This window comes from Halarcobacter mediterraneus (genome assembly GCF_004116625.1).
GTDB classification, from domain to species: Bacteria; Campylobacterota; Campylobacteria; order Campylobacterales; family Arcobacteraceae; genus Halarcobacter; species Halarcobacter mediterraneus.
Window position 1 is genome coordinate 288,358 of record NZ_NXIE01000001.1, and the last position, 115,343, is coordinate 403,700.

Annotated in this window: 126 protein-coding genes, 1 tRNA gene and 1 other RNA gene (2 of these 128 only partly in view); 73 read left to right on the forward strand and 55 right to left on the reverse strand. The window is 26.3% G+C overall.

What is annotated here, in order from left to right:
• Positions 1-50: the 3' portion of a cell division protein FtsZ gene (gene ftsZ / locus CP965_RS01490; RefSeq protein ID WP_206732229.1), read on the forward strand. The gene continues 1,093 nt to the left of window position 1, outside the view; 50 of the gene's 1,143 nt are visible here — the last part of the coding sequence; its start codon lies beyond the left edge, outside the window; its stop codon occupies positions 48-50.
• A gap of 11 nt (positions 51-61) precedes the next feature.
• Here the strand turns inward: ftsZ and CP965_RS01495 are convergent, their stop codons facing one another.
• Together CP965_RS01495 and CP965_RS01500 are read right to left on the reverse strand one after the other, a co-directional pair.
• The gene (locus CP965_RS01495; protein WP_129060260.1) at positions 62-445 is read right to left on the reverse strand and encodes a heat shock protein transcriptional repressor HspR; all 384 of its coding nucleotides are present in this window, start codon (positions 443-445) and stop codon (positions 62-64) included.
• 11 nt (positions 446-456) lie between these two features.
• Positions 457-1,341 (reverse strand): DnaJ C-terminal domain-containing protein, encoded by an 885-nt coding sequence (locus CP965_RS01500; RefSeq protein WP_129060261.1) that lies wholly within the window; start codon positions 1,339-1,341, stop codon positions 457-459.
• A 311-nt stretch (positions 1,342-1,652) separates the two neighbouring features.
• Here CP965_RS01500 and CP965_RS01505 point away from each other — a divergent pair, with 311 nt between their 5' ends.
• The 5 genes from CP965_RS01505 (at position 1,653) to CP965_RS01525 (ending at position 5,246) form a co-directional block, all read left to right on the forward strand.
• A complete protein-coding gene (locus CP965_RS01505; RefSeq protein ID WP_129060262.1) occupies positions 1,653-1,973 on the forward strand; it encodes a hypothetical protein in 321 nt (106 codons plus the stop codon).
• Positions 1,970-3,133, forward strand: a complete 1,164-nt coding sequence (locus tag CP965_RS01510) for an FAD-dependent oxidoreductase (RefSeq protein ID WP_129060263.1) — start codon at positions 1,970-1,972, stop codon at positions 3,131-3,133. The genes CP965_RS01505 and CP965_RS01510 overlap by 4 nt, the downstream gene beginning before the upstream one ends.
• 54 nt (positions 3,134-3,187) lie before the next feature.
• Positions 3,188-3,772 (forward strand): hypothetical protein, encoded by a 585-nt coding sequence (locus tag CP965_RS01515; RefSeq protein ID WP_129060264.1) that lies wholly within the window; start codon positions 3,188-3,190, stop codon positions 3,770-3,772.
• A gap of 200 nt (positions 3,773-3,972) precedes the next feature.
• Positions 3,973-4,551, forward strand: a complete 579-nt coding sequence (locus CP965_RS01520) for an ankyrin repeat domain-containing protein (protein ID WP_129060265.1) — start codon at positions 3,973-3,975, stop codon at positions 4,549-4,551.
• 116 nt (positions 4,552-4,667) lie between these two features.
• Positions 4,668-5,246 carry a superoxide dismutase gene (locus CP965_RS01525; protein WP_129060266.1) on the forward strand — a complete coding sequence of 193 codons (579 nt, stop codon included), beginning with the start codon at positions 4,668-4,670 and terminating at the stop codon, positions 5,244-5,246.
• A 25-nt stretch (positions 5,247-5,271) separates the two neighbouring features.
• Here CP965_RS01525 and CP965_RS01530 read toward each other — a convergent pair whose 3' ends face one another.
• The 5 genes from CP965_RS01530 to mltG all read right to left on the reverse strand — a co-directional run bounded on the left by CP965_RS01530 (position 5,272) and on the right by mltG (position 12,247).
• Positions 5,272-7,452, reverse strand: a complete 2,181-nt coding sequence (locus CP965_RS01530; protein ID WP_129060267.1) for a heavy metal translocating P-type ATPase — start codon at positions 7,450-7,452, stop codon at positions 5,272-5,274.
• Positions 7,453-7,463: 11 nt separating this feature from the next.
• Positions 7,464-7,754, reverse strand: coding sequence for a heavy-metal-associated domain-containing protein (locus CP965_RS01535; RefSeq protein WP_129060268.1), 291 nt, complete (start codon positions 7,752-7,754; stop codon positions 7,464-7,466).
• 55 nt (positions 7,755-7,809) lie between these two features.
• Positions 7,810-8,757 carry a malate dehydrogenase gene (gene mdh, locus CP965_RS01540; protein ID WP_129060269.1) on the reverse strand — a complete coding sequence of 316 codons (948 nt, stop codon included), beginning with the start codon at positions 8,755-8,757 and terminating at the stop codon, positions 7,810-7,812.
• A 75-nt stretch (positions 8,758-8,832) separates the two neighbouring features.
• Positions 8,833-11,025 carry an NADP-dependent isocitrate dehydrogenase gene (locus tag CP965_RS01545; RefSeq protein WP_129060270.1) on the reverse strand — a complete coding sequence of 731 codons (2,193 nt, stop codon included), beginning with the start codon at positions 11,023-11,025 and terminating at the stop codon, positions 8,833-8,835.
• Between the two features lie 121 nt (positions 11,026-11,146).
• Positions 11,147-12,247, reverse strand: a complete 1,101-nt coding sequence (gene mltG / locus CP965_RS01550) for an endolytic transglycosylase MltG (RefSeq protein WP_323807959.1) — start codon at positions 12,245-12,247, stop codon at positions 11,147-11,149.
• A gap of 109 nt (positions 12,248-12,356) precedes the next feature.
• On the opposite strand from mltG, the gene CP965_RS01555 reads away from it, so the two are divergent.
• A complete protein-coding gene (locus tag CP965_RS01555; RefSeq protein WP_164970976.1) occupies positions 12,357-15,101 on the forward strand; it encodes a YhdP family protein in 2,745 nt (914 codons plus the stop codon).
• Between the two features lie 19 nt (positions 15,102-15,120).
• Here the strand turns inward: CP965_RS01555 and CP965_RS01560 are convergent, their stop codons facing one another.
• A complete protein-coding gene (locus CP965_RS01560; RefSeq protein WP_129060273.1) occupies positions 15,121-16,326 on the reverse strand; it encodes an ABC transporter permease in 1,206 nt (401 codons plus the stop codon).
• Position 16,327: 1 nt separating this feature from the next.
• A complete protein-coding gene (gene secA, locus CP965_RS01565) occupies positions 16,328-18,946 on the reverse strand; it encodes a preprotein translocase subunit SecA (protein ID WP_129060274.1) in 2,619 nt (872 codons plus the stop codon).
• 95 nt (positions 18,947-19,041) lie between these two features.
• On the opposite strand from secA, the gene lolA reads away from it, so the two are divergent.
• Both lolA and rnpB read left to right on the forward strand, forming a co-directional pair.
• Positions 19,042-19,569 (forward strand): LolA-like outer membrane lipoprotein chaperone, encoded by a 528-nt coding sequence (gene lolA, locus CP965_RS01570; RefSeq protein ID WP_129060275.1) that lies wholly within the window; start codon positions 19,042-19,044, stop codon positions 19,567-19,569.
• A gap of 25 nt (positions 19,570-19,594) precedes the next feature.
• An RNA gene (rnpB, locus tag CP965_RS01575) (RNase P RNA component class A) lies at positions 19,595-19,917 on the forward strand.
• A 36-nt stretch (positions 19,918-19,953) separates the two neighbouring features.
• Here rnpB and CP965_RS01580 read toward each other — a convergent pair.
• From CP965_RS01580 to CP965_RS01595, 4 genes are all read right to left on the reverse strand, one after another.
• Entirely contained in the window at positions 19,954-20,364 is a 411-nt protein-coding gene (locus tag CP965_RS01580) for a hypothetical protein (RefSeq protein WP_129060276.1), read from the reverse strand.
• 126 nt (positions 20,365-20,490) lie between these two features.
• On the reverse strand, positions 20,491-21,117 hold the full coding sequence (locus CP965_RS01585) for a GNAT family protein (RefSeq protein ID WP_129060277.1): 627 nt from the start codon (positions 21,115-21,117) through the stop codon (positions 20,491-20,493).
• Positions 21,118-21,196: 79 nt separating this feature from the next.
• A complete protein-coding gene (locus tag CP965_RS01590; protein ID WP_129060278.1) occupies positions 21,197-22,963 on the reverse strand; it encodes an ABC transporter ATP-binding protein in 1,767 nt (588 codons plus the stop codon).
• A gap of 14 nt (positions 22,964-22,977) precedes the next feature.
• On the reverse strand, positions 22,978-23,265 hold the full coding sequence (locus tag CP965_RS01595; RefSeq protein ID WP_129060279.1) for a hypothetical protein: 288 nt from the start codon (positions 23,263-23,265) through the stop codon (positions 22,978-22,980).
• Between the two features lie 98 nt (positions 23,266-23,363).
• On the opposite strand from CP965_RS01595, the gene CP965_RS01600 reads away from it, so the two are divergent.
• From CP965_RS01600 to CP965_RS01625, 6 genes are all read left to right on the forward strand, one after another.
• Complete coding sequence (locus CP965_RS01600) at positions 23,364-23,579, forward strand: DUF1104 domain-containing protein (protein WP_129060280.1); 216 nt, start codon at positions 23,364-23,366, stop codon at positions 23,577-23,579.
• Positions 23,579-24,250 (forward strand): response regulator transcription factor, encoded by a 672-nt coding sequence (locus CP965_RS01605; RefSeq protein ID WP_129060281.1) that lies wholly within the window; start codon positions 23,579-23,581, stop codon positions 24,248-24,250. Before CP965_RS01600 ends, CP965_RS01605 begins: the two co-directional genes overlap by 1 nt.
• Positions 24,251-24,374: 124 nt before the next feature.
• A complete protein-coding gene (locus tag CP965_RS01610; RefSeq protein WP_323807960.1) occupies positions 24,375-25,400 on the forward strand; it encodes a sensor histidine kinase in 1,026 nt (341 codons plus the stop codon).
• A complete protein-coding gene (locus CP965_RS01615; protein ID WP_129060283.1) occupies positions 25,388-25,720 on the forward strand; it encodes a hypothetical protein in 333 nt (110 codons plus the stop codon). Before CP965_RS01610 ends, CP965_RS01615 begins: the two co-directional genes overlap by 13 nt.
• A 65-nt stretch (positions 25,721-25,785) precedes the next feature.
• The gene (locus CP965_RS01620; protein WP_129060284.1) at positions 25,786-26,088 is read left to right on the forward strand and encodes a c-type cytochrome; all 303 of its coding nucleotides are present in this window, start codon (positions 25,786-25,788) and stop codon (positions 26,086-26,088) included.
• Positions 26,089-26,131: 43 nt separating this feature from the next.
• Complete coding sequence (locus tag CP965_RS01625) at positions 26,132-26,656, forward strand: glycine zipper 2TM domain-containing protein (RefSeq protein WP_129060285.1); 525 nt, start codon at positions 26,132-26,134, stop codon at positions 26,654-26,656.
• Positions 26,657-26,681: 25 nt separating this feature from the next.
• Here CP965_RS01625 and CP965_RS01630 read toward each other — a convergent pair whose 3' ends face one another.
• The 3 genes from CP965_RS01630 to CP965_RS01640 form a co-directional block, all read right to left on the reverse strand.
• The gene (locus tag CP965_RS01630) at positions 26,682-27,512 is read right to left on the reverse strand and encodes a flagellin (protein ID WP_129060286.1); all 831 of its coding nucleotides are present in this window, start codon (positions 27,510-27,512) and stop codon (positions 26,682-26,684) included.
• Positions 27,513-27,689: 177 nt separating this feature from the next.
• Entirely contained in the window at positions 27,690-29,792 is a 2,103-nt protein-coding gene (locus CP965_RS01635) for an ATP-binding protein (RefSeq protein ID WP_129060287.1), read from the reverse strand.
• Between the two features lie 81 nt (positions 29,793-29,873).
• Positions 29,874-30,803: a hypothetical protein gene (locus CP965_RS01640; protein WP_129060288.1), complete on the reverse strand. Its 930-nt coding sequence runs from the start codon at positions 30,801-30,803 to the stop codon at positions 29,874-29,876.
• A gap of 138 nt (positions 30,804-30,941) precedes the next feature.
• Here CP965_RS01640 and CP965_RS01645 point away from each other — a divergent pair, with 138 nt between their 5' ends.
• Entirely contained in the window at positions 30,942-31,199 is a 258-nt protein-coding gene (locus tag CP965_RS01645) for a hypothetical protein (protein ID WP_129060289.1), read from the forward strand.
• Between the two features lie 3 nt (positions 31,200-31,202).
• Here CP965_RS01645 and CP965_RS01650 read toward each other — a convergent pair.
• The 3 genes from CP965_RS01650 to CP965_RS01660 form a co-directional block, all read right to left on the reverse strand.
• Positions 31,203-31,287 (reverse strand) — tRNA-Leu (locus CP965_RS01650).
• Between the two features lie 69 nt (positions 31,288-31,356).
• Positions 31,357-31,647, reverse strand: a complete 291-nt coding sequence (locus CP965_RS01655) for an HU family DNA-binding protein (protein ID WP_323807965.1) — start codon at positions 31,645-31,647, stop codon at positions 31,357-31,359.
• A gap of 99 nt (positions 31,648-31,746) precedes the next feature.
• The gene (locus CP965_RS01660; protein ID WP_129060291.1) at positions 31,747-32,325 is read right to left on the reverse strand and encodes a class II aldolase and adducin N-terminal domain-containing protein; all 579 of its coding nucleotides are present in this window, start codon (positions 32,323-32,325) and stop codon (positions 31,747-31,749) included.
• Positions 32,326-32,386: 61 nt separating this feature from the next.
• Here CP965_RS01660 and rsmH point away from each other — a divergent pair, with 61 nt between their 5' ends.
• From rsmH to CP965_RS01675, 3 genes are read left to right on the forward strand one after another with little or no spacing between them, the layout of a single operon-like run.
• The gene (gene rsmH / locus CP965_RS01665) at positions 32,387-33,289 is read left to right on the forward strand and encodes a 16S rRNA (cytosine(1402)-N(4))-methyltransferase RsmH (RefSeq protein WP_129060292.1); all 903 of its coding nucleotides are present in this window, start codon (positions 32,387-32,389) and stop codon (positions 33,287-33,289) included.
• Positions 33,282-33,551 carry a hypothetical protein gene (locus CP965_RS01670; protein ID WP_129060293.1) on the forward strand — a complete coding sequence of 90 codons (270 nt, stop codon included), beginning with the start codon at positions 33,282-33,284 and terminating at the stop codon, positions 33,549-33,551. Before rsmH ends, CP965_RS01670 begins: the two co-directional genes overlap by 8 nt.
• Positions 33,532-36,621 carry an efflux RND transporter permease subunit gene (locus CP965_RS01675; RefSeq protein ID WP_129060294.1) on the forward strand — a complete coding sequence of 1,030 codons (3,090 nt, stop codon included), beginning with the start codon at positions 33,532-33,534 and terminating at the stop codon, positions 36,619-36,621. The genes CP965_RS01670 and CP965_RS01675 overlap by 20 nt, the downstream gene beginning before the upstream one ends.
• Here CP965_RS01675 and CP965_RS01680 read toward each other — a convergent pair.
• From CP965_RS01680 to CP965_RS01690, 3 genes are all read right to left on the reverse strand, one after another.
• Complete coding sequence (locus tag CP965_RS01680) at positions 36,618-38,045, reverse strand: SDR family oxidoreductase (RefSeq protein ID WP_129060295.1); 1,428 nt, start codon at positions 38,043-38,045, stop codon at positions 36,618-36,620. The genes CP965_RS01675 and CP965_RS01680 overlap by 4 nt on opposite strands.
• 80 nt (positions 38,046-38,125) lie before the next feature.
• Positions 38,126-39,424: an SH3 domain-containing C40 family peptidase gene (locus tag CP965_RS01685; protein ID WP_129060296.1), complete on the reverse strand. Its 1,299-nt coding sequence runs from the start codon at positions 39,422-39,424 to the stop codon at positions 38,126-38,128.
• A gap of 53 nt (positions 39,425-39,477) precedes the next feature.
• Positions 39,478-40,641 (reverse strand): TsoY family (seleno)protein, encoded by a 1,164-nt coding sequence (locus CP965_RS01690; protein WP_129060297.1) that lies wholly within the window; start codon positions 40,639-40,641, stop codon positions 39,478-39,480.
• Between the two features lie 142 nt (positions 40,642-40,783).
• Between CP965_RS01690 and CP965_RS01695 the strand changes: the two genes are divergently transcribed.
• Positions 40,784-41,623, forward strand: coding sequence for a GGDEF domain-containing protein (locus CP965_RS01695; RefSeq protein ID WP_129060298.1), 840 nt, complete (start codon positions 40,784-40,786; stop codon positions 41,621-41,623).
• Between the two features lie 35 nt (positions 41,624-41,658).
• On the opposite strand, the gene CP965_RS01700 is transcribed toward CP965_RS01695, so the two are convergent.
• The 6 genes from CP965_RS01700 to CP965_RS01725 all read right to left on the reverse strand — a co-directional run bounded on the left by CP965_RS01700 (position 41,659) and on the right by CP965_RS01725 (position 47,855).
• Complete coding sequence (locus tag CP965_RS01700; protein WP_129060299.1) at positions 41,659-41,937, reverse strand: c-type cytochrome; 279 nt, start codon at positions 41,935-41,937, stop codon at positions 41,659-41,661.
• Positions 41,938-42,128: 191 nt separating this feature from the next.
• Positions 42,129-43,700: an AMP-binding protein gene (locus CP965_RS01705; RefSeq protein ID WP_129060300.1), complete on the reverse strand. Its 1,572-nt coding sequence runs from the start codon at positions 43,698-43,700 to the stop codon at positions 42,129-42,131.
• A 131-nt stretch (positions 43,701-43,831) separates the two neighbouring features.
• Positions 43,832-45,022, reverse strand: coding sequence for a glutamate mutase L (locus CP965_RS01710; protein WP_129060301.1), 1,191 nt, complete (start codon positions 45,020-45,022; stop codon positions 43,832-43,834).
• Entirely contained in the window at positions 45,019-46,383 is a 1,365-nt protein-coding gene (locus tag CP965_RS01715; RefSeq protein ID WP_129060302.1) for a methylaspartate mutase, read from the reverse strand. The genes CP965_RS01710 and CP965_RS01715 overlap by 4 nt, the downstream gene beginning before the upstream one ends.
• Complete coding sequence (gene glmS / locus CP965_RS01720) at positions 46,383-46,793, reverse strand: methylaspartate mutase subunit S (RefSeq protein WP_129060303.1); 411 nt, start codon at positions 46,791-46,793, stop codon at positions 46,383-46,385. The genes CP965_RS01715 and glmS overlap by 1 nt, the downstream gene beginning before the upstream one ends.
• Before the next feature lie 90 nt (positions 46,794-46,883).
• Positions 46,884-47,855, reverse strand: coding sequence for a hypothetical protein (locus CP965_RS01725; RefSeq protein ID WP_129060304.1), 972 nt, complete (start codon positions 47,853-47,855; stop codon positions 46,884-46,886).
• Between the two features lie 248 nt (positions 47,856-48,103).
• Between CP965_RS01725 and CP965_RS01730 the strand changes: the two genes are divergently transcribed.
• The 6 genes from CP965_RS01730 to CP965_RS01755 all read left to right on the forward strand — a co-directional run bounded on the left by CP965_RS01730 (position 48,104) and on the right by CP965_RS01755 (position 53,413).
• Positions 48,104-48,814 carry a sulfite exporter TauE/SafE family protein gene (locus CP965_RS01730; RefSeq protein ID WP_129060305.1) on the forward strand — a complete coding sequence of 237 codons (711 nt, stop codon included), beginning with the start codon at positions 48,104-48,106 and terminating at the stop codon, positions 48,812-48,814.
• A gap of 70 nt (positions 48,815-48,884) precedes the next feature.
• Positions 48,885-49,100 (forward strand): hypothetical protein, encoded by a 216-nt coding sequence (locus CP965_RS01735; protein WP_129060306.1) that lies wholly within the window; start codon positions 48,885-48,887, stop codon positions 49,098-49,100.
• Positions 49,090-50,934 carry a TonB-dependent receptor plug domain-containing protein gene (locus CP965_RS01740; protein WP_129060307.1) on the forward strand — a complete coding sequence of 615 codons (1,845 nt, stop codon included), beginning with the start codon at positions 49,090-49,092 and terminating at the stop codon, positions 50,932-50,934. The genes CP965_RS01735 and CP965_RS01740 overlap by 11 nt, the downstream gene beginning before the upstream one ends.
• 1 nt (position 50,935) lies before the next feature.
• Positions 50,936-51,763 (forward strand): ABC transporter substrate-binding protein, encoded by an 828-nt coding sequence (locus CP965_RS01745; protein WP_129060308.1) that lies wholly within the window; start codon positions 50,936-50,938, stop codon positions 51,761-51,763.
• On the forward strand, positions 51,747-52,445 hold the full coding sequence (locus CP965_RS01750) for an ATP-binding cassette domain-containing protein (protein WP_129060309.1): 699 nt from the start codon (positions 51,747-51,749) through the stop codon (positions 52,443-52,445). Before CP965_RS01745 ends, CP965_RS01750 begins: the two co-directional genes overlap by 17 nt.
• Positions 52,442-53,413: a FecCD family ABC transporter permease gene (locus tag CP965_RS01755; protein WP_323807961.1), complete on the forward strand. Its 972-nt coding sequence runs from the start codon at positions 52,442-52,444 to the stop codon at positions 53,411-53,413. The genes CP965_RS01750 and CP965_RS01755 overlap by 4 nt, the downstream gene beginning before the upstream one ends.
• Here CP965_RS01755 and cbiB read toward each other — a convergent pair.
• The 15 genes from cbiB to CP965_RS01830 all read right to left on the reverse strand — a co-directional run bounded on the left by cbiB (position 53,384) and on the right by CP965_RS01830 (position 68,106).
• On the reverse strand, positions 53,384-54,271 hold the full coding sequence (cbiB, locus tag CP965_RS01760) for an adenosylcobinamide-phosphate synthase CbiB (protein WP_129060310.1): 888 nt from the start codon (positions 54,269-54,271) through the stop codon (positions 53,384-53,386). The genes CP965_RS01755 and cbiB overlap by 30 nt on opposite strands.
• Positions 54,262-55,287: an aminotransferase class I/II-fold pyridoxal phosphate-dependent enzyme gene (locus CP965_RS01765; RefSeq protein ID WP_129060311.1), complete on the reverse strand. Its 1,026-nt coding sequence runs from the start codon at positions 55,285-55,287 to the stop codon at positions 54,262-54,264. The genes cbiB and CP965_RS01765 overlap by 10 nt, the downstream gene beginning before the upstream one ends.
• A 4-nt stretch (positions 55,288-55,291) precedes the next feature.
• Positions 55,292-56,038 (reverse strand): metallophosphoesterase family protein, encoded by a 747-nt coding sequence (locus CP965_RS01770; RefSeq protein WP_129060312.1) that lies wholly within the window; start codon positions 56,036-56,038, stop codon positions 55,292-55,294.
• A gap of 32 nt (positions 56,039-56,070) precedes the next feature.
• A complete protein-coding gene (locus tag CP965_RS01775) occupies positions 56,071-56,862 on the reverse strand; it encodes a precorrin-3B C(17)-methyltransferase (RefSeq protein WP_129060313.1) in 792 nt (263 codons plus the stop codon).
• 14 nt (positions 56,863-56,876) lie between these two features.
• Positions 56,877-57,893 (reverse strand): cobalt-precorrin 5A hydrolase, encoded by a 1,017-nt coding sequence (locus CP965_RS01780; protein ID WP_129060314.1) that lies wholly within the window; start codon positions 57,891-57,893, stop codon positions 56,877-56,879.
• A complete protein-coding gene (gene cobM / locus CP965_RS01785; RefSeq protein ID WP_129060315.1) occupies positions 57,886-58,638 on the reverse strand; it encodes a precorrin-4 C(11)-methyltransferase in 753 nt (250 codons plus the stop codon). The genes CP965_RS01780 and cobM overlap by 8 nt, the downstream gene beginning before the upstream one ends.
• Positions 58,639-58,813: 175 nt before the next feature.
• On the reverse strand, positions 58,814-59,203 hold the full coding sequence (locus CP965_RS01790) for a helix-turn-helix domain-containing protein (RefSeq protein WP_129060316.1): 390 nt from the start codon (positions 59,201-59,203) through the stop codon (positions 58,814-58,816).
• The gene (locus CP965_RS01795; RefSeq protein WP_129060317.1) at positions 59,200-60,459 is read right to left on the reverse strand and encodes a type II toxin-antitoxin system HipA family toxin; all 1,260 of its coding nucleotides are present in this window, start codon (positions 60,457-60,459) and stop codon (positions 59,200-59,202) included. The genes CP965_RS01790 and CP965_RS01795 overlap by 4 nt, the downstream gene beginning before the upstream one ends.
• A 201-nt stretch (positions 60,460-60,660) precedes the next feature.
• Positions 60,661-62,751 (reverse strand): DNA helicase RecQ, encoded by a 2,091-nt coding sequence (gene recQ, locus CP965_RS01800; RefSeq protein ID WP_129060318.1) that lies wholly within the window; start codon positions 62,749-62,751, stop codon positions 60,661-60,663.
• Complete coding sequence (gene cbiT, locus CP965_RS01805) at positions 62,735-63,916, reverse strand: precorrin-6Y C5,15-methyltransferase (decarboxylating) subunit CbiT (protein WP_129060319.1); 1,182 nt, start codon at positions 63,914-63,916, stop codon at positions 62,735-62,737. The genes recQ and cbiT overlap by 17 nt, the downstream gene beginning before the upstream one ends.
• The gene (cbiD, locus tag CP965_RS01810; protein ID WP_129060320.1) at positions 63,910-64,935 is read right to left on the reverse strand and encodes a cobalt-precorrin-5B (C(1))-methyltransferase CbiD; all 1,026 of its coding nucleotides are present in this window, start codon (positions 64,933-64,935) and stop codon (positions 63,910-63,912) included. The genes cbiT and cbiD overlap by 7 nt, the downstream gene beginning before the upstream one ends.
• Before the next feature lie 6 nt (positions 64,936-64,941).
• Complete coding sequence (gene cobA / locus CP965_RS01815; protein ID WP_206732230.1) at positions 64,942-65,676, reverse strand: uroporphyrinogen-III C-methyltransferase; 735 nt, start codon at positions 65,674-65,676, stop codon at positions 64,942-64,944.
• Positions 65,669-66,139 (reverse strand): (2Fe-2S) ferredoxin domain-containing protein, encoded by a 471-nt coding sequence (locus CP965_RS01820; protein WP_164970977.1) that lies wholly within the window; start codon positions 66,137-66,139, stop codon positions 65,669-65,671. Before CP965_RS01820 ends, cobA begins: the two co-directional genes overlap by 8 nt.
• Positions 66,129-66,839, reverse strand: a complete 711-nt coding sequence (locus CP965_RS01825; RefSeq protein ID WP_129060322.1) for a precorrin-8X methylmutase — start codon at positions 66,837-66,839, stop codon at positions 66,129-66,131. The genes CP965_RS01820 and CP965_RS01825 overlap by 11 nt, the downstream gene beginning before the upstream one ends.
• On the reverse strand, positions 66,829-68,106 hold the full coding sequence (locus CP965_RS01830) for a cobyrinate a,c-diamide synthase (RefSeq protein WP_129060323.1): 1,278 nt from the start codon (positions 68,104-68,106) through the stop codon (positions 66,829-66,831). The genes CP965_RS01825 and CP965_RS01830 overlap by 11 nt, the downstream gene beginning before the upstream one ends.
• 265 nt (positions 68,107-68,371) lie before the next feature.
• Here CP965_RS01830 and CP965_RS01835 point away from each other — a divergent pair, with 265 nt between their 5' ends.
• The 12 genes from CP965_RS01835 to CP965_RS01890 are packed head-to-tail and all read left to right on the forward strand — an operon-like array spanning position 68,372 to position 77,124.
• Complete coding sequence (locus CP965_RS01835) at positions 68,372-68,962, forward strand: CbiM family transporter (protein WP_129060324.1); 591 nt, start codon at positions 68,372-68,374, stop codon at positions 68,960-68,962.
• Positions 68,959-69,483: a hypothetical protein gene (locus tag CP965_RS01840; RefSeq protein WP_129060325.1), complete on the forward strand. Its 525-nt coding sequence runs from the start codon at positions 68,959-68,961 to the stop codon at positions 69,481-69,483. Before CP965_RS01835 ends, CP965_RS01840 begins: the two co-directional genes overlap by 4 nt.
• Complete coding sequence (locus CP965_RS01845; RefSeq protein WP_129060326.1) at positions 69,453-70,115, forward strand: hypothetical protein; 663 nt, start codon at positions 69,453-69,455, stop codon at positions 70,113-70,115. The genes CP965_RS01840 and CP965_RS01845 overlap by 31 nt, the downstream gene beginning before the upstream one ends.
• The gene (locus CP965_RS01850; protein ID WP_129060327.1) at positions 70,096-70,743 is read left to right on the forward strand and encodes an energy-coupling factor ABC transporter ATP-binding protein; all 648 of its coding nucleotides are present in this window, start codon (positions 70,096-70,098) and stop codon (positions 70,741-70,743) included. Before CP965_RS01845 ends, CP965_RS01850 begins: the two co-directional genes overlap by 20 nt.
• A complete protein-coding gene (locus CP965_RS01855) occupies positions 70,730-71,572 on the forward strand; it encodes a sirohydrochlorin cobaltochelatase (RefSeq protein WP_129060328.1) in 843 nt (280 codons plus the stop codon). The genes CP965_RS01850 and CP965_RS01855 overlap by 14 nt, the downstream gene beginning before the upstream one ends.
• A 2-nt stretch (positions 71,573-71,574) precedes the next feature.
• Positions 71,575-72,249, forward strand: a complete 675-nt coding sequence (locus CP965_RS01860; RefSeq protein ID WP_129060329.1) for a precorrin-2 C(20)-methyltransferase — start codon at positions 71,575-71,577, stop codon at positions 72,247-72,249.
• Complete coding sequence (gene bluB, locus CP965_RS01865; protein ID WP_129060804.1) at positions 72,242-72,865, forward strand: 5,6-dimethylbenzimidazole synthase; 624 nt, start codon at positions 72,242-72,244, stop codon at positions 72,863-72,865. The genes CP965_RS01860 and bluB overlap by 8 nt, the downstream gene beginning before the upstream one ends.
• Positions 72,866-72,873: 8 nt before the next feature.
• Positions 72,874-73,932, forward strand: coding sequence for a nicotinate mononucleotide-dependent phosphoribosyltransferase CobT (gene cobT, locus CP965_RS01870; RefSeq protein ID WP_206732231.1), 1,059 nt, complete (start codon positions 72,874-72,876; stop codon positions 73,930-73,932).
• Between the two features lie 10 nt (positions 73,933-73,942).
• Entirely contained in the window at positions 73,943-74,443 is a 501-nt protein-coding gene (locus CP965_RS01875) for a bifunctional adenosylcobinamide kinase/adenosylcobinamide-phosphate guanylyltransferase (RefSeq protein WP_129060331.1), read from the forward strand.
• A gap of 4 nt (positions 74,444-74,447) precedes the next feature.
• Entirely contained in the window at positions 74,448-75,854 is a 1,407-nt protein-coding gene (locus CP965_RS01880) for a cobyric acid synthase (RefSeq protein WP_129060332.1), read from the forward strand.
• Positions 75,855-76,601 carry an adenosylcobinamide-GDP ribazoletransferase gene (locus CP965_RS01885; protein WP_129060333.1) on the forward strand — a complete coding sequence of 249 codons (747 nt, stop codon included), beginning with the start codon at positions 75,855-75,857 and terminating at the stop codon, positions 76,599-76,601.
• A 1-nt stretch (position 76,602) separates the two neighbouring features.
• Positions 76,603-77,124, forward strand: coding sequence for a histidine phosphatase family protein (locus CP965_RS01890; RefSeq protein ID WP_129060334.1), 522 nt, complete (start codon positions 76,603-76,605; stop codon positions 77,122-77,124).
• 74 nt (positions 77,125-77,198) lie between these two features.
• Here CP965_RS01890 and CP965_RS01895 read toward each other — a convergent pair whose 3' ends face one another.
• Entirely contained in the window at positions 77,199-77,405 is a 207-nt protein-coding gene (locus CP965_RS01895; protein ID WP_129060335.1) for a malate dehydrogenase, read from the reverse strand.
• Between the two features lie 54 nt (positions 77,406-77,459).
• Between CP965_RS01895 and CP965_RS01900 the strand changes: the two genes are divergently transcribed.
• Both CP965_RS01900 and CP965_RS01905 read left to right on the forward strand, forming a co-directional pair.
• Positions 77,460-78,440, forward strand: a complete 981-nt coding sequence (locus CP965_RS01900) for an SLAC1 anion channel family protein (RefSeq protein ID WP_129060336.1) — start codon at positions 77,460-77,462, stop codon at positions 78,438-78,440.
• A 22-nt stretch (positions 78,441-78,462) separates the two neighbouring features.
• Positions 78,463-79,482, forward strand: coding sequence for an aldo/keto reductase (locus tag CP965_RS01905; RefSeq protein WP_129060337.1), 1,020 nt, complete (start codon positions 78,463-78,465; stop codon positions 79,480-79,482).
• Positions 79,483-79,485: 3 nt separating this feature from the next.
• Here CP965_RS01905 and CP965_RS01910 read toward each other — a convergent pair whose 3' ends face one another.
• Positions 79,486-80,541: a GGDEF domain-containing protein gene (locus CP965_RS01910; protein WP_129060338.1), complete on the reverse strand. Its 1,056-nt coding sequence runs from the start codon at positions 80,539-80,541 to the stop codon at positions 79,486-79,488.
• A 126-nt stretch (positions 80,542-80,667) separates the two neighbouring features.
• Here CP965_RS01910 and CP965_RS01915 point away from each other — a divergent pair, with 126 nt between their 5' ends.
• Positions 80,668-80,862 (forward strand): hypothetical protein, encoded by a 195-nt coding sequence (locus CP965_RS01915; RefSeq protein WP_129060339.1) that lies wholly within the window; start codon positions 80,668-80,670, stop codon positions 80,860-80,862.
• 8 nt (positions 80,863-80,870) lie between these two features.
• On the opposite strand, the gene CP965_RS01920 is transcribed toward CP965_RS01915, so the two are convergent.
• Entirely contained in the window at positions 80,871-81,260 is a 390-nt protein-coding gene (locus CP965_RS01920; RefSeq protein WP_129060340.1) for a hypothetical protein, read from the reverse strand.
• A gap of 289 nt (positions 81,261-81,549) precedes the next feature.
• Between CP965_RS01920 and CP965_RS01925 the strand changes: the two genes are divergently transcribed.
• Together CP965_RS01925 and CP965_RS01930 are read left to right on the forward strand one after the other, a co-directional pair.
• On the forward strand, positions 81,550-82,527 hold the full coding sequence (locus CP965_RS01925; protein ID WP_129060341.1) for a D-alanine--D-alanine ligase family protein: 978 nt from the start codon (positions 81,550-81,552) through the stop codon (positions 82,525-82,527).
• A 410-nt stretch (positions 82,528-82,937) separates the two neighbouring features.
• Positions 82,938-84,395, forward strand: coding sequence for a phosphoadenosine phosphosulfate reductase domain-containing protein (locus CP965_RS01930; protein ID WP_129060342.1), 1,458 nt, complete (start codon positions 82,938-82,940; stop codon positions 84,393-84,395).
• Here the strand turns inward: CP965_RS01930 and CP965_RS01935 are convergent.
• The 4 genes from CP965_RS01935 to CP965_RS01950 form a co-directional block, all read right to left on the reverse strand.
• Entirely contained in the window at positions 84,386-85,369 is a 984-nt protein-coding gene (locus CP965_RS01935; protein ID WP_129060343.1) for a hypothetical protein, read from the reverse strand. The two genes, CP965_RS01930 and CP965_RS01935, sit on opposite strands and share 10 nt — an antisense overlap.
• The gene (locus CP965_RS01940; RefSeq protein WP_129060344.1) at positions 85,350-86,486 is read right to left on the reverse strand and encodes a ParB N-terminal domain-containing protein; all 1,137 of its coding nucleotides are present in this window, start codon (positions 86,484-86,486) and stop codon (positions 85,350-85,352) included. The genes CP965_RS01935 and CP965_RS01940 overlap by 20 nt, the downstream gene beginning before the upstream one ends.
• Positions 86,487-86,767: 281 nt before the next feature.
• The gene (locus tag CP965_RS01945) at positions 86,768-87,031 is read right to left on the reverse strand and encodes a hypothetical protein (protein ID WP_129060345.1); all 264 of its coding nucleotides are present in this window, start codon (positions 87,029-87,031) and stop codon (positions 86,768-86,770) included.
• A gap of 84 nt (positions 87,032-87,115) precedes the next feature.
• Positions 87,116-87,445, reverse strand: coding sequence for a helix-turn-helix domain-containing protein (locus CP965_RS01950; protein WP_164970978.1), 330 nt, complete (start codon positions 87,443-87,445; stop codon positions 87,116-87,118).
• Between the two features lie 97 nt (positions 87,446-87,542).
• Here CP965_RS01950 and CP965_RS01955 point away from each other — a divergent pair, with 97 nt between their 5' ends.
• The 14 genes from CP965_RS01955 to rmuC all read left to right on the forward strand — a co-directional run bounded on the left by CP965_RS01955 (position 87,543) and on the right by rmuC (position 98,558).
• Positions 87,543-87,905, forward strand: a complete 363-nt coding sequence (locus CP965_RS01955) for a hypothetical protein (protein WP_129060347.1) — start codon at positions 87,543-87,545, stop codon at positions 87,903-87,905.
• A 153-nt stretch (positions 87,906-88,058) separates the two neighbouring features.
• Positions 88,059-88,415 carry a hypothetical protein gene (locus tag CP965_RS01960; protein WP_129060348.1) on the forward strand — a complete coding sequence of 119 codons (357 nt, stop codon included), beginning with the start codon at positions 88,059-88,061 and terminating at the stop codon, positions 88,413-88,415.
• 143 nt (positions 88,416-88,558) lie between these two features.
• Entirely contained in the window at positions 88,559-88,795 is a 237-nt protein-coding gene (locus tag CP965_RS01965; protein ID WP_129060349.1) for a hypothetical protein, read from the forward strand.
• A 47-nt stretch (positions 88,796-88,842) separates the two neighbouring features.
• A complete protein-coding gene (locus tag CP965_RS01970) occupies positions 88,843-89,262 on the forward strand; it encodes a hypothetical protein (protein ID WP_129060350.1) in 420 nt (139 codons plus the stop codon).
• A gap of 117 nt (positions 89,263-89,379) precedes the next feature.
• Positions 89,380-90,393 carry a hypothetical protein gene (locus tag CP965_RS01975; protein ID WP_129060351.1) on the forward strand — a complete coding sequence of 338 codons (1,014 nt, stop codon included), beginning with the start codon at positions 89,380-89,382 and terminating at the stop codon, positions 90,391-90,393.
• Positions 90,390-91,202, forward strand: coding sequence for a hypothetical protein (locus CP965_RS01980; protein WP_129060352.1), 813 nt, complete (start codon positions 90,390-90,392; stop codon positions 91,200-91,202). Before CP965_RS01975 ends, CP965_RS01980 begins: the two co-directional genes overlap by 4 nt.
• A gap of 1 nt (position 91,203) precedes the next feature.
• Complete coding sequence (locus CP965_RS01985) at positions 91,204-91,485, forward strand: hypothetical protein (protein WP_129060353.1); 282 nt, start codon at positions 91,204-91,206, stop codon at positions 91,483-91,485.
• Position 91,486: 1 nt separating this feature from the next.
• Positions 91,487-92,557, forward strand: a complete 1,071-nt coding sequence (locus tag CP965_RS01990) for a zonular occludens toxin domain-containing protein (protein ID WP_129060354.1) — start codon at positions 91,487-91,489, stop codon at positions 92,555-92,557.
• 90 nt (positions 92,558-92,647) lie between these two features.
• Positions 92,648-93,946, forward strand: coding sequence for a replication endonuclease (locus tag CP965_RS01995; RefSeq protein WP_129060355.1), 1,299 nt, complete (start codon positions 92,648-92,650; stop codon positions 93,944-93,946).
• An 18-nt stretch (positions 93,947-93,964) separates the two neighbouring features.
• Positions 93,965-94,309, forward strand: a complete 345-nt coding sequence (locus tag CP965_RS02000) for a hypothetical protein (protein ID WP_129060356.1) — start codon at positions 93,965-93,967, stop codon at positions 94,307-94,309.
• Positions 94,310-95,464, forward strand: coding sequence for a tyrosine-type recombinase/integrase (locus tag CP965_RS02005; protein WP_129060357.1), 1,155 nt, complete (start codon positions 94,310-94,312; stop codon positions 95,462-95,464). It abuts the gene before it with no gap.
• A 40-nt stretch (positions 95,465-95,504) separates the two neighbouring features.
• A complete protein-coding gene (locus CP965_RS02010) occupies positions 95,505-95,876 on the forward strand; it encodes a YbgC/FadM family acyl-CoA thioesterase (protein ID WP_129060358.1) in 372 nt (123 codons plus the stop codon).
• Positions 95,877-95,955: 79 nt separating this feature from the next.
• Positions 95,956-97,200: a M48 family metallopeptidase gene (locus CP965_RS02015; RefSeq protein ID WP_129060359.1), complete on the forward strand. Its 1,245-nt coding sequence runs from the start codon at positions 95,956-95,958 to the stop codon at positions 97,198-97,200.
• Complete coding sequence (gene rmuC / locus CP965_RS02020) at positions 97,200-98,558, forward strand: DNA recombination protein RmuC (protein ID WP_129060360.1); 1,359 nt, start codon at positions 97,200-97,202, stop codon at positions 98,556-98,558. Before CP965_RS02015 ends, rmuC begins: the two co-directional genes overlap by 1 nt.
• Positions 98,559-98,562: 4 nt before the next feature.
• Here rmuC and CP965_RS02025 read toward each other — a convergent pair whose 3' ends face one another.
• Positions 98,563-99,783 carry a molybdopterin molybdotransferase MoeA gene (locus tag CP965_RS02025; protein WP_129060361.1) on the reverse strand — a complete coding sequence of 407 codons (1,221 nt, stop codon included), beginning with the start codon at positions 99,781-99,783 and terminating at the stop codon, positions 98,563-98,565.
• Between the two features lie 495 nt (positions 99,784-100,278).
• On the opposite strand from CP965_RS02025, the gene soxC reads away from it, so the two are divergent.
• The 13 genes from soxC to CP965_RS02090 all read left to right on the forward strand — a co-directional run bounded on the left by soxC (position 100,279) and on the right by CP965_RS02090 (position 110,575).
• Positions 100,279-101,613, forward strand: coding sequence for a sulfite dehydrogenase (soxC, locus tag CP965_RS02030; RefSeq protein WP_129060362.1), 1,335 nt, complete (start codon positions 100,279-100,281; stop codon positions 101,611-101,613).
• Positions 101,585-102,784, forward strand: coding sequence for a c-type cytochrome (locus tag CP965_RS02035; RefSeq protein WP_129060363.1), 1,200 nt, complete (start codon positions 101,585-101,587; stop codon positions 102,782-102,784). Before soxC ends, CP965_RS02035 begins: the two co-directional genes overlap by 29 nt.
• A 10-nt stretch (positions 102,785-102,794) precedes the next feature.
• Positions 102,795-103,154 carry a sulfur oxidation c-type cytochrome SoxX gene (soxX, locus tag CP965_RS02040; protein WP_129060364.1) on the forward strand — a complete coding sequence of 120 codons (360 nt, stop codon included), beginning with the start codon at positions 102,795-102,797 and terminating at the stop codon, positions 103,152-103,154.
• A gap of 16 nt (positions 103,155-103,170) precedes the next feature.
• Positions 103,171-103,623, forward strand: coding sequence for a thiosulfate oxidation carrier protein SoxY (gene soxY / locus CP965_RS02045; RefSeq protein WP_129060365.1), 453 nt, complete (start codon positions 103,171-103,173; stop codon positions 103,621-103,623).
• A gap of 62 nt (positions 103,624-103,685) precedes the next feature.
• A complete protein-coding gene (gene soxZ / locus CP965_RS02050) occupies positions 103,686-104,003 on the forward strand; it encodes a thiosulfate oxidation carrier complex protein SoxZ (RefSeq protein WP_129060366.1) in 318 nt (105 codons plus the stop codon).
• A gap of 42 nt (positions 104,004-104,045) precedes the next feature.
• The gene (soxA, locus tag CP965_RS02055; RefSeq protein ID WP_129060367.1) at positions 104,046-104,984 is read left to right on the forward strand and encodes a sulfur oxidation c-type cytochrome SoxA; all 939 of its coding nucleotides are present in this window, start codon (positions 104,046-104,048) and stop codon (positions 104,982-104,984) included.
• Between the two features lie 10 nt (positions 104,985-104,994).
• Positions 104,995-105,432, forward strand: a complete 438-nt coding sequence (locus CP965_RS02060) for a hypothetical protein (protein ID WP_129060368.1) — start codon at positions 104,995-104,997, stop codon at positions 105,430-105,432.
• A gap of 88 nt (positions 105,433-105,520) precedes the next feature.
• Positions 105,521-106,174: a rhodanese-like domain-containing protein gene (locus CP965_RS02065; RefSeq protein ID WP_129060369.1), complete on the forward strand. Its 654-nt coding sequence runs from the start codon at positions 105,521-105,523 to the stop codon at positions 106,172-106,174.
• A gap of 40 nt (positions 106,175-106,214) precedes the next feature.
• A complete protein-coding gene (gene soxB, locus CP965_RS02070) occupies positions 106,215-107,990 on the forward strand; it encodes a thiosulfohydrolase SoxB (protein WP_129060370.1) in 1,776 nt (591 codons plus the stop codon).
• Between the two features lie 98 nt (positions 107,991-108,088).
• Positions 108,089-108,889, forward strand: a complete 801-nt coding sequence (locus CP965_RS02075) for a thioredoxin family protein (RefSeq protein ID WP_129060371.1) — start codon at positions 108,089-108,091, stop codon at positions 108,887-108,889.
• Between the two features lie 3 nt (positions 108,890-108,892).
• Positions 108,893-109,342: an MOSC domain-containing protein gene (locus CP965_RS02080; RefSeq protein WP_228712655.1), complete on the forward strand. Its 450-nt coding sequence runs from the start codon at positions 108,893-108,895 to the stop codon at positions 109,340-109,342.
• Positions 109,343-109,345: 3 nt separating this feature from the next.
• Entirely contained in the window at positions 109,346-109,783 is a 438-nt protein-coding gene (locus CP965_RS02085) for a DsrE family protein (RefSeq protein ID WP_129060373.1), read from the forward strand.
• Positions 109,784-109,795: 12 nt separating this feature from the next.
• Positions 109,796-110,575: an alpha/beta hydrolase gene (locus CP965_RS02090; protein WP_129060374.1), complete on the forward strand. Its 780-nt coding sequence runs from the start codon at positions 109,796-109,798 to the stop codon at positions 110,573-110,575.
• On the opposite strand, the gene CP965_RS02095 is transcribed toward CP965_RS02090, so the two are convergent.
• Positions 110,576-111,499, reverse strand: a complete 924-nt coding sequence (locus CP965_RS02095; RefSeq protein WP_129060375.1) for an MBL fold metallo-hydrolase — start codon at positions 111,497-111,499, stop codon at positions 110,576-110,578.
• 107 nt (positions 111,500-111,606) lie between these two features.
• Between CP965_RS02095 and CP965_RS02100 the strand changes: the two genes are divergently transcribed.
• Positions 111,607-112,767 carry an HD-GYP domain-containing protein gene (locus CP965_RS02100; RefSeq protein ID WP_129060376.1) on the forward strand — a complete coding sequence of 387 codons (1,161 nt, stop codon included), beginning with the start codon at positions 111,607-111,609 and terminating at the stop codon, positions 112,765-112,767.
• A 23-nt stretch (positions 112,768-112,790) separates the two neighbouring features.
• Here CP965_RS02100 and CP965_RS02105 read toward each other — a convergent pair whose 3' ends face one another.
• From CP965_RS02105 to CP965_RS02115, 3 genes are all read right to left on the reverse strand, one after another.
• Positions 112,791-113,468 (reverse strand): rhodanese-like domain-containing protein, encoded by a 678-nt coding sequence (locus CP965_RS02105; RefSeq protein WP_129060377.1) that lies wholly within the window; start codon positions 113,466-113,468, stop codon positions 112,791-112,793.
• Between the two features lie 98 nt (positions 113,469-113,566).
• Positions 113,567-113,755 carry a hypothetical protein gene (locus CP965_RS02110; protein WP_129060378.1) on the reverse strand — a complete coding sequence of 63 codons (189 nt, stop codon included), beginning with the start codon at positions 113,753-113,755 and terminating at the stop codon, positions 113,567-113,569.
• A gap of 84 nt (positions 113,756-113,839) precedes the next feature.
• Positions 113,840-114,064: a hypothetical protein gene (locus CP965_RS02115; RefSeq protein WP_129060379.1), complete on the reverse strand. Its 225-nt coding sequence runs from the start codon at positions 114,062-114,064 to the stop codon at positions 113,840-113,842.
• A gap of 190 nt (positions 114,065-114,254) precedes the next feature.
• Between CP965_RS02115 and CP965_RS02120 the strand changes: the two genes are divergently transcribed.
• Both CP965_RS02120 and CP965_RS02125 read left to right on the forward strand, forming a co-directional pair.
• Positions 114,255-115,013 (forward strand): tRNA 2-thiocytidine biosynthesis TtcA family protein, encoded by a 759-nt coding sequence (locus CP965_RS02120; RefSeq protein WP_129060380.1) that lies wholly within the window; start codon positions 114,255-114,257, stop codon positions 115,011-115,013.
• Between the two features lie 5 nt (positions 115,014-115,018).
• Positions 115,019-115,343: the 5' portion of a DUF523 domain-containing protein gene (locus CP965_RS02125; protein ID WP_129060381.1), read on the forward strand. 167 nt of this gene lie beyond the right edge of the window; the window shows 325 of its 492 coding nt (coding positions 1-325); its start codon is at positions 115,019-115,021; its stop codon lies beyond the right edge, outside the window.

A 115,343-nucleotide genomic window follows, 5' to 3' on the forward strand; every position in this document is an offset into this window, starting at 1 on the left:
CACCACTTATGAGAAATTATAAAGTTCAATATTCTTTAAAAGAAGAGTAAAATAAAAAGTTTTACTCTTCAAAAATTACTATATCATAAGAACTTTTTTTAATTACTAAAGCTTTAGAATTAGGTACAATTCCAAATTTATTAATATCTTTCATTTTTGTTTTATATGTAATAATATCTGCTTCAAGCTTTTCTATCTTTTCATTTAATTGTAAAATCAAATCAACTCCAGCAAGATTTATACCCATTTCTCTGGTAAGGGTTAAAACATATTTAATATGGTCAATATCTTTTTGAGAATAAAGTCTAATTTTACCATTTGTTCGAGAAGGCTTTATTAAGCCTTCTCTTTCATATTGTCTTAATGTTTGAGGATGTATATTTAATATTTCAGCAACTGCAGATATCAAATACACTGGTTCATTATATGCATTATTAGAATTCATATTTATCTCCTTTAGATTGTATCAGGAAGTTTCTCTTGTAAATATTCTTGTACTTCTTCTTCCAAATCTTCAAGTTTTGGTAATATAATATTTGCTTTTAAATGTAAATCACCTTTTATTGAGGTTTTTCTATCTAAAACTCCTAATTCTTTTACTCTAAACTTCTGATTTTGTTTAGTATTTTGTGGAACTTTTAAAGTAATTGTTTTATGAATTGTTTTTATCTCAACTTTACCTCCAAATAAAGCTGTTTTTAGAGGTATATCAAATGTTTTAATTAAAGTTGAACCTTCTCTTTCATATTCAGGACTTGAAGCTATATTTATTTTTATTATTAAATCTCCTCTTTGCCCTTGATATGATTTCCCTTTTCCTTTTGCTCTGATTTTTTGACCATTATTTATACCTTCAGGTATTTTTATATCAAAAGAATCATTATTTAAAGAAATGTGTTGTTTTCCTCCTAATACAGCAACATCAAAAGGAATTGTTATTTGTGCTTGAGTATCTAAATCTGGTTCATTAAAACCTTGTGAAAAACCTCCAAAGTTGTTAAATCCATTTTGCGAAAACCCTGATGAACTAAAACCACCTTGCCCTCCAAACATTTGTCTTAATATTTCATCTAAGTCAACTCCTTGACCTTGACCTCTTGCAAAATCATGGAAATTTTGCCCTCCAAACATTGAATCCCCAAATTGATCATATTGTTGTTTTTTTTCTGGATCACTTAAAACTTCATATGCAGCATTAATTTCTTTGAATTTATCTTCTGCATCTTTATCTTTATTTACATCAGGGTGATATTTTCTTGCTAATTTTCTATATGCTTTTTTTATTTCATCTGTTGAAGCATTTTCCTTTACTTCAAGTGTTTCATATAAACTTTTTGCCATTTTTTTGTCCTTAAAAAAGTTCCTTCTTTAAAGGAACCAAATAATTTATGACTACTTTTAACGATGGAAATAAAGTCCATCACAAGGTACCTTAAAAAAATTAATTTTTAAGGACACCTTAAGTAGCAAACCCTAAAGAGAACAACGAGTTGTTCTTACTTTAAGACTTGATATTTTCATTTATATTTTATCATAAACTTGAGTCAAAGTCAATCAAGTTGAAAATTTGAATTCTTAAACTTGAGTCTTAGGAACTAAGAATTAATACTACTTTTAACACTTTTTAATAATATTTTTGCAATGATATATTTATGTTTGAAAAAGATGAATGGACTCAACAAGAGTTATATAAATATACGCAAGAATTGGATAAAATAGGAATCAAAGTGGTTCTTATTGATACTATTTTAAAACCTCTTGCAAAAATTGATACAATAACCTATAATCCTTATGAAATGAAAGAATATCCAAAAGGAACAGTTTTTGTATTTTATTGTGATACTGGTAAAACTACAAAGGAAAGATTAACTTATTATAAGAAAAAATTTCCAGATTATAAATGTATTAGTTTAAGAGGTGGTAGAGGATATTGGAGACCTAATTATCAAATGCAAGAAGAGATATCTAGATGAAAACATATGAATATGTAATAATTGGTGGAGGTATTGCAGGGTGCAGTACCTCATTTTTTCTATCAAAGTATTCAGATTCAGTTTTATTAATTGATAGAAATAATGATCTATCACAAGGAGCAAGTGGAGCAGCAGGAGCATTTTTATCTCCACTTTTAGGTAAAGCAAATCAGTTTAAAGATTTAGTAACTAAAGCTTTAAATTTTTCTACAAACTTTTATAAAGAAAATACACCTAATGAAATAATAAACTGTGGAGTAGTTAGAATACCAAAAAATAATGAAGATGAAAAGAAATTTCAATCTTATAAACCCTATATGGACTTTGAATATAAACAGGAAGAAAATGGATATTTTTTTAAAATAGGTTCACAGGTTAACCCTTATAATATTTGTAAAATACTTACAAAAAAAGTAGAGAAAAAGTTTAATTATGAAGTTCTGTCTTGTGAAAAAAAAGACGGTATTTGGTTTCTTAATAATGAAATAAAAGCAATAAATTTAATTATTTGTACGGGAGCAGATACTTCTTTAATAAAAGAAAAATATTTTAATATTCGAGCAGTTTGGGGGCAAAAAATCGATATCTCTTCTACAACTTGTTTAACAAAAAACTATCATAAATCTTGTTCATTGTCTCATTCCCGTAAAATAGAAGGAGAAGAAATATATTTGACATCAATTGGAGCAACTCATAATAGAATAAGCTGTGATTTAGGTGTTTGTAACAACCTTTTAGGAAAAGACAAGTTAATACTTAATGGTTTTAATAGTTATACAAAAGAGTTAATACAAGCAAATACAACGGAACTATTAGAAAAAGCAAATGATATAAAGCTTATACAAAATCCAAAGATAGTTGATATTAAGATTGGAGCTAGAGCTTCAAGTATAGATTATTTTCCTATGGTTGGAAAATTAATTGATTCAGAAAAAACTTTAGAGAAATACCCTCATTTAAAAAATGGCTCCCATATGAAAAATGAAATGTTATCAACAATTGAGAATTTATATGTATTAAATGGAGTGGGTGGAAGAGGTTTTGTTTTATCTCCTTATTTAGCTAAGAATCTAGTAGATCATATTATAAAAAATAATTTTTTAGAAGAATCTATTTCTACTCATAGATTATTTAAACGCTGGGTTAAAAAAATAGTTTAAAGAATCATTAATATTATATAGATAAAATTTATCATTTTAAATTGAAGGACAAAAATGGCAAATTTATTAAAAGTTGTTTTTTTAGGTTTATTCGGATTTGCATTACTGGTTTATTTTACAGCAGAAAAACCAAAGCAAATAGTTGCAGACGATAATGTTGTTAATATAGTGAAATATAATGCTTTACCAAATCTTTTTGAATTAGTAGGAAAAGATGATAAAGTAAAAAAAGAAGATCTTTTAAAAGAAGGGGAAAAGACTCTTATTGTAGTTGGAAATCATGATTCTTTATCTGTTGTAAAAGAACTTCCAAAATATTTTGATTTAAAAATACCATATGTAATGGTAGCAAATATTTCAAGTGCACCTTGGTTTGTAAAAAAAATGTTTATTCCAGGAAAGCTTGAAGATTTAAATGAAGATTCAAATATCCCAATGATTTATGATTTTGATGGGGATATGGTTAATACTTTACATGTTATTGATAATGCAAAAACAAAATTTGTTGCTTTTCTTCTTTCAGAGGATGGAGTTATTTCTAAACTTTATGAAGGTAATGTTAAAGAAGGTGCTTTAGATGGTTCTATGAATGAAGAAGAAAAGAAAAAAGTTTTATCTCCTTTATATAATCTACTTTAAAACTTAAAATAAAAAGAAAGCTTTAAACTTTCTTTTTATTATAAAATACAAAACTAATACTCATTATCAATAAATATTTAAGAATTTAAAAGTTATAATTATACATATATAATATTTTTACTTATATTAAAATATTAATTACTTGATTTTTTTACTATAAATTAGATTTATAGTGATTGATTATATAAAAAGGGCTTAAGATGAGTAACAATGAAATTATAATAAAAAATGAATTATCTCAATTACTAATTGAAAATATAAATAATGAATATACTTTTAATCAACTAATACTCAATGGAGCAGATGTAAATTATCAAAATACAAATGGTTGGGCTGCTCTTTTTGAGATTATAATTAAAAATGAAAATGAAAAACTTAAAGAGTTGATTACTTTAGGTGTTAATATACACCAAAGAGATAAAGAAACAAGAAATGCTCTTTTTTGGGCAATCTATTCTTTAAATGACAAAGCTTTTGATATTTTACTAAATGAAAATATAGATTTAAATGTTTATTTAAAAGATAAATTACATGCCTTTCATTATAGTATTTACAAAGGAAAAATTGAATATGTAGAAAAATTTCTAGAATTGGGAGTTGATATAAATTTTTCAGACCATTTAGAAGCAAATGGATTATTTTATGCAGTTTTATATAAACATTATGATTTAGTAAGGTTTTTATTAGATAAAGGTGCAAATATGTATCAAAAGGATATTTTTGGAAATACAGCAGATAAACAAGCTAAAGAATATGGAATAAATTTAAATGAATTATAATAAAAAAAATAATTTAGGCATGAATTGACTTAATTGCTTAATTTACTTTAGTTTTGTTAAGATATTTTTAATAAAATCTTGTATCATATTATTCTATTTTATTAAAAGGATATAATATGAAACATGAATTAATGAAACTACCTTATGAATTAGATGCTTTAGAACCTCAAATGTCTAAAGAGACTTTAGAATTTCACTATGGAAAGCATCATCAAACATATGTAACAAAATTAAATGGTCTTATTGAAGGAACAAAGTATGAAAATCTTTCTTTAATAGAAATTATTAAAGATTCTGAAGGTGGTGTTTTTAATAACGCAGCACAAGTATATAATCATGATTTCTTTTGGAATGGATTAACTCCAAATGGTTCAACTATTCCAGCACAAGTAGAAAGTGCATTAACAGAAACTTTTGGTTCTGTAGATAGTTTTAAAGAAGAATTCACTAATGCAGCAGTTAATAACTTTGGTTCAGGATGGACTTGGTTAGTAAAAAATAATGAAGGAAAATTAGAAATTGTTTCAACTTCAAATGCCTGTACTCCTATTACTGATGGATTAACTCCTCTTTTAACATGTGATGTTTGGGAACATGCTTACTATATTGATGTTAGAAATGCTAGACCTGCTTATTTAGAAAACTTTTGGGCTTTAGTAAATTGGAATTTTGTAGCTGAGAATTTAGCTAAATAATAAAAGAAGAGAAATATCTCTTCTTTTAAATCTTTTTCATCTTTAATCTTAGTGAGTTTAAAACTACTGTAACTGAACTAAAACTCATTGCAATCCCTGCATATACAGGACTTAACATTAATCCATTAAAAGAGTATAAAATTCCTGCTGCTAAAGGAATTCCTATAATATTATAAATAAATGCCCAAAAAAGGTTTTGTTTTATTATTTTCATAGTTTGAAATGATAAGTTAATACTTTTTGTTATAGATAATAGCTCATTATTTACTAGTATTATATCTCCAGCATCTTTTGTAATATCAGAACCAGAATTTAAAGTAATACCTATATTAGCTTGTTTTATTGATAAAGCATCATTTACCCCATCACCTACAAACATAGTTTTACCTTCTTTTTGTATCTTTTTTATAATATTATATTTCTCTGTAGGAAGTACTTGACTATACACTTTTTCTATATTTAATTTATTAGCAATTTTATTTGCAGTTATATTATTATCTCCTGTTAATAAAATAGGCTTAATTTTTAATTCTTTTAGTTGAGTGATTAATTCTTTTGCATTTTCTTTTAATTTATCTTCTAAAGCAAAAGAACCAATTGATTCTTTATTTAAAGCAGCTAAGATAACACCATTTGCCATTTCTAATCTTTTATTATAAAAGTCTAAGTGATTTTTAGAAACTTGAACCATATTTTCATTAAGTAGTTGAATATTTCCAAGTATTATCTCATCTTCATTTATAATGGCTTTAATACCTTTACCTGGAATAATTTCAAAATCTTTTACTTGGTAAATTTCTTTATTAACTTTATTTTCTTCAATATATTTTACAATAGCTTGAGAAATAGGGTGTTCACTAAGTTTTTCTATATCATATATTTTATTTAAATATTTAGTTTCAATATCAGTTTTAGATACTATTATCTCACCTTTTGTTAAAGTTCCAGTTTTATCAAAAACTGCATACTTAATATCTTTAATAACTTCTAATATTTCAGGGTTTTTTATTAAAATACCTTCTTGTGCTCCTCTACTCACTGAACTTACAATAGCTATTGGTGTAGCAAGTCCTAATGCACAAGGGCAAGATACAATTAATACACTGATACTTGCCAATATAGCATTTTGGAAGTTTCCTAGTAAAGACCAAATTATAAAAGTTAAAATGGAGATTAAAATAACACTAGGTACAAAAATATTAGCTATTTTATCGGCAAATCTACTAATAGGAATCTGTTTACCTTGAGCCGTTTTTAATAACTCTATAATTTTTGATAAAGTTGTATTATCTGCTTGTTTTAAAACCTCTACAGTAATTACTGCATTTGTATTTAATGTTCCAGATAAAACTTCATCACCTTCTTGTTTTAAAATAGGTAAAGATTCTCCTGTTATCATTGACGTATTGATATCAGCTTTTCCTTTGATTATTTTACCATCAATAGGAATTTTTTCACCAGCTTTAACTAGAATTTTATCTGTAACTTTAAGTTTAGAAGGGGAAATTCTTTCTATCGTTTCATCTTCATTTATTAGATTTGCATATTCAGGAGTTAAAGACATAAGTTTTTTCAAAAAATCACTTGCTTTTTGTTTTGAACGCTCTTCTAAATATCTACCTAATAATACAAAAGAAATTATAACAGCAGCTCCATCAAAGTATAAAAATCTTAAGTTTTCAGGAAATAGTTGGGGTAAAAATAGTACAAATGTTGAATAAAAATAAGCAGCACTAGTTCCTAGTGCAACTAAAACATTCATATCATAATTTCTATTTTTTATTGATTTAAAGGCTGCTTTATAAAATCTACTTCCACTATAAAATTGTATAAAACTTGCAATAGCAAATACAATATATTTTTTTGTATTAGAATCAAAAAAATCAGTAAATGATAAAACAAAAATATAAATAGTAAGAAAAATTGAGATAAAAAAAGTTTCTTTTAATTTCTTAAACTCTTTTTCTTGAGTTTTTTCAAGTAGATTTAAATCTTTTGTTGCCTTATAACCTAAGTCCTCAATCTTGTGTATTATTTGTTTTTCTGAAATCTTTTCTGTATCAATTTTAAATTCTCCTTCACTTGAGGCAAAATTAACTTTGACACTTAAAATACCTTCTTTTTCTTTAAGAGAATTTTCAATTCCTTTAGAACAATTTACACAAGACATACCTGAAATATTCAGGTTTATTGTCTTTGTATTCATAACTTTAGAATCTATTTTGATGTTGCTACATTAAATTTCCCAACTGCACAAGATACAAAACTTTTTGCAGTTGCAGCAGCTTTATCAAAACCAGATAGTTCATCACTAACTAAAGGATAACCTAAACTTCTTAGTTTTAATTTTAATTTTTCTTCTTGACTCTCTTCTAAGTCTAGAGTAATTTTTCTTGGATTTACGTCTAAATCTACTTCAACGTTACCAAAGTCTTCCTTTAACGAGCTTATTAATGTATTTGCACAACCTCCACATTTAACATTGTGAACTTCATATGTTTTTTTCATAATATATTACCTTTAATATTTTTTTCATAATATCTAAGATGTGTGGAAAAATTGTTTAAATATTAAAAAACTTTTCCTCCAAAACATTTATTAATGTTTCTACAGATGAGATTGATTTTTTAAAAAGATTTTTTTCTTCTTCATTTAAATTTAACTCTATTACTTTTTCAACTCCCGTACTTCCTAACATAACAGGAACACCTCCTACCACATCTTTATATCCATATTCACCCTCTAAGTAAACGGCACAAGGGTATATCTTCTTTTTGTTATTTAGTATTGCTTCTACCATTAAAGAAGTAGCATAAGCTGGAGCATAATAAGCAGAACCTGATTCTAATAGTTTTACGATTTGTAAACCACCATTTTTTGTTTTTTCAATTATTTCGTTTATATCTTTTTCTGATAAAAGTTCAGGAATAGGAACGCCTGCAACAGTTGAATATTTTGGTAAAGGAACCATTGCATCACCATGACCTCCCATTACAGAAGATTCTATTTGTCCTGCCCCAAAGCCAATTTTTTCTAAAATAAAGTGGCTCATTCTTGCACTATCTAAAATACCTGCCATACCTAAAACTTGTCTTCTTGGAAAACCTGATGTTTTTAAAGCTGTATAAACCATTGCATCAAGAGGGTTTGATACAATAATTATAATTGCATTAGAGGCATATTTTTTAATGTCTTCTATAACTCCTTGCATAATTTTTGCATTTGTTAATAATAAATCATCTCTACTCATTCCAGGTTTTCTTGGAATCCCTGCTGTAATAACTACAATATCACTATTTTCTAAATCTTTACCATCTTTTGCGGCTTTTACCACTGTATGTGATTTTGCTGCATTTGCACTTTGTGAAATATCTAATGTCATAGCTTGAACAATATTTTCTCTAATATCTTTTAATACAACTTCTGTACACACTGCTTTGTGAGCAAGAGTATATGCTAAAGTAGAACCAACATGACCAACCCCAATAATACTTACTTTTTTATTTATCAAAGTAAATCCTTTCTTTTGTAGATATAAAAAAAGGCAAAGCCTAAGCTTTGCCTTTTTATTTTATAGAAATTTGTTTTAACCTATGATTGAATTTAATGTAGATGATGGTCTCATAGCTTGTGAAGCTTTTTCATCATCTGGTAAGTAATATCCACCAATATCTGATGGTTTACCATGGTTTGCTACTAATTCACTATTAATTTTATCTTCATTTTCTGCCATTGCTTTAGCAATTGGAGCAAATTCTGCAGCTAAATCAGTATCATCATTTTGTGCCGCTAATTCTTGTGCCCAATACATTGCTAAGTAGAAGTGTGAACCTCTATTATCTACTGAACCAAGTTTTCTTGAAGGTGATTTATCATTTTCTAAGAAAGTTCCTGTTGCTTTATCTAGTGTATTAGCTAAAACTCTAGCTTTTTCATTGTTTTGAGTATTTGCCAAGTGTTCAAATGAAGCAGCTAATGCCATAAATTCACCTAATGAATCCCATCTTAAATAAGACTCTTCAACAAATTGTTGAACGTGTTTAGGAGCAGAACCTCCTGCACCAGTTTCAAATAATCCTCCACCTTTCATTAATGGAACAATTGAAAGCATTTTAGCACTTGTTCCAAGTTCTAAAATTGGAAAAAGGTCAGTATTATAATCTCTTAAAACGTTACCTGTTACAGAAATAGTATCTAAACCTTTTCTCATTCTTTCTAAAGATTTTTTAGTTGCATCTAATGGAGACATAATAGAAATATCTAATCCTGTTGTATCATGGTCTTTTAAATATGTATTTACTTTTTTAATTAATTCAGCATCATGAGCTCTATTTTCATCTAACCAAAAAATTGCTGGAGTATCAGATAATTTTGCTCTTGTTACAGCAAGTTTAACCCAATCTTTAATTGGAGCATCTTTTGCTTGGCACATTCTGAAAATATCACCTTTATCAGCATCTAAAGTAAATACAGTTTCTCCTGCTTTGTTTGTAACAACAAATTTACCATCAGTTTGAGCTTGGAAAGTTTTATCATGAGAACCATATTCTTCAGCTTTTTTAGCCATTAAACCAACATTTGGAACAGTACCCATAGTTGTTGGATCTAATGCACCATTTTCTTTACAATCTTCAATAACAGCTTGGTAAGTAGTAGCATAACATCTATCTGGAATCATCGCTAAAGTATCTTCTTCTTTATCTTCAGCATTCCACATTTTACCACCACCTTTAATCATAGCTGGCATAGATGCATCAATAATAACATCAGATGGTACATGTAAGTTTGTAATCCCTTTAGCAGAATTTACCATTGCAAGTCTTGGTTGTTTTTCATAAATTGCAGCAATATCTGCTTCAATTTCTGCTTTTTTGTCTGCATCTATAGAATCTAATTTAGAATATAAGTCACCTAATCCATTATTGAAATTAACACCCAATTCATCAAATAATGCACCATGTTTTTCAATTAAATCTTTAAAAAATACTTTTACAGCAAATCCAAACATAATTGGATCAGATACTTTCATCATAGTAGCTTTTAGGTGTAATGATAATAGTACATCTTTTTGTTTAGCTTCATCAATTGATTTTTGATAAAACTCTTGTAAAGCTTTTGCAGACATTTTAGTTGCATCAATAACTTCACCAGCTTCTAACGGTAAAGAGTCTTTTAATACTTTTTCTTCTCCGTTTGAAGATACAAATTTAATTTGGAAGTTGTCTTCTGTTGCTAAAGTTGTAGAAACTTCTGAACCATAGAAATCATCTGCATCCATGTGTGCAACGTTTGTTTTTGAGTCTTTTGACCAAGTACCCATTCTATGTGGATTTTTCTTTGCATAATTTTTTACTGCTCCAGGAGCTCTTCTATCTGAATTTCCTTCTCTTAATACTGGATTAACAGCAGAACCTAAAATTTTAGCATATCTTGATGTAATTTCTTCAGATTCATCATAGTTAGGTACATTATAACCTTTTGATTGTAATTCAGCAATTGCAGCTTTTAATTGTGGAATAGAAGCTGAAATATTTGGTAGCTTGATAATATTTGCATTTGGATCTTGTGTCATATCACCAAGTTCTGCTAAAGCATCACCAATTTTTTGTTCTTCTTTTAAGTTTTCAGGAAAGTTTGCTAAAATTCTACCTGCTAATGAAATATCTTTTGTTACCATTTCTATACCAGAACTTTTTGTAAAAGCTTTGATAATTGGTAAAAATGAATATGTCGCTAAAGCAGGAGCTTCATCAACTTTCGTATATATGATTTTTGACATGTCTAATCCTAAATTTTAATTTTGAATAAGCCATATCATAGCACTATTTAAATTTATGATAAATGAAATCTTTATTTTAAATAATTAGGAAACTTCCATTGTTTCAATTTTTCACAAAAAATTATTTAACATTATTCCAAAGAGATTTTATAGATGAAGGTTTTTGCTTTGTTACATCTGTCTGCATAATTTTTTTAGCTTCTTTATCAAATTTATTTTCTACTTTTTTAACTTTTGTATATGTTTTTTTCGTATCTCTATTAATATTTATATTTCTAATATGTTCTTTATATGAACTTGTAAATTTATGTAAACCAGTAGAGTTGTCTCTTACAAAATATAAAAAATCACTTTTTACAGGAAAAATTGCAGCTTTAATTGCATTTAAACTTACTGCACAAACTGGGTTGTCAGGTAAACCTCTATTTTTATAAGTATTATAAGAACTATTGTCTTCTCTAATTTTTTGAGCAGTAACTTTTTGATGGGAATATTCACCATAGTTTAATGTTCCATCCATTTGTAAGGCCATCCCTTTTTTTAATCTATTATAGATAACACTTGAGACTAAAGGCATTTCATCAATACTTGCAGCTTCTTTTTGAATAATTGATGCCATAATAATATAGTAATACCATTTCTTTTTATCATAATACCCAAAAATCTTTTTTGAAAATTCTTCATACTGTTTATTAGTATTTGAAAATAAATAAAATAATAAATGGTCTTCTTTCATTCCATAAGGTAATGAGTATGTTTCAGCAAGTATATTCCCATCTTTTTTATAGGCATACTTATTATAAACTTCATGGAGCTTTTCTTCTGATAGATTAAATTTTTGGGCAATATCTTTGATGAAAAAATAAGATGTTTCCCCAGGAATTAGAGTAATTGTCTTTAGTGCTGCTTTTGAAGTTGTTAGTTTATATAAAAAGTCAGCTTTTTTCATATATTGTGATTTTAAATCAATCCAACCACTTTGAGGATAACCTAAAAAATTAATTATATATTTATCTACATTATTTAGTTCATAACCAGTTTTATTTAAATGTGATATAATACTTTTCGTACTGCCTTTAGGGATATATAAAACTTTTGTTGAAGTTAATGGTATATTTACGTAAAACAGTATGGCAATTATTGCTAAAAGGATAAACTCAATAATGCTAAAAGCTATTAAGCTACTTATTTTAATATTTCTATTTTTATTTTCTGTTCTCATTTTTCTCATTTTTTATGGGGTAAAGATTGACTCTTTTTCTTTTTCAAATATTTCAATTTCGAAATTGTATTTAAAATATGATAAAAAACTTATTTTAGAAGTAGATGATTTGCTTATAAATTATATTTCTTCTAATAAAAAATTAACAACTCAAGAATTAAAAGATGATTTTTTAGAAGTACCTAAACTTTTAAAATACTTTAGAAAAATAGATATAAAAAGACTAAAAGTTAAAGATAATGAATTTACAATATTAATAAATGAAAAAGAACTTTATGTAGATAATAAAGATATAAATCTATCTGCAAGTTTGGATTTTGTAAATGGAAAAATGAAAATGAATATTTATTCTATGTATTTTAAAAGTTTAAATTTGACTTTTTTTGGAGAAGCATTAGTTGAATCTTCAAAAAATAAAGTACTTTTTTCAGGATATTTCAATAAAGACAATAATATAAATGGAGAAATAAATTTAAAATCAGATGATAAATATTTAGATTTTTTTGTTAATACAACAAATTCTATTAAATCAATTTCTTTTTTAAAAGATTTCTTCAGACTTGATTCTATTGCAGAAAGTTGGATGTATGATAATGTAAAAGGAGATATAAACTTAAAATATTTATCTGGAAAAATCGATTTAGAAGAAAAAGAGCCAATTCCTTCTTCAATAAAAGGTAAAGCATATGTAGAAAATGCCCATATAAGGTTTAATAAAAAAGTAAAAACAGTAAATACTTCTAAACTAGAAATTAATTATGATAACGATACTTTATCTTTTAACTTGAATGAACCGAAATATGATAATAGTAAATTATATGGAAGCAGGGTATACATTAATAATTTGACAAGTCTAGATAAAGGTAGAGTTATTGTTGAATTAAAAAGTGACTCAATATTAAATGATGATATTTTAGAAATTCTTAAAGCTTATGAAATAAAACTACCTTTTAAACAAATTGATGGAGAAAATATTTCTTCCCTTCGTCTAGAAATACCATATTTAGCTTCAAAAAAAATGGAAATCATTGGAGATTTTTCTTTAAAAAATGCACATATTCAGTTAAATGATTTTAAAGTTTTTGTTAATCATGCAAATATTTCTTTGAAAAATAATATGGTTTCTATAAATAATTCTTTAATAAAATACAAAGATTTGGCAGAAGGAAAGTTATTTTTAAATATTGATACAAAAAAAATGTTAGCAAAAGGGAAAGTTGATTTTACTGATTTTGAAATAATATCAAATGAAAAGAATATTTTAAATTTATCAAATAAAGAAATACCTTTATCTATAGACTTCAATAACAATACAATTATTAATTTAGAAAACTTAAACTCTAAAATAGTAATTGATGAAAATAATTTAACTTTGAATATCCCTAATTTAGAAGATTTTTATGATTATTCTGAATTATTAAAAGACAGTGGGTTAGGTAAGGGTGATTTAAAAGTATCTATAAATAAAAATGATGAAATATTTTTTTCTACAAATTTAAAAGAGTTAGATTTTCCTTTTGAAAAAAATACAGAAAAAATTACTACTTTGTCTGCTAAAGGTAGAATTTTAGATGATATTATAACAATAAAAACAGATGATTCTGATATTGAAATTATTTTAGAAAAAGAAAAAAATCCCTTAATTAGACTTTCTAATATTGACTTATCTTTAGAGAAAGAAGAAGATAATACTTTAAATAAAGAATTTCTTAGTATAGATTTAGAATTAAATAATTCTTTTATAAAATTTGATGAAAAACATAAATATAAAACTCAATGGGCTAAAATCAATTTAAACAAGGAAATTATATCTTTTGAAGGTAAAGCTTTAGACGTAGATTTACCTTTAGCAAAAGGATTTAAGAAACTTTCTGAATTAACTTTAAAAGGTACATTTAAAGATAAAATATTAGAAATAAAAAGTAAAGATAATAAATTAGATTTTAAATATGACATAACAAAAGAAAAAATGTTTATGAATGTTCAAGAATACAATGTATTATATAATACAGATGATGCATTTTCTGAAGGAGAAAGAACATCTTATTATATTGATGGTAAAAATTCTAATATTATTATTAATGGTAAATATGTTGCAAAAGCAGAGACTTATAAATTTATTTTTGAAGAACATAAAACGGATGTAAAATTAAAATATAAAGAAACTGAGTTTAAATATCACGAAGATTTTGATGATAACTTAAATTTAGAAGCTATAAATATGAGTGATGACTTTTTAAATTCACTTATAAGTAAAGATATAATAAGTGGAGGAAGTGTTAACCTTAATGCTTATGGCAAAAATGGCTTTATAGAAGGAACAGCATTTATAAAAGAGAGTAAAATAAAAGATTTAGCTATTTTAAATAACTTATTAATGTTTATTAATACTTCTCCTGCTTTAATAAATCCTTTATTTGCAGTTCCGTCTGTAGTTGGAATGGCTACAGAAGGTGGATTTAACATAAATGGTTATAGAGTAACAGATGGAAGAATTGACTTTACCTATAACTTTGATAATAAATTGTTAAATATGTATAAAATATTTACAAAGGGTAATGGTATTGACTTTGAAGGTTTTGCAAATATAAACTTTAATTCTTCAAGGATAGACTCAGAACTTAAATTAATTTTCTTTAAAAGTTATAGTAAAGTTGTTGGGGCTATTCCTGTATTAAATTACTTATTTTTAGGAGATGAAAAGAGGGTTGATACTGAAGTGGAAATTTATGGAACTTTAGATGATCCAAAGTATAAAACAAATGTCGCAAGAGATGGAGTTAATGCACCTGTTAATTTTTTAAAAAGATTAATCAATTCTCCTATGAAGATAATAGACTCTTTATCTGAATAAAAAGAAATGAATAAGATTTTTATTCATTTCTTAAAACATCAATTACATCAATATTTGTAGCTTTCTTTGCTGGATAATATGAAGAAATCAAAACAATAAAACTTGCTCCAATAACAATTGATACAAAATCAATTATTGATAAATCAAGGGGAAGTTTAGAGGTTCCATAAACATCTGCTGGTAAAGATATTATTTCAAAAGTATCTAATAACCACATTCCAAAAAAACCTAAAAGAATACCTATTAGAATACCTGAAAATCCAATTATTGTTCCAAGTTTTAAAAAAATATTTTTAATTTCTTTTGTACTTGCTCCCATTGAAAGAAGTAGGGCTATCTCTTTTCTTCTACTCATAACAGTCATTAATAAAGAAGAGATAATATTTAATGAAGCAACTAAAATTATAAGCATTAAAACTATAAATAAAGCTTTTTTTTCCATTTCCATTGCTGCAAAAAAGTTTCCATTTTGTTGCCACCAACCAATAACCCCTGCACCTTGAGACAATAAAAAATCTTTAATATTTTTTATATCTTTCATTGCATTGTCAGAATAAACATGAATTCCATCATAAATATTATCGGGCTTTCTAAGAAGTGTTTGTAAGGCTTCTAATGAAGTATAAACATAAGTTTTATCATAAGCATGAAGACCTGATTTAAAATAGCCTTTATATGTAAATCTTTTTAATTTTGGCATCATTGAAAGACCACTTGGACTTAATGAAGTAAAATATAAAGTTGCTTTTTCTCTTGGAAGTAAATAAAGATTATCTTTTATTCCCTCTCCAATAATAATATCATACTTTTTTAAATCTAAATTTTTTATAGCTTTTTTATAAATAGAATTTATTTCAGCTTCTCTTTTTGAATCAACTCCAAAAATCATCCCTCCATTCATGTTTTCACCATTTTGTAATATTACTTGAGAACTTAAATATGGAGAAAACTTTAAAGAAGGAAACTGTTTTTCTAATGATTCTAATAGTTCTTTATTTACACTGTTTTGGAATTTTGGATAGATTGAAAGAGGGTAGTTCATTGTAAAAAGTTTATTTTCAAACTCTTTAGCTGTACCATTCATTATAGCCATTGTAATTATTAATACCATAACTCCAATAGCAACACCGATAAATGCTAAAATAGCACTTATCGAAATAAAAGGATTTTTCTTATCAAATTTTAGATATTTTTTAACAATAAAATTAACTAATTTTTTATTCAAACTAGTTTCCTACTACTAAACCTCTTTTAGGTCCACTTTTCCCACAACATTGTTTATATTTTTTACCACTTCCACAAGGACAAGGTGCATTTCTTGCTATCTTTTTTTCAGTTGAAAGAATTTGTTCCGTTTCAAGGTTTGTCATTGCACCTTCATTTGCTTCTTCCATTGCAGCTTTCATTTTTTCTAAAGCTTCTTGTTCTTTTCTTGCATCTTCTTGACTTTGAAGTTGTACAGTAAATAGAATCTTAATAATTTCATTTTTTATATTAGAAATTAATTCTATAAACATATTATATGATTCTTTTTTATATTCAACTAATGGATCTTTTTGATTATATCCTCTAAGTCCAATACCTGTTTTTAATGTATCCATTGAATATAAATGCTCTCTCCAAGCATTGTCTAAAATTTGTAAATATAAAATTCTTTCAATTTCACTTTTTTGCTCAGGTGCTGCAACACTCATTTTTTCTTCATAAACAGATTTAATTAGAGAAACTAGTTTTTCTTCTAATTCTGCATAGTTTTGTGCTTCAATATCTTCTTTTTCAACAATTAAATTTAGTTCTTCTTTAAATTTAGTAATTATAAATTCATAATTAAAGTCTTCTGCTGGCATACCATCTATTATCTCTGCATTTGCTAGAAGATTTTGAATGTATTCTAATCTATTTTCATCTAACTTAGAATTTATATCATAATCAGGATTTAGTAAGTCATTTCTAAAAGCATATATTACTTTTCTTTGTTCATTTGCAACATCATCATATTCAAGTAAATGTTTTCTACTTTCAAAGTGCATAGTTTCTACTTTTTTCTGTGCATTTTCTACAGCTCTTGTAACCATTCTTGATTCAATATGTTCACCTTCTTCTATACCAATTCTTTCCATTATTCCTTTAATTTTATCACTTCCAAAAATTCTAAGAAGATTATCTTCTAGAGATAAATAAAATTGAGATTCTCCTACATCACCTTGTCTTCCGGCTCTTCCTCTTAATTGGTTATCAATTCTTCTTGATTCATGTCTTTCTGTTCCTACAATTGCTAAACCACCTAAATCAAGAGTTTCTTTTGTAAGTTTGATATCAACTCCACGACCTGCCATATTTGTAGCAATTGTTACAGCTCCTTTTTGTCCTGCATCTGCAATAATTTTACCTTCTTTTTCATGTTGTTTTGCATTTAAAACTGTGTGAGGAATTTTTAATTTTGTTAATAATTTACTTAAATGTTCAGATTTTTCAATTGAGGCAGTACCTACAAGAACAGGTTGTCCTTTTTCATTATATTCTTTAATCTTTTTAGAAACTGCATCAAATTTCTCAATTTCACTTTTGAAGATTAAATCATTTTTATCAATTCTTTGAATTGGTACATTTGTTGGGATTGATACAACATCTAAGTTATAAATTTCTGCAAACTCTGTTGCTTCAGTTTGAGCTGTACCTGTCATACCTGCTAATTTATCATACATTCTAAAATAATTTTGGAAAGTAATATCTGCTAATGTTTGAGATTCTTCTTGTATAGCAACACCTTCTTTTGCTTCTAATGCTTGATGTAAACCTTCACTGAATCTTCTTCCTTCACTTAGTCTTCCTGTAAACTCATCAACTATAATTACTTCATTGTCTTTTACAACATAATCAACATCTTTTTCAAAAATATAATTTGATTTTAAAGCTTGATCTAGATTGTGTGATAACATTGCATTTTCAAGAGAATATAAATTATCTACATCAAATAATTTTTCTGCTTTTTCAATTCCTTGTTCTGTTAATAAAACAGAACGATTTTTTTCATCAACAGTAAAATCTCCTGTTGCATATGCTTTTTCAGAAGGATCTTTAGGTTCAAATAACTCACCTTTTTCAAGTTGCAAAGCAATATTGTTTGCTCTTACATAGTCTGTATTTTTATGATTTGTTGGTCCCGAAATAATTAGTGGTGTTCTTGCTTCATCAATTAAAATTGAGTCAACTTCATCTACTATAACAAAAAAATGTTCTCTTTGAACTTTTTCTTCAAGGTCATAATGCATATTGTCTCTTAAATAATCAAAACCAAATTCATTATTTGTTCCGTATGTAATATCTGCATTGTATTGTTCTTTTCTTAAGTCATCATCTTTTAAGTCCCCTGTTAAAGAACCAACTTGAAAACCAAGAAAATTATATAAAGGTTCAAGCTCTTGAGCATCTCTACTTGCTAAATAGTCATTTACTGTTACAACATGAACCCCTTTTCCTGTCATTGCATTTAAAACTACGGGTAAACTTGCAACTAGTGTTTTACCTTCACCCGTTTTCATTTCTGCAATTCTTCCATCATTTAGTACCATACCACCAATTAATTGAACATCATAATGTCTCATATTTAAAACTCTTTTACTAGCTTCTCTAGTAATGGCAAAAGAATCATTTAATACTTCATTTAAGGTTTTCTTTTCAGCTTGAACCTCTTCTTTCAGTATATTAAAACTATTTTGAAGTTCTTCATCACTCATTTTTTCATATTTTTCTTCTAGTTCAGTTATTAAACTGGCTCTTTTTTTATATTTTTTTACTTCTCTATCATTTGATGTGCCAAAAATACTTGAAAAAATATTAATCATAAAATAAAATCCTTTTTACCAAATAATTTATGTTGGATTAGTTTAATTTGGTATTAGTTATAATCTGACGATTATATAAAAAACAAGGTTAAATTATGGTTTATAAACTATGTATAGTTTTACTTATTACATTTTCAAATCTTTTTGCTCTTAATGAATTAGAAAAAATAAAAACTTTTAAAGCTACTTTTGAACAAATAGTTGAAAATTCTTCTTCAAATAAAATTATTTATAAAGGTAATGTTTTTATAAAAAATGATGGAAAAGTTTTATGGCAATACTTAACTCCAATTAAAAAAAATGTATATTTATTAAGAGATATTGTAGTTATAGATGAACCTGAATTAGAACAAGTTATTTATTCTCGATTAAAACAAGAAATAAATATTTTAAACTTATTAAAAAACTCTAAAAAAATAGATAAACAAACATACTCTTCAAAAATAGATGAAAGAGTTTATTTTATAAAAATCATAGAGGGAAAAATAGTTTCTTTGAAATTCAGTGATGAATTAGAGAATACTATTATGATAAAATTCTCATCAATAGAACAAAATATAGAATTAAGAAATGAAATTTTTAGATTTGTTCCACCTGAATATTATGATATTATAAAGAAATAAAGAAAAATTGGTTAGTATTCTTTCTTAGGTATAACAGACAATAGCTTGAGTTTTCAAGAGGAAAGTCTGGGCTGCAGTGAAGTATAGTTCCATTTAACAAATGGCTAGGGAAACCTAAGGGACAGTGCAACAGAGAGTAGACCGCCATTTATGGTAAGGGTGAAAGGGTAAGGTAAGAGCTTACCAGCATTTTAAGTAATTTTAATGGCTATGTAAACCCAACTAGCAGCAAGAAGAATATGGTAATAAACTTCACACTAATTGTTCTTCGCAAGATTGTTTAAGTAATTTAACAACTAGATAAATTATTGTTTAATACATAACCCAGCTTATAGTTATGCCTAAATTTAGACACTAATTAAAGTGTCTAAATATTTTTGATAATTAAAAACCAGCTGAGTAACCTCTACTTGAATGACTTTTAATTAATCCATAATAAGTTTTATCTCTAATTTGTTTTATCATATTTCTTAGAGTAAAAATTGATGTATTTTTGTCTTTCCAGGCACTTTTTTTAATTGTTTCAACATCAACTATAGTACCTTTACTTTTTAAAATGATATCAAAAATATTCATTTGAGTCTTTGTAAGACCTACATCAATATTTTTTCTATCAAAAACTTTTTTTAATACTTTATCATAGTAGAAACCTTTTCCTAAATCAATTCTACTATCAACTTGTTGACTTAAAATTTCTTTTACAGTCTCTTCCACTGAAAGGTTAAATTCTCTAGATTTACTTTTTAAGAATCTTTCCATTTCTTTTGTTAAATCAATTGTAATATTATTACTCATAATGTCACCTCATATTTTTATTTTAATTATAACACATATAATTATAGTAAAGCTTAAAAATGAGACAATTGTGAGACAAATCTTACTAATTTTTTAATTTTTGTTAAAAAAATGTAAAAAAATTACTTATATATTCTTTTCCCAAAGCTTTAAAAAGTCACTTCGATTATATATTTTTGCACCTAAGTCTATTTTATATTGTAGCTGTGGATGCCCTAAGTTCCATAACTTGAATCCTTTTACTTTTAAGTAATTATTTAATAAAACTAATTGTAGTTTTCCCCAATTATTATATTTTTTACTTCTTGTAGTAAATCCAGTTAAAGATGTATATGTTGAGCCAATTTGGTAACCAATTTCACCAGAAATGAGTTTTTTTGTATTTTTTTCGTATATTTCTGTGCTAAATAAATTAAAATATTTTTTTAAGTTTTTATTAATATTTAACTTATTTAGCAACTCAATATACTCTTGAGTTACCCAAGAGTCGGGATGGTATGAGCTAATTCTATTTAGTACTTCTTGAAAATCCCTATTAATATCAAAAATGTAGTTATTTTCATTAATCAATTTATTTACTTTTTTTGGAATAATAATTTTATCAAAATGTAATACTGCATAATCAAATTGTATCTCAGGAAGCAAAATAAATTGATTATCATGATATATTGATGTTGTAATAAAACCTGCTCTTGCTGCTTCAATATAAAACTCAGTAGATAAATCATCACTCCAATAATAGTTGTCTTTCATATTATTATAAATATAATTTGTTAATATTTCTTTACTTTTTAAATCATCTAAAGTTAGATAGTAAATTATAGAATATCCTTTATATTAATTGTTTTTTTACAAACTCTTGATAATGACCTTCTTTTTCTTGTAATTCTTTATGTGTTCCATTTTGAACAATTTTACCATTATCTAAAACAAAGATTTTTGATGCATTTTTTACTGTACTTAATCTATGAGCAATTGTTATTACTGTCTTATCTTTTAAAATCTTTTCTAAAGCATTGAAAAGTTTTGTTTCTGTATGAACATCTAAAGCTGATGTAGACTCATCAAAAATTACTACGCTAGGATTTGCAATTATCATTCTTGCTACTGAAAGTCTTTGTCTTTGACCTCCACTTAATCTTATACCATGTCTTCCTACAATTGTGTCAAGACCTTTTGTCATTTCCTTTATCATCTCACTTAATTGGGCTACTTCTAAAGCTTTTAGTATTTCTTCATCTTTTATATGATTATTTCCCATTGTTATATTAAATCTAAGTGTATTATTAAATAAAATAGGCATTTGTAAAACTAAAAAAACAGACTCTCTTAATGATTTTTTATCAATATTTTCTATATTTATATTATTATAAAAAATATTCCCAGCATTTTTTTCATAAAAACCTGCAATTATTTGACTTAATGTTGTTTTCCCACTACCACTTGCTCCAATAAATGCAATTTTTTCTTTTGGTTTTATTTCTAAAGATATATTTTCTAATGTTTGTTTATCATTATTATAAGAAAAGTCTAAATCTTCTATTTTTATATGAATATTACCATCTTTATGTAGTTTTTCTTTTCCATTTTTTTCTTTATTAAGGGTGAAAATCTTGTTTATTCTTTTTATTGCTGCTAAAGCTGTTGCGTAAGAGTATTGCATTGCTATGATATCTTGAACAGGTGTCATAATAAACCAAATATATCCAAACATTGCAAACATCATACCAATACTTAAGTCACTATAAGCAACCATCACTAGCCCAGCTGCTCTTAATATTTCAAAAGCTGAAAGAAAAATAGTAAAAGAAAACCTTTCATAGGCTACACTTTTGTAATTGTAGTCATTTGAAGTATTTTTTATAATATTTGCTTTTTTTATAGAATTATTAAAAAAATAGGTTTCTTTATTACTTGCTTTTATTTGTCCAAATAATTCTAATGTTTCCCCAATATCATTTTGAAACTCTTCAATTGCTTGATTTTCTTCTTTTTTTAGTGTTCCCACTTTCTTAGAAATTTTTTTAGAAAGTAGTAGTATTATTGGTTGTATTAATAAAATCATTATTCCTAAAATAGGGTGAATGGTTATGATTACTATAGAAACTGCAATTAAAGTAAGTATTGATGAAATAAGTTTACTTGCGCCTTTTATAATAAAGTCATCTAAAGTATTTACATCTGTTACTAAATTTGCTGCAATGGAACCACTTCCTAAGCTTTCATATTCATTCATTGAAACTTGTTCTAAATACAAGATTGTTTTTCTTCTTATTTCATAGGTAATATATTTTGAAATTTTTGTAAATATTTTTGTTGTGATAATATTTAATAATAAATGGATAAAACGTAAAAATATAACTACAATAGTCACAATTGTAATATAATAAAAAGCATTTCCTATTCCAAATGATGAATTAATTATATTTACAAAAAAATCAGGTTTTTTTAAAAGTACTTCATCTACAAGAGCAGGAAGCATTAAAGGAATAGGAACACTTATTAAAATTGCAATTACAGTTATAATTTGTCCAAGAATTAAATCTTTTTTGTTATTTAGTAAAAGTTTAAAAAGGTATTTAAAAGATAAATCTTTCATAAAATATAAAAATATTACTTACTTAGTTTTTCACAAATATCTAACTTCATTCCTTCATGAAATTTACAATTTAGTCCACATTGGTAAGTTCCTCTTTCAGATAAGTTTAATCTTATCAACTCTTTTTTTGATTCTTCTCTACATTGTTCTAAAGAATTGAATACTCCATATTTTTTACTTCTTTTTTCATTTTCTTTATCAGGATAAATTAAAGAAGTCCATTTTTGATCTTTAACTTGTCCAGAGAAACAAGCTGATAAAATAATTGACATAAAAACTGAAAGTAGTAAAGTTTTTTTCATAATAATTCTCTTATTTATAATTTTTAATATAGATATATTTACAATTTTTCTACAATTAATATGTTATCATATCACAAAAATAATTAAGAGATGGAAAAATGAAAAAACTGATTATTATATTGATGTTTTTAGGAGTTTTCTTATATGCAGAAAATTTTTCTGAAATGAGTAATCAAGAACTAATTTCTATAATGGGATATGTTGATAAAAAAAATCAAAAAAAATTTGAACAGGAACTAAAAAGTAGAATTTCAACAATGAGTGAAAAAGAAAAAGAAATGTATAAAGAAAATCTAAAAAAGATGAAAAAGTGATGAAAACAAAGCTTTTGTTATTAGAAGATGATTTAACACTTAGTGAAACAATTGTTGATTATTTTGAAGAAGTAGGGTTTGAAGTTATCCCTGTTTATGATGGGGATGAAGCAAATACAATAGTTTATGAACAAAATTTTGATTTACTTTTGCTAGATGTAAATGTTCCTTCTTTAAATGGTTTTGAATTGCTTAAAAGTTTAAGACAAAAAGCTATCTTTACTCCTGCAATTTTTATTACTTCTTTAAATTCAATGGAATCTTTAGAAGAGGGCTTTGAAAGTGGTTGTGATGATTATATAAGAAAACCTTTTGAATTAAAGGAATTATTATTAAGAGTTCAAACAATAATTAAAAAAGAGTATTCTAAAAATAAGAATGAATTAATAAATATTTGTGATAATATTGAATTTAATGTAAGTACAAATGAATTAATTAAAGATAAAAAAGTAATTTCTCTAAATTCAAAAGAATTAAAACTTCTAAAGTTTTTTTTACAAAATAGTGATGAGTTATTAACACATGATAGAATTTATGATTATTTGTGGACTTATGAAGAAGAACCAAGTGATTCCTCTTTAAGAACATATATAAAAAATTTACGAAAAATATTAGGAAAAGAAAAAATTGTTAGTCTTAAAAAGCTTGGATATCGATTTAACACAAAGTGAGAAAAAGACTTTATTTGGTTTTTTAGTCTTATATTCTTTTTTTACTATAGTTATATTAGTTTTTATCTCTTTTCTATATTACTCTTTTCAAAAAGATTTAATGCTTCAGAAAAAAAGAGTTCTTATGCAAGACTATTCTAGTGAATTGATTTTTAGACTAAAAGAGTTACATATAAATTTTGATAAGTATAAATATTATCCAAGAGATGAAAGATTTAATTCTGCTATTTATGATAGTGATAAAAAACTTATTTTTTCTACTTTAGAATCAGATGATATAGATTTTAATAGTGAAGTTTATACAAGTAATTCAAAAATTCATTTTATAGAACAGCCTGAGTCTTACTATTTAGGAGCTAAATATGTTATTCTTGAAATTAATGATAATTTAATTTGGTTAAAAAAATTAGAAAATGAAATTATTCTTTTTATAATAAGTGCTTTTTCTTTTATGGTTTTTTTAGGATATTTTTTATTAAAACTTTTTTTAAAACCAATGAAAGATGCTTTACATTTATTAGATAGATTTATTAAAGATACTACTCATGAGTTAAATACTCCTGTTTCTGCAATAATTACAAATATAGAAATGATAGATATTAATTCTTTAGATGAAAAATTAGCTAAAAAAATAAAAAGAATAGATATTGGAGCTAAAACAGTTTCTAATATTTATGAAGATTTAACTTACTTGACATTAAATAATAAAATTATTTCCCAAAATGAGAATTTAGATTTCTCTTTAATTGTAAAACAAAGAGTAGATTACTTTAAAACCCTAGCCGATGTTAAAAAAATAGAAATTGATGCAAAAATAGAAAAGAATATATTTATTTTTTCTGATAAAAAAAAGATTTCAAAATTAGTGGATAATCTTTTATCCAATGCAATTAAATATAATAAAGTCAAAGGCAAGATATTTGTTAGTTTAAATAAAAATTCTTTAATTATTGAAGATACAGGAAAAGGAATTTCACAAAAAGAATTATTCAATCTTTTTGAACGATATAGTAGATTTGATAATAGTGTGGGAGGCTTTGGTATTGGCTTAAATATAGTTTCTTTAATTGCAAAAGAATATAATTTTGAAATTAAAGTAGAATCAAAAATTAAAGAAGGAACAAAGGTATCTATTCTATGGGAAGATTAATTATTGTTTTTATTGTTTTTTTTACTTATTTGAATGCAAATAATGTGTATGAAAAAAATTGTGTTCAATGTCATAATAAATTACCTGTTTCAATTGATAAGTACTTCTACAGATATCTTTTAAAGTACAGTAGTGAAAAGGAAGTAAAAAGTGCAATAAAGAAATATTTGGAAAACCCTTCTAAGGAAACTACAGTAATGCCTCAAGCTTTTATTAAGAGGTTTGGAGTCAAAGAAAAGACTAACTTATCAAAAGAGGATTTAACTAAAGCTTTAGATATTTATTGGGATAAATATAAAGTTTTTGGGAAATTAAAATAGTAACTTCACAATCACTTCACAATTAATTTTTATACTTCTTTTATAAAACATTTAAGGAGTTTAAAATGAAAACTAGAAAAATTTTATTAGGTCTAGCAGTTTTAGGATTAACAACTGTTTTTGCAAATAATGGTGCAAAAATTTATACTGCCTGTGCTGCATGTCATGGTGTAAATGGAGAAAAAGCAGCATTAGGAAAATCAAAAGTTATAAAATCTTGGGATAGTAAAAAAACTATTGCTGCTTTAGAAGGGTATAAAAAAGGTACTTATGGTGGCGCTATGAAGGGTGTTATGAAAGGTCAAGTTGCAAGACTTTCAAGTGAAGATATAAAGGCAGTTGCTAAACATATTGAAACATTAAAATAGAAGAAGGAACAATTAATTCCTTCTTCTTTTAAAAGGAGATGTTATGAAAAAATTTATATTAATCTTAGTAATACTAGCAAGTTCTCTTTTTGCAAGACATAATGATTTTTATGACTATGCAAAGGTAAGATATTCTGAACCTATTTATGAGTATGTTTATGAAGATAGACCTCAAACTCAGTGTAAAGATGTTACCCATAAAGTAAGAGTTGGGAAAGAAAGAGAATATAGTAATGATAGTTTAGGTATAGATACTTTAGTTGGTGTAGCTGCAGGAGCTGTTTTAGGTAGTCAAGTTGGAAAAGGAAATGGTAGGGTTGCTGCACAAATAGTAGGTGGACTTTTAGGTGGAAAAGTTGCACATGAAATAAGAGAAAGTCCTTCTTATGAAAGAGGAAATAGATATAAATATGTGACACAAAAAGAGTGTTATGAAACATATACGACGGTAAAAAGAAAAGTTTTAACAGGATATAAAAATTATTTTAAATATAAAGGAAAAGAATACTCTAAAGTTACAAGAGAGCCTAAAAAAAGAATAAGAATTACACATACTATAAATTTTTAAAAGCTAAGACTTTCTCTTAGCTTTTTTATGTAAGTAGTCTATTTACAATATTTTGATTTATATTAGAAGATTGTGCTGCCCCATAAGCTCCAATTTGAGCTAATATATTTTGTTTATTGAAATTTGATACTTCTTTAGAATAGTCTAAGTCTGAAATTGCAGAGTTAGCTTCTTGTGTTGAAACATATTCTGAGAATAAATTCCTTGCTGAACTTTGAAGTTGATTTTGAGTAGAACCTAAATCTCCTCTATAATTATTTATTGTAGTTAAAGCAGAATCAATATCTCCTAAATATGCTCTTGCTGTAGCTGCATCAAAAGAAGTAGGGTCTTGATTTATTAAGTTTTCTAAACCTACTCCTTGAGTATTTGATTGAATAGTAGTACTTTCAATAATATCTTCAGAAGAAGTTCCTGCTTGAAACTGTAAACTTTGACTTTCACTAGAGTCATCACTAGAGTTTTGTAATAGAGTTTCCCCATTGTAGTTTGTACTAGATGCAATTTGATCAAAATTTGTTAATAAATCTTTTATTTCATCCAAAATTTGTTCTCTTCCATCTTGTGAAGTTGTATCTGTAGATGCTTGTAAGAGTTTTTCTTTTACTGTATCTAATATATTTGATTGTTCACTTATTGATTTATCTGCAATTTGTAATGAAGCTAATCCACTATTAACATTATCAATAGATTGAGACAATCCACTAGCTTCAGTTCTTAGTTTATCTGAAATTGATAAAGATGAAGCATCATCAGCCGCACTATTTATTTCTAAACCAGTAGAAATTCTATTTAAAGATTGATTTAAATTTAAATATGTAGATTGGTCAAATTGTACATTATTATTAACTTGCATAATTTACTCCTTATAAAAGGCTTATATACAAATTGTATAACTACACTCTTTAAAGAAACATTAAGAAAATAGATTAATTATTTTGAAATAACTTTTTATATCATTAGAATATCTTAATAAAAGAGCTTATAATGAAAGCACTAAAGAAGCATAAATTTAAACCCTTTATCTTTAAATTTATGCTTCTAGTTTTATATATATTTTAAATGTAGCACCATCTTTGTTATTTTCTGCCAAAATATCACCTTTAAAGCTATTTATCATAATTCTTTTTGAAATTGATAAACCAATACCTGAGCCTTTATCTCCTTTAGTAGTAAACCTTTCATCAAAAATTTTTTTAATAATTCCTGAATCAATTCCTCCTGCATTATCTTTTATTGTTATAATTAAATTATCATCATCTTTTATAGAGCTAACTTCAATAGTTTTATTTTCCAAATGACTATTTTCTACAAATTTGTCTAAGGCATTATTTATTATATTAAGAACTACCTGGCAAAATTCACTTTTGTACCCATAAATATTAATTTGTTTATCTATTTTATTATTTATAAGTATTTGATTTTTCTTAAACTTAAAATATAAGATTTTTGTAATTTTATTTATACATTCATAAATATTGAAATCAACTTTAATTTTATTTGGAGCTAAAAATCTTCTAAAGTCATCAGCTGTATCTACCATAAAATCAATATTTTGGTTAATGTTATTTAAATAGGTTCTTTTTTGCTCTTCTGTTAGATTATGTAGTTCTTCATTAAATTCTAAAGCTTGAGTTGTTGCTTTTATTATACTTAGTGGTTGCTTCCATTGATGAATTATATTATCAATCATATTCCCCATTTCTGCAAGTTTTGCTTTTTCTGTTAAAAGTTTTTCAGTATCAATTCTTTTGGTGACTTCTTCAAATACTTTTTGTTCTAATTCTTCATTTAATATTTTCATTGCAGTAATATCAATGGCAACACCTAGAATATAGGTTTTATTAAATATTCCTAAAAAAGATAATTTAATGATTTTCGTATCATAATAAAGTTTTTTATTGTTTTTTAAAATTACAATATCTTCAAATTCTATTTTTCGTTTTTTTATAACTTCATCATCTCTTTTTTTACAAGAGTAGGGTAGCTTCTGATGTTCAAAATCATAAGAATTTTTTCCAATAAGCTCCTCTTTTGATTTACAGCCATATAGTTTTGTTAAACAATTATTCACAATTAGAAAAACACCCTTATTGTCTTTTAAACAAATAGGGAAAGGAATATTATTTATAAGATTTTCTAGTATTCTCATTTTTATTGATTGTAAATATGCACCTAAAAATACAAAAGGAAGGGACAATATGAAAATAGAAATAAAGAAAAATATGATTTCTCTACTTATTTTGTCCATATATTTTTTGAAAATCTCTTCTTTTATTGAATATATAATATAAAAATCTTTATCTGTAATACTTATTGTATTAAGATAGAAAGTCCAGTTACTATCATTAAATCTTTTATTTTTAGAAAGGGAGTTGAAGTTTTTAATTTCGGCAAATACTTTATAATTAGTCTTAAGTTGAGTACTCCAATTTTTTTTAGAATCAGGATGAATTAAAAAATTCTTTTTATTATCTATAAAATAGACATTAAAATCTTTTTTATTTTTAATATGATTGATTAAATCATTTGCTAGAAAATTAATGATGAGAATACCTTTTAGTTTATCATTTATATAAATGGGAGTCCCCACTCTAATAGTTGCTTTAAAGGGTTTTTCTATTTCATTATTTTCAACATTTAAATCAAAGTCTGATATATAAAACTCTCCTTTTTTTAATTTTAGAGTTTGCTGAAAATAATATCTTTTACTTTTATCTTGAAAAACCTTTGCAGCATAAACTTTATTCTTATCATTTTTTTCTATTCTAATGATTTCTAGACCACTTTTATCAATATATCTTAATTGAAATATATTTTTATTTGCTTTTGTAAAATCTATGTAGTCTTCTACTAAATAGTTATATGTATTTTGTTTATCATTTAAAAATCTTTTTAAATCTTTGTTTTCTTTTAAAGCTTTTAATATAAGTTTATAATGTTCTAGTTCAGTAGTTAATTGCTCTTGGGTTTTTTGAAACTCCAATTTAGCAATCTCGAGCTTTGCTTTGTAGAGTGATTCCTTTTGTTCATTTTTTAGAAAGAAAAAAACTATGATGGCAAGTACTGTATTTATTATACCTATTGTGGAAATAAATAAAATGGTATTTTTCTTTGTAGAAGTTAAATAAGACATGAAGGCTCCTTTTCAACTACAAGAATAACATTATTTGTTCTTAAAATCAATAAAATAATAAAATATTAATTATTTTTTTATTTAAGTAATAATTCTGTTTAAATATTTCTCAAATTTGTAAAAGAAATTTTCTCTTCCTCTTCTTATTAGTTCTTCCAGTTCAAAAACGCAAGATAGGGCATCTAGAGTTTTTAATAGTATTAATCCATTATTAATATATCTATAAATATATAACTTTGTATCTATTGTTGAATTATTATGAATAATGATTGAATAATTTTCTATTAAACTATTTTCTAGAACAATTTTTTTGAAATTTTCAAAACTATATTCTTTATCTATATATCTTGCTTGTATATAATATACATTTTTTTCTTTTATATTATTATCAATATAGCTATTTTCAAATTCAATAAAATTTGTCTTTAAAAATTCTAAATTACAATATTCACTTGTATCATCTACTAGATCTATTTTAATTTTATTTGGATTTTCAATTTTTATTTCAGTTTTATTATTAGTTTCATTTTCTTCATTAAGATTTGAAATATTATCATATTCAATAAGTTCTTCATATCCTTTATCTTTTAAGAATTCTTTTAATAGATTGATGAATGTAGAATAATCAATTGAGGAGTCTTTTTTATTTCTAAATTGTTTTAAAGAACCATTTTCTAATAATTTTTTATAGAGTTCACTTGCTTTTGGATTTTTTTCTTCAGTTATAAAATAAGCTATTGTTTTTAAATTTCTTAGAAATAGTGTATTGAGTAAACCTTTTTCATACTCTTCTTTTAAAAACTCTTTACAATATTTTTCGTAAGCAGATCTAGATATTATATCAATTTCTTCACAAAATTTATCTACTTGCCTTTTTGTTGATAATCCACTAAATAAAAGCTTTTTTATATATTCTATATTTTGTAAGAATAAGTCTTTTTTAGAGATTTTAATATTAGTTTCATCTAGACATGAGATTAAGTCAATGAATATTTCTTTTTTATTTTTCATGATTTACCTTTAAAACTATAATAAAACTATAATATAATATTTTTTAAACTATAATAAAATATATAAAAACTATAAAAATGATACAAAATTAAAAGTTTTATTGGATATTATCTCTTAATAAATTTTATAGGTTAGTTAATGATACTTGAATACCTTTTTTACTTTTTATCATGTACTTTGATACTTATTATTTATAGTTTCTATTTAATAAATCTTTTTAAATCAACTATTATAAGAATAAAAGATTTTGAATCAATAGTTTTGATTTTAATGATAATATTATGGATAATTATAGCAGTATTTTTAGGTTTTGATATTATTAGTAGAGATATTGGATTATCAGTTTTTATAATAACTTTTATTCCTTTTTCTCTTTTTAAATTATTAAAAAAATAAAAGTGGTACCTGTGGAGGGACTCGAACCCTCAAGACCTAAGTCATCGGATTTTGAATCCGACGTGTTTACCAGTTTCACCACACAGGCATAAAGTAAGTAGAATAAAAAAAAGGATCTATCAAAAGATAGACCCTTTTCCCTTTGAAGATGTAGTAATTACTTAGCTACTGCTTCTTTTAAAGCTTTTCCAACTTTGAATTTTGCTACAGTTGTAGCTGGTACTTTAACAGTTTTATCAGTACCTGGAACTTTTGCAGTTCTTTCAGCTCTATCTGCTGTAGTAAATGTTCCAAATCCAATAAAACTTACAGATTCTTTTTTTACTAAAGTTTCAGTAATAGTCTCTAATACTGCATCAACAGCACCCTTTGCATCTTTTTTAGAAAGACCAGCTTTAGTTGCAACCGCATCAATAAATTCAGCTTTGTTCATAGACGAACTCCTTATGTAAGATAAAAATTAAGTAAACTTTATAGTAATTAACCTTTAAAATAGCTAAAAAACCTCATAACTAGGGGCTAAATTCTTATGAAATTTAATAATTTATTATCTAAAAGTAGATTTTATACTTAAAAGTCGACAAGAGTTTTCTAAAATGGCAATTCTTTTTACTAAATTATTTATATCTCTGTCATACACATATGTACCAATACCTTTTATTACCATTATATGATTATTTGATTCTTTTAAGTATTTAGTTATTTCTAAAGCATTTCTAGCATACCATGATTCATAGTCTCCTGGGTCATATACTTCTATTTTAGAAAATTGTGTTTTTCCAAAATAATCACTAAAAATAATTTCATTATGTTCAAAAGTATATGCAGTTGTATAAATAGGCATTCCAAATGCAATATATTTTGCTTCATGTATATTATTGTAGATAGTAGAATGTATTTCCGATTCAATACTTGCTATATTCCATCTGTAGTCTCTTTTATTCATATTCAATTTACAAAAAGATCTTTCTGTCATTTCATCAAATATTGCATCTGAAGTATTTATTACAAAAGTATTATGGTCTTCTTTTGCAGAGATTGCTCCATGATATATCCCAAAAAAGTTTTTTCTAAACATTGTTAAAGATAAGTCACTAAGAAGTTTTACTGTATTTGGATCTATCATTTTAAAATACCTTAAATAAAAATTTAGCTATTATACAGAAAAATTACTAAGGACATTTTTAATGCAGATTCCCCATATTCCAGTACTTTTTCAAGAGACTCTTGATGCTTTTGAAGGTATAAATGATGGATATATTATTGATTGTACTACTGGTTATGGTGGTCATAGTGAAGGATTATTAAAACAATATCCAAATATAAAGTTAATATGTAATGATCAAGATGATGAGGCTTTAAGTTTTTCAAAAGAGAGATTAAAAAGTTTTGAAAACCGAATAATTTTCAATAAAGGTAATTTTGAACATGTTATTGAAAAGTATAAAAATGAAAGTGTTAAAGGTATTTTAGCTGATATTGGTGTTTCTTCTTTACAGTTAGATAAAGAAGAAAGAGGGTTTGGTTTTGAAAGTTCTTCTTTGGATATGAGAATGAATCAAGATCAAACTCTAGATGCTTCAACCGTTGTAAATACTTATTCTCAATTTGATTTGGAAAGAGTTTTAAAAGAATATGGGGAAGTTAGAGAATATAAAAAAGTTGCATCTTTAATTGTTAATAATAGACCTTTTTCTTCTGCCAAACAATTATCAGATTTATTGCTAAAAAAGATGTATAAAGGAAAAATTCATCCTGCTACATTACCATTTCAAGGTATTAGAATAGAAGTAAATGATGAATTAGGTGTTTTAGAAAGACTTTTTGATTCAATTGAGAAGGCTAAATTTAAAGATTGTACTATTGCTATAATCTCTTTTCATTCTTTAGAGGATAGAATAGTTAAAAATTATTTTAAAAAATGGAGTAAATCTTGTATTTGTCCAAGTGATGCTTTTCGTTGTACTTGTGGTAATAATCACTCTTTAGGGAAAATCATAACAAGAAAACCTATTATTCCAACAAAAGAAGAAATAAAGCAGAACCCTAGAAGTAGAAGTTCAAAATTAAGGATTTTTAAATTTGATTAGACTTAATTCTAAAAGCTCAATTTTAATAGTACTTTGTACTTTATTTTTTTCTCTTGTTTTATTTTTCCCAAAAATTTTTTTGGCAAACAATATTTATTATGTAAGTAAAGATATAAATAAGCTTTATGCTCATTATACTTCTTTAAAAGAAGAGAATAAGTTTTTGGCTCAACAATTAGAAGATATGAAATTTAAAAATCAAATTGAAGATTCTTTAATAATTTATTCAATAGAAGAGGCTTATGGTAAAAACAATAATTGAGTTTTCATTAAGAAAACCTATTCTTAATCATTTTTTATTATTTTTCTTATTAGTATTATCTATACTTGCATATTCAAATATTTCAAAAGAAATTTTTCCACCTTCTTCTTTAGATGCAGTTTCTATTACTGGTTCTTATGCAGGGGCTAGTTCTGATTTACTGGATAAAATGGCAGTGGAAGATATTGAAGATGAACTTGGTTCTATCGAAGAAGCTAGTGAGGTAACTTCTGTAATAAAAAATGGATATTTTTCTATTAATATAGAATTAAAAAAAGGTTTTATTGCTCAAGATATAATTGATGATGTAAAAGATATTGTTACAAAAACAAAGGTTAATCTTCCTACTGATATGGATGAGCCTATAGTAAAGGAAGTAGTTGCAGAGATTCCTCTTATTACTGTAGTTATTTATGGGGAGGAGAAAAAAGAAAATCTTCTTAAAATTGCCGATGATATTAAGTCTAGAATCTCTTCTTTAAAAGACTTAAGTTCAATTTCTATTTGGGGAGATAGTGATAAAGAGTTATTAATAAAATTTGATGAGAATAAAATTTCAGCTTATGGTTTAAATTTACAAGATGTTATTAACTCTGTACAAAATATAAGTTCTATTTTCCCTGCAGGGATTATAAAAGACTCAAAAAGGCATTATTATTTAAGTACTTTTAATGGTGAAAAGAGTATTGAAGCTGTAAATAATACAATTATTAAGGTTTCAGATAAAAAGCTTTTATTAAAAGATATTGCTAAAATAGAGTTTAAATTAGCAGATGTGAATACTATATCTCGTTTTAATAGAAACCGTGATGTTTCTATTGGAATAAATAAAAGTGAAACAGGTGATGCAATAGAGCTTGTAAAAAGAATAAGAGAGATTTTAGAAGAAGCAAAAAATGATTATCCTAATATTGAGTTTGCAACACATACTGATACTTCTGTATGGATTAAAAATAGACTTAATACAGTAGTTTCAAATATATTTTTTGGACTTTGTCTTTTATTTATAGCTTTATTTTATTTTATAAATATAAGAATAGCAATTGTAATTGCAATAGGAATTCCTACTTCTTTTATGATTGGTCTTATTTCAGCTGAATTAATGGGTTACAGTTTAAATATGCTTTCTTTATTAGGTGCTTTAATTGCTTTAGGTATGCTTGTAGATGAAGCAATTGTTGTTGGTGAAAATATCTATAGACATATGGAAATGGGAAAAACTCGATTTCAAGCAGCATTAGATGGTTCAATGGAAGTCTACCCTGCAGTTTTAACTGCTACAGCAACTACTATTTTTGCATTTCTTCCCATTTTACTTATGAGTGGAGAAATGGGTAAATTTATGAAAGTTTTACCTATAATGATTACTATCTTACTTTTATCTTCTTTAGTAGAAGCTTTTTTCTTTTTACCCTTACATGCTAAACAAATATTTAATGTTCATTCAAAAGAAAAAAGGGCAGATAGAATTTGGCAGGTAAATAAAAAAATTTATAAAACTATTTTAGCTTATTTATTAAAAAAGAGATTTATAGCTTTATTTTCTATGGTATTAATAATTTTATTTTCTACTGTTTTTGTAGCTTCTAAATCAAAATTTGAACTTTTACCTGAGTTTGATACTACTCAATTATTTATAAGTGGTTCTGTTGGAGTTGGTAAAAAAATAGAACAAACCGAACAATTAATAAAAAGAATAGAAGAGAAAATTTTAAAAGAATATGATTTTTCAAATAATATTGATTCTTTATCTTCTGTTGTTGGTATAAAGTTAGATGGTAAGAATCTACCTCAAAATGAAGAGTTTTATTTTCAAATTTTTGTAAATTTATATGAAAGAGCACCACAAAATATTTTTGATAAATACATAAATCCTTATTTATCTCCTGAATATGATGATACAAATATGATTAGAGAAAAATCAGCTCAAGATATTGAAAAAGAGTTAAAAGTATTGTTGAAACCTCTTATTGATTCTAAGGATTTTTCTGAATTAAAAGTTTCAGCTTCAGGAGCAGGAATAGTAAAAAATGATATTGAATTAGCTATATCAAGTTCTAAGGATCAAAATATAAATAAAGCTGTTAAACTTTTAAAAGATAAACTTAATTTAATAGATGGTGTTTCTAATGTAGCAGATGATATTTTAGTTGGAAATATTGAATTGAAATTTAAAATAAATGAATATGGACAGAAGTTAGGATTTAGTGAAAGCTATATATTATCTTCTATTAGACCTTTTTATTTTAAAGGGGCTTATGCCAAAATGTTTGATAATAATGGAATAGTTGAGATAATTTTTCAAAGTAAAAACAAAGATGAATTATCCTCATTAGATAATTTTGAAGTTTTAATTCCTAACACCAATCAAAAAGTTTTGTTAAAAGAAGTTGTGACAATTGTTAGAAAAAATGCACAATCACAAATATTTAAAGAAGATTCAAAGAGAATTGTTTCTGTAACTGCAAGTATAAATGAAACAACATCTTCTGAAGTTTTTGAACAATTAAATCCTTTATTAGAAGAGTTAAAAAGTCTTGTAAAAATAGATATAAAAGGAGAACAAGAAGAAAATGAAAAAGTTCAAAAAGAGATGGCTCAGGCTGCATTAATTTCGATTATTCTTATTTTTCTTGCTCTTATTTGGATGTTTGATTCTTTAGTTAAATCTTTAATAATTCTTTCTACAATTCCTTTATCTTTTTTAGGTGTTTTAATAGGTCATATTTTGTTGGATTTAAATATTTCAATGCCAAGTTTAATTGGAATTGTAGGACTTGCAGGTGTAATTGTAAATGATGGAATTATTATGATGGATTTTATAAAAAAAGCAAAAAACTTAGAAGAAATACAAACTTATGCGCTTATGCGTTTACGGCCAATTCTTTTAACTTCTATAACAACTATTTTAGGACTTTTTACTTTAACTTTTTTTGCATCTGGTCAAGCTTTAATTCTTCAACCTATGGCAGTTTCTCTAGCCTTTGGTATTCTTTGGGCAACGGTATTAAATCTTTATTATATACCTATGTTATACAGATTAGTTTATTTAAGAAAAGCTCAAAACTAGAGCTTTTCTGCTTTTTTTATAATAGAGTTAATCATATTATTAAATACTAAATAATGAATAGGGACTAGACTATACCAATAAATTCTTCCAAATAAACCCTTTGGATAAAAATATGCTGATTGAATTAGTTTATTATCCTCAATTTTAAACTCCAACCAAGCATCTCCTGGAACTTTCATTTGAGCATATAAAAGTAGTCTTTCATTTTCTTTTATATCAACAACTTTCCAAAAATCTAAACTTTCTCCTATATTAAGACTATATTGATTTTTTCTACCTCTATTTAGTCCGACTCCTCCTAATAATTTATCAATAAAACCACGAACTTCCCATAGTGAATCAAAAATAAACCAGCCATCTTTCCCTCCAATACTTATAAAACTTTTATAAACTTGTACTTTAGATACTGTTAAAATCTCTTTTTCCTTTCTATCTACATAAATAGCATCGGCAATTTCTTTTTCATGGTCTTTATCCCAAACTTTAGCTGAGTTATCTGTATCTGACCAACGACTTATAACTTGATTCATTTTTATTTCTTTTACGGCTTTTTTAACAGCTTTTTCATAAGATAAAGGATTTATTCCTGGAAAATATTTTCTTGCATTGTTATTTTGTATAATGACTTCTGATTTTAAACCTTCAATTAGTGCTTTTGCTACTTTAAATTGTACGGGAGTAAAAAGATTTAGCCAGTAAGATGAAAGATTAATTGATAAAAAAGGTAATGGAATAATTATTCTTTTTAACTTTAAAACTTTTGCAGTAAGCAACATCATTTGTTTATAGGTTAGCTGTTCACTTCCTATATCAATTATTAGGTTTTTTTTCTCTTTTAAGTATAAAGATTGTTCTAAATATTTTAAAACATCATCTACTGCGATAGGCTGTGCTTTTGTATTTACCCATTTAGGGGTTGTCATAATAGGCAGTTTTTCTGTTAAGTTTCTGATAATCTCAAAACTAGTACTTCCTGAACCTATAATAACCCCAGCTCTTATCCAAATAGTTTGAATATCTTTTTTAGAACTTAAAATTTCTCCTGTTTGTATTCTACTTAAGAGGTGTTCACTTGTTTGTTCATTTTTAACACCAAGTCCACCTAAATAGATAACTTTTTTAACGCCACATTGCTGGGCTATATCAATAAAGTTTTGGGCTGAAATTTTATCTAAATCTTTATAATTATCCCTAGATAAAGAGTGTATTAAATAATAAGCTACATCGATTCCTGTAAGAGCCTTTTTTAACTTTTCTTTATCAAAAGTATCTCCTTCAAAAATTTCAAAATTTTTATTTATATCTTTTGATAAAGTTTTTTTATTTCTAACATAAACTCTTAATGTTATTTCTTTATTTTCAAGAAGTTTTCTTTTTAATCTTCTTCCGATATACCCAGTTGAACCAGTAAGTAGTACTTTCATGATATATCCTTTTTTTATTATTTTATCATTACTTATGGTTTCTTTGTATTAAAAAAATGTTATTAAATCTATATTTAAAGTTAATTCTCTTCATCTAAGATAACGATTCCCTCAATTTTACTTAATACATTATCTTCGTTACTATAGTTTTTTAATTCTTTTCCAAACTCTAAAGAACTTATTATATTTTTTCCTATAATATTTCTTCCTTTATTATTTAGAAAGTCTTTTGTTTTTACTCCCCAAACATTGTGCATTACTAATGGTTCATTATTTTTTTCTCCAACATACAACATGATATGCCCTTTTAAATAAACAAGTGTTTTAAAAGGTTTTGCATTTTTAAGAATAAAATCTTTTTTTTCTTGGTTTGATAAATCATTTATTTTTAGATATTTGCCATTTTTGGTTTGTTGTTTTGAGTTCCTATGAAGATAAATACCAAAAGTAGTAAAAAAATCTTGGGTAAAACTTGAACAATCTCTAAAACCAAAAAGTCCACCCCAACCATATTGTTCTTCTATTAACTCTTTTGCTATTTTTTCAATATTTTCTTTTTTGAAAACTAAAGGTTTTAAACTTATATTTTTTGAATCAATTTTAATTTTTGTTAAATATGCTTTATGGTTTTTGTCTTTTTTAGCTATATAAAAACTATTTTTTTTGTATGGAAGGATTGTTCCTAATTGAAGATTTTCTATAAAAAAATTATCATATATATTTATTTTATCTTTTATTGTTATTGCATAGTTATTAGTTTTAAATTTATTGATAAAGTTTTTATCAACAAAAGCTATATTATTTATAGGAATCCATCCATAAAAAGAGGGTGCTTTTATATATGCCCAAGCTTTATCTTTTGAAAAATGTGATACTAAAATAGGAGTATTTATTTTTAGGTGTGAGTTTTGATTATAATCAAAGGGAAAACCTTCCCCTTCTTTATATGGATTATGAAACATCATTTCATTTGTTGGAAAAACTCTTATATTACTATTTTTTATTGTAATTGCTTTTTTTAATTCTTTTTTAAAGTCATTAAAGTTTGAATTTTTTATGTGAATATCAAACCATTCTTTTGATGCTTTAGAAAAGTTTTGTAAATATATATCTTGTTTTGCATATGAAAACCCCCAAGTTGCTCCTCTTTTAGTAATATTCATAGAAGGCTTATTCCAAACTTCAAAATATTTTTGAAAAAATCGAGTATTGTAGAGGTTTTGATTATTAAAAGTTACTTCATCTTTTAAATAAATGCTAGGTTCTTGAGAATAAATTTTTAAATCATTTATTTGTATATTTTTATTAGAACAAGCTGTAAATGTTAAAATAAAAAAAATAAATGAACTTATATATTTGCAAAATTTTAGTTTATTCATATGATACAATCTCCTAGTTTTAGGTTTAGGAGATTGTATCACAAAGACAATTGTTAGAAGTTAAATTTTCTTTTTAATTTAAAGAAATATTGAATTGTTTTTAGTTGAATGAAAATAAAAGGAATCATCAAAATAAAATACATTATAGAATATTTTGCTATAACAGAGTTAAATGTAAGACCAAAGTTAATAAAAAACATTCCTAGTACAAAAAAAGCAACACCAGGACAAATTAAAGCAAAAGATACTGAAGATTTTGTTTTTTCATCATCTACATATGTTTCAAAATATTTATTCATTTTCATTACTTTATATCCTAATATACCAAAAATGATTTGTAAAGATACAAGTACTGAAGTTAAAGTAAATAAAGATGATTTGCTCATTTGTGAATTGAAATTATGGTCAAGTCCAAAAGTAACTCTAATCATCATAATTCCAAGAAGAGTTAATATTGGTAAAATTATCCATAACGAAGGACTTGCTTCAACAGAAATACCTTGTTCAAACATATTTTTAAATCCCATAGTTATTTTTATGATTAATAATAAAACTGCAAAAGAAGCAAAGAATAAAGCTCCAAAAATACCAATGGCATTTATTGCAATATTATGACTCATAGCACCAGGTGCTGCAAAACCTACTGCAACCATTGATAATGAGAAAATAGAAATCATTTGAGATAGATTATTGTTTTTTGTAAAATCAAATTCTCCCTTTACGAGTAATCTTGAAAAGTAAGTAAATATGATTTTTAAAGCAAAATAACCTGCTATAATAAAACCTAAAAGAGCAAATGGAAACATAAACTCTACAATTGACCAAAGGTTTGGAATAAAAACTGCACCTAAAACAAAGCAAACATTAATTGTCATTGCAAAAGTTAATGGTATAGTCATTAATGTTATTTCCGCATTTGAGTTCACAAGTGTGTCATAACTTTCAGTTTTTTTATATAAAAGAAATTGTCTTGTATTCCAAATTAATAATTTAAAGTGGAAAAAAGCAAATATAATTATTCCTATAAGTGCAATTGCTACAACTACTGATAACCAAGTACCTTTTATAAGCTCAGGAAATACATGGTTAAATGTTGCCATAGGAGTATCTTTATGTGGTACTAAAAACATTAGATACATAAAGAAGGAAACAGAAAGTCCACCAGCTCCTAATGAAGCTAGAAAACACATAGGGTTAAACTTCTCTCGTAAAGTCATTTCTATCCTTTGAAATATAGATTTTAATTATGGAAATATACTTGAATTAAGATTAAATATACATTAGTAATATAATAAGTTTTAATTATAATACTAAAATATGATATTTTAATATTAAGCACTTAACTGCTAGTATTCTTTTATGTATAAAATTTCAGTTAATAAAGAAATATTCAATGACCTTTTATTAAAAAAATTAAAAGTATTAGAGAAAAGTACATCTTCTTATTGGAAAAGAGAATTACTTGAACCCAAAATAATCAATGATAAAATAAAATACACTATTAAACAAATTGACAAAATAAAAATAACCAATGGTTTAGGAGAAGATAAACCTCAAATGATAATAGAGTGTAAAAAAGTTGATTATTCTTTTAAAAAGGATTTATTTGAATTTCATTTTGGAAAAATATTAGAACAAAAGAACTCTGATATGAGTGAAGATTATAAAGATACTTTAATTCAAGTTTTATTGCAAGAAAGAGTTCAACTACAAGACAGTATGAACCGAGACCATTTAACAGGTGTTTATAATAGACGTAAAATGGAAAATGATTTATCAGCATTTGTAAACCAAAATAACAAAGATTTATTAACTGCAGTTTTTATTGATGCAGATAGATTTAAAGGAATAAATGATAATTTTGGTCATGAGACAGGAGATAAAGCATTAATATATCTTGCCAAAAGAATTCAAAAATATGCAGATATTTTGAATGGGGAAGCATATAGGTATGGTGGAGAAGAGTTCTTAATCTTATGTTTTTTACCTAAAGATGAATTATTAAAAAAATTAGAACAATTAAAAGAAGATATAAAATCTCAAAAAATTTATCATAGTAAAAAAGATATTTCACTTACTGTTAGTATGGGAGTAGCATTCTATAAAGATTGTAAAACAAAAGATGAACTTATTAAAAAAGCAGATGATTGTGTTTATATTGCAAAAGATAGGGGAAGAGATACTATTGTTGTTAGTTAAAAGTTAGGATAATTCCTAACTTTTAGATTTCAAAATTATTTTGAAGTAATTTTATCAGCAATTGCTTCAATATCAGCGTCACTTAAAGTTGCAACTTGACCTTTCATAACACCTTTCATAGCTCCACCATAAGTACCATCTTTATAACCTTTCATAGCTTTAATGAAGTCTTCTTTAGTCATATCTTTAATGATTTTAGATTTACCTAAAGCAACTTTTTCTCCATTTGCCCCATGACAGGCTACACATTTTGCATAAGGGTTAGCAAAAGCAACACATGCTAAAACAGAAGTTAACAGTAAAATTTTTTTCATAAGAAATCCTTTTTTTTAAATTTATCTTAGAATTCTAACTTAATAAACTTAATTTTGCTTTGATTTATGTCAAATCTAATTTAATTTTAAGCTAAATATTTCAAGACCTTATTTTTGAGGTGAATTTTATGAATTATATGTGTAGAAATTGTGGAGAATAGGGGAGTAGACAATGATATAGTTTAACTATATTAATTGTCTAGGAACTCTTTTTTTAGCTCTTCTTTATTTATTTTACTTTTATCACTAGGAATTAAAGGTAGTGATTTTTTATAAATAATTTTATTTGGAATCATATATGAAGCTAAATGTTTTTTTAATTCAAAGATTATCTCTTTTGAAACAATTTCACTTCTTGAACTATAAACCATAACTATCTCTTCTTCTATTTCTTCATTAGCAATTGAGAAGATTGCACACTGGTCTATTTGTGGTAAGTTATTTGCTACAACTGATTCTATTTCAAAAGGACTTACTCTAAAACCTCTAGTTTTAATCATATCATCATGTCTTGAAACAAAATAGAAGTAACCTTCTTCATCTTTATAAACATAATCTCCTGTTGCCACAACTATTTCATCTGTTAGTTGTCCTTCTAAGTTAATTACATCTTTTAATATTTGAATTGATTTAAATCTCTCTTTTGTTTCAATAGGTGCATTCCAGTATCCTTTATAAATATAACCACCTCTATGAATAAGCTCACCAACTTCTCTTGGTTTACACTCTTTGCCTTCTTCATTGATGACATATAGTTCAACATCAGGAATTGCTTTACCAATAGAATTAGGTCTAATCCAAATCTGAGATGGCTCTAAATATGTTGATCTAAAGGCTTCTGTTAATCCATGCATAGAGTAAAACTTAGCATCAGGGAAGTATTTATCTAAGTCATTTAACATCTTATGTGTAACATTACCACCAGAAGAAGTTAATACTCTAACTTTTGAAAGTAAATCTGCACTTGGAAGCTTATGTTCATCTTCATCAAACATAGATGAAATATTAATAGGCATTAAAGGTACAACTGTAACTTCATCATTAATTAGGTGATTAAAGAAATCACCTGCAAGAATAAATCTATGTAAAGCTAAAGTAGCTCTTTTATATAAAGAACAGAAAATTTGATTTAATCCATAATCCAGATTGAAAATTAAAGTTCCTGAAATAATGTCATCTTCTTTTAAATCTAAATATTGACTAACAACTCTCGCACTATCAATTAAGTTTCTATGTGAGATTACAATACCTTTAGGAGTTCCTGTTAATCCAAAAGAGTATGTAATAGCAGCATTGTCATGTCCATTTATTTCACAAGTATATGGTTTATTGTAGTATTTGAAAATTTCTTCAAATGAAGCAATATCTTTATGTGTAGTTTCATAAGATACAATATGTCCATCAAAATTTATCTCTTCAATTGATTCAAGCTTTAATCTATCAGTTATAATACATTTTATATCACAATCTTTTATTATGTATTCAACTTGTTCAGGCTTTAAAAGTCTAGTAAGAGGAACAAGCACATAATCAGTAGATAAAATACTAAGTATAGCAATTACTTGTTCAATACTTTTTGTAGAGTAAATACCAACTCTACTGCCTTTTGGTAAGTTTAACTCTTTTAGATAAAATGCAATTTGATTTACTTTTGTAAATAACTCATCATAAGTTATCTCTTTTTCATTAAATTTTATCGCAACTTTTTCTGGGTGAGATGCTTGTGCATCTTCAATAAGTGTTCTAATACAGTTAATAGACATATTCATTCCTTAAAATTTGTCCCAAATTTGAAGGGACCTTATTTAATAACTTCTTTTTAGCAAAGGAAATAAATTCCTTTTAAAAGAAGCAAAACTCTAAAGGGCTTTACGAGTAAAGCCTTGAGATTTAATTACTTTTCTAACATTCCAAGAGTCCATACATCATAATTATTATCCATTACGATTGTAGGATTATGTTGTGAATTTAATATTTTCTTATAGAAGAATGTTACTATATCTTCTATTTCTTCTTGTTTTAATACTTTTGTAATCCCACCTGTTAAAACAATAGAGTTTAAAGCATTTAGTTTTAGGTTTACATATGCTTTTCTATAAGCTGATACTTTACAAAGTACTAAGAAGATAGCAAGTTGCATTAAAATTCTAGTTGCTTTTTCACTTGATTCCTCAAAGATATTCTCTGTAACTTTTAAGTGAGCTAATAATTCATAAACAAACTCATTGTTTTTTGCTGCAAAGATTAAAGACTCTTTTGATTTATAAACACCAAGTTTTTTAAATACAAGTCTATCATACTCATTTTCTGTAACCATATTCTCTTCAACTAAGTCTTTAGAGTAATGAATATCTGTTGTTGCTCCACCTATATCTATTAAAATATATGGATCAGCAACTTTAAATTTTGAATCAATCATTGGTAGAGTTTTATTTACAATATATGGAGTTGAAAAAATTTGATTAGAAGTGATATTATATAGGTGTTTGATATCTTCTTTCCCCATAATATCTGCTTGATAAAGATTTGTTAAATACTCTTTTAAATTCTCTTCTTCCACATGAAGTTTTTCATTAATAATATTTGGTAGAATACTTAAATTTTGAATATTCTCTTTTAAAAATGCAGAATCCTTTTCACTTCCAACATATACGATATTTGAGTAGTTTAAACCATCTAAAAATTTAAATAATCTTTCATCAAAGATATTTGAAACAGAATCAATACCTCCAACAACTATTACAACATCAATTAAGTCACTTGGAATAGAAGTTTTTTCAATATCTCTAAATAAAACTGTATCAATAATATTGATACCAGAATTAAAAGCAATGTTTGTTGCATATTTTAAAGAAAAAGAGTTAGTAATACCGATAATAAGTGTACTTAGCCCACCATTTGCAGAAGAACAAATATGTATATTCTCTTTGTTATAATTTTTGATTATATCTGCACATTTATAAGTTAAATCATCATAAATGTCTTTGTTAAAATCTCTAAAATGTTGTTGTACATTATCTTTTGTACATAGTTTAAAGTATGTACTTCCTACATCAATTAATAGTTTATTTTCTAATTTACTCATTGCATAATTCCTATATCATGGATAATATCATTTACAATAGATGTTGTATCTTTATTTAAATCACATTGATTTTTTTCATACTCAAAACATCTATGGGGAATTGGAACTTTTCCTCTTTTTATGATTCTAATATTTTTATTTCTATCTCTTACTGTAATCATTTCATTGTTATTGATGATATGTGGAGAGAATGGAACATCTATTGTTCCATTTTTAATAGAGTTAAATACTTTTCTCCAAAGTGTATCTGCTGGGTCATTGAATACAGCTTCCATAATAGCCATAACTTCAGCAGTTAAAATCTCTTCTTCCTGCTCATCTTTCAATTTTGGTAAACCATTTAAAATTCTAAGTAAATATTGTGTATTTGCAACTGTTTCTGCATTTGCTTCTTTTGTAGGAATACCTGAAGCCTCTTGCTTTGTTTTTGTAATAATCTTATTTGCCCCAACCATAGAAGCAATTACTGTACTCATATTTATAAGTTGAGATGCATAGTTTTGATCCATTGGGAATGCACCCATCCATTGATGGTAAACTAAGTGAATATCTGCATCAGTTACACCTATCTCTTCAGAATAGTGACGAGCTAGTTTTCTAATAACTGCACCCATTACGATATCTTGATTCATAGAGCCAGTTTGAGAAAATGATACAGAGAATGATTTTACACCTTCTTCTAAAGATAATAGCATCTCTAATAATTGAATTACAATAGTAATACAAGGAGGAACAAGTGTTGCTGTTAGTGGTCCAAATGATTCTCTATTTATTGGTTCATTTAGTTTTGAATATTCTGCACAAACTCTTTCTACATATTTCCAATAAAGAAATGCCTTGTCTAATGGAAAGTTTTTAGAATAAGGTAGTAAATATGTAATTGGTCCACCTTCAATTTCAAAAATACCAGAAGCAATTGCTGTTTCAATAAGAAGTCTTGCATCAGGAGTACCATGTCTTAGTGAAATTGGTTTGTTAAAGTGAGTCATCATCTTTCTTGATGTTCTATACCCATGAGTTACTAATGGGTAACCATTTAGCATATCAACTTCATTCTCTTCACTAAGTCTTAACATTTTTTTTGCAGTTGCATAGTCATTTAATCTTGTGTTTGAATCAATAGTACAAGGTAATACATCCACATCTGCTTTATCAAAAAAATCATAAAGTGCAAACATTTTGTCATATGTTGGGAAACCACCACGGGGTTGAACTAACATCTTATTTTTTGTCTTAAAGTTGTAAGATATAAATAGGTCTTTAGAAGCATTTTTTACAAAATCTTCAACTTCTGCAAAATCAAAATTATCAACGTGTTCGTTGTTTAATATTATATTTCTTTCTTCTTGTAGTAAACTCATTAGTTTCTTTCCTTCATGAATTTTTCTAACTCATCTAATCCAGTATTTAAGTCAATTTGGTGGAATACTAAATCAAATCCATAGTTTTTGAATCTAGGGATAATATCAGAAGCATCTCCTGTACCAACTACAAGGTTTCCACCAATCATAAATACTACATTATCAAGGAGATTTCCATATTTTGCTTTTAGGATTTTAACTTCTCTACACCAACCTTCAGCTTCTCCATTTAATGAAGAGATTAGAAGAATATCTGCATTAGTTTCTACCACTGCATCAACAAACTCTTCTAAGTAAGTATTAACACCTAAGTTAAATACTTCAAAGCCTCTAGCTTGCAGTGAAAGTTCTATAAGTCTATTTGCTACAACGTGGATGTCATTTCCAACTACACCTGTTACTACTTTCATTTTATTACCTATATTGTTTATTCTTAAAAGATAATTACTATAACAAAACTCTTATTAGAGCCTTATTAGTAAGATTTATTTTTACTTTTCTTATTTATTTAGTTGAGATTTTGCTTTTTTTACTTTTTTTTCAATTTCCAATAAATTATTTATTGCTTTATCTAGGAATTCTTTATTTTCTTGTGATGGAGTGATTTTTTTTGCTACATCATAAAAAGTTTTTGCTTTTTTATATTCTAAATTTAATTCTGAAAGTATTGCGAGGTTATAATAAACTTCCCAACTTTTATTTTTTAAATGCTTGTTTAAATAAAGTAATTTATTCTTTGCTTGAATATAGCTTTTGTTTTCTAATAATTGTATACTTTCATCAAATATCTTTTTATGTGAGTTATCTAATTCTATTGAGTTTATAGTATCAATAATTTTGATTTTATAATATCTATAATGTACAGAAATATCATTAGTAAAATCTATTGCAATTTTTTTTGCAAGTCTAGAATTATATCTTTCAATATCATTACTTCTTTCTGTATAGTTATAGAAAAAAGGACTATATAAATAGTTGAATCTATAACATCTATCTTCAATTTTGGTTTTTTCATAGACTTTTGAAAAAAGAGTTTTTTGTTTTTTATTTAATACTTTTATTTCTACTTCAAGCTCAAAGTCTTTTCTTTGACAAGGAATAAGTTCTCTTCCATATTCTATACATCTTGCATAATCATTAGTTGTAATATAACTTAAGCATTTAATTGTACCACTATCTTGAAAATAAAAGTCTGAATAAACTTTTGAGCTTAAAATATTTGCTTTTATTTTTGCATCGAATAGTTCATCCTTTTCTTTCAAAAAGAAAAGTTTTTCTGAATCTAGTTTTTTATTTACAAGTTCATTTTCTAAATAATTCTTTAATTTAATATTATCATTTTGTATATCTTCTATATAAATAGATTTTATTTTTTCATCTACTTTTGAAGGTTCTAAGGTTTTAATATTTATATATTTATTGGAACAAGCAGTAAAAAATATAGAAATAACAAGTAGAAAATATAATTGCATTATTGTCCTTTTAGAATAAGTTTTATAATTATAATCAAAAAAAGTTAATTCACTTTGATACTTAACATTAAATTAACAATATTTGTATAAACTTCTTCATATAAGAAAATTAAAACCTCCTACTACTTATATACTTTAATTTTCTATATCTTAATATTTTTTTTAGCTTCACTTTTTTAAGTGAAGCTTTTATTTTGTAGTTTTTAAACATAATTGCTATATCATTAATAAAATTTTTTAGGTAAATAATGGAAAGTATAAATATTTTAACAATCATTTCAATTGCATTTTTAGGTTCTTTTGGTCACTGTATTGGAATGTGTGGCGGTATAGTAGTCGCTTATTCTAGTACTAAAATAAATAGTTCTTGGAGTAAATCAAAACAATCAATTTCTCATATCTTGTATTCTTTAGGTAGAGTAAGTACTTATGTACTTTTAGGTGCATTTTTTGGTTTTGTTGGTTCGGTTGTTACTTTTGATAATACAACTAATGGTATTTTATTAATTGTTACTGGTATTTTAATGGTTTTAATTGGTTTATCATTAAGTGGAAAATTTAAATTTTTGACCTCAATTGAACACTCTGTATCAAAGACAGAACTTTATCAAAAAAGTTTTAGAAAACTTCTTAGCTCTGATTCTTTGTTTAGTTTTTATTTTCTTGGTATGTTAAATGGTTTATTACCTTGTGGTTTTGTTTATGTTTTTGCAATAACTGCTGCAAGTACTGCAAGTGCTTTATGGGGTGCTTTTGTAATGTTGATTTTTGGATTAAGTACTCTTCCTGCAATGTTTTCTTTAGGTTTTTTTGTTGGAATTTTTAAGCAGTTAGCACTTAGAAATCTTTTTGTTACTCTTGCTGCTATTCTAGTAATCTTATTTGGAATATATACAGCTTATAATGGTTATAAATTTATGGTATCAAAAGATAAAGAAAACCTTATATATACTAATTAAGTAAAAAATTAAAGCTTTTTTTATTTTACTGCACTAAAATTCGTTCCTATTTTATAAGGAGGTAATAAAGATGACTAGATGTTTTAAAAAATATTTTTCATTTTTTGGTGTATTGTGTGCAACAGTAAATAGAAAAATAAAATCAATGTTAATTAGTTTAGATTCTCATATTTCAAATAATCTACCTAAAATACTGAAAATTCTTCATTCTAAGCAATTAAAACCTATAAGTCTTTATTCAACAAATAAATACAATTCACAACAAGGAAACCTTTATGCAAAATAAAATCTGTATAAGTAGCGTAGTTGCTTCGCTTTTAATAGCAACAAATCTTCAAGCTAACTCTTCAAAAATTTCAGATGTTACAGTTTATTCTGCAACAAAAACAGAACAATCTATTAAAGATGTAACTTCTAGTGTAAATGTTATTACTAAAGAAGAAATTCAAGAAAAAAACTTTACTACAGTAAATCAAGCCTTAAACTCTCTTAGTGGAGTATCTATTGTCTCAAATGGAGGATTAGGTAGTTCTTCTAGTACGTTTTTAAGAGGTTTATCTACAAAAAGAGTTTTAGTTTTAATTGATGGTGTAACATATAAAGACCCAGCAAATTCAAGTGGAGCTTCATTTCAACATTTAATGATTAATGATATAGAAAGAATAGAAGTTATAAAAGGTGCTCAAAGTGGTATTTGGGGTGCAGACGCAAGTGCTGGGGTTATCAATATCATAACATCTAAAGCAAAAGAAGGTTTTTCTGGTAATGTTAACTTGGAATATGGTTCATATGATACAAAAAAAGCTTCTACAGTTTTATCTTATGGAGCTAAAAAATATGATATTAGATTAAGTGCAGATAAAACAAAAACTACTGGTTTTACAAGTAAACTTCCATATGGAAAAGACAGAGATGATTTTGAAAATGATGCTTATGATAATACAACTGTAAATCTTACTTCAAATTACTATATTACTGAAAATTCTAAAATTTCATTTGGTATAAAAAATATTAATTTTTTATCAGAATATGATACATCTTCAGCAGATGATAGTAATATGAGAAGTAATGGAGAAACAACTTTATATAATCTTGGGTATTCTCATAAAATTAAAAACCATGAATTAAAAGTAAAATATGAATTATCAAAATTTAATAGAGTTGAGGAAGGAACTGTAGGTTCTGCTTGGGGAGAAAATGTTTTAGAGTTTAATGGTGAAAACCAAAATATAGAGATTTCAGATGAATTTACTTATATGTCTAATAGTTTTTTACTTATGGGAGCTGGAATAAAAAAAGATGATGTTGATTATGTTTTAACAGATAATTCAACAAATCAAAGAGATAGTGAAAATAAATATATATATCTTACAAACTCAAATAAATTTGATAATTTAATATTAACTCAAAGTTTAAGATATGATAAATTTGATAATTATGAAAATAAAACTACTGGAAAGTTAGGTGTTAAGTATTATTTTACAAAGGATTTAAGTACTTTTGCTAATTATGGAACGGCTTATAATGTTCCAAATATAATTGATGAACTTAATCCTTGGGGAACAACTAATACTAATTTAAAACCAGAAAAAACAAAAGGTTTTGATTTAGGAATTACTTATAAAAACTTGACTTTAACTTATTTTGAAACAAAAGTTGAAGATTTAATCACTTGGGATTCAATTACTTCAAAAAATGAAAATATAGGTGGAGAATCAAAATTCAAAGGTTTAGAATTAGAATATAGCAATGAAGTTTTAAATGATACTTTTATAACTTTTAACTATACTATTCAAAGTGCTAAAGATGATGAAGATAAAGACTTAGAAAGAAGAGCAAAACAATTATATAAACTAAGTTTAGATTATCATGGTTTGGATAAAATACATTTTAATGTAAATGCTCAATATATTGGAGATAGAGTGATTAATGATTGGACAGATGGTAGGGTTCAAACTGGAAACTATGCTGTAGTAAATGGTGTAATTAATTATGAAATGAATGATAATACAAGATTATATTTAAAACTTGATAATATTTTTGATGAAGATTACAATACAGTTTATGGTTATGCAACAGCAGGTAGAAGTGCATATGTAGGATTAAGATATAATTTCTAAGATGAAAAAATATTTATTAATTCTTTTTTGTATTGTTAATTTATTTGCCAATGAGCAAAGAATAGTAACACTATCTCCTTCTTTAAATGAGATAGTTTTTGCTCTTGGAAAGGGAGATAAAATAGTTGCAAATACTCAGTATTGCAACTATCCCCCTGAATCGAAAAAAATACCTAAAATTGGTGGTTATTCCTCAATCTCTTTAGAAAAATTATTAAAAGCTAAACCTAGCTTAGTTCTTGCCCAAAACTATGATGAAAAACTATTATCAAATTTGGAAAAATTAAACTTTAATTATCACTCTTTTAAAACAGATAATTTAGCTTCAATAAAAACTACGATAAAAAATATTTCTTTATTATTAAATAAAGAAAAAAAAGCGAATGAATTAATAAATAAAATAAATATTAAACTAAATAGTCTTTCAAATATTGTTTCAAATAAAGAAATTATGATTGTAATAGGTGCTCAACCAACTTTGGAAAAAGCTATTTATATTACGGGAAATAATTTATATTTTAATGATATAATAAAAGCTTCAGGTAATAAAAATGCATATAAATCTAAAAGTTCAGCACAGCCAATAGTAAATGTTGAAAATATTATAAATATGAATCCTGATATTATAATTTTACTTGCACCTTATATTCATGACAACAATATTAGTTTTGATGAATTAAAAAAGCCTTGGAAAAAACTTCCAATAAAGGCAAGTAAAAATGATAATATTTATATTATAGATAAAGAATATGCAGGAATTCCTAGTCATAGAGTAATTTATTTTATGGAAGATTTTAAAGATATATTAGTAAATGTTAGAGATAAATAGTTTTTCAAATCATATTTTAAAAGATATTTCATTCTTTTTGAAAGAGAATGAAAACCTTATAATCCTTGGTGCCAATGGAGCAGGGAAGTCAACCTTAGCAAAAGTTCTTTCAAATCTTATATCAAATGATAAAGTAACCCTTCAAAATAAAAATATCTCTTCTTTAGATGATGAACAAAGAGCAAAACTAATAAACTATATTCCTCCAAAACTTGAAGTATTTGATGAGTATATTTGCGTTTATGAGTTTTTAGAACTTTCATTTATAGGAAAAATAAATAAAGAAAAGATTGATGAAACAATATCTTTATTAAAACTAGAAAAAATAAAAAATAGAGCCTGCAATGATTTAAGTTCAGGAGAAAAACAGCTTTTATTACTTGCTTCAAGCATTATACATAATGCAAAAATCACAATCTTTGATGAACTAACTGCAAATATGGATATTACAAGAGTTAAAGAAGTATTTGAGCTTTTTAATTCACAATATTTACAACAAAAAATAATCATAACTCATAATTTAGATTTAGCCTTTAATCTAAAATATAAGGTTTTATATTTAGATGAGGGAGAGCTTAAGTTCTTTGGAGATAGCAGTGAATTTTTTTCTAAAGAAGTTTTAGAAAAATTCTATCATAACTGCTTAGAAGTAGTAAATAATCACTTGGTGGTAAAACTATGAGTTCTATAAAGTATTTAGCTTATATTGTAAGTGTAGTTTTAATTTTTATTTCATGTTTTATTGGGGAAACTACTATCTCTTTAAATGAAATATTTGATAGTACAACTACTTCATATATGATATTTTGGGAACTTAGAGTTCCTAGAATTATCCTAGCCTTTTTTGTGGGAGCTGTTTTAAGTCTAAGTGGACTTATTTTTCAAACTATTTTTAAAAATATTTTAATAACTCCATATACTTTAGGAATAGCAAGTGGAACAACACTTTTTACAGCTATTTCAATAGTGTTTTTTCCTATGGTAGCTCTTTATATCTCTGGTATATTAGGCTCTTTTCTAACTATTCTTGTTTTATATATTATTTCAAAACAAATAAATAAAAATGCAACATTTTCTTCAACAAACTCTATACTTTTAATAGGTATTGCTTTATCATTTTTTTATTCATCTGCATTGATGTTGATATTCTTTTTAAGTACTTTACAAGAGAATTATTCTATTGTGAGGTTTACCCTTGGAAGTCTTGATGTCGTAGGCTATAATAGTTCTTTAGCTGTGTTTTTTGTTGCCCTTATTCTTTTAGCAGTATCAATAATAAAAAGAAAAGATATAAAACTTTTACTTCTATCAAATGATATTGCATTTTTAAAAGGACTAAATGTAAATAGACTGAATCTAATACTTCTTATGACTATCTCTTTAGCTGTTGGAGTAAGTATTAGTTTCGTAGGTCCAATTGGTTTTGTAGGACTTATTATACCTCATATTTTAAGGCTTATTTATAAACAAAGTGCCGATAAACTTATTTTACCAGTATTTTTTTATGGTGGTGTATTTCTAGTACTTTCTGATTTGATTTCAAGGGTTTTAAATACAGCTTCTTCTTTACCTATTGGAGTTGTTACTTCATTTATTGGTGCGCCATTTTTTGTATATTTATTATTTAGAAAACATAAGAAAAAAGCTTAAAACTATTAAAACAAAGATATCAAATCTTAGTTTGAAATCTAGTGCTTTTTTTACATCTTCTTTTTCTATATTTTTTTTACCATCTCCAAAGTAGGGCTTTTCTTTTATTTTCCCAAAGTATGACGTAGGGCCTCCTAAAGAGACATTTAAAACTAGTGCCATTGCTGAGATTGGATGTCCAGCATTTGGACTTTCATGTTTTTTTCCATAAGAATAAAACTCTTTAAAAGTTTTTTTTGAAAAGAAAAGTAGGGCTATTAAAAGTGCAGTTATTCTAGCTGGAATAAAATTTACTACATCATCAAGTTTAGCTGCAAACTTACCAAAGTTTTCATATTTTTCATTTCTATATCCAACCATAGAGTCTAAGGTATTAATTGCTTTATAAATAAAAGCTCCCACAATACCAAAAAAAATCATATAAAACATTGGAGCAATAACTCCATCACTTAAGTTTTCCGCATAAGTCTCAATAGCAGCCTTATTTATATCACTTTCACTCATTTCCTTTGTATCTCGACTTACAAGCATAGAAATGGCATGTTTAGGATTGTCTGAGGATATTACTTCTTTTACACTATCATAAAGCATTTTAGAAGAGATAGTAAAAGAGCAAAGTAGGGCTTGAAAATATATATTATCAATTTTGCTTAATAAAAAAGTAACTAAAAAAACAAGAGTTAGTAAGGATATAGTTAATAAAAAACCTCTAAAGATACAGTCTTTATAAAACTTCTTTTCAAACCATTTTATGTAGTTTCCAAAAAGAATAATAGGGTGATAAAGAGTTTTGATTAGATGAAACTCTCCAAAGATAAAATCAATAAGATATGCAAAAAATAGAAGCTCTAAATACATTTATCAATTTCTTTAAAAGCTTTATCTAAAAGTTTAATACTCTTTTTACTCTTTACCGCAATTCTTATATGATACTTCTCTAAAAAATCAAAGTTGGAACAATCTCTTATCATGATTTTATATGGTATTAGTTTTTCTTGTAACTCTTTTACTTTTATACCTTGTAGTTTTACTAAAATGTAGTTTGCTTCACTTTGGTGTTGTATCATTTTGATAAAAGAGTGTTTCTTAACTGTAGAATACAATAACTCTAGATTTTCTCTGTTTTTCTTTTTCGCTTTTTTGTAGAAGCTTTTGTATTTTAAAACTTCTATTAAATAATTCATATCAAAAGTAGAAATCTTCCACATAGGCTCTTTCTCTTTTAGTTTTTTGATATTTTCTTTTGATGAGATAATAGTGCCAACTCTAATTCCAGCAGATGAATAAAACTTTGTCATAGATTTTAGAATATAAAGTTTGTTATACTCTTTTAAATATTTTGTTGCAGATTCAAAATCAGTAAACTCTAAAAAGCTTTCATCTATTAAAATTATACATTCTTTTTTTATCCAATAATTTAATAGTTTCTTTATATCATAACATTTTGCATCGGGTGTTGAAGGATTTACAAATATTACAAATGAGCCCTTTTTAACCTCTTTATTGATATCTTTAAATCTATTGATTAAATCAATCTTATAGCCAAAGTTTTGAGCTGCTTTCTTGTATTCTAGGTATGCAGGGGAATAAATAGTACAATGTTTTATGTTCAGATTTTCAAAGAGTTTAAAGATAGCAGAACTACCACCGTTGTATAGTTCAATTTGTGACTTCATTACCTTATAGTGGTTTGAAATAGCTTTATACAGCTTGTCATAATTTGGGTAAGAAGATATATTTAATGTATTAAAATCAATGTCAAGTTTTGGTTTTAAAAAGTTTATATTTGAAGATAAATCAATTACTTCTTTTTCTTCACATTCTGCTTTTTTTGCAAAACTTTTTGTATCTCCACCATGTTCAAACTTTTTCATATGATTAGTCTAAAACCTTTCCCGTTCTAAGGGCATGTGCCCAATCTTCTCTTCCATTCTCTTCTGCTTTTTTTGCTGCTTTTTCAAAGTCATAGGCAACTCTTACTTGCTCAACACTATATTGATTTTCTTCTACTGTTAAAATAGAATAGGCTGCATCAGGGGTATGGTTTTCCATCTTGTGTTTAGTTGGAAGTTCATCTTCATAGGCTTGAAGTCCAACAGAACCTGGATTTATAACTATCTGTCCAGAACTTAGTTTATGAATTCTTGGCAAATGTGAATGTCCACAAAAAATAAATGGGGCTTCAATATTATCTGTTAGTTTGATAATATCCTCATCACTTCTTAACTTTATAGAACCTTCTGAAATATCTTCCAATAAATACTGGCTATCATCAAAATATGTTCCATGAATCATATAATATGTTCCACCAATAATTTTTTCAAATTGCAAATCTTGAATCCAGTATAAAACTTCATCCCCTAAATCTTCATAAGCATATCTTAAAGTAGGGTTTTCTTCAAGTTGAACTAAAGAAGATTCAAGGATTTCTCTATCTTGATTTCCACAGATATTTATGAATTTATTCTCTCTTATTAATTCATATGTAGCCCTTGGTTCAATTGGTCCATAAAACATATCTCCAAGGTTTAAAACAACTTCAATATTTCTATTCCTAATATCTTTTATTACTTCTTGTAGTGCATATATATTTGATTTAATATTTGAAATAATAGCTATTTGCATTAACTTCCTTTTTGTCTTATTTATTTTTTAACTTATTTATTCTTTAGTTTGCCATCAAGTTTATATTTGTTTAAATATCCTCTAGGTGTTAAAACTTTTCCATTTTTAGTTAGTTTTGAGTTTGAATTGCAAATTATAATAAGAGTTGACATAGAAACAGCTGGATGTTCAATATCTTGGTCTATCAAATCTTGGGCTGTTGTTATAGTGATTTTTTCTTTTTCAACTCTACCTACATGTGAAGCAATAATTGCTATTCTATCTTGGTATCCATTTTCTAAGGCTCTTAAAAAGTTTTGATAAGGAAGAATTCTTTTTTTAGATTTTGGATTATAAATACCTAAAACAAAGTCACAATCAAGGGCTGCTTTTACCCTTTTATCAATTAAATTTATATCTGTAAGTCTATCTGATAGAGAGATGATAGAAAAATCTTGTGATACAGGAGCTCCAACTTTACTTGCCGCTGCTAAAAATGAAGTAACACCAGGAAGTGATATAAGCTCAACTTTATCCCATAAATCTTTTTCATCCATAATTTCAACTATTAGTGTTGCCATTCCATAAACATTTGCATCTCCATTTGATACGATACAAGTAGTTTTACCCTCAACAGCATACTGAATAGATTGATTACATCTTTCAATTTCATATGTCATCCCTGATGTATATAATTCCTTTCCAGCAAGCAATTCTTTTAACTCTCTTGCGTATTTACTATATGAAACTACAACTTCACACTCTTCTAAAGCATTTCTTGCTTCTGGTGTGATATATGATGTTCCACCAGCACCTGAACTAACTATATATAATTTTTTTGCCATTTTATTTTTTCCTTTTATACTGCGGCTGCTATTGTGATTTTTTTCTCATACACATTTTTAGGTATGATAAGTTCTTTGTATTTTGAAACTAATATAGATGAAGGTTCACTAACACCTTTAAGTCCAAAAAACTTTGTTGCTTGAGAAGGGCTAAACTCTCCTTGAAGTGAGTTTATTTCTTGCTCGTTGTAAAACTTGATATCAAAGTTGTATTTTAAAGCAAACTCTAAAAGTCCTTTTTCATCTGCTTTTGCTTCAAAGGAAGCTATATTTTCTATTTGTTCTTTTTTTAGATTATGTTTTTCTAAAAACCAAAAAAATGATGCCTCAATATCTTCAAATGGTGTATCTCTATTGCAACCAATACCTAAATATACTTTTGGTTTTAAGCTTAGGTTATCATCTGAAAATGGAGTTATATTTACACAAAGGTCAGAACTTTGTTCATCTACTCTTTTTAGATTTGTTTTATTTGGAATAGTTTCAAAAATACTTTTATAGGTTTTTACTTCAACTTGTTTTTTATTTAGAAGTGAGTTTGAGATTTTTGCTAAGCATTTTAGGTTTTCTATTTCAAGATTGTTTTTCTTTGCAAACATATCAAAGGCAAAAGTTTTTGTTTGGTCTGTTGCTGTTGAAACAAAGTTCATACAGTTTGGAACTCTAGAAGCTAATAAATCACTTAACTCATTTGCTCCACCAATATGACCACTAAGAAGAGGAATAACTTTTGTTAAATCCATACTCATAACTATAATAGCTGGATCAGTTGCTTTGCTTTCAAGAAGTGGTGCAATTTTTCTAACAACAATGCCCATAGCTAAAATACATATAATCGCATCATATTTTTTCCAACCCTCTTGTAAAACTGTATCTATCTTTTCGTAAGTAAGTAGGTTTTCTAAGTTATGTTCTAAATCTTTTTTACCATAAACATCAACTTCAAAATCTTCTAGGTAATCTAAAAGTTTACTAGCAGAATTTAGACTTGGTTGGTTTATTGAAACTAGGGCTATTTTTAACTTACCCATTATTAGCCTTTTTCTCTTGCAACTCTTTAACTAAAGGCTTAACATAAAGGTGAGATTCTTCTGTCTCTTCTTGTTTTAAAAAGTCTCCAAATAAAATCAAAGCAACACCTTTGATATGAGATACTTGATTTTCAATATCTGAAATTGTTCCTTTGAAAATCTCTTCTTCCTTCCATGTTGCTTTTTCAACTACCCAACAAGGAGTATCTGGTGAATATCCTAGTTCTAAAGCTTTTTTCTTTAACTTTTTAAGAAGTAAAATTGATAGATAAAAAACTAATGATGAGTTTTTACAAGCAAGTATATTTTCTAATTTTTCTGGATTTGGAGTTTTACCTTCTACACGTGTTAGAATCATAGTTTGAGAAACACCTGGTATAGTATATTCTATCCCAAGACTAGCAGCAGCACCAAAAGCTGCTGTGATACCTGGTATAACTTCATATTTGATATTTTCTTTTTGTAAAAACTCTATTTGTTTTGCAATAGTTGAGTAAATAGATGGATCACCCGTATGAACTCTTGCTATTACTTTATTTTTATATTTTTCTATAAAGGCAAATATCTCAGGGTATTTCATCCCTTGAGAGTCTTCTATGATAGCTTCATCTTTACACCAAGAAAGTACCTCTTTGGGAACTAAGGAACCAGTATATAAAACTACATCAGCTTTCTGAAGTATCTTTTGGGCTTTTACTGTTACTAAGTCTGGATCCCCTGGACCAGCTCCTATAAAATATATCATTTATTTTGATTCCTTATTTGTATTGTAGAAGATGAAATTATAACAAAGAGTAAATTATTCTCTGATATTAATGGATAAGTTTTAGTATTTGTGGTTAATTTTTACTTTTTATTATATTATAAATTATAAGTAAGATTTGATTTATGGGGACTTACTTATATAAAACTAAATAAAACTACTTTGTTTCCTTTTTTCGTACTCTTTTATTTTTAGAATCATTCCCCTCATATATCTCTAATACATCTTTGATATCCGTAGGTTTAAAAAGTTCATCAAGTTGATCTAAAAGACCAAATTCTCTTACTACTCTTATAAAATTTACCAAAGAGATAGTTCCTTTTTGCTCAAAATTTGAGTAAGTGCTCGCTGAGTTTAGCTCTAGATTTTTACTAAACTCTTTTTGTGTAAGTTTTTGTTTTAGCCTAAGTCTTTTTGCTCGAAGAGCTAAAACCATAGCTACTTCATCATCACTTATAGTCTCAAATTTACTCATGATATTGAGGTTTTTTTTCTTATCAAACTTTTTTTTACTCTCAATCATCTTTTTTAAAAGTTCTGAACTCATCTTAGCTCTCCTTGTAGATCTCTTTTTGATACCTCGTTTAGCACCTGTTCTTTTTTATTTTGTTTTATTTGATATTCTTCTAAAAGTTTAGGTAGTTTTTCCTCTCTTAGCTTTTTCATAAGTTCAAGTTTATCTGATACAAACTCCAAATCTATATCAAACTCTACACAAAGTTGTACCACATCATCTAGAGTTATGGTTGATAGTGCTTTCCCATATAAACTTAGCTGGTGTTCTAGTGTTTGTTTAATTCCTTTAGCAAAAGTGATATCATAAGCAGGAGTTGCTCTCCATTTAAAGCTTTTATCACACATAAATGAAAAGTTTCTAGCATGGTCATCTTGATTTACAAACATATAGTTAAAAAGCATTTGTAGTACCAATTGTGCTAAACTTTTTTTATTTACATTTAGTTTAATAGCAGTTCTTAGAAGTTCTTCATACCCTATAAGTCTTGGTTCATTATAGTCTATTTCTAGTAATCCTGCTAGTGAGTGTACATGGTATCTTGTACCATCATCTTCTATATCAAATCTTTTAGTTACAAAGTGATGTTTACCTTCACTTTCTACCAAATGGCACTCACTCATATTTAGTCCAATATCTTTGGTTAGTAGATAGTATATGTATTCAAGTTTTGAATAAGTAGATTTGTTTTCATCTCCATGGGCTGTATCATCATATTTAATAATAGCTCGCAGAAAACCTTTAGGAATCTTTTCATTTTTTTTTCCTAGGTATATCTCTTTTGTATCAAGGTTTATAGCTGCAACAGCCTTACTTCTAGCACCTCCCACAAAAGAGTGTGCAGATACTAAAAAGGCACTATGTATACTATGGAAGTTTCCACCTTTTTTCAACTCTTTTGCTTTTTCAAACATCTCTTTTAATTGGATAGTTTGTTCATCCTCTTTTTTTAGCTCTTTATTTGGTTTGTAACTTAGTGCACCTAAACCATTATCTCCTATAAAAAGTAGTTTATCAACAATTGTAGGATAAGCTTTTATGGTATCTAAAAAATATTCGTTTAATATCTTTGTTCCAAAGTTTCCCGGTAAACTATCACTAACAAACCCAGGTACTCCTTCTAGGTATTTAAGGTTGCTAGTTTCTCTTTGCGTTGTATTTTTAGATATGCTTATTGGGCTAGCATTATGTGCTTTTTGCTCTATCTGAGATAAAAATATTTTATCTTGCTGTATATATAAATCTGCAATATGTTCCTCAAATAAATATATATGAACTATATCTGCCATTTTTCTTTCCTAAATATTATATATTTGTAATTATAGTTAAAATTAGTATATAAATACAATTATTTATAAATTAAATTATTTTAACTTTTTTCTTCTTATGTTTATTTTAAACATATATATTTGTATTTAAATATTATTTACTAAAGTAATTACATATATATATTATTTAACTTTTTTGTATTAGATGCTTTATTTTATATATCATTTATTTTCTTTTTCTAAGAATAATTGTTCATAAAGATTTAAATAAGACTTTAGGTTTTTTATATTTTCTTTTTTTAGTCCTTCTTCACACCATTGTTTTATATGTAAAGGATAAGTATCTATAAAAGGAGTAAAAAGTTCATTTACTTGGTTTTCTAGTATTTTATCATGTTCTTTTAAAAGTTTAATATGTGAAATAGTTGTGGCTTCTTGTATTTGCTTTATTTCAGAGATTTCAGTAATAGTCTTTCCTTCTTCAATAAGTTCTAAAGTCTCAAGGTATGTTTTTGTAAGTTTTTTCTTCTGGTCTGGTTTAAACTTTTTAGTTAGTTCTAAAAAAGCTTCTCCATATTTTTCCCATTTTGTTTCACCTATACCATTTATGTTTAAAAATTCTTCTTTTGTTAAAGGAAGTTTATCACTTATTTCAACTAAAACTTTATCACTAAATATTACATATGAAGGTACTTGTTCTTCTTTAGCTATTTTTGTTCGAAGATCTTTAAAGTCTTCAAAAAACTGTGAATATTGTTTATTTCCTTGTTTTATTTCTTCTTTTTCTATAATACCTATTTTATCAAGATCAATTAAAACTTGTTGTTTACCTTTTAGAATCTCATTTCCCAAAGAAGTTAGTTTTAAAGCTCTGTGTTCTCCTAATACTAATGCTTCAATATCAAAAAGTCTATCAACTATTGCATCCCATTCATTTTTACTTTTATCCTCTCCAATTCCATATACTGAAAGTTTCTCGTGAGAAAATTGAAATATTCTTTTATTTTTAGAAGCTCTTAAAATATCTATAATATGGTTTTGTCCAAAAGATTGATTAGCTCTTACTACAGCCGATAGAAATTTTCTAGCTTCAATTGTGATATCTAAAGTTTCTGTTTTTTCTTTTGTACAATTATCACACTTTGTATTGCAAGCTTCAATATTATCATCAAAATAAGAGGCAATAAATTTGTGTCTACAACTTGAACTGTTTGAAAACTGATACATTTTATTTAGTTTTTGAGTAAGAAGAATTTTATATTCAGGGTTTGTTATGTCCTCCATCATATTTAATCTACTTATTTCATCGGCTTTTGTATATAAAAGTAATGTTTCACTTTCTAAACCATCTCTACCTGCACGACCAATTTCTTGATAATAGTTTTCAAGTGTTTTTGGCATAGAAGTATGAACTACAAAACGAATATTACTTTTGTCTATACCCATTCCAAAAGCTATCGTTGCAACAACAATATTTATTTCGTCATTTAAAAATTCAGTATAAACCTTATGTCTAATTTCGGGATTTAAACCTGCATGATATGCTTTTGCTTTAAATTCGTGATTTTGCAAATATTTGGCTGTTGTTTCAGTCTCTTTCCTTGTAAAACAATATATTATACCTGTTTCTTTATTTTTGTTTTTTAAAAATTCTAGAACTTGGCTTTGCCCATTTGAAACTCTTTTTTTTGCTTTTATAGTAAGGTTTTCTCTTTTAGTTTTTCCCCTTAAAACTACAGGATTGCTAAGGTTTAGGCTTTTTATAATACTTTCTTGCACTTTTAAAGTTGCAGTTGCTGTAAAAGCAACCACAGGAGTATTTGGAAAGTATTTTTTCAACAATGAAAGTTTTTGATAATCAGCTCTAAACTCATGTCCCCATTCACTAACACAGTGGGCTTCATCTATAACAAAGAATGAGATATCAATTGACTTTAAAAAATCTAAAAAACCATTTGCACTAAATCTTTCAGGTGCTATATATAAAAGTTTAATATTCCCCTTTTTTACATCATTAAACACCTGATTTATTTCTTCAATACTTTGAGAAGAATTAATCATAGAAGCTTTAATATTATTTGCCTTTAAAGCAACTACTTGATCTTGCATAAGTGCTATTAGTGGAGAAATAACTATTGTTAAACCTTCAAAAATCAAAGATGGAAGTTGATAACATAAAGATTTACCAGCTCCTGTAGGGATAATTGTTACTAAGTCTTTTTTTTCTAGTATAGAGTCAATAGCTTTTTCTTGAAAGTCTCTAAATGAGCTATGCCCAAAGGTTTTATTTAGTATTTCATATTTTTGATTCATTTATCTTCTTTTTTATTTTTATTTGAAATAGTTGTCTTTCAGGTTCTACTAAATCTAACTTTCCTTTATATGTTGTAAGTGAGATTGAGTGGATTTCATACTCTATTTTTGCTTCATTTAATACAGTTAACATTAGGTTTAAATGTTTTAGTGTTATTGCATTAATAAGCATAATTCCATTTTCATCTAATTTTTTATAAAGTATTGGAAGTTGTTTTATAACTTCAACTCCACCACCACCTACAAAGATTCTTTGTGGAGTCTCTTCTAAAGTTGGGAGTATATCTTGTGCTTCACCTACAAGAAGTTTTGTATTTACTACATGATGATTTATAAGATTTTGTTTTATAAACTCTGCTCTTGTTTCATTTTTTTCAAAAAGTGTTGTTTTAACCTTGTATCTTTTGTATGCTTCAATAGCACAAGAACCACTTCCTGCTCCAATATCCCATAAAAGATTGTTTGGTTCTAAATCAAGGTTTTGTAAAGTAAGTTGTCTTTTGTATTTCTTTGTAATCATTCCTCGTTCAGTCTCAAACTCTACATCTTCACTAATTATGTTTTTAGATTCAAACTCTTTTTTAATAAGTAGTACAAAAGGTTGAGACAAATCAAAAGATTTTTCATCAAAGTTAAGTAAATCTATCTCTTCTATTTTTTCATCAACGAAGCCAAGCTTATATCCTATAGTTGTAGTTATAGAAGAAGAGTTAAAAAATGAAAGGGCAGTTTTTAATCTTGCAATTGTAAATTTATCACAAAGCACAAAAGTATATTTATTTTGTAAAAAGTTTTCTAAATCAAAATCAACTCTTCCATGTAAAGATATAGTATCAATATCTGTTTCATTGATAAATAGTTTTTCTAACATATAGGTTTTAGAAGAAGTGTTATTTATGATTTTTACTTTTTCTTTAGGTAAGTTTTTAGCAATAATTGTTCCAGCAGAAAAAAATAGAGGAGAACCTGTTACTACATATAAAATCTCTTCTTTATCGTAGTTTTCTAAAAGATACTCTTTTGCTTCTTTATATTTTAGTTTTAGAATATTTGAAGCTTCTTCTTTGAAGTTTGAATCACAGATAATCTTGTCAAACCTGCTAATATCAAAGTCTAAATTTGTAAAGGTATAATCTCCCATACCATTACCAGCTATTGTTACCATCCTAGTACCTCTTTTTGTTCTAATATTATGGCTTTTACATTTGATGTTTTAAACCATTGTTTTATTTGTTCATTTGCTTTTTTTGTAATCATTTCATAAAAAGCATCAAGTAATCCCACTTTTTCAAGCTCTTGGGATATTCCCTTTACTGTTAAAGTTGCTTCAATATCAACTTCATAGCCTAGGTTTTCTTTTATGTCTAACTGAAGTTTTGTAAAATCAATTACTCCAAATCTATTATGGGTGTTTTTAAAACCTTGATAAACCTTTGTCATCTTTCCAATCCCACATAAAAAGATTACTTCTTTTGCATTTTGTTTTGTTGCAAGTTCAACTGAGTCATAAATAAAATTTCCTATTTCGATAATTGCCTCTTCATTTGCCTTAGAGCAAGCTACTTTAAAAGCAGAGTTCCCAAGGGTAAAATAGATGGTTTCATAGTTATTTTGTATTGCAAATTCTATTTCAGTTTTCACAGAGTCTATATAAGCTGAACTTGACACAGGTTTTACAATTCCTGTTGTTCCAAGTATTGAGATACCTTCAAGTACTCCAACTTTTAAGTTTGCTGTTTGTTTGGCTATTTCTTGACCATTTGTAACGCTTACACAACATTTTAAATGCAAGTTCTCTTTATTTTTTGTTTTTATTTCAAAATACTCTTGCATAGCCTCTAATGGAGCAGGGTTTATAGCAGGATAGGGTGCTTGTATTTTAAGTCCCTTTTTTGTTACCACTCCTACACCAAGACCTGCATAGATTTCCAAACTATTTGTTTTGCAAGAAAATATTTGAGGTTTTTGAAAAGTTGGATTTAATAAAAAGTTTTCAATATCAAAATCTAAAGATACAACTATCTCACAGCCTTTTGTTACATCTAAATCATCATTATCTATTTTATTTGTTTTCGTTGTTGTTTGAGAGTTTGTAATTAAAAATGTATCTAAACAAGACCTAAATGCAGCAACTGTGTGAGTTCCCGTTGTATAACCTTTTCTTAAGACCTTTTTTTCAGACATAAACTATTATTGAATCTCTTTCATTGCGTGAATTGTTCTTCCAATAAATAGTATCGCTGGAGTTAATTTTTTTAAATCTTCAAAAAACTCTTCATTTTGATTATTTACCTCATCAAGAGAAAATATTTTTTGTGAAGAATCGTTTGTTGTTCCTCTACTTAATACTGCAATAGGTAAATCTTTTGGAAAACCAATACTTAGAAGATACTCAACAATATTTTTGATTTTGTAAACACCCATTGTAATAATTAGATTTTCTCTTTCATGGTATGATTTAACAATACTTTTGAAAACATCAATATCATGTCCTGTGATAGTTCTATATGAGTCATTGAACTTTCTATCTACAAGTGGTAGCATAAAACTTTCTGGTACAGAAGTTGTTGAACTTACTCCTGATACTACTTCTACTTCAAAGCCAGCTTCTTTTATAGCTCTAACTTCTTCATATCCACGACCAAAAACAAAAGGAGTTCCTCCTTTTAGTCTTACAACTACTTCATGGGTTTTTGCATATTCAACTAGCAGGTCATTTATTTCTTCTTGTTGCTTTAGGTGTTTACCTTTTCTTTTTCCTACATTTACTTTTAGGCAGTTTTCTTTACAGAACTGGAAAATCTCTTCATTTACTAAGGCATCATATAAAATTACATCTGCTTTTTTTATTATTTTAAGAGCTTTTACTGTTAGTAAATCTAACTCTCCAGGTCCTGCCCCTACTAGATATATTTTTTTAATCATTTTTGTATGTGTCCATTTCTGACATTGGAACTATTTTAAATTCACTCATGTCAAGTTTTTCATTATTGCTTAATGTTTTAAATAATTTTATCCACTTTTCTTTATCATATCTATGAACATTTTTAAGCCAAATAGCATTATTTTCTAAATATCCATTTCTTTGTGTATTTTCGTAAATATTTGCAACAGACCTAAATCTACATGCTCCAAAACAACCAGTTCTTACAACTTTGATTCTTTCTTCACCCTTTGATAGGTTTAACTCTTTTATAACTTCTCTTAAAGTTGCTGCTACATCTTTACCTTTGTGAGCTTTTGAACATCTCTCATCATCACATAAAAAAAGTTGAGTCTTAAAGTGCATAATAGGTTTATTTGCATCAAACTGTTTTGGTTTGCAAGTAAAACCTTCTGCTACAACACTACCCATTGTGTTGTAAAGTACTTCTTTTTTATTTTCCATTATATTTCTCATCTTTATCATAATCTTTGATTAGCTTATAGATTGCATGAAGAGTTGCTACTGTCATAGTAGAACTTCCAAATCTTCCTTCCATAATAATCCCAGCCACATCAAAATGGTCACAGAACTTTCTACCATAAGCTTTTGATTCAACAACATTTACAAAACCTACTGGAAATAGTAGTAAAGCAACATTGTTTAAAGCAACTTTTTGTTCTATTAACGTATTAATTGCAGCATAGATAAAAGTAGGGGCATTTCCACAAGCAAGTACTAAAGGCTCATCTTTGTGTCTCTTAATAGCTTCCACTACAGCTGCATAACTTCTTGTTGTTTTATTTTTTTCTGCCATCTCATAAGTAAATGGTTCGTTGATATAGCATACAACTTCATTTTCATATTGTTTTAGATAAAAGTCACTAAGCCCAACTTTTATCATATTTACATCAACTATTATTTTTGCTTTGTTTAATAGTAGTTTTTGCACCTTTTTAATTGCATCTTTTGAAAAGTAGATATTGTTTAATACTTCATCAAAACAAGTAGTAGTATGAATAAGTCTACTTATTACCTCTTGCTGTCCCTTATCAAATTCATTTATCTTTTCATAATCTTTTAATTCTTCACTAATCATTTCAAATGATTTATTTGAAATATCAGCACCTATATTTATTGGTGGTTGTTCTAGTTTAAATTCCAAAGTAATCCTTTAATATATTTATATTATTTCTAAACATTGTATGCAGATAAGTTCCATATACATTTTTTTTCTTCCAAGCTCCTACTTCACCTTTTGAGTTAATCTTTTTACTTAAAATATCACAGCCCAAAGAAGTATCAAGGGGTTTTGTATAGTGAAAAGCATGACCTTTTAAACCACTTTGACTATGGTAATAGCCAAGTCGTACTCTTTTAGAGTCAAGTGAAAAGCTTACCTTTAAGATTTTTGCCATCTCTTTATCATCTACACTATTACTTAGATATAAAAGTCCTGCACACTCTGCATAGATATGTTTGTTTTTGTTTGCATGCTCAATTAATGATGCTTTGAAGTTTTGAGAAGTTTTAACTCTTTCATAGGCTTCTTTTGTTTCTACATAACCCCCTGGGATAAAGACAAAATCACTATTAGAGCTTATCTTTTCATCTTTTGTTGAACTAATAATCTCTACTTCATCAAATAACTCTTTTAAAGTTTCTAAATTATCGTGGTATAAGAAGGAGAAGTTTTCATCATAAACAACAGTAGCTTTTTTATTTATCTTTTTTATCTCTTCAAAGGGGTAGTTAGTAATAGCTTCTTTTTTATATAAAGATATCTCTTTTAAAGTTTCTAAATCAATATTCTCTAAAACCTCTTTAGAAATATTTTCTAAGACCTCTTTTTTTGCATCTTTTAAATCTAAGCCTAAGTGAGTGTCTCTTAAACTTTGTAAATCTTTTTTTATCCAGCCTAAAACTTTTATCTCATTTTCACCTTGGAAATCTTGTTCTATTTGTTTTTTGATTAGTTCAAAGTGCATTTTTGAAGAGACTTTATTTAAAACTACAGCTTTTATCGTATTATCTTCTTTATAGGTTTTAAGACCTTTTAATACAGCACTAATAGTTATATATGAACCACTAGCATCAAGAAGTAAAACTGTGGGGGTATTTAATAGTTTTCCTACATCATAAGCTGAACAGCCTTTATCCATACCATCATAAAAGCCCATTACTCCTTCTAGGATAGATACTTCTTTATTTGAGTATTTATTAAATAGCCATTTTACTTGGGGTTTATTCATTATAAAGGTATCAAGGTTTATTGATTTTGTATTGCAAACTATTTCATGAAATTGTGGGTCAATATAGTCTGGACCAATTTTAAAAGGTCTTACACTATTTTTAAAGTAGTATAACAATGCAGTAGAAAGAATAGTTTTCCCCTGATTTGATGAAACAGCAGAAATAAGAATAGAATTCACTTTTACCTCTATATTATTTTTTTTAGCTATAATTCAGCTATGAAAAATCTTAGAGGTTATAATAAACGATACTTTAAATTGTCAACAATTGCGATGTTCTCGACAATTAATAAGTTATCTAAAATTGAAATCAATATGTTATACCATAAGAAAGCTTACGAAAACGAAATAAACTCTTTAGACCCTCCCTTATTTTTTAAATTTTAATAAATATTAAATTTCTATACTTAATGCATAGAAAAATTTACAAAAATTAGGAAATAAAATGCATATTAGTGAAGGGGTTTTATCCACTCCAGTAATAGTCTCATCCTCTATAGTCTTGATACCTTTAATTATTAATAGTATAAGAAAAATAGATTATGAAGATATATCAAAAGTTGCACTTGTTAGTGCATTGTTTTTTGTTGTTTCAACTATACATTTGCCCATTGGTGTAACAAGTATCCATTTTATGATGTTAGGTATTATCGGTATGCTATTAGGATGGCATAGCTTTACAGCCCTACTTATTGCTTTGTTATTACAAGCTTTATTAATTGGTTTTGGAGGTCTTAGTTCCTTAGCCGTAAATACTTTAAATACAGGAGTTGGGGCATTAGTAGCTTATTATCTTTTTAAATATTTAAATAATAAATTACCTTTTGTTTTAATGTCTTTTATTGTTGGTTTTGTTCCAATAATTATTACTTCTTTTGGAATAGCAGTTGCTTTAATGTTTAGTAATGAAGAGTTTTTTACTGTTGCAAAAGTTGCAGTTATAGCACACCTTCCCCTTGCTTTGATTGAAGGACTTATTATGATTTTTTTATTTAAAACTTTAAAAAAATATCAAATAAAAGGACTTAACTTATGATTATAAAAATATTGATTGCTTTATTTCTTCCTCTTTTTTTATGGGCACACTCTTTAAGTGCTACAGCAGCTTATGAAGATGGAGAATTATTCATTGAAGCATACTTTAGTGATGGTTCTCCTTGTCATAAATGTTCTTTTACTTTAAAAAAGAGTAATGAAATAATTTACTCAGGAAAGCTTGATGATAAAGGCTTTATAGAAGAAAAAGTTCAATTAAAAGCACCTTTTACTATTTATGTAGATGGTGGAATGGGGCATCAAGGTGTTGTGTCTATTGAAGCTTTAGAAGAAGATCTTACAGAAAATGAAATTATAGAAAATAATGAAACAAAACAATTTACTTCAATTGATGAAGCAACAATTAGAAGTATTGTAAGAGGTGAATTAAATAAACAAAACACAAAAATAGAAGCAATGATTGAAAAAAATAAATCAACTTTAGAAAAGATGTTAGTAGGGCTAGGATATATTTTAGGAATTTTTGGTATATGGCAACTTTTTGTAAGAAAAAAACAATAGATTATTCTATTGCTTTTATTTCTTTGTTTTTTTACAGTTTTTTTATTGCTACAGCAAAGGAATTATCTATTTTATGGATAATTCCTATTTTTGTACAAGCTTTACTTTTAAGAGTTGATATCTTAGCTATTTTAAAAAAACTTTTAAAAGTAAATCTTTTTATTGTTTTGATGGTTATTGTTCTTTTCTTTGAAGAAAAATATTATTTGGCTTTATTGATTTTTATTAGGGCAAATTTAATTTTATGGTTTACTTTGAGTTTTGATTTTGATGGTTTTAAATTATATAAAGCCTTACATAATCTAAAATTTTCTAATAAATTCTCTTTAATATTTTTCTTTACAGTTAAATATATTGAGATTTTATTATCAAATGCAAAAAGATTAATAGAACTTTTGAAAATAAGAGGTTTTAAATTTAGATTTTCATTAGAAACTTTTAAAACATATGGAGAACTTTTTGCTTTTCTAATTTATATAAGTATAAATAAAATGCAAAAAGTAGAGGATGTTATTAGGTTAAGAACTAGAAATAATAGTTTATTTCCTAGTCAAAAAATAATAATAGGAAAAATAGAGTTATCTTTGATTTTTTCTATTTTAGGAGTGATTTTTGTCTATTATATTAAATAATATAAAAACCCATTGTTTTAAAGATATTAATTTAGAATTGAAAGATAATGAAAAAATAGCGATATTAGGAGAAAATGGAGTTGGAAAAACTACACTTCTTCGAACTATTCTAGGATTAGTTGATTTTGAAGGACAAATAGATATTTTACAAAAATCAATGAAAGTTGAAAAAGACTTTAATAGTATTTATTCTGAAGTAGCTTATCTCTTTCAAGATAGTGATGATAGTTTTTTAACTTCAAGTGTTCTTGAAGAAATTGCATTTAATCTTTATAATAAAACAGATAACTATGATTTTTCTATAAAAAAAGCTTTAGAACTTTTAGAAGAGTTTAATATTTCCCAATTAAAAGAAAAGATTCCAATAAAACTTTCAGGTGGTCAAAAAAGAGTTGTAGCTTTTTGTGCTTGCATTTTATCAAATCCTAAAATACTACTTTTAGATGAACCCTTAAATGACTTAGATGAGAAAATGAAAAAAAGAGTTGAAGAAAAAATTCTTTTATATAAAGGTAGTGTAGTGCTAATAGCACATGATTTAGAGTTTGCAAAAAGAGTTTGTAAAAAAATTTATAGATTAGAAAAAGATGGTTTAATTTTACTAAAGGCAGAAGATGAAAAGATTTAGACACTACAATAGAAAAAGAGCTATTGTATTAGCTTGTTTTGGTTCAGTTATTGAACAACAAAAATATTTAGACTTAGAAGATAAAGTAAAAGAGGAGTTTCCTGATTGTGAGGTATTTACTTCTTTTTCATCAAGAATGGTAATAAAACTTTTAAAGAAAAAGAAAAAAGAGAATTATAAAAACCTTCCACAAACTCTTTCTGATGTAGATATGCAAGGATACAAACATGTAGTAGTAGTTTCTGTAAATATTTATCCTACTGATGAACATGAATTTTTAAAGAAAATTGTTGATGGATTTAAACACTTTTCTCTGGGAAATCTTGGTATTACTAATGCTTTATTAACAACTACAAAAGATACAACTTCATATTTAAAAAATTTAAATGAACAAGTGAGTAAAGAAGATACTGCAAATCTATATATTATTCATGGAACACCAAAATTAAATACTATTGGAATTGATTCTATAACTTATACAAGTGATTTACTTGAAATGATTGATAAAAGAAACTTTACTTGTTCCTTAGAAGGAGCTTTCCCTTATTTTGAAATTAATGAGGTAATAAAACAAAAAATTAAAGTAAAAGGCTTTAAAAAAGTTCAAGTTGTACCTTTACTTTTAGTTAGTGGAAATCATTATATAAAAGATATGTTTGAGATAAAAGATGATTTAAGTGATACCTTTGAATCTTTTATTGCATCTTCCTTAACAAAAAGTGAAAATTTTAACCTTTTAGAGTTGCCTCAAACACAAGAAATCCTTTTGAAAAATATCAAAGAATCATTTAAAATGCTTGGTGTTAGTCATAAAGTTATGAGTTATTAATAATGAAAAAACTATATATGGTTTCTTTAGGTCCTGGAGATTATGAATTAATTACTATAAAAGCTTTAAAAGCATTACAAAATTGTGATGCAATATGTGTCCCTACAAAAAGTGCTGATAATAGTTTTACTAGATCCATGACCTTTAAAATAGTAGAAAAACTTATGAAGGAATATGCTTTTGAAAAAGATATTATTCCTGTATATGCTCCAATGAATTTTAAACAAGAAGATTGGCAAAAGCAAGTAGATATAATCGAAGACTCTTTTAAAAAATACGATAATTTATCTTTTGTAACTTTAGGGGATAGTGCTGTTTATAGCACAGTTTACTATTTATTAGATATTATTAAAGAACAACATAAAGAAATTTATGAAAAAAGTGAAGTTATCCCAGGAGTTACTTCTTTTTCCCATGCTTCTGCAAAAGTTAAAAAACCACTTTGTGTAGGGGATAGTAGTTTTCTTATAAGACCTTTACATAAAAGTAAAGTTCCTTTTACAACTGTTTATATGAGACCAAGGATTGGTATGAGTACAGATAGAATAAAAGAAAAAAATGATATATATACCTTTGAAAATCTAAATTACAAAGGTGAGACAATTTTGGATTATAAAAAAGAAAAAGTTGATAAATATATGACATTATTTATTGATTTTTATGATAGAAATGAATAAATTTAATAATAAGGCTATTTCTTCACTAAAAGCTATAATATCATCAAGAAGAGATATAAGAGGAAATAGATTTTTAAATAAAAAAATTGATGATAAGATTTTAAATGAACTATTAGAAGCTGCTAATAATGCTCCTTCAGTAGGTTTTTCTCAACCTTGGAAATTTATAATTGTTAAAGATAATAAAAAAAGAGAAAAAGTCTATAAAAACTTTTTAAAAGAAAATAAAAAAGCAAAAAAGATTTTTAAAACAAATGAAATATATCCAAATTTAAAACTTGAGGGTATAAAAGAATCATATTTAAATATTGCCGTTTTATATAAAAAGCCTAAAAAAGATGTTTTAGGGCAAACTACCCAAAAAAAAGTTGGAGAGTACAGTGTTGTTTGTGCTATTCAAAACTTTTGGCTTATGGCAAGAGTTTATGGTATTGGAGTGGGCTGGGTTAGTATTTTAAAAGCAAAAAAGATTAAGAAAATATTAGGTATAAATGATGATTATAAATTAATTGCATATTTAACAGTTGGATATGTAAAAGAGTTTTTAGATGAACCTGAGTTGAAAAAAATTGGCTGGGAAAAGAAAAGAACTCTTAATGATATTACTAAGTTATAGGAAAGATAATGATAAAAAACATTCTTGGAACAAATGATTATATAGAGTTTTTAAGGGGAAAAAGTGTAACTTTTATGTTAGCTTTAAGCAATACAAAAACTGCTGATATAAAAGATATTACACAAGCTGGAATTCCAGGAAAAATATATTTAACACCTACACTAGATAGTGAGTTCTTAACTTGCGGTAAAGTTAGGAGTTTAGAAAATATTGCTCAAACTCCTAAAGGTGTACCAACTCCTGCTTTAATAACTAGAGCTACACATCTTTTAAAACCTTTTTCAAATATTGAACTTTTAAATTTAGGTTTAGAAGTTTTACCTAAAGTTGATTATTTTAAAATACATGATTTTAATCTTGCCCCTTCAGAAGATATTTCTTTGAATGCAAATATTGATACAATGGATGTATTTAAAAGAGGTTTAGATTTTGGACAAGAGTATGAGTGTAAAGATGATTATATAATTCTAGCTGAATCAGTTCCTTCAGGAACTACAACAGCTGCAGCAACTGCACTTGCTTTGGGCTATGAATGTAAAGAGTTTTTTAGCAGTAGTTTTAAAAATGTACCAGATGATATTAGAAATAAAACTATAGAAAAAGCCTTAGAAAATATTGATGAGAGAGATGATATTTTTACACGATTATCAAAAGTATCTGATAATATGCTTATCTTTATAGCAGGGTTTATTTTGGGTTTGAATAATCAAACAAAATTTATCTTAGCCGGTGGAACTCAAATGGCTTGTGCCTTATTGATTGTAAACTCAATTTTAAAACAGATGCAAGGACATTTAGAAACTTCTAATCTTGCTCTTTGTACTACAAAATGGGTTTATGAAGATGAAAAAAGTGATATAAAAGCACTTTTAGAATTAAATGATTTAAAAATTAATGCCTATTATGCAGATTTTGATTTTTCTTTATCAGAGCATCCTGCTTTAAAACTTTATGATGAAGGTGAAGCTAAAGAGGGTGTTGGAGCAGGAACTGCTTTAACTTATGCACTTTTAAATGGTATTTCAAAAGAAGAACTTACTAAAAAAATAGAAAGCCTATTGGGATAAATGAAATAAAATGAAAATTCTTTATTTTGGTGGACAAAAGTCTGGTAAATCAAATCTTGCAGAACAAAAAACTTTAGAAATAAGTTCTAAAAAACCATATTATCTAGCAACTTATGATAATAGTTTTAACGATAAAGAAATGCACAAAAGAATTGATAAGCATAAACTTCAAAGAAAAGAGCAGTTTACTACAATAGAGGAATCAAAGGATTTAATAAAAGTATTAAGCAAATCAAAAAAAGAAGATACTTTTTTAGTAGATTGTATGTCAATGTGGCTATTTAACAATATTAAGCAGAATGAAGAGTATTTAATAAATCAATTAGAAGAAATTTCAAAGCTTGATGCGAATATTATTTTTGTATTAAATGATGTAAACTCTGGAATCATTCCCTTTGATAGTGAAAGTAGAAAGTTTGTAGATATGACAGGAATTGTTGGGCAAAAATTAGCTCAAATTTGTGATGAAGTTTATGAAGTAAAGCTTGGTTTAGCAAGTAGATTAAAGTAAAGAAATGAAAAATATCTCAATCTTTGGTACAAGTAGCGATGCAGGTAAATCTACAATTACTTTTGTAATAGCAAAAATTCTACAAAACATGGGATATAGTGTAGCCCCTTTCAAAGCTCAAAATGTCTCTAATAATGCTTTTGTTTGTGATGATGGAAGTGAAATTGCAGTAGCTCAATACTTTCAAGCAAAGGTTTTAGGAGTTCCTATTTCTTATCATCTAAATCCAGTACTTTTAAAATCAGGACGTGGAAGTTCAGCTTCACTTATAGTTGAAGGGAAAGTTGTAACAAATAAAGATGTAAGAGAGTATTATAGAGATTTAGACTTACTTAAACCAGCTGTAAATAGATGTTTTAACTATCTTAATGAAAAGTATGACTGTGTAGTTTGTGAAGGTGCAGGTAGTCCAGTAGAGCTTAATCTTATGGATAAAGACCTTTCAAATATTTACATAGCTGATGAGTTTAATACAAAAATCATACTTGTAGCAGATATTGAAAAAGGTGGAGTCTTTGCTTCTATTTATGGGGTTTATCATTTATTACCCGAAAAACTTCGTAAGAATGTAATAGGCGTAATAGTAAACAAGTTTAGAGGAGATTTAACTCTTTTTGATGAAGGTGTTAAAATCATAGAAGAAGATTTTAAAATACCAGTTTTAGGAGTATTGCCTTATACACCTTTTAACTTAGGTTTTGAAGATTCACAAAGCTTGAAAAACTATGCTCAAAATAGTAAAAGTGCTATTTTGAATATTGCAGTTATCTTTTATCCATATATGAGTAACTATAATGATTTTGAGCCTTTAATAGCCCATGAGCAAATAAACTTAGAGTTTGTAAAGACAAATATCTCTTTATATAAATTTGATATGGTAATAATGCCTGGTTCTAAACTTGTAATCAAAGATTTAAAATGGCTAAAAGAAAATGGACTATTTGATAGAGTAAAAGCATATGAAGGTAAACTTTTAGGTATCTGTGGTGGTTATGAAATGATGTTTGAAACTCTTATAGACTCCTATGCTTTAGAAAATAATGAAGCTACAAAAGAAGAGGGCTTTAGCTTTATAGATGATGAGATATTTTTTAAAAAAGAGAAAACACTAGAAAAAGGAAACTATGAAATCTTTGGTGTACAGCTTGAAGGTTTTGAAATACACCATGGAAAAAGCAATAAATATCCACTTTTTTATGAAAATAAAAATAAAAATATATGCGGAACTTTTGTGCATGCAGTTTTTGATTCAGATGAATTTAGAACTTATCTTTTTAAAAATTTACACCAGGATTACAAAGAGTTTGATTTTAAAGCTTATAAAAAAGAGCATATAGATAGTTTTATAAGCTCTTTAGAGAGTAGACTTGATGTGAAAAAAATTAAAGATGAAATAGAAGAAAGAGAATAAATGAATAAAGATTTGATATTAGGACTAAAGTTTGCCTTTAGTTATTTTTCAATAATACCAATAAAGTTTGATAATAGTGTAGATTTATCAAAAAAAGAGATTATAAACTATCTTATGTTTTTTCTTCCTCTTGTGGGAGCTATTTTATCTCTAGGGGCTTGTATTGTTTTTTATTTCTTAGAAGATTTATCTTATCTTGGGGCAATTATTTGTGCTTTTTTGTATATGATGTTTTATGGTTTTATTCATACAGAAGCTATCTTAGACGTAGTAGATGCTTTATATGCTAAACATAGTGGTAAAGATGCCTATGAAGTTATAAAAGAGCCTACAATTGGAGCTATGGGCTTTTTATATGCTTTAGGTTTTGTTTGTATTAAAGTAGCAGCTTTAACAATGCTTTTTTTAAATCAAATGTATTTAGAGATAATTGCAATAGCTATTATAAGTAGAGTATCAGTTCAGTTTATGACAAAAACAAATGAGTTTAAATCTTCTTTTGTAGGATTAATGAAAAGTTCATTTACTAGCTTTAAAACAGCCTTTATTCTTTATTTTATAGTATGTTTAGTTCTTATTGGTTTTAAAGCTTTTACTCTATTTTTTATAGCTTTAGTTTTCACTTTTCTTTTCTCACTATTTTTAGAAAAAAACTTAGGTTTTTTAAATGGAGATACTTTAGGTTTTAACTTAGAGTTTGTCGAGATTGTACTTTTTATAACTGTTTGTCTATTTTGGTTAAATTAATATGGCAAATATAACTTTTCTAAGACATGCTCCTCTACCTTTAAAAAATCAAAAGTGTTATAACGGACATATTGATTTAGAAATTGATACTTTACTTGTAGACTATAAAAAGATAGAAAATTTACAAAAACAAAAATATGATTTAGTCTATTCTTCTGATTTAAAAAGATGTACTCAAACATTAGATTTATTAAATTTTTCATATAAAAAAGATGAAAGACTAAGGGAAGTAAAGTTTAAAGATGAGTTTGAAGGCAAATCTTTTGATGAAATTTCAAAGATGCCTATTTATGATGAAAAATATCTCTCTTCTTTTGAGTCTTGGCATAAGTTTATTGCTAAAGAATCTATAAAAGAGTATAAACAAAGAGTAAACTCTTTTTTATCTGAACTTCCTAAAGACAAAGAAATATTAGTATGTTCCCATGGAGGAACAATTAAGTTAATTCACTCTATTTTAACAAATATAGAATATGAAAAAAGTAGATATTCTATCTTATATTTAGAAAGTTTTAAGGCATAATTATAAGTAAATCTTATAAATATTAATAAGTTGGATTAATAATAATTTTAACTTAAATGATATATAATTGTTTATTATAATGGTTTGATTAAAGATTTAATACTTTTAGGTAAATGAGCAAAAACAATATTACTATCTTTCATGTATTTACCATTTTCATAAATTGTTATGTCAATGGTCATATTCTTTTTATTAAAAGTTTTTAGTTTTATTGTTTGATTATTTTCCTGATACTCTATATTTTTGTGTTTTAAATCTATGATTGGTTTTTTATTAGCCATTCTTCTCCTTCCTAATCAAACCATTATAACTTATTTTGTCAAAGGATATTTTAAATGAAACAATCTGAAACTATTACAGCTATCCCTTCAGATAGATTACAGTTTTTCCCTATTATGATGTTTGCAGTTGTTATGGGGTTTTCTGGGCTTTCTTTAGTTTTTACTCGTCTTACAGAGTTTTTGTATTTTCCTAGTGTTGTAGCTGTTATTTTTACTTATATATCAACAGCTTTATTTTTTATAATTTTATTTTTTTATGGAAAGAAGCTACTTAAATATAAAGAAGAAGTTATAAAAGAATTATCTCATCCAATTAGAGTAAATTTCTTTGCAGCATTATCTATTTCTATGCTTTTATTATCTTTACTTTATCAAAAAAGTGTACCTGATTTATCACATGGTTTCTTTATTTTAGGAGCAATAGTTCATATATTTTTTACTTTTTACACTATTAAATATTGGATAAACAATAATTTAGAAATGCATCATTCAAATCCAGCTTGGTTTATTCCTATAGTTGGTAATATTATTGTTCCAATTGCTGGAAAAGGTTTTGTTGATGATTCTATATTATATTTTTATTTTTCTATAGGAATCTTTTTTTGGATAGTTTTATTTGCAATTATATTAAATAGAATAATTTTTCATAAACAGTTTGCTGCAAAATTTATGCCAACTTTATTTATACTTATTGCCCCACCAGCAATTGGTTTTATCTCATATATTAAATTAACAAATGGTTCATTAGATTTCTTTGCACATATTCTTTATAGCTTGGCATTATTTTTTACAATTTTAGTATTTGTAATGTATAAGAATTATATTAATATTAAGTTTTTTATTTCTTGGTGGGCATTTACATTTCCTATGGCAGCTGTTACTTTAGCTACAATTTTAATGTTTCATTTAACTTCTTTTATGTTTTATTCAGTATTATCATATTTTTTAGCATTTGTTACAACTTTTATAGTTTTTTTAGTTGCAAAAGAGACTATTAAACATATGTTTAAAAAAGAGATATGTATAATGGAGTAATTTTCTTTAAGAAAGGTTATTTATGGAATATAGATATATAGGAAGAAGTGGTTTAAGAGTTACACCAATTTGTTTAGGAACTATGACTTTTGGTTCTACAACAACAAAAGAAGAAGCTTTTAAAATAATGGATAAAGCATACGATAGAGGAATAAACTTTTTTGATACAGCTGAACTTTATCCTGTGCCACCAAAAGCAGATACTACAGGAATTACAGAAGAGATAGTAGGGGAATGGTTAAAAACAAAACCTAGAGACTCAGTTATTTTAGCTACAAAAGTAGCAGGTGCAGCTTCTGGTTGGTTTGTACCTCCAATTAGGCATGGCTTGACTGCAATTGATTCATTTCATATTAAAAGAGCAGTAGAACAAAGTCTTAAAAAGCTTCAAACAGATTATATAGATCTTTATCAGATGCATTGGCCAGATACAGTTGTGCCAGTAGAAGAGAGTATGAAAGCTTTTGATGAGCTAGTATGTGAAGGAAAAGTAAGATATGTTGGAACTTCGAATGATAGTGCTTATGGTTTAACAAAAGCAAATGAAGTTTCAAAGTATAATAAGTATGCAAGATTTGAATCTATTCAAAATAACTTCTCACTTTTAAATCCAAGATTTCATGATGAACTAGCAAATGTATGTAAAAGAGAAAATGTCTCACTACTTCCATATTCTCCAATGGCTGGAGGTGTTTTAAGTGGTAAATACAATGGAGGTTTTTATCCTGAAGATTCTAGGTTTGGTATTTATATGAAAAATAAAAGTAAAAGAGTTCAATCTATGGCAGATAGATTTGTAAATGAAAAAACACTTGAAGCTACAAGTAGATATATGAAATTAGCTCAAGAATATGAAATTTCTCCTGTTACTTTAGCTGTTGCTTATTCTATGCATTTTGATTTTATAGCTTCTACAATTATAGGAGCAAGACAGTTAAATCAATTAGATGATTCTTTTGCAGCATTTGATTTTAAAATAGATAAAGAATTGATGAATGAAATAGAAAAAGTTCAAAAAGATATTTTATATCCTATGGGATAGAGTTTAAAGCTCTATTCCATTATCAAATACAATTTTATTTCTACCTTCTTTTTTTGCTTTATATAATAAAGAATCTGCTTTTTTCTTTGTTTCTAAATAGTTTTTATATTTTGATCTAAAACTAACTCCTGCACTAAATTTTAAATTAATAGTAATATCTTCATATTTAAATTCAGTACTTTCGATTAAACTTTTTACTCTTTTTATGTATTTATATAATTCTTTTTCTTTATCATAATTTACAAGAGCTATAAATTCTTCCCCTCCATATCTTGCAATAGTATCTTCTTTTCTTGTAAGTTTATCTAGTACTTTTCCAAAGGTCTTTAAAACTTCATCTCCACAGCTATGTCCATAAGTATCATTTATTTTTTTAAAATGATCGATATCATAAAAAACAATTGCATAAGAAGAGTTAAATATTTCATATTTTTTTTCTATTTTTTCAACTTCTTCTTGATAAGCCCTTCTATTTAAAACAGAAGTTAAATAATCTGTAGCTTTTTCCTTTTTGACAAGATTTAATTCTTCTTGTAAACTTTCTATTGTTTTATGTAGGTTTAAAAATTTTTCTTTATTATTATTTAGTTCTTCTCTTCTATCTTCCATTGAATGTTCAATATTATAAATAGTATCAATGAGTCTTTTTTGTAATTGTCCTAATTCTCTTTGTGATGCATTGGATATATTTAATTCTTGAAGTTCATCTTTGATTTTATGAATTTTTTCACTTGAATTTGAGCTTTCTAATATAGTTTTATCAAAATATCGCTCCATCAACGAACTAAGTTTTACAATATCATCAGTTTTATTTTGAAGTATTTTTCTATCTGATGTTATTCTATTTTTTGTAATTTCTTTTAATTCATTCATAGATTGTTTTGTTAAAAGTAGTTGAGGATTTTTGGAAACTTTATTTATAAAAGAATTAGTTTCTTCATCATTATTAAAATCTATAGAAGGAGAAAGTACCTCTTTTAATACTTTAATAAAGATTGATAAGGATAATAATTGTTCTTTTTCATTATTTTTTTCTATAATTTTTTCTACTAGTTCCAAACGAAATCCTTTTTATTATTATCATTATATCACTATGATAATTATAATAATTTAAAAATTATCAATATTTTATACTTTTTTTCTATAAAAAGTTAGATTTTAAATAAGAATCTATATAATATCAAAATGAAAAAAGAAATTGAAAAAGAAGCTTATAAATTAAGGTTTGAATATTACAACTTGTATGAAAATAAAGAATTAAAATGGCATGAAAAATATAAAAAACACTATTTATATAATATTGTAGTAGAAAGTTTTAATTATAAGTTTCATGAAATAGGGCAAGTTATGCCAAAACTTTTAGAAAAAATAAAGAGTTAAGTTAAATATTATTCTCTAAAACTAGCAAAAGCACTTTCAATACTTGGAATATTTTTATAGTGAGTTTTTGTAAGTTTTACATTTTTTGTTTTTAGATTACAAATAGCAATTCTAAAACTTGAACCCATAAATGGTTCTACAATACAGATAATTTCATCATCAATTTGTCGTGTAGCATGAATAGTACCTTGAAGATTATTGAAAAAATATTTGGGATAACTTAAAGGTGTTATTTCAACAATATCAATTGCTTCTTGATTTTCTAGAGTTTCAACTATATTCATAGCATCTTCATAAGTATCAAATTGAACACACCAATCATCAAAAATTTTATTAAAATGTTCTAAATCTTCATCTAAAAAACCACCAGCTAAAGATTGTAAAGCAAAAATAGACACTAATACACCTTAAAATATAAATTAAATTAAAAATTAATTTTAACATATTTTTATTTTATTTCTTTAAATTAAGATATAATATAAGGAAATAATAATACTTGATCTGTATTTTTATTCTATTTTTGTAATTTTATAAAAATATATAAATAATCTATTACAAAGCTTAGATCTACTTTAATTAACAAAAAACTAATTCTTGTTAAGCTTTTTTTACAGTGTATACTTAATATAACAATCTAAAATTAAATATTATAAAAAAACTGTTACACATATTTTAAGGAAAAAATCGATGTATATTGAAATTTTAACTACTTCAAATGAAGAATTAAAAGAGAGTGGATTTGGAAGTATTGAATCTTGTTTTAGCATACTTGAAGCAATAGAAAAAATGGGACATAACATTATATTAATGGTTTGTAAAAATAAAAAAGATTTAAAAAAGGTTGTAGATAGAAATCCTGACTTAGTAATATTAGCAGTAAAGTATCTAGTATTAGAAGATGGTACTAATCTTTGGTTAAGTGAATATTTTGATAAGTATTCTATTAATTATACAGCTTCATCTGTGGAAATATTAAAATTTGATTCAAACAAAGTTCTTGCAAAAGAATATTTAAAGAGGAAAGGAATAAAAACTGCAGATTATTTTACGGCAATTCCTAATCAATTTCAGTCTGTAAAAGAATTACCTATTTTATTTCCCTTATTTTTAAAGCCAATTGATGCAGCAAATGGAAATGGAATTGATGATCTTTCTTTTGTAACAAATTTTGATGAGTTTGAAAAAAAAGTAAAATCACTTTATGATTTATATGAAATACCAGTACTTGTTGAAGAGTATTTAGATGGAAAAGAATTTACTGTTTCAATAATAGAAACAGTAAATGGAGGGCTACTTACTTCAGCAATAGAAATATTACCCTTAATATCGACAAATGGCTTAAGAATTTTAGGACAAAAAGCAAAAAAAGATGATTCAGAAGAACTTAAAAAAATTAATAATAATGAAATTAAAATAAAATTAACAAAATTAGCAATTGATTCTTTTAAAGGTTTAGGAGTTAGAGATTATGGACGAATAGATATAAAAACAAATAAAAAAGGTGATTGCTTTTTTATGGAAGCTAATTTAGTCCCTGGGATGACAAAAGGATCTAGTTACTTTCCTAGAGCTTGTGAAATAGAAAATGAACTAACTTATGATGAAGTCGTTCAATTAATGCTATTTAAAGGACTAAATCGTATTCCATTGAAAATAAATATATAATTATTTCTTTAAATACTAAATAAAATATAAACTTTGTATAATAGATTGTATTAAAAGAAGAGGAATTAAATTAATGAAGATTCGCGTTTATTATGAGAATACCTCATTATTTCAATTTTCTGTAAAACCTATATTTTAAATTTTTAATATCAATATAAACTAATTTTTATTTACTTCTTTTTTAATATAATAGGCACGATTTTAGGCATAGAAATAATTTAAATTATTGTCCTTTAATTAACTATTTACTAAACCCTTATATAATATAATTATTTTATAATTCATATGATTTGGGAATAAAAAAAGAGCAAATAATTTCTATTTAATTTTCTTTTATAAAATACTACTATTATATAAAATTAAAATCTATATTTAATTTACGGATTATCGTATTTTCAGTACAATATGACATGAGTACAAATGACATAACATTAGCAGAAAAAGAAGTATTAGCTGTTAAAATTCTTAAACACTATTATTTAAAAGACCCTAGACCATTTTGTGTGGCATATAGTGGTGGTAAAGATAGTAGTGTAATTGTTTATTTAACTATTAAAATGCTTCAAGAATTGGTTAATGAAAATATAGATCTTAATAAAGAAATTTTAATTCTAAACTCAAATACTTTAGCGGAACTACCACCAGTATTAAAACATTTAGAAGAATCTTTAAAATCTATACAATATTATTCAGATCAATATAATCTACCTGTAAAAGTAAAAGAAGTAACTCCTGAACTAAAAAACACTCTAAATGTACAGCTTTTAGGGGTTGGTATGCCACCACCATCAAATCAATTAAGATGGTGTACTGATAAATTAAAAGTATTTCCTATTGATAAAGAGATTACTTCAAATTTCCCTAACGGTAAATTCATATCTGTTATTGGTACAAGAAGAGATGAAAGCTTTTCAAGAGATGCAAGAATTGAAAAGAAAACAGTAAAAGGAACAAATCTTAAATTAAATGATAGATATAAAAATGCAAGTAATTTAATGCCTATTGAAGATTGGACTACAAAAGATGTATGGGAATATCTATTTAAACAAACAAATGAACTTTTAAATGTAGATTTTCTTTGGAAAATATATAGTGATGCAAGTGGAAAAGATACTCATGAATGTACTTTTGTTGCTGCAGGTGGAAAGCATATAGAAGAGGGAAAAATCGGTTGTGGTGTTTCTAGGTTTGGTTGTTGGCAATGTTATATGGTAAGAGACAAAGATAAAAGTCTTGATGGTCTTATGAAAAGTGGATATGAAAATATAGATTTATATAAAAAATATAGAGATAGTTTTTGGGATGAAACTCAAAAAGGTTGGGAGTTCACAAGAGATCCCTATAGCCATAGACACCAGGGTCAAGAGTTTTATAATAAGGGAGATGAATCAAATCCTAAGTTTGGAATGACAATGCCAAAAGGTCTAACTTTAAAACTAAGAAAAAGATTTTTTAAAGAATTATTGAAATTACAGTCTCAATTAAAAGAAGAGATTATAACAAAAGATGAAATTTATCATATTCAATTAAGATGGATTCATGAGGGTGATCTTAATTTAGAAGCCTTTCAAGAAGCGAGAAAGTATAAAATCAAATTACGATTTACCGATTTAGAGAAAGATCTTCAAAAACAAATAAAAGAAGCTAGACTATTTTACAGAAATAAATTGCTAAAAAAAGATGTAAGAAAGTATTTTTCTATTGAAACAAGAAAAAGATTTGCAGTACAATATTTTTTAAATCCAGATAAAATAGAGAAAAAATTTTTCCCTTCATATGATCAGGAAAATCATATAAAGAAAGAATGGAAAAAAGAACAAAAGATTAATCCTAATATTACTTTCAAAAATATATTAGATTATTCGTAATGAAAATTTGTTTCTAATATTTTATCTATTATTTGAAAAGAATCAACTACATTTTCTTCTTTTATACTTTCGAGAATTCTACTTCTATCAAAAATAATACTCTCTGAACTTTCTATATCATCTAGAAATTCAAATTCATCTTTAAAATTACTAAATTCAAAGGGTATGGCAAATCCAAAATTCAGAATAGTTTTATTAACATCTAAAAATGTACAAATTTTTCTATTTTCTGCTAATTTGGTTTTCCAATTAGCTCCACTTGCACATTGTACAAGCATTATAAACATATTTGGTATTTTGTCTTTAAATGGTGACCAGACAGCTAAATCTAAACCTCTATCTTTTGTTGAATATGTTGAAATATGTCTTTCAATTACGTCTGTTCTTGGTTTGACATTTAATTCACTTGCTAAACTAATAATTTTGTCTTTTGTTTTATTTTCATCATAATCTTCATTATTACCAAACTCTTTAACTATTCCTATTCCTCCAAATTTATTTTGAAAAGAATAATATGAAATTTTTTCAAAATCATTTGTTAGATCTTTTTGAAATTCTTTAAATCTTTTTAAATTAGATGAACATAATAGAACAATATAAATTTTTTGTTTATTTGTTAAAGAAGGTTTTAACTTAATTGAATGATAGTCATTTTCTATTATAAAAGGATAGTCTTCTTCAAAAAGATCTCTTCTTTCTTTTAGTAGTGCAAAAAAATAATCAGTTTTAGATTCTGCATCATCTCTTTCTTCTACAATCTCCTCTTCTCCAAATTCTGATGAAGTATCAACTTGAATATTTAGTATTCTTGCAACATCACTTGAAGTTAGCTCTGTATTATAAATGAAAGAATAAAGTTCAATTTGATCTAATTTATGATTATAAATTAAATTTGTGCCACTTGCTGTAATTGCAAGATAATCTTGCATATTCCTTGTATATTCTATAAATTTACTATGAAAGTGTGAACTCATTGTCTTCTTCTTGTTTTTTAGAGTTATTAATTCTATTTAAGTTTTTACAAATTGATAAGATTGTAGAAAGATTATTTTCTAACTCAAAGTTAAACTCTTTTATACTATGTAATGGTTTCTCTGAATTTTCTAAATTTGAAATTGCTTTTTTAATTAATGAATCAAATAGTACATCATTATCTTGTGCAAATACTAATGCTTCATCTAAAGTCTTTTCTTTTAATATAAATTCATCTTTTGAAGATTGACAAGCTAGTACTTTATCTAATTTACCTAAGTCTGAACTTGAACCTTTAATTCTAGTATTTGTTCCACTTGTTTTTTCAAAAATCCATCTAGTCCATAATTCAAGGTTTTCTAAATTAAGTTCTTCAATAGGATCTTCTTTTTTAAAGTCAACACCCAGGTATTCAAAAATATTTTTTCTATTTAATGAGTCTGCTAAATTAACAAAGTGAAAATTTTGATCATTTAAGTCTCCATTGTTAATTTTAAAGAACTTTTTATCTTCAATTCTTTTATAAATCTCGAAACCAACTAGAATTCTTTTAACATAATCACTTTTACTTCCTATTAATTTTGCTACTTCTTTATGAAGTTCAATATCTGTATCATCAGGGTTTTCTGATTTAACTCTATTATACATTTTATTTAAGTACCTAGCTCTTTCTAATGATTTCCAGTTTTTAGTTCCAGTTATATGTCTAAAACCTAAAAATTTATCAACTTTTTCTATATCATCTGAACTATCTGCAATAAGACAAGGTATTTCTGATAAAGAATCTTTAATTTCATCTGATATTGATTCAACGGCCTCTTTAACTCTATCAACTAACACAGGTGCTAAGTTAGGGTTATCTATAAGTTTTACGGCAGATAATCTTCTATTTCCTTCTACAACTTTAAATTCATCTCCCTCTTGTACAACAATAATTGGTTCTCCTGGGAAAAATCCATTTTTACCTATTGCTTCAATTAATGATAATACATCTGCTTCAAGAAGCATATATTTATAAACCATTTCTTGGCTTGAATCGTGAAGTGATATTGGTAATCTTGGGTTGTATGTATCGTGAAAAAGTTTCTTATGATCTAATTTTTTATATTGATATGCCATATAAAATTCCTTTTAATTCTTAGGTCGCATTATAATAGTTATTAACTGATTTTATTCTTTTTAATACTTATTTTATGTTCTATTTTATCACTTTTTCTATAAAACTATAAAATATTACAATTTGTAATTAAAAAATACTAAGAAGTTTTTTTAGATAAAATTTATATAGTTTATTGAAAAAGAAGGTTTATGAATTTATTTCATCAAAAATATGTCACATCATTGTCACAACTTTTATAGTTACTTAATTTAGCTTTATAGTTTACTTATTTTTAGTCTAATTAATAAGTTTTTATCTTTTTTTTATTTAAAGAGTTTAAAAGTAGGGAACCTTTTTCTTTCATTTTAAATCCAATTGTAAAACTAACTATTATAAAAAATACAAAAATAAAACTTGAAATTATACTAATTAAGTCTGTAACTGAATGGTCTGTATCTAGTAAAAAAAATATTGGACCTGTAAGTACTCCAATAATTGTTAGGTTTATTAATTTTGTTCCTAACTTAATAAGGTCTATTGCATCCTTTATATCTATACTTTTCATTATATTTGTCCTAAACCAAGTAAAATTGTTGCAGTTAAAAAACCTAAAAGAAACACCGTTATATATTTTAATATAGGAGTTATTTTAATCAATATCTTTTCCATTCTCTAATTCCTTACTTTTTGCAATGTAGTATAAATATTTTATCTCATTATTATTTAAGGAATCTATTGTTTTCAAAAGTTCTTCTTTATAATTAACTATATTTTTTTGAGTTTGTCCTTTTAGAATATAATCTAAGGAAAAATTCTCATTTTGTGAAATCTCAACAATTAATTCATAAGGTATTGTATTCCTTTTTTTCCATGTACTTAAAGTATTTGCTTTCACATTGTACCTATTACAGAATTCAGTATCTTTTGTAACTCCCAAAAGTTCGTACAATCTAGATAGTATATCATCAAATTTTCTCATTTTGAACCTTTTTATTGCAATAACTATTGACATTATTCGCATTTTGAACTATAATAACAATGTTTATTTATTGATTCACATTAGAAAAGAGGTTGAAATGCAATCAAAAACAGAGTTAAACAGTAAATCTTATCATATTTCATCTGATTTAAAACAACAAGAAATTATTATTCATCCTAAACAAAGTACAATATATAATTATTTATTATTTAAACAATTAACTATTTATGATTTTCTAAAGGATAATAATATGAATAAACTAACAAATGAAGAATTAAGAATACTTAATTTATTAGAAATAAAATTCAAAAATAAATCTTTAACAAAAAAAGATTTAGATGAAATTACATCTAAATTAATATTACAAGAATTCATAACAAAATTATTAGGTAATCCTTCTTTATTTTCAAGTAAAGAAACAATTAGAGTAAATATCTTAATTCAAATGAATCAACAATAATATTCTATAGTCTTTATTTAATAAAAGTTGAGATTATAGAGTGTTAAACACTTTCGAAACAATAGATTAACCCCTTTGTTTCGTTTTAGGTAAATGGGGTTAAAAATAGTCGTAGTTCAAAAGAATATAAATCGATTAAAAAAAGGAATAAAAATGTCAGTAAAAGAAATTAACTTAAAAGAACATGGTAACTTTATCTATGGAACATTAGATGGAGTTGATTTTGTGCCAAGTGGTGTTATAAGAGAAAATAATCAGGCTTACTCTGCAAGTGTAAAATTAAAATTTATTATGAAATCAACTGTTGTTAAAGAAATAAATGGAACACAAATACCAACTATACGTGCAAACTCTCAAATAATTAAAATTGAGTGTAAAGATGAAGAACTACCTGCATTAGCACTTAAATATAATGATTTAGTAGGTAAAGATTTACTTATTAATTATGGTGGAAGAGATGGAGACACTTTTAAATTGCAAAATGAGAAAGATATTATAAATATAAAGTAATTATTGGGGCTTGTGACCGTACACACAGTAAGTCCCCTTTTTAATTAAATTGATAGAGTGCATTAATACTAGTTCTTGACCTCTACAAATTTAATTAAGGGATAGATTATCCCAAAAAAGGAGAAAAAATGAAATTACTTTCATTGTTCGCGACATTATTCGCACTAGTTATGAACTTCTTTTCTAAAAGTTCACAAGGTCTAAAAGCATTTAGTTTTGGCTTACTTGCCTTTGCTCTTTCTAATGCTCCAGTATATGCAGATCCAATAGGTGCTCCAGATATGACAGATGCAACTGGTTCTGTTACCGCAGTATTTGGGGCGGTACTTGGTGTTGCTGTTTTAATTTTCGGCTTCAAAAAAGTAAAAAGTTTACTTTAAGAGATTGAGGGATTATCCCTCTTTCTTATTCTTCAAAAGGTTTAATTATGAAAAAACTATTCTTTATTTATTTTTTTATACTTAATTCTTTATTATTTAGTGATTATTTAATGATTGCAAAAAGAAAAACAGATAATTATGTTTATTCTGCTTGTGTAAGAAGTTTTTACTATACTGATGTAGAATTCTTTTATAATCATTCTTTCTATACAAATGATAATATCTATGATAAATTAAAACTTTCTAATTTTGACATTGAAACAAAAACAGGTTATATATATAATTCTGGAATTTGTAAATTAAATAATAAAAATACATTAGATTATACTGCTATTCCTTCAAAAGAATTAAATAATAATGCATTGTCAATACTTGGACTTTCAAATGAAGATTTAAATTTCATGTTCGCTCTTAGTGGCACTTTAAGTGCTTTCATTTTCCTCTTTGGTATTTTTAGGTGGATATAATGATTTTATATGAAGTTACAAGTAATATTACCTTTGATTATTTTTTCTCAATAAATATGAATATTGGATTAATTACTTTTGCTTTTACCTCTGTATTAAGACTTTTAAGGTAATACAATGAAAATATTGTTTATTACATTAGTATCTATTAGTTTTTTACTTGGTAAAGTGTCTTGTCCTTATGATTTGCAAGCTGATACTATTTATAATTTCTCAAAATTAGAGAATATTGCAATTTTATCTGTACAAGGAGAAGTATATGATAATTTAGTATATGGAGATTTAGACCCTGCAAACTCTCCTATTACTTATTATGATAATAGAAGTGCAATTTGTGGTGGAGAGTTTAATTTTAATAGAGTTATTGTCGCATATTGTGATTGGCATAGGGATAGTCAATGTTGGGATATAACTTTAGGTTCGACAGGATATAAAACAATTATAAATGAAAATGGAACTTATAAAAATAATGTAATAATTGCTAATTATTATCCATGCTTACCTTATTTAGTTGAAAAAGTTACTGTTGCATTTTACGATTATGATAATAATGATATTGGCTATGCTACTTTAAATTTAAATGAAGTTGATGAACAATTTGATATTCAACTAACAGAAGAAAAAGCAAAAGAACAAAGAACAATTTGTAGTAGTGAACCAATAACACCTTATATAGATGATTGGGAGAAAATACTATTAAATCAAAAACAATCAATAAAACAAATTGATATAAATATAGCAAATATAAATCCAAACTTTACAAATAACTTAGAACAATTAAACTCAATAAATGAAAATATCAATGAAAAATCAGAAAATTTAAATCAAGATATAGATGAATCTATATTATTAGATGGTTTTATAGTTAATCCAAGTATAGATGGAGAGTTATCAAACTTTCAAAGAGATATTGAAAACACATTAACAAATAGTTTTGATACTTATTCAAATGTATTTGGTTTTGGTGGATATGGTTCTGCTCCAACTCCTATTGATTTTGATTTATTAGGTAACTCATATACGGCATTTGATATAAAACAATATGATGAACATATACCAATGATTAGAAATACATTACTAAGTTTTTCTTATTTTTGGGGTTTTTTGCTTGTTTCAAGAAGTATCAAATGAAAATATTAATCTTATTTTTTATATTTATAACACTATGTTTTAGTGATTGTCCTACTACTCCTACTATAAATATATTAGGTGGATATGACTATCAAGGAATGGCAGGGAGTAATAGTGATTGTCAATCAATAGCAAATGATAATAGTGATGGATTAGGTTTTGTATTCTCTAATCCAAATTTAGATGATACTTGTCCCGGCTTTTGTTATTATAATACCCCTGAACCTATTATTTACCCTCAATATCCAAACACAACAGGAAATGGAGAAGGAGAAGAAATATCGGACTTAATACCATATTTAGATGAAGTGGAATATGTAAATTTAAATATAGTTGATGAATTAAATACATTAAATAGTAATGTTGAAAGTGCAACTAATCAAGTTAATCAAAATACACAAACAATAGATAGTTCTTTAAATAATGTAGATAATACATTAACAAATTTAAACACAACATTAGAAACACTAAACACAAAATTAGATGATATAGGTAATAGTGAAGATGATGACAGTCTCTATGATGGATTAACAGATGACTTTGAGATTAATCCAAGTATAGATGGAGAGTTATCAAACTTTCAAGGAGATATTGAAAACACATTAACAAATAGTTTTGATACTTATTCAAATGTTTTTGGTCTAGGTGGATATGGTTCTGCTCCTTCTAATATTAATTTTAGTTTATTAGGTAAAACCTATACAGTCTTTGATATCCAAGTTCTAGCTCAATATATTGAACAAATTAGAAATATATTTTTAATTGTTGCATATCTATTTGGAATTATTCTAGTATTTAAAGGAGTATAAAATGCCTGCAATTTCTGCAATTATTTCTGCTGTATTATCAGCTCTTGGATTTATTACTAAAAATCCATTTTTACAAAAGATAGTTATATTCTCTTTTTTCTTTGGTGTAGTATCTTTTACCGTAGATTTTTTTCTTAGTAAAGCTTCAACAAATTTAGTTAATGCTTCTCAAATACTAGTTTTAGCTTCATACTTAGGATTTTTAAATGCTTTAAAAGTTGTACTTAATTTTCTTATTGCAGGATTTATTGCTAAACAAATATTAGCATTTATAAGGTCTTAAAATGATTACATTTATTACAGGCTTTCCAGGTTCTGGTAAAACATATTTTGAGATAGATAAAATCTATAATATCTTATCAAATAATCATAATCTTTCAAAGAATATTGAAGTTATATATACCAATATTAATGGTATGAAATTTGATAAATTTCCAAGTAATAATATAGAACTAAAGAAACTACATATTGAAGATTTTTATAAATATTTAGAAGAATCACACAAAATATATGAATTATATAAAAATAGTGATAATGTAGATGAATACTTATTAAAACATACAAAGGAAAAAGGTTTTTTTAATGCCTTAATTGTATTTGATGAATGTCACGATTTTTTATCAAAACAAGATAAAGTAAAAGTATATTGGCTTACATACCACAGACATTTACACCACGAAATAGACCTTTTAACACAAAATAAATCTTTAATTAACTCTATTTATAGAGGGATACCTGAACAATTTATTGAAGCACAACCAAGAAGTAAAAAGCTGTTTTCAAATTCACTTTCATATAAATATTATGCCTCATTTGCAATGAGAAAAGCTGACCTTTTTAATAACTCATCTATAAAAACAAAAAAAGAAGTATTTGATTTATATACAAGTGGAAACACCTCAAAACAAAAATCAATATTAGTAAAGTTTATTTTAATTGCTCTAATAGGGTTATCTGCAACTATTACATTATTTGTATTTGTATTTTATAATCTAAAAGTAGAAGAGAATGAGCCTATAAAAAAAGAAGTCAAAAAAATAGAAAAACCAATTAGCAATGAAACAATAAGAAGAGTAAAAAATAAATTTGATTTTAATAACTACGTAGTAGAGATTACTTATAATTCTTTAGATGGATATTTTATAAATGATAACTATTATTCTATATTTCATTTTAAAAACTTTCTAAGAACAACTAATGCAAAAATACTATCAAGATATAACATTGCAAATATAGGAAATTATAAAGTTACTAAATTATATGTTAGAACCAATAAAGAAGCATTAAAACAATTTTTTCTAATGCCCAAGATAGATGAAAAAAATGAAATAAAAGACATAAAGGTAGAGTTTTAAAAGGTAATTTATAAGAGAGACGGATGTCTCTCTTATAAATTGCCCTTGATTACTTTTAAAAAAGTTACGTCAGTAAAAGAAAGGAAATATATGTACGGTATAACAAGACAAGATATTCAAATCATAGATACTAAAATAGAACTTCAAAAGAAGTATCTCCTAAGTAGACACTTTGACTTTGGAGACAATACAAAATCAGCATTAGATTTTACATATAGTGCAAATCTAAATCCTAAAAAATATTTTGCAGAAATGAACAATAGAATCAATTCTATATTTCAATATGCTAAAGATTTAAATTTAAAGCCTGTCTTTATTACTCTAACTGCTCCAAGTAAATATCACAAAACTAATAGAAAAAAAGAGTTATTAATAAATCCAAATGAAACAGCAAAAGAATTAACACAAATTTGGAATAAATTTACATCACTTCAAATATTTAGAAGAATAAAAAAAGAGTTAGGACATGGGTTAATTTACTTTAGAGTTTATGAACCACATAAAAGTGGTGTTCCTCATTTACATGCTATGTTATTTCTTCCTGCAGGATATATATTATCAGTTAAGAAAAAGTATAAAGAATACTTTACAAATAAAGATAGATGGGGAAACAATAAAAAATCAATAGATTTTAAATATACTTTTTATAACTCTGCAGGTGGTGCTATTGCATATATTATGAAGTATGTTACAAAAACTTTTAAAAATGAAAATGACGAATCAACTCAATATGCATCTTATTGGTATATTAAACATAATATAAGAAGATTTTTATGCTCTCGTACACTTGCACCCGTTACTATTTATAGAAAAGTCAGACATTTTTTTAAAAAATCAGAAAATGATTATCTTAGAGTAAGTGAACTTATAAAAAACAATCAAATACATAGACTTTTTGAGGATACTACATATTCTTATATGTTTTATAATCATGAGACTGGGGAAGTAGAAAACGTGACTGTTTGGCAAAAGAACTCGGATTTAATACTTAATTCAAGAATAAAAACAAAAGATACTTTTACTTTAAAATATACAAAAAAAGATAAGAAAAAACTTTTAATTGCTTTTGTATCTGACTTTGAAAAATATGCCTTTAATGAAACTTTAGAAAAGTTTATTTTAATGCCAGTTCTTCCTAGTTTATTAAGTAATTACCAACTTCAAAGATATTATACAATTTTAGATAATCAAGATATCAAAACTTTAGATCTAGTGCATTTTGGATTAGTTAAAAATGAAATGATTAAAAGAGAGTTATTAAGAGAAGAAATTATTAACTTGAATGAATATGTTGAGGCTAATCCTCTAACCAACCGTAGGGCGGTAGCACACGTTCCTCTACAGTTTTGTATTGCAGAAGAAATAGGCTATGACGTGCCTTTTATATAACAATTAAAGGATTAAATTATGACTATTGAAGCAAGATTAGAAAATATGCAAAATCAATTATCAAATGTTATTGAACTTTTACAAATTTCAATAAGTTCATTGCATACTAAAAAAGCTGTTGCTAATTTTCTTGGAAAAAGCCAAAAAACAATAGATAATTATATTAAAAATGAATCGTTTATTAAAGGTAAACATTATTTTATTAATGATAGTGGAAAAGTAGAATTTATTCCAGTTGCAATAGTTGAATTTAAGAAGAATCCTACACATAAAATAAAAGTTATTGAAAAGAAAGAAGAAATTGAAAAGAAAACTATTGTATTAAGCGAAACATCGTCAAATATTTTAAAAGGTATAGTTTAATTGGATTCTGTAAAAGTAATCTATGGAGATTTAAAAATTAATATTAGACCTATTAATAATCATTGGTGGCTAGATTTTTATCATAATAAAAAGAGAATTAGAAAAACAACTAATTTGAAAGTTAATGAAAAAAACTTAAAACATATAAAAAATATGATAATACCTGAAATTGTATCTGCATTAACTGGTGATAATCAAGTAGAATATTTTGAAAAAGATTTGTTTTTTGATGATTTTTCTATTGAGTTTTTTAAAGTCTATAAAGATACAGTAAGAATACACGTTTATGAAAAAAATCAAAAGCATTATGATAACCATATAAAACCATATTTTGCAAAACATATTTTAAAGGATATTCAGCCTTTGGAGCTTGAGCAATGGCAATTAAAATTACTTAAAAAATATAAACCTAGTACAGTAGTTAAATATCGTTCTATTATGTATTCAATTTTTGATAAAGCCTTACAAAACAATCTTATAAAATATAATCCTTTAACTCGTGTAAAATCTCCTTTGACAATAAAAAAGAAGATTAGAACATTAACAGAAAAAGAAGATGAAAATGTAAATCCATTTACAATAAAAGAAATTAAAAAGATATTATCTAATGCAAATGGTAACTTGTATTATGTAATATTTTTTATGTTCTTAACTGGTATTCGTCCAGGGGAATTAATATCTTTAACTTGGGATGATATAGATTATGATAAGAAAAGAGTTGCAGTAGAAAAAACTACTGTACATGGTAAAGTAGGGGATGTTAAAACTCAATCAAGTGTAAGGTATATAGATATGCTTCCTCAATTAGAAACTGTTATTAAAAATCTTCATAAAGAAACTGGTAATTATGAAAATCTTTTTATCTCTCATTTTAAAAAGCCTTTTTATTCTCATGATATTTTAAACAAGAGGTTTAAAGAATTATTAGAAAAAATAAATATTAAAGAAAGAAGTTTATATAATCTTAGACATACTTTTGCAAGTCATATGATTTCAAATATCCAAAATGGTATAGATATACTTTGGGTATCAAAAATGTTAGGTCATAAAGACTTATCAATTACATTACAAATTTATGCAAAATATATAAAAGAAGATGATGAGACTAGATTTAGTAAATTGGATAAAATAGGCACGATTTTAGGCATTATTTAGTTTTTACTATTTATAAAGTCCATAAATATGGAGTTCTAGAATGAAGATAAGAATCTATTATGAAGATACAGATATTGGTGGTGTAGTTTACTACGCAAATTATTTAAAGTTTTGTGAAAGAGCTAGAAGTAATATCTTTTTTGAAAAAGGATTATCTCCCCATCAAGAAAATGAATTTTTTGTTGTAAAAAAAGTAGAAGCAGATTATATTAAATCAGCAACTTTTGCAGATGAGTTAGAAGTTACTTCAAAGGTAATATCTCAAAAAAGTGCTTCTTTAGAGATTTTTCATGAAATATTTAGAAATGAAGAATTACTTTTTACAGCAAAGGTAAAACTTGCATATTTAAAAAACTTTAAACCTACAAAAATACCTAAAGATATTTTAGAACTCTTTTCTAATTTTAATTAAAAAATTTTACTAAAAGCCAAGTTCAAAAAGGATAAAATATATCCTTTAAAAATTAATTTTACTTATAAAGGATACTTTAGTGTTAGAAATTTTTGTTATAGCTTACTGTGTATATTTCTTTTTTACAATATATACTTCATTTATGCAAATAGGGTATGTACATAAAGCAAGAACTTTAAGACCTATTATTTTAGAAAATGAAAAATATATTGAAGCAGCAAACTATTCTATAGAAAAAGAGAGATTATCAATTGTTTCATCTTTTTATAATTTTTTATTATTTATTTTTTGGATTGGGTTTGGACTTTCTATTTTAGACTCTTTAATTAGTGTTGAAAGTTATTGGTTAAAAGCAATTGTATATGTTGATTTATTTATCATAATTAATTGGCTTTTAGGTTTACCTTTTGATTTATATTCAACTTTTAAATTAGATAAGAAATATGGTTTTTCAAATATGACACCAGCTTTATTTGTAAAAGATACAATTAAATCAGGAATCTTATTTTTAGTATTTGGTTCAGCTGTAATTGGTGGAATTTCTTGGATTATTACTAATTTACAAACTTGGTGGATTTGGGGTTTTGTTTTTATTTTTGCTGTAATTATTTTAATTAATATGCTTTATCCTGTAATTAGAGATAAAATGTTTGATAAATTTGAGCCTTTAAAAGACAAAGAATTAGAAGAAAAAATAAATACTTTATTATCAGAAGTAGGGTTTAAAAGTTCAGGTGTATTTTCAGTAGATGCAAGTAAAAGAGACAATAGATTAAATGCTTATTTTGGTGGTTTAGGAAGTACAAAAAGAGTTGTATTGTTTGATACTTTAGTAGAAAAATTAACTCATAATGAACTTTTAGCTGTTTTAGGTCATGAATTAGGGCATTTTAAAAATGGAGATATATTAAAAAATATCGGAATTATGGGTGCTGTAATGTTTGTATTTTTTGCAATATTTGGAAATTTAAGTGAAGCAATATTTTTAGGTTTATCTCTACAAAATGAACCTTATGCAATTATTACTTTATTTTTAATTTTTTCTCCTATTTTATCATTTTTTTTAATGCCTTTAATTTCTTTAATTAGTAGACATAATGAGTATGCAGCAGATGAATTTGGTTCAAATTTACAAAGTAAAGAAGATTTAGTAAATGCTTTATTAAAATTAGCAAATGAAAATAAATCTTTCCCTCTTTCTCATCCTTTATATATCTTTTTTTACTATTCTCATCCACCATTAGTAGAAAGATTCAAAGAGTTAGGTTATGATGTGAATGAAGAAAGTGAAGAAGCTTTAAAAGATAGTATTTTTAATAAATAATGGAAAATCAAGTTTTAATTTTAACTGTAGGTTTAGTATCTGGTTTAATAATAGCTTTTTTAATAACATGGTTAATTTTCAAACAGAAAATTAACCTCTTAACTAAAGAGTTAGAATATGTAAAAGAAGCTGATGAAAATATTATTAACTCTTTAAATAATAGTAATAAAAAACTTGAAGATGATATCAGAAAACAAGAAAAAAATTTTCAAGATAGACTAGCTTTAGAAGTAAGATCTTATGAGACAAAAATCAAATCTTTAAAAAGTTTTATTGAAGATAAAAAACAACAATATGAAAATGAATTTAAAATTAAAGAAGATAATTTAAAAGAAAAAATTGAACTTTTAGAGAACTCAAGAGAAAGATTAAAAGTAGAGTTTGAAAACTTAGCAAATAAACTATTTGAAGAAAATACTAAAAAGTCTTCAAATAGTTTAAATCAGCTTTTAAACCCTTTCAAAGATCAGTTAAATAGTTTTGGAAAAAGAGTTAATGATATTCATAGTGAAGAGACAAAACAACGAGTAAATTTATTATCAGAAATTAAAAATTTAAAAGAATTGAATAATCAAATTTCACAAGATGCATTAAATTTAACAAAAGCTTTAAAAGGTGAAAATAAAACTCAAGGTGATTGGGGAGAGCTTATTCTTTCAAAAATCTTAGAACAAACAGGACTAAGAGAAGGTTTTGAATATTCTACTCAAGGCTCTTATACTGATGAAAATGGTAAAAGATTAAGACCAGATGTTATTGTACATCTTCCTCAAAATAAAGATATTGTAATAGATTCAAAAGTATCTTTAACTTCGTATATAAATTATACGGAGTCTCAAGATGATATTCAAAGAGGAAATGCAACAAAAGAGTTAATAAAGTCTTTATATACACATATAAAAGGACTTGGTGCAAAAAGTTATGAAAATATTGAAGAGGTTAAGACTTTAGATTTTGTAATTATGTTTATTCCTATAGAAGGAGCATTTATGCTTGCTGCCTCAGAAGATAATAATCTATTTAAAACAGCTTTTGAAAATAATATTATGCTAGTTTCTCCCTCAACTTTATTTGCAACATTAAGAACAATAGAAAATATTTGGAGATATGAACATCAAAATGAAAATGCTCTTTTAATCTCAAAAAAAGCAGCTGATTTATATGATAAATTTGCAAGTTTTGTTAATGATATTGAAAATATAGGAACCCATTTAGACAGAACACAAAAAGCATATGAAGAAAGTATAAAAAAATTAAGTTTAGGAAGAGGAAATCTTATTAGAAGAAGTGAAGAGTTTATTGAATTAGGTGTAAAAGTTAAGAAGAAAATAGACACCCAAAAATTATTGGGTGAATAGTTTTTTAATTTAGTTCATTAAGTAGAAGAATATCTACAAAGTCACCTTTTTTTAGGTTTTCTCCATTTTCTTGTTGAATTAATAAAGCTGGAGACTCTAACATATTTGTTAAAATAGCACTCGTACCTTGTTTTTTACCTTCAAAATTAATTTTGTATTTTCCTTCTTCATAAAATACATTACAAGCTGTAAAAATTGTTTTTGCCATTTTTTGAGGATAGTCTTGTGTAATTTCGGCTTTTACAATAGGAAGCTTTTTATTTGAGTTTTCATATTTATATATCATAGGTAATAAATATAAAATAGCACAAACAGTAGATGAATATGCAAAGCCAGGTAAAGCAATAATAAGTTTATTGTCCTTTTGTGCAATTAATATATGCATTCCAGGTTTTATTTTTACCCCATGGAATAAAACTTTAGCACCAATTTTTTCTTTTACTACATCTTGTACAAAATCATAATCTCCTACTGAAACACCACCTGTAGTAACAACAATATCAGATACCTCTAAAGAACTTTGTAATAATTTTGTTATTGAATCAATATCATCTTTTACAACACCTCTTTGAATAGTCTGTGCCCCAGCCGTTTTTGCTAATGCTTCAATAGTAAGATGGTTTGAACTTCTAATTTGAGAATCATTTTCTTGTTCTTCTCCTAAATCAAGAATTTCACTACCTGTACTTGCAATAGAAACAATAGGTTTAGTATAAACTTCAACTTGTGAGATATTTAATGAAGCCAATACTCCAATTTCTGCAAAACCAATGGTAGTTCCTTTCTTTATAAGAACTTCTCCTTTTTTGTAGTTCTCACCTATATCTCTAACTGCAAATTTTGAAGGAACTTCTTTTTTTATAATAATTTCATCATTTTCTACTTCTACATTTTCAATAGGAATTAAAGTATCACTCCCTTTTGGCATTAAAGAGCCTGTAAAAGTTTTTATACATGTTCCATTAGTAACTTCTTCTTTGATAACTTCTCCAGCTGGATTTTTTCCTATTATTTTTAATCTATTTAGTTTTTGATCTTCAGCTTTAATAGCATAACCATCCATTCCTGAAGTTTTGAATTCAGGATTATTATTTTTTGCAATAACATCCTTTGCTAAGATTCTGCCTTGTGCATTTGTAATAAAAAGCTTTTCCTTAGTATTACCTTTAAAATTAAGGTTATATAGTATATTTAAAGACTGCTCATAATTTATAAAATCTCTCATATTTACTCCAATTTTTTTAAAGGCAAATAGTATCATATGCAATATAAAATATAAAAGCTATCTTAATCAAAATTCTTAGAGTTTATAATAATTTTATGGATTAAATATTAAGAAATTAAAAAGATAAAACTGTATATCTATTAAGAAAGGTCACTAAATTGGTTACTTTAAATAAAAAAAGAAAATAATTGAAAGAAGGGTTTATGAATAATTTAATAAAAAAGTAGACGATGTATATAATAGTAAATACCGTTTTATAAATCAACTGAAGAATAGCTTTTAAATAGCAAAAGTCATAAAGTTGTTACAAAACAGAACAAAAAGTCAAAAAAGCCTAGTATATTATTGACTTACATCAAAAAAATGGCAATAATTTCCTCATAGTTATATAATAAATACTTATATAACCAAGCTTTATGATTCGTATAAGTAAAAGTAAACTATCTATTAAGTTTACTTATTTGTATGTGTATGGCTAATTTTTAAGGAGGAATGATGACGAAGTCAAGTAAAAATTCTGAAAAGTCACTTGAAACAATTTCTGAAAAGAAATTAAGTAGAAGAGATTTTTTTAGAAAAACTGCAGTCTATTCAGCTGGTGCCATAGCTGCAGCAAATGTTTTGTCTCCTGTGAAGCTTAGAGCAGATGATCCTGCTATTATAGAAGAAGCACAATGGGGAACAAAACTTGGTGATATGGTTACTAAAAACCTATATGGAATACCGTCACCTTATGAACACAATGTTATTAGAAGAACTACTGATCTTCTATCTTCAGGAGATGCATATGCTTCTGTTTCAATGTGTCCTATTCATGAATTACAAGGTATTGTAACTCCAAATGGATTGTTTTTTACTAGAAATCATGGTGGAACTGCTCATGTTGATCCTCATGAATTTAGATTAATGATTCATGGAAAAGTTAAAAAAGAAGTTGTTTTAACTTTAGATGACTTAAAAAAATATCCAAGTGAAAGTAGAATTTATTTTATTGAATGTCCTGCTAATGGTTCAACAGGTTGGAGAGGACCTCAATTTAATAATCTACAATTCATGAAAGGAATGATGAGTTCTGCTGAGTGGACAGGAGTTATGCTAAAAACTGTACTTGAGGACATTGGTCTTGAAGATGATGCTGTTTGGATGTTAGCTGTAGGTAGTGATAATGCAGGTAATCCTAGAACTATTCCTGTAGAAAAAGCTATGGATGATGCTATGCTTGTTTGGGCTCAAAATGGAGAAGCCCTAAGACCAGAACAAGGTTATCCTTTAAGACTTCTAGTTCCTGGTTGGGAAGGTAATTTAAATACTAAATGGCTAAAAAGACTTGAATTTTCTGATAAACCTTGGCATGCAAAAGAAGAAACTTCTAAATATACAATGCTTCAAAAGTCTGGAAAAGCAATCAGATATTTTTGGGCAAATGAAGTTAATTCTGTGATTACATCTCCCTGTCCAGAAAAACCTTGGACCCACCTTAAAAAAGGTGATATGATTGAAATTGAAGGTTTGGCATGGTCAGGACATGGTACAATTACTAATGTCGACATCTCTTTTGATGGTGGAGACAACTGGGTTGAAGCTAATTTAAAAGGTTTAGTTTTACCTAAATCTTGGACAAGATTCTCTTATATTACTAGATGGGAAGGGAAACCTTTATTACTATCAAGTAGAGCAATTGATGATACAGGAAATGTTCAACCTACAATTGATCAAGAAACTTCTGCCGTAGGTGTTGAATCAATTTATCATAGAAATGCAATTGTTACATGGGAAGTTAAATCAAATGGGGAGGTTAATAATGTTCACATTAGAAAACACAATGCTTAAAAAGTCTTTGCTTGGTGCTAGTGTTGTAACAGTAGCTTTATTAATCTCAGGTTGTGCAACAAATGGTGAAATCAAAAAGTCAGTTGATGGAGCAGTAAAGTATGAAACAAAAGACGGTAAATATACATCTTATCATGTTAATACTCAAAACATCAAGAAATTTAATTTTGGTAGAGAAGCTACTAAAAGAGAAATTGCGGCTTGGGATTTAGATGTTATGCCTGATGGAACAGGTTTACCTAAATATGATATGAAAAATGGTGAAGTTGTTTTAGATGAAGATGGTAATCCAAAAAAAGCAGAAGGTTCTGTTGAATGGGGTTATGAACTTTATGATGCACAGTGTGCTATGTGTCATGGTGAGTTTGGTATTGGTGGTAAAGGTTATCCTCCATTATCAGCAGGAAGTGCTTCAACAGAAACTTTAACAAACCAATTATTAAACCCAGCAGATAAAAATCCAGGAGTAGAACCTCCTACAAAAGTTATAGGAACATATTGGCCATATGCAAGTACTCTTTTTTGGTATATCCAAGAGTCAATGCCTTTCCCTCATCCTAAATCTTTAACTAATAGTGAAACATATGCTTTAGTAGCTTACTTATTAATGGAAAATGGTATTACTATTGATGGTGAAGAATTAGATGATGAATATGTTTTAGATAGAGAAAAATTCTTAAAAATAAAAATGCCTAATGAAGATGGTTTTTATCCAAAAGTAGATACACCAGAAAATCCTAAGAAAGGTGTAGAAAATATGAAAGCATTTTTAAGTGATCCTAAAAATTATGGTACTGGTGAAAGATGTATGACTGATTGTATAAAAGAAGAAGTACCAGTACTTAAAATACAGAATGAATTAAATGATTTTAATCCTCCTGCATCAACTGAAAGATCATGGAAAGTTGAATCTTCAGATTCTTCTGCAAACTCAAAAGCTGCAACAACATATGAGACATATTGTGCTGCTTGTCATGCAAATGAAGCAATCGGTGCACCTGTTTTAGGTGATAAAGATGCTTGGGCTGCTGTTGTTGCTAAAGGAATGGACACTGTTTATGCTAATTCTATAAATGGAATAAATGCTATGCCTCCAAAAGGTGGAGCTATGGATCTTTCTGATAAAGAGTTCAAAGAAGTGGTTGATTATATGATCAACGCTAGTAAATAAGGAGAAAGCAATGAAATTAATCAAGAATTTACTTATAGCTTCTGCTATAAGTAGTTTAGCTTTAACAAGTTCTTTTGCTAATAATGAAGAACTTGTTAAACAAGGTGAAAAAATTTTTAATACTAAAAATTTAGGTAATTGTTTAGCATGTCATGCTGTAAGTGGTAAAAATATTGATGGTCCAGGAAGTATGGGACCAAAATTAACTGGGTTACAGTATTGGCCAGATGAATTACTTTTTGATACTGTATATGATATATATAGTGCAAGAAATGTTCAAAATACTTCAATGCCAGCATTTGGTAAAACAGGTTGGTTAAGTGAAGAACAAATAAAAGCTGTTGTTGCTTATTTAAAAACAATTCAATAATTTAAAAGGATAGAAAATGATGAACAGAAGAAATTTTTTAGGTTTAGGTTTAGGTGCATTAGCAGTTTCAATGGCTCCTTCTTCTTTAAGTGCAATTGACTTTAGAAAAGAAAAGCCAAAAGCTTGGACTGCAACAAAAGTTGATGAAGCAATTAAAGAATTATTTGGTAAAACTGCAACTGCTTCAGATAAAGTTAAATTAAAAGCTCCAGATATTGCAGAAAATGGTGCAGTTATTCCTGTAACTGTTTCATCTGATTTAGCTGGTTCTAAAGTAGCAATTTTTCAAGATGCTAACCCAGAGTCAACAGTTGCTGTATTTACAGTTCCAAAGGGTGGAATTATTGATTATTCTGTAAGAATTAAAATGGCTAAAACAGGTAATGTAACAGCTATAATTGAAGAAAATGGTAAATTATATTCAACAACTAAAGAAGTAAAAGTAACTATTGGTGGATGTGGTGGTTGATTTAGTTCAACTATTAGAATTACATAGAATTTTTAAAATATAAATATTAAAAGGAATTAATAATGGCTAAAAAAACTAGAATTAAAGCAAAGTTAAAAAAAGGTGTTGTAACTGTTAAAGCTCTTGCTAACCATGCAAACCTAAGTTACCAAGAAGCAGAGAGAGCTAAAAAAGAAGCTAACTTTATTACTTATGTAGTTGCAAAAGTAAATGGAAATATTGTTTATGAATTATCATCAAGTCAATTTTTATCAAAAAATCCATATTTTAAATTTCAGTTTAATGCAGATGCAGTTGGAGCTAAAAAAGGTGATAAACTAGAGTTTACATGGGTTGATTTAAAAGGTAATACAAGAGCTGATAAAGCTAAAATTAAATAATTAATCACTCTTTTGAGTGATTAATCTTACAAGGAGATATGTATGTTATTAAAAATTGCTAAAACAACTGCATTAACTGCTCTTGCTGTATGTACTTTAAATGCAGCTGATTTTAATGCACAAGCAGAGAAGGATAGATTAGCTTTAGTTAAATATTTTGAAGCAAAATTTGATAATCCTGAAAAAAATAGAGCGACTTTTTTCCCATATTCAACTGATGATGAATTGAAAAATAATATTATTAGTGGTGTAAAATTTGAAGAATTTTCTATTGGAAACTATGCATTTTCAAAAAATGGTAGAGTTTCTTATGAGGAAATTAATGAATTCCCTCCATATGAAGAGTTTATTGAACATGGTGAAGAACTTTATGAAAAAGAGTTTGCAAATGGGAAATCTTTAGCAACATGTTTCCCAAACCCTGCGGAAGCAGGTTCTAAATATCCTTTCTTTGATGAAGAAAGAAAAGAAGTTATGACTCTTACTGTTGCAATAAATGAGTGTAGAACTTCAAATGGTGAAAAGAAATGGAATGAGAAAAAAGGTGATATGGCTCACGTTCAATCTTTCTTTGCATCATCTGCAAGAGATGAAGAAAAAATTGTAGATGTTAAAATTCAAAGTGCTGAAGCTGCAGCTGCATATGAAAGAGGAAAAGAGTATTATTATACTCAAAGAGGTTATTTAAAACTTAACTGTGCAGAGTGCCATGTTCAAGGTGCAGCTTTAAGAGTTAGAAATGAATCTTTATCTCAATTATTAGGTCAAACAACACATTTCCCTGTATATAGATTAAAATGGGGAGCTGCAAGTCCTAAAAATGATGGACTAGGAACATTAGAAAGAAGAATGTCAGGATGCGTTAAAGATCAAGGTCAAGTACCACCTAAAAATGATAGTCAAGAAATGAGAGAACTATTATTCTTTATGGCTTATATGAGTAATGGCCTTAAATTTGATGGTCCAGATATTAGAAAATAAGGAGATGGTTATGAAAAAATTATTATTAAATTTATCAATTGCAGCAACAACAGCGTTCGTTTTTACAGCTTGTGTAAGTAATGCACCAACTCCTGAAAGTGCAGCAAAAGTAGATGAGAAACTACTTTGTAGTGTTGAAAAAAATGGTATTGAAAAAGTCTTAGCAACTGCAAAACTATATAATAAAGCTGCTCAAGAACAAGGTTTAGAATTTAGAAGATTAGAGGTTAATAATTCAAATTTAATTGCTGCTGTTGAAGAAGGAATTAAATCTGGTGCGAAGGAAGTTAATCCTAAAACTTTTAAAGGTAAAAAATCTAAAACTGTATTACCTCTTGAATTTGCAGCAACAAGAGCTTGTAAATTTGGTATTGCAGCATTGAGTCAAGCTTATGAAGCTAAGAGCACATGGAGAACAGCTATCCCTGGAGATGGTTTTAAATATTAATATATTTATATAAAAAAGAATAAGTGAAAAGTCAAGAGTAAAATCTTGGCTTTTTTTATTTAAAAATGCATGAAATTAAGGAAAAAAAGTGACAGTTCTAAGAAAAACTTTAATAGCAACAGCTATTATGAGTTTATTTTCTACTGTAAGTTTTGCAGAGGAAGAAAACTCTTCTTTTATACCACTTTCTAAAGGTGTGAAATCAATAGATATTAACTTAAATGATGAAAATTTTACACTTATTAGAAACCAAAAAGTTGGAAATTTAATTTCTGAACTTTATAATACAACACATAGAGGTGCTCTTCAACCAATGACTATTGCAGAAGGAATAGAAACAGTTGGTGAAGTAGAGTTTATTGAGTATATGAAAAAAGCTCAAACTGATGATTCAATAGCAATTATTGATTCTAGAAGTCCAGGTTGGTTTGCAAGACTTAGAATTCCTGGAGCAGTAAATGTTCCTTATACAAATTTTAAAGATAGGGATTCTGCTGTAGAAATGATGGAAGATGAAATGGGTGTTATTGAAAAAGAAGATGGAAGTCTTGATTTTTCAAATGCAAAAACAGTTGTTTTATATTGTAATGGATATTGGTGTGGACAAACACCATCTATGACAAAAAGATCAAAGTATTCTTTGTTAAATATGGGATACCCTGTAGAAAAAATCAAATACTATAGAGGTGGTATGCAAGCTTGGACTTCTTTAGGTCTAACTGTTATAGGGACAGGAAAATAGTTTAGAATGTCTTTTTTAAAATTAATTAGAGGATTAATAAATGAGTAAATTAAGTAGAAGAGAATTTGTTTATATGATGGCAGTACTTGGTTCTGCGCCTGTATTTGCAAATTCTCATACAAGAATGACAAATACAAATAAAATGGAAGACTATTATAAGTTAAAGCCATTTGGTAATGCAAGATTTATGCATATGACAGACTCTCATGCACAGTTACTTCCTGTATATTTTAGAGAACCAAGTGTAAACTTAGGTTTTCATGGTAACTATGGAAAGCCTCCACATATTGTTGGAGACAAACTTTTAGATTATTATGGAATAAAAGATAATAAAAGATTAACTTATGCTTATTCTTGTATTGACTTTGAAAAACATGCAAAAGTAATGGGTAGAACTGGTGGTTTTGCACAAATTAAAACTGTTGTTGATTATTTAAAAAATAGTTTTGGTGAAGATAAAACTTTATTACTTGATGGTGGAGATACTTGGCAAGGTAGTGCAACTGCACTTTACACTAGAGGTAAAGATATGGTTGGTGCTATGAACTTATTAGGTGTTGATATCGCTGTTGGACACTGGGAATTCACATATAAAGCTCAAGAAGTTTTAGATAACGTAAAAATGCTAGATGCAGAGTTCTTAGCACAAAATGTTAAAGTAAAAGAAGATGCATTGTTTGAAGAAACTGAAATTGCAATGCAAGCATATGATGAAGATACAGGTCATGCATTTAAACCATATACTATTAAAAAAATGGGTAATGCAAGAGTTGCAGTTATCGGTCAAGCTTTCCCTTATACTACTATTGCAAATCCTCAAAGATTTATTCCTGATTGGTCATTCTCAATTAATGATGAAGGAATGCAAGAGTTAGTTGATGAAGTAAGAGAAACTGAAAAACCAGATGCAGTTATTGTACTTTCTCACAATGGATATGATACTGATAAAAAAATGGCAGAAGTTGTTACTGGTATTGACTTTATTATGGGTGGTCACACTCATGATGGTGTACCTGAAGCATATCCTGTTAAAAATGAAGCAGGTACTACTTATGTTTGTAATGCTGGTTCAAATGGTAAATTCCTAAATGTTCTTGATTTAGATATTCAAAATGGAAAAATCAAAGATTTTAAATTTACTTTACTTCCAATCTTCTCTGATTTAATCCCTGAAGATAAACAAATGAAAAAATATATTGAAGATGTAAGAGCTCCATATAAAAAAGATTTAGATAGAGTAATTGCAACTACTGAACAAACACTGTTTAGAAGAGGTAACTTCAATGGTTCTTGGGATCAAATTATTTGTGATGCTTTAATGGATGTAAAAGGTGCTGATATCTCTTTATCTCCAGGATTTAGATGGGGAACATCTGTAATTCCAGGACAAGATATTACTTTTGATGATTTAATGACTCAAACAGCAATGACTTATCCAGAAACATATGCAAGAGATATTTCAGGTAAAGATATTAAACTTATTTTAGAAGATGTAGCAGATAACTTATTTAATGAAGATCCATTCTATCAACAAGGTGGAGATATGGTTAGAACAGGTGGTATTTCTTATAGAATCAATCCAACTGCTAAAATTGGTGAAAGAATTTCTGATATTACACTTACTAAAAATGGACATAAGCTTGAAGCTAATAAGTCTTATAAAGTTGCAGGTTGGTCAACTGTTGGTTCTAAATCACCAGGTGAACCAGTATGGGAAACTGTAGAGACTTATTTACAAAATGTTAAGCACATAGCTAACTTAAAAATTGATACTCCTGATATTGTTGGTATCAAAGGAAACCCTGGAATTATCTAATAATTTTAGAATGATAAAACATAAAGAAATATTTCTTTATGTTTTTGATTTATAAAGTATTTAAATAAGTATTTTATAAATCAAAAGAAGGATAAAAGATGATTAAAAAGGCGTTTATAGTTCTATTTGCCTGTTTTATTTCAACAAATTTATTTGCAGATTTTAAAGAAGGTAAAAAACTTTTTGACCAAAAATGTGCCCAATGTCATAAAGGATATATCTCATTTAAAAAATTAAAAGAAAATTTTTATGAAAGAAATAATACTTTATTAAATTTAAAAACTCCTACAGAAAATATGCTTGCTTGGGCCATTATGGATAGTAGTAGAAAAATAGGCGATCCAAATGATGAAGATATGAGAACCGTTGAAATAGAGATGTACTTAAAGTCTTATTTGGCTAATCCTGATTTAAATAATAGTATTTGTGATAAAAGTGCTTTAAAATATTATAATAAAAAAGAACCTATTCAAATCTCAGATGAAGAAGCTGAACTTTTAGCTCAATATTTTATGGGATACAAAAAGGATAGACTTAAGAATATGCCTAAACCTAAAAAAACTTTAACTAAAAATATAAAAGAAGATAGAGTTTTAAAAAAGGCACAAAGTGAAGGTAAACATATAATAGTATATGCAACTTCAAAAACTTGTTATTTTTGTAAGAAAATGGAAAAAGAAGTTTTATCTCTTGATGAAATAAAGAATAAAATGGATGAAGATTATATCTTTTTAAAAATAGATGTTGATTATGAAAGTTTACCTTTTAATTTAAAAAAACATTTTAAAGGTATGACTCCCACTTTTTTTGTACTTACTTCAGCTGGAGAGCTTTTAAATATTTATCCTGGAGCTTGGGTAAAAAATGATTATTTGCAAATTTTAAAAGAGAATTTATAAATTATGGAAATAGGTAAAGTAATAAGTACTTTTAGTGCTACAAAGTTAGATAAAGGACTTCCTAGACCGAAAAAAGATAAATTAAATTTAATAAATGATTTTGGAATTGAAAATGATAAATTTGCAGGTAAAGACTTAGATAAAACTGTTATGATTGTAGGAACCTTTACGTATGATATGGCAAAAAATGAGAATATTAATTTGAAATTTGGAAGTTTAGGTGAAAATATTTTATTTGATTTTAATCCTCATAATTATAAAGTAGGAACACAGTTTAAAATAGGAACAGCAATTATAGAAATAACTGAAAACTGTACTATTTGTAATCATTTATCAAAGTTTGATGATGATTTACCAATTTTAATTAAAGATTGTAGAGGTATTTATTGTAAGATTATAAATAGCGGTGTTGTTAAAGATAATGATACTATTTTATTATATAAAAAAGGATAATTTATGAAAAAACTTATTATTTTAATGTGTGCAACTATTTATTTGTTTGCACAATCAGAGTTTAGTGAACCTTTACCTTCATTTGATGAACCAAGAAAAGTAGCTATTCAACTTTATGATTCAGACCTAGAAAAAGTCAATCATAATTTAAGTACTATTTATAATATTTTAAAAGAGTATCCAGAAGAGTCTTTAAAAGTTGCAGTAATTGCTTATGGAAATGGAGTTAGAGCATTAAAAAAAGATTATGATAAAGATACTTTAACAAGAATAAAGTCTTTGATGGAATATGATGTAGAGTTTATAGTTTGCAAAAATACAATGGATACTATGAAATGGACAAAAAAAGATTTTATTGATGATGTTTCTTATGTTCAAGCAGGAATTGTAGAACTTATTGAAAAGCAAGTTGCTGGATACATAGGTATTATAGCTTATTAAAAAGGAGTAAATATGTTAAAAAAGATTTTATCAACTGCAGTTTTATCAACTGCACTATTAGCAGCCAATGTTACAAAAGAAGAGTGTGAGTCAAAAGATGGTAGTTTTATCTATGCTGGAAATGAATGTATAGAATATAAAGCTTTTGAAGGTGAGGATAATGAAGTTATTACTGTAATTGTTCATGGTACTTGGGATTTAGGAACAAATACTTTAGGTAGATATGGTCCTTTTGCAGAAACTATGAATATGATGACAGATTTAACAACTATTGCAGTATCTCTTCCTGGATATTCAAATTCTTCTACAAATAAACTAAAACCATTAGCTAGTAAAGAGGTTAAAAACCTTGCTGCAACAAAAGAATATGTTAATTTTTTAGGAGAATTAATTTCTTCTTTAAAAGAAAAATATGAAGCTCAAAGTATTAACTTTATTGGTCATAGTGCAGGTGCTATGATGGGAGCTACTTTAAGTGGAGTAAAACCTGATTTACTTCAAAATGTTGTTTTAGTAGGTGGAAGATACGATATTCATGAAATTAGTGATAATAAAAATTTAATTTCTATGATTGATGTACTTGATAAAGTAAATAAAAATACTAAATATTTATTTATTTATGGTACAAAAGATGAAATTTCTAAGCCAGAAGTTACAAAAAACTTTTTTAAAGTTGTAGAAAAAAAAGGTTTAAATGCAAAACTTGTTGAAGTAAAAGGTGCAGGACATATTGATCTTGATATGACTGACACAGCTACAAGTGCTACAATAGAATTATTTGAAGAGGAGTAATTACTCTTCTTCATAAAATTCTAATTCATTATAAGCATCAAATACATTTCTAGAATTTAACTCCTCATATAAAGCTTTATCTTTAAACTCTTCCATTTTTATATGTTTAGTTACTTCTGCTGAACCAATATCTTCTTCTACTGCTTTTAAAACTCTTTTTTTCAATAGTGTAAAATATTGTTTTGTTTCATTAATTGCATTTTTACTTGTGTCTAAACCATGCCCTGGTATTAAATTTTTATAGTCCATTTTTTCAAGCATTTTAATAGCTTTTAATTGTCCTATTACAGAACCATCTCTATTAGATGTGATTCTTCCATTCATAACTAAATCACTAGCAAAAAGAGTTTTTGTAGAAGGTGTATAAACAAAAATATCTTCACTTGAATGTGCTTTTGTCCCAACTGGAAAAATCTGAAATTCAAAATTATCAATTTTTAATGATTTTGTTTCTTCAATAACTTCATCAAGTCTCACAATACTTGTATTTTTTATAGCATCTTTTGAAACTGTATTAAACATTCTAGTTTTAGAATTTTTATCATAATTTTTATTAATAGTAGAAACACCAATTAGTTTTGAGTTGAACTTTTCTTTATAAAAAGAAGCTCCTAACCAATGATCATCATGGTCATGTGTTAAAATTATAGTATGAACAGGAAGTTTTTTTATTTTTGACATTTTTTCATATGCCTGTTTTGCTAATTGGTAAGTTCCACCTGAATCAATTAGAATATAGTTTTTACCTGTACTTACATAACAATGATTTGACATAAATCCACCATTTTCTTTTGAAGGGGCTTCAAGCTTACCTAAAAAACACCATGTATTATCATTTATCTTTTTAGGTTCTAAGTTATAATCAAAGGCATAAGTATAGCTACTTAAACCAAGAACCAATAAAGATGAAATTAATTTTTTCATTTTATTTCCTTATTTGTTTTTCTTATATTTCTTTGAGAGATATTTTAGTCAAATTAACGTATAATAAGCATTAATATAAAAATATATTTTAGAAAATTAGGAACTTTATGGATAAGAAAAAACAAATGACTTTTAATTTAAACAATTTTTTATTATCAATGTCAATAGCTTTAGATAAAATTGAGTCAAGATATTTTAATATCTCAGATAATCACTCGAAAAGAGTAGCTTATATCTCATTAAAATTAGCATTAGAATTTAACTATAAAAAAGAAGCTTTATTTGATATATGTGCTTATTCTTTTATGCATAATATTGCTTTAAAAAGTTCTAAAGAGGATTTAGTAAATTATTGTGAATTTTCAAATAATTATTCAAAAAAACTACCTTTCTTATTTAAAGAGCAAAAAAATGTACTAAAATACCAATGTGAATATTATGATGGAAGTGGAACTTTTTCTTTAAAAGAAGAAGACATTCCTTTATTTTCCCAATTCATATCTTTTGCTGTACTACTTGATAGAACTTTTGATTTAGGCACTTGTACAATAGAAACAAGAAAAGAAATATTAAGATTTTTAAAAGAAAATGAAAATAAACTTTTTTCAAATGATTTAGTTGAATGTTTTGAAGAATTTAGTGAAAAAGAAAGTTTTTGGTTAGATTTACAAAATGAAAATGAATTGCTTACTTTTATTTTTTCAACATTGAATGATGAAAGTATTGCTTTAACATTTGAAGAAGTTTTAGAAATCACTTCTATTTTTACTTTACTTACAAATGAAGATTTAACTATTATTACAAATGCTTCTAAAGTTGCAGATTTTTATAACTTTGAACATAAAAATAAATATACATTTATGATAGCAGCTTCTTTATGCAATATTGGAAAACTTTTTATTGATGATAAACTTTTATTAAAACAAAGTTCTTTAGAAAGTATAGAGTATGAAGAAATCAAAGCATATCCATACTATACAAAAAAAGTTTTATCAAATATAATAGGTTTTAATGATATTTGTTCATATTCTTATAAGATACAAGAGCAAATTAATTCTTTAGGTTATCCTTTTAAATTAGAAGGAAAAGATTTAAGTCTAAAAGATAGAGCTTTAAGCTTAACAAACATATATACTTCATTAAGAGGTAACAAACCATATAGAAAGAATTACTCTAAAGATGAAGCTTTTAATATCTTAGAAGAGATGGCTAAAGAGAATAGGGTAGATGAAACTATTGTAAATGATTTTAAAGAGATTTTTAAATAGTAAATCAAAATTGATTTACTATTTTATTCACTAACTGTAGTTAAATTTAACATTTTCCATGAATACATTCCACCTCTATACCAAGAGATTTTTTCTTGTGGATATCCAATACTTATTAGATTTTCAATTGCTAATGTTGATTGAGGACACCAAGCACCATTACAAAACAATAATAAATTTTTGGCTTTTGAGAAATCATATTTGCCTTTTGATACTTCTTTTACTCCAATCATATCTAAAACATCATAGAAATCATCAGGATATTTATCTTTATTAAAGTAGGGGAAAGGGATATTCTCTGCTGTAGGAATACTCATTTGCAAAAACCAGTCAGGAAGTCTTGCATCAATTAAAAGCATATCTTTTCTATCTTGAGCTTTTTTTATGAAGTTAATTACCTCAATTTCACCTACAGTTTGAATTGTATCATTTATCTTCATTGGAGTTATTTTACCAATAGTAGTTACAAATTTTTTTACACAATTTTGAGGCAGACCTTCTTTTGCATAGCTTCCAGACCAGATATTTTGAGGGTCAGCTCCATTTATCTTTTTACACTCTTCATCATGAATTCTTTTTATTGAATATTCATTTCCATTGTAGTTGACTTTTACACCATCATTTTTTAGATTTAAGTCACTAGCACTTATAGTTGAAAAAAATAGTGAACTAGCAATAATTGCAGTGTTGATTAATTTCATTTTTTCTCCTTGTATAAATTAATAATATTATATTATACTAATTCTTTGTAAAAGAGCTTAAAATGATTAATTATATTAGCTTAGGAAAGAGTATTTAATTATTGTTTATATTTCATAACAATTATTTGTTCATAAAGCATTTCTCCGAATCCTTTTGGCAAATTTGTATGTTCTTTTTCAACTATTTCAATTATATTTCTTATTTGCTCTTCTGTCATATTTTGTACAATAGGAATAATAGTTTTTTTAATAGTCTCTTTAAATTCTTGAATTTCTTCTTTTGTCATAATTAAATATCTTTATTAGTTGATTTAAAAAGAAATTATAGTGAAAATATCTAAAAAAGCAGTTAATTTATTTTAAAACTTTCTTTACTGTTTTTTTATTTTTTCATATCTATAAGTAACTGTTCCAGATGTCTCTATAGAATTTAAAATTTTTTCTATTTTATTATCTTTTACTTTTTTATCTTCTTTTTTCTTTATATCAGTTTTTTTAGTTTTAATTGTATTTTCTTGTTCTTTTATTAAAGATTTTTCCAAATTACTAGACAATAATAGACTACTTAATATTAATACTATTAGTATGTATTTCATTATATTTACCTTGAATATTTAAATTTCTTTTAATTATATTAAAATCACAACAATATTTTGTATATTTTTATAATAATACAAAAAAATAAGGTTAAAAGTGTTAAATTTTAACTAAAAAAGTCTTTAGTAAGCTAAACTAGGTATTTAAGTTTATTTTGATATAATCGCGAAAAACTATAGGACAAAGATTTTGATAGACTTAAGTAAAAAAATATCTAAATTAGTTGGAAAAACAAATGCAGAATATGGACTAATCCAAGAAGGAGATAGAGTTTTAGTAGGTTTCTCAGGGGGTAAAGACTCTACAACTTTAATTCATGCTTTAAACCATTTAAAAAAAGTTACACCTTTTAATTTTGAATTTAAAGCTGTAACTGTAACTTATGGTATGGGAGAACAAGTTCAATTTTTGGCTGAACATTGTAAAAAATATGGAATAGAACATGAAATTATTGATACTGAAATTTTTGAATTATCAAAAAATAAGATTAGAAAAAATTCATCATTTTGTTCATTTTTTTCAAGAATGAGAAGAGGGTACCTTTATTCAACAGCTCAAGAACAAGGATATAATAAACTTGCATTAGGACATCATTTAGATGATGCAATGGAATCTTTTTTTATGAACTTTTTATATAATGGAGCTTTAAGATCTATGCCTCCTATTTATAAAGCAGAAAATGGTTTGGAAGTTATTAGACCCTTGATTTTTTGTAGAGAAAGACAATTAAGAGCTTTTGCTCAAAGTAATGAAATCTCAGTTATTGGAGATGAGGCCTGTCCTGCAATGAGATTTGATATTAAAATGCCATATGCAAGGGCTAAAACAAAAGAACTTTTAGAAAAGATGGAAGAGGAAAATCCTCAAATGTTTATTTCAATGAAAGCTGCATTTAATAATATTCAAACATCAACCTTCTTTACAAAAGAATTTTTGGATAGGAATTAGAATTTATGAAAATTTTAATTTCTTCTTGTCTTTTAGGTGAAGATGTTAGATATGATGGAGGAAACTCTTCATTTGCATATAATCCAAATTTTTCATTTTCTGAAAAAGAATTATTTATGGATATTTTATGTGAAAATGAAGTTTACTCTTTATGCCCAGAGATAAAAGGTGGATTAAACACACCAAGAAAACCAGCAGAAATAACAAGTGCAGAAAAGCCTTTCAAAGTAGAAACTATAAATAAAGATGATGTAACAATAAATTTCTTACTTGGAGCAAAAAAAGCCTTAGAACTTTGTCTAGAAGAAAATATAAAAATAGCTTTATTAA

Bases quoted from the DNA above. Each gene is read 5' to 3' on its own strand.
- CP965_RS01525 (WP_129060266.1), top strand. From the start codon at position 4,668: ATGAAACATGAATTAATGAAACTACCTTATGAATTAGATGCTTTAGAA.
- CP965_RS01535 (WP_129060268.1), bottom strand. From the start codon at position 7,754: ATGAAAAAAACATATGAAGTTCACAATGTTAAATGTGGAGGTTGTGCA.
- secA (WP_129060274.1), bottom strand. From the start codon at position 18,946: ATGATTAATATTTTTTCAAGTATTTTTGGCACATCAAATGATAGAGAA.
- CP965_RS02075 (WP_129060371.1), top strand. From the start codon at position 108,089: ATGATTAAAAAGGCGTTTATAGTTCTATTTGCCTGTTTTATTTCAACA.
- soxY (WP_129060365.1), top strand. From the start codon at position 103,171: ATGATGAACAGAAGAAATTTTTTAGGTTTAGGTTTAGGTGCATTAGCA.
- CP965_RS01580 (WP_129060276.1), bottom strand. From the start codon at position 20,364: ATGAGTAATAATATTACAATTGATTTAACAAAAGAAATGGAAAGATTC.
- glmS (WP_129060303.1), bottom strand. From the start codon at position 46,793: ATGAAAGTAGTAACAGGTGTAGTTGGAAATGACATCCACGTTGTAGCA.
- CP965_RS01585 (WP_129060277.1), bottom strand. From the start codon at position 21,117: ATGAAAGACAACTATTATTGGAGTGATGATTTATCTACTGAGTTTTAT.
- recQ (WP_129060318.1), bottom strand. From the start codon at position 62,751: ATGAATCAAAAATATGAAATACTAAATAAAACCTTTGGGCATAGCTCA.
- CP965_RS02080 (WP_228712655.1), top strand. From the start codon at position 108,893: ATGGAAATAGGTAAAGTAATAAGTACTTTTAGTGCTACAAAGTTAGAT.
- CP965_RS01880 (WP_129060332.1), top strand. From the start codon at position 74,448: ATGAAAAATATCTCAATCTTTGGTACAAGTAGCGATGCAGGTAAATCT.
- CP965_RS02105 (WP_129060377.1), bottom strand. From the start codon at position 113,468: ATGAAATTAATCAACACTGCAATTATTGCTAGTTCACTATTTTTTTCA.
- CP965_RS01520 (WP_129060265.1), top strand. From the start codon at position 3,973: ATGAGTAACAATGAAATTATAATAAAAAATGAATTATCTCAATTACTA.
- CP965_RS01695 (WP_129060298.1), top strand. From the start codon at position 40,784: ATGTATAAAATTTCAGTTAATAAAGAAATATTCAATGACCTTTTATTA.
- CP965_RS01845 (WP_129060326.1), top strand. From the start codon at position 69,453: ATGGCAACTTTTTGTAAGAAAAAAACAATAGATTATTCTATTGCTTTT.
- CP965_RS01885 (WP_129060333.1), top strand. From the start codon at position 75,855: ATGAATAAAGATTTGATATTAGGACTAAAGTTTGCCTTTAGTTATTTT.
- CP965_RS01725 (WP_129060304.1), bottom strand. From the start codon at position 47,855: ATGCAATTATATTTTCTACTTGTTATTTCTATATTTTTTACTGCTTGT.
- CP965_RS01620 (WP_129060284.1), top strand. From the start codon at position 25,786: ATGAAAACTAGAAAAATTTTATTAGGTCTAGCAGTTTTAGGATTAACA.
- CP965_RS02000 (WP_129060356.1), top strand. From the start codon at position 93,965: ATGACTATTGAAGCAAGATTAGAAAATATGCAAAATCAATTATCAAAT.
- CP965_RS01635 (WP_129060287.1), bottom strand. From the start codon at position 29,792: ATGTCTTATTTAACTTCTACAAAGAAAAATACCATTTTATTTATTTCC.
- CP965_RS02010 (WP_129060358.1), top strand. From the start codon at position 95,505: ATGAAGATAAGAATCTATTATGAAGATACAGATATTGGTGGTGTAGTT.
- CP965_RS02090 (WP_129060374.1), top strand. From the start codon at position 109,796: ATGTTAAAAAAGATTTTATCAACTGCAGTTTTATCAACTGCACTATTA.
- CP965_RS01905 (WP_129060337.1), top strand. From the start codon at position 78,463: ATGGAATATAGATATATAGGAAGAAGTGGTTTAAGAGTTACACCAATT.
- CP965_RS01900 (WP_129060336.1), top strand. From the start codon at position 77,460: ATGAAACAATCTGAAACTATTACAGCTATCCCTTCAGATAGATTACAG.
- CP965_RS01930 (WP_129060342.1), top strand. From the start codon at position 82,938: ATGAGTACAAATGACATAACATTAGCAGAAAAAGAAGTATTAGCTGTT.
- CP965_RS01750 (WP_129060309.1), top strand. From the start codon at position 51,747: ATGTTAGAGATAAATAGTTTTTCAAATCATATTTTAAAAGATATTTCA.
- CP965_RS02095 (WP_129060375.1), bottom strand. From the start codon at position 111,499: ATGAAAAAATTAATTTCATCTTTATTGGTTCTTGGTTTAAGTAGCTAT.
- CP965_RS01545 (WP_129060270.1), bottom strand. From the start codon at position 11,025: ATGTCAAAAATCATATATACGAAAGTTGATGAAGCTCCTGCTTTAGCG.
- CP965_RS01935 (WP_129060343.1), bottom strand. From the start codon at position 85,369: ATGAGTTCACACTTTCATAGTAAATTTATAGAATATACAAGGAATATG.
- CP965_RS01660 (WP_129060291.1), bottom strand. From the start codon at position 32,325: ATGATAGATCCAAATACAGTAAAACTTCTTAGTGACTTATCTTTAACA.
- rmuC (WP_129060360.1), top strand. From the start codon at position 97,200: ATGGAAAATCAAGTTTTAATTTTAACTGTAGGTTTAGTATCTGGTTTA.
- CP965_RS01625 (WP_129060285.1), top strand. From the start codon at position 26,132: ATGAAAAAATTTATATTAATCTTAGTAATACTAGCAAGTTCTCTTTTT.
- CP965_RS01640 (WP_129060288.1), bottom strand. From the start codon at position 30,803: ATGAAAAATAAAAAAGAAATATTCATTGACTTAATCTCATGTCTAGAT.
- CP965_RS01740 (WP_129060307.1), top strand. From the start codon at position 49,090: ATGCAAAATAAAATCTGTATAAGTAGCGTAGTTGCTTCGCTTTTAATA.
- CP965_RS01675 (WP_129060294.1), top strand. From the start codon at position 33,532: ATGGTAAAAACAATAATTGAGTTTTCATTAAGAAAACCTATTCTTAAT.
- CP965_RS01840 (WP_129060325.1), top strand. From the start codon at position 68,959: ATGATTATAAAAATATTGATTGCTTTATTTCTTCCTCTTTTTTTATGG.
- CP965_RS01790 (WP_129060316.1), bottom strand. From the start codon at position 59,203: ATGAGTTCAGAACTTTTAAAAAAGATGATTGAGAGTAAAAAAAAGTTT.
- CP965_RS01510 (WP_129060263.1), top strand. From the start codon at position 1,970: ATGAAAACATATGAATATGTAATAATTGGTGGAGGTATTGCAGGGTGC.
- CP965_RS01940 (WP_129060344.1), bottom strand. From the start codon at position 86,486: ATGGCATATCAATATAAAAAATTAGATCATAAGAAACTTTTTCACGAT.
- CP965_RS01860 (WP_129060329.1), top strand. From the start codon at position 71,575: ATGAAAAAACTATATATGGTTTCTTTAGGTCCTGGAGATTATGAATTA.
- CP965_RS01500 (WP_129060261.1), bottom strand. From the start codon at position 1,341: ATGGCAAAAAGTTTATATGAAACACTTGAAGTAAAGGAAAATGCTTCA.
- CP965_RS01685 (WP_129060296.1), bottom strand. From the start codon at position 39,424: ATGAATAAACTAAAATTTTGCAAATATATAAGTTCATTTATTTTTTTT.
- CP965_RS01515 (WP_129060264.1), top strand. From the start codon at position 3,188: ATGGCAAATTTATTAAAAGTTGTTTTTTTAGGTTTATTCGGATTTGCA.
- CP965_RS01950 (WP_164970978.1), bottom strand. From the start codon at position 87,445: ATGAGAAAATTTGATGATATACTATCTAGATTGTACGAACTTTTGGGA.
- soxZ (WP_129060366.1), top strand. From the start codon at position 103,686: ATGGCTAAAAAAACTAGAATTAAAGCAAAGTTAAAAAAAGGTGTTGTA.
- CP965_RS01855 (WP_129060328.1), top strand. From the start codon at position 70,730: ATGAAAAGATTTAGACACTACAATAGAAAAAGAGCTATTGTATTAGCT.
- cobT (WP_206732231.1), top strand. From the start codon at position 72,874: ATGATAAAAAACATTCTTGGAACAAATGATTATATAGAGTTTTTAAGG.
- CP965_RS01820 (WP_164970977.1), bottom strand. From the start codon at position 66,139: ATGGAAAATAAAAAAGAAGTACTTTACAACACAATGGGTAGTGTTGTA.
- cbiB (WP_129060310.1), bottom strand. From the start codon at position 54,271: ATGTATTTAGAGCTTCTATTTTTTGCATATCTTATTGATTTTATCTTT.
- CP965_RS01770 (WP_129060312.1), bottom strand. From the start codon at position 56,038: ATGCAAATAGCTATTATTTCAAATATTAAATCAAATATATATGCACTA.
- CP965_RS02060 (WP_129060368.1), top strand. From the start codon at position 104,995: ATGAAAAAATTATTATTAAATTTATCAATTGCAGCAACAACAGCGTTC.
- CP965_RS02035 (WP_129060363.1), top strand. From the start codon at position 101,585: ATGTTCACATTAGAAAACACAATGCTTAAAAAGTCTTTGCTTGGTGCT.
- CP965_RS01915 (WP_129060339.1), top strand. From the start codon at position 80,668: ATGAAAAAAGAAATTGAAAAAGAAGCTTATAAATTAAGGTTTGAATAT.
- CP965_RS01730 (WP_129060305.1), top strand. From the start codon at position 48,104: ATGGAAAGTATAAATATTTTAACAATCATTTCAATTGCATTTTTAGGT.
- CP965_RS01985 (WP_129060353.1), top strand. From the start codon at position 91,204: ATGCCTGCAATTTCTGCAATTATTTCTGCTGTATTATCAGCTCTTGGA.
- CP965_RS01615 (WP_129060283.1), top strand. From the start codon at position 25,388: ATGGGAAGATTAATTATTGTTTTTATTGTTTTTTTTACTTATTTGAAT.
- cobM (WP_129060315.1), bottom strand. From the start codon at position 58,638: ATGATATATTTTATAGGAGCTGGTCCAGGGGATCCAGACTTAGTAACA.
- CP965_RS01795 (WP_129060317.1), bottom strand. From the start codon at position 60,459: ATGGCAGATATAGTTCATATATATTTATTTGAGGAACATATTGCAGAT.
- lolA (WP_129060275.1), top strand. From the start codon at position 19,042: ATGGTTTATAAACTATGTATAGTTTTACTTATTACATTTTCAAATCTT.
- CP965_RS01945 (WP_129060345.1), bottom strand. From the start codon at position 87,031: ATGAAAAGTATAGATATAAAGGATGCAATAGACCTTATTAAGTTAGGA.
- CP965_RS01710 (WP_129060301.1), bottom strand. From the start codon at position 45,022: ATGAGTAAATTAGAAAATAAACTATTAATTGATGTAGGAAGTACATAC.
- CP965_RS01690 (WP_129060297.1), bottom strand. From the start codon at position 40,641: ATGACTTTACGAGAGAAGTTTAACCCTATGTGTTTTCTAGCTTCATTA.
- CP965_RS01765 (WP_129060311.1), bottom strand. From the start codon at position 55,287: ATGAAAAAGTTTGAACATGGTGGAGATACAAAAAGTTTTGCAAAAAAA.
- CP965_RS01980 (WP_129060352.1), top strand. From the start codon at position 90,390: ATGAAAATATTAATCTTATTTTTTATATTTATAACACTATGTTTTAGT.
- CP965_RS01955 (WP_129060347.1), top strand. From the start codon at position 87,543: ATGCAATCAAAAACAGAGTTAAACAGTAAATCTTATCATATTTCATCT.
- CP965_RS01595 (WP_129060279.1), bottom strand. From the start codon at position 23,265: ATGAAAAAAACTTTACTACTTTCAGTTTTTATGTCAATTATTTTATCA.
- cobA (WP_206732230.1), bottom strand. From the start codon at position 65,676: ATGATTAAAAAAATATATCTAGTAGGGGCAGGACCTGGAGAGTTAGAT.
- CP965_RS01925 (WP_129060341.1), top strand. From the start codon at position 81,550: ATGTATATTGAAATTTTAACTACTTCAAATGAAGAATTAAAAGAGAGT.
- CP965_RS01495 (WP_129060260.1), bottom strand. From the start codon at position 445: ATGAATTCTAATAATGCATATAATGAACCAGTGTATTTGATATCTGCA.
- CP965_RS01705 (WP_129060300.1), bottom strand. From the start codon at position 43,700: ATGTCTATTAACTGTATTAGAACACTTATTGAAGATGCACAAGCATCT.
- CP965_RS01715 (WP_129060302.1), bottom strand. From the start codon at position 46,383: ATGAGTTTACTACAAGAAGAAAGAAATATAATATTAAACAACGAACAC.
- cbiT (WP_129060319.1), bottom strand. From the start codon at position 63,916: ATGGTAACAATAGCTGGTAATGGTATGGGAGATTATACCTTTACAAAT.
- CP965_RS01680 (WP_129060295.1), bottom strand. From the start codon at position 38,045: ATGAAAGTACTACTTACTGGTTCAACTGGGTATATCGGAAGAAGATTA.
- CP965_RS02085 (WP_129060373.1), top strand. From the start codon at position 109,346: ATGAAAAAACTTATTATTTTAATGTGTGCAACTATTTATTTGTTTGCA.
- CP965_RS01605 (WP_129060281.1), top strand. From the start codon at position 23,579: ATGAAAACAAAGCTTTTGTTATTAGAAGATGATTTAACACTTAGTGAA.
- CP965_RS01970 (WP_129060350.1), top strand. From the start codon at position 88,843: ATGAAAAAACTATTCTTTATTTATTTTTTTATACTTAATTCTTTATTA.
- CP965_RS01835 (WP_129060324.1), top strand. From the start codon at position 68,372: ATGCATATTAGTGAAGGGGTTTTATCCACTCCAGTAATAGTCTCATCC.
- CP965_RS01745 (WP_129060308.1), top strand. From the start codon at position 50,936: ATGAAAAAATATTTATTAATTCTTTTTTGTATTGTTAATTTATTTGCC.
- CP965_RS01590 (WP_129060278.1), bottom strand. From the start codon at position 22,963: ATGAAAGATTTATCTTTTAAATACCTTTTTAAACTTTTACTAAATAAC.
- CP965_RS01645 (WP_129060289.1), top strand. From the start codon at position 30,942: ATGATACTTGAATACCTTTTTTACTTTTTATCATGTACTTTGATACTT.
- CP965_RS01775 (WP_129060313.1), bottom strand. From the start codon at position 56,862: ATGGCAAAAAAATTATATATAGTTAGTTCAGGTGCTGGTGGAACATCA.
- CP965_RS01610 (WP_323807960.1), top strand. From the start codon at position 24,375: ATGCAAGACTATTCTAGTGAATTGATTTTTAGACTAAAAGAGTTACAT.
- CP965_RS01600 (WP_129060280.1), top strand. From the start codon at position 23,364: ATGAAAAAACTGATTATTATATTGATGTTTTTAGGAGTTTTCTTATAT.
- CP965_RS01990 (WP_129060354.1), top strand. From the start codon at position 91,487: ATGATTACATTTATTACAGGCTTTCCAGGTTCTGGTAAAACATATTTT.
- CP965_RS01975 (WP_129060351.1), top strand. From the start codon at position 89,380: ATGAAAATATTGTTTATTACATTAGTATCTATTAGTTTTTTACTTGGT.
- CP965_RS01505 (WP_129060262.1), top strand. From the start codon at position 1,653: ATGTTTGAAAAAGATGAATGGACTCAACAAGAGTTATATAAATATACG.
- rsmH (WP_129060292.1), top strand. From the start codon at position 32,387: ATGCAGATTCCCCATATTCCAGTACTTTTTCAAGAGACTCTTGATGCT.
- CP965_RS01890 (WP_129060334.1), top strand. From the start codon at position 76,603: ATGGCAAATATAACTTTTCTAAGACATGCTCCTCTACCTTTAAAAAAT.
- CP965_RS02025 (WP_129060361.1), bottom strand. From the start codon at position 99,783: ATGAGAGATTTTATAAATTATGAGCAGTCTTTAAATATACTATATAAC.
- soxB (WP_129060370.1), top strand. From the start codon at position 106,215: ATGAGTAAATTAAGTAGAAGAGAATTTGTTTATATGATGGCAGTACTT.
- CP965_RS01895 (WP_129060335.1), bottom strand. From the start codon at position 77,405: ATGGCTAATAAAAAACCAATCATAGATTTAAAACACAAAAATATAGAG.
- CP965_RS02100 (WP_129060376.1), top strand. From the start codon at position 111,607: ATGGATAAGAAAAAACAAATGACTTTTAATTTAAACAATTTTTTATTA.
- cbiD (WP_129060320.1), bottom strand. From the start codon at position 64,935: ATGTCTGAAAAAAAGGTCTTAAGAAAAGGTTATACAACGGGAACTCAC.
- CP965_RS01780 (WP_129060314.1), bottom strand. From the start codon at position 57,893: ATGGGTAAGTTAAAAATAGCCCTAGTTTCAATAAACCAACCAAGTCTA.
- CP965_RS01755 (WP_323807961.1), top strand. From the start codon at position 52,442: ATGAGTTCTATAAAGTATTTAGCTTATATTGTAAGTGTAGTTTTAATT.
- CP965_RS02115 (WP_129060379.1), bottom strand. From the start codon at position 114,064: ATGAAATACATACTAATAGTATTAATATTAAGTAGTCTATTATTGTCT.
- CP965_RS02110 (WP_129060378.1), bottom strand. From the start codon at position 113,755: ATGACAAAAGAAGAAATTCAAGAATTTAAAGAGACTATTAAAAAAACT.
- CP965_RS01995 (WP_129060355.1), top strand. From the start codon at position 92,648: ATGTACGGTATAACAAGACAAGATATTCAAATCATAGATACTAAAATA.
- CP965_RS01735 (WP_129060306.1), top strand. From the start codon at position 48,885: ATGACTAGATGTTTTAAAAAATATTTTTCATTTTTTGGTGTATTGTGT.
- CP965_RS01700 (WP_129060299.1), bottom strand. From the start codon at position 41,937: ATGAAAAAAATTTTACTGTTAACTTCTGTTTTAGCATGTGTTGCTTTT.
- CP965_RS01630 (WP_129060286.1), bottom strand. From the start codon at position 27,512: ATGCAAGTTAATAATAATGTACAATTTGACCAATCTACATATTTAAAT.
- bluB (WP_129060804.1), top strand. From the start codon at position 72,242: ATGAATAAATTTAATAATAAGGCTATTTCTTCACTAAAAGCTATAATA.
- CP965_RS01530 (WP_129060267.1), bottom strand. From the start codon at position 7,452: ATGAATACAAAGACAATAAACCTGAATATTTCAGGTATGTCTTGTGTA.
- CP965_RS01875 (WP_129060331.1), top strand. From the start codon at position 73,943: ATGAAAATTCTTTATTTTGGTGGACAAAAGTCTGGTAAATCAAATCTT.
- soxC (WP_129060362.1), top strand. From the start codon at position 100,279: ATGACGAAGTCAAGTAAAAATTCTGAAAAGTCACTTGAAACAATTTCT.
- soxA (WP_129060367.1), top strand. From the start codon at position 104,046: ATGTTATTAAAAATTGCTAAAACAACTGCATTAACTGCTCTTGCTGTA.
- mltG (WP_323807959.1), bottom strand. From the start codon at position 12,247: ATGAGAACAGAAAATAAAAATAGAAATATTAAAATAAGTAGCTTAATA.
- CP965_RS01960 (WP_129060348.1), top strand. From the start codon at position 88,059: ATGTCAGTAAAAGAAATTAACTTAAAAGAACATGGTAACTTTATCTAT.
- soxX (WP_129060364.1), top strand. From the start codon at position 102,795: ATGAAATTAATCAAGAATTTACTTATAGCTTCTGCTATAAGTAGTTTA.